Raw genomic sequence first — 115343 nt, 5'->3', positions numbered from 1 at the left:
GAGCGGGACCAGTGAATTCCAAGACCGCCGGGCAGTTACAGCAGCTCAACGCGGGCTGGAATTTCACCGAGCCGGGCGTCGACGGCTATCCCTACCGGCAGTGGCCTACGCCGATACCCACGCTCGAACAGGCAATCTCCGCGGTCCCGCCCGATATCGCGCTGTTTCTGGATCTCAAGCAGACTCCCGCACAGCCGGTGGTATCGGCGGTCGCGCGGGTGCTGAACCAGACCGGTGCGGCGGAACGGGCGACCGTCTACTCCACCGATGCGACCATCACCGAGGCAGCGGCTCAGCAGCATCTGCGAGTCGCCGAAAGCCGTGACATCACCCGCCAGCGACTTCTCGACATGGCGCTGAACCATCACTGTGACCCAGCGCCGGATCCTGGCAAGTGGGCCGGCTTTGAGTTGCACCGGAGCATCACGATCACCGAAGAATTGACGTTGGGTGTTGGGACCTCAAAGGTAGACGCGCAGCTATGGGACCCGGCCGCCGTCGAGTGCTTCAAGTCGGGATCCCCGATGAACGTCATGGGCTTCGCCGTCAAGACTGCCGACGACTACCAGCTCGCCAAGAAGGTCGGACTCGACGCCGTGCTGGTCGACTCACCTCGGGAAGCCCAACACTGGGCGCGATGAACAACGGGCCGCTGACGACGCCCGGCGGCGGTTAGATTCCGCCGCGGGCTATCAGTTGTCTGGCGATCACGTTGCGCTGGATTTCGTTGGTGCCTTCGCCGACGATCATCAGGGGTGCGTCGCGGAAGTAGCGTTCGACGTCGTATTCGGTGGAATAGCCGTAGCCGCCGTGGATTCGGACGGCGTTGAGCGCGATTTCCATGGCGGTTTCGGAGGCGAAGAGTTTGGCCATGCCGGCCTCCATGTCGCATCGCTGGCCGCTGTCGTAGCGTTGGGCGGCGTAGTGGGTGAGTTGGCGGGCGGCGGTGAGTTTGGTTGCCATGTCGGCCAAGTAGTTTCCGATGGCTTGGTGTTTCCAGATCGGTTGGCCGAAGCTGTGGCGTTGCTGGGCGTAGGCCAGGGCGTCGTCGAGTGCTGCGCTGGCCACGCCCAGGGCGCGGGCGGCGACCTGGATGCGGCCGGTTTCGAGTCCTTTCATCATCTGTGAAAACCCTTGACCGGGTTGGCCTCCCAATATCGCGGAGGTCGGTGCCCGGTAGTTGTCGAAGGACAGTTCGCAGGCTTCCACGCCCTTGTATCCCAGTTTGGGCAGGTCGGCTGAGATGTTCAGGCCGGGGCCCGGTTCCACGAGCACGATCGAGATGCCGTGGTGGCGGGGTGTGGCGTGGGGATCGGTCTTGCACAACAGGGCGATCAGCCCGCTGCGGCGGGCGTTGCTGATCCAGGTCTTGGCGCCGGTGATCAGCAGCTGGTCGGGTCCGTCAGCCATCGCGGTGGTGGACATGTTTTGGAGGTCGGAACCGCCGCCGGGTTCGGTCAGGGCCATGGTGGCGCGCAGCTCGCCGGTGGCCATGGCTGGCAGGTAGGTGGATTTTTGTTCGTCGGTGCCAAAGAGCATCAGCAGTTTGGCCACCACGGTGTGTCCGCCCATGGCGCCGGCCAGGCTCATCCATCCGCGGGCCAGCTCCTGGGTGACCTGGACGTAGCACGGCATCGACACCGGCGATCCGCTGTAGGCTTCCCCGATGGCCAGGCCGTAGATGCCGATGCGTTTCATCTGCTCGATCCAGGCCTGCGGGTAGGTGTTGGCGTGTTCGACCTCGCGCACGCTGGGCCGCACGTCGCGGTCGATGAAGGCCCGCACAGTAGCCACCAGCATCGCCTCGTCCTCATCAAGCTGACTGTCCGGGCTGTCGTTGTTCATCATCGGTGCAAGGTTCCCTTCTAGATGAGGTGCATGTGTTGTGCGCACTCGGCTAGCCACGGTCGGTAGTCGGGATGCGCGAGCCCGATCAGCGCCTCGGCGCGGGCGGAACTCGACAGGCCCTTCAGATTGACGGTTCCGAACTCGGTAGCCACATAGTGTGTTTCGTTGCGCGGCGTGGTTACGGGTCCGGAAAGTCGCGGAACGATCTTGCTGATCGTCCCGCCGCGGGTGGTCGATGCGAATGCGATGATCGACTTGCCCCCGCGCGAGGCATAGGCACCACGCACGAAGTCCAGTTGACCGCCCGCGCCGGTGAACTGGTGCCCATTGACATGCTCGGAGTTGCACGCGCCGGTTAGGTCCATCTCGATCGTCGAGTTCACCGAGACAACGTTGTCGTTGCGGGCGATCACCGCAGGATCGTTGACATAGTCGACGGGGTAGCTCTCCAACTTGGGGTTGTTGTCCATGAATTCGTAGGTCTTGCGATCGCCGAGTGCGAAAGTGAAGACGGCTGCGCCCCGATTGATCGCCTTATGTCGCCCGGTGACAACTCCTCGGCGCACCAGGTCGGCCAGCGCAGGGGTGAATACCTCGGAGTGGATACCAAGATCGCTACGGTCTCTTAGCTGTTCGCATACCGCTTGAGGCAGTCCACCCACGCCGATCTGCAGGCAGGCTTGCTCGGGCACTAGCGCGGCAACATGGGTTGCGATGACCCGATCGAGCTCGCTGATGGGGCGTTGCGGCAGCTCGGGTAAGGGGGCGTCGTTTTCGACGATGGCGTCGACCTCATCGACGTGCAGCATCGAGTGTCCGAAGACTCGTGGCATGTTGGGGTTCACCTCGACGATGAGGTGGCGGGCCTGCCGTGCCACCGAACTGGTGTAGTCGTTGTTGGTTCCGAACGTGAAGTAGCCTTGCTCATCCATCGGGGAGACCGTCACGATAGTTGTATCGACAGAGATGGTTTCGGTGAATAGCCGTACCGCATTGCTGAACGAATTCGGAATGAACTGCACAACTTTGCGTCCGTCGTGTTCGCCATGGGCGATCAAGTCTCGCTCGGCGGCTTGCAGGAACATCGAGTTGGGCAGGAACCGCCCCATCAATTCGTAACGCAGTACGGTATCGGCCATCGGCCGCTCGGCGTGGTAGTAGAAGAGCCGGACGCGATCGATCTCGCGGCGTTCGGCGCGGGCCGCGAGAGCCTGGAGCAGCGCTGGTGGCTGGCAGGCGGCTTGGCCGACTGCCACCGCCGATCCAGAGGTGACCGCCAGTATGGCGGTGTCGGGATCGGCTAGCTTGGCGCGGTATAGGGCGGCGTGGTCCTTGACTGCTACGCAATTTTCCATCAGTAGTTCGCCTCACCCGCGGGTGAACCGGCACGTTTGTAGATCAGCATGGTGCGTTCAAAGGTCATCACGACGACTCCGTCCTGGTTGGTCCCTTGGGTTTGAACCGACACAATGCCTTGGCTCGGACGACTTTTCGACTCGCGTTTGGCGAGCACGGTGGAGCTGGCGTAAAGCGTGTCGCCTGCGAAAACGGGGTGGCAGGCGCGAACGTTGTCCCACCCCAGATTGGCAACTACCTTGGCGCTGACGGTCCGAACACTCATCCCCGTCAGCATCGCGATGGTCAACGTGGAATCGACAAGCATCTTCTGCCACTCGGTAGCTGCCGCATAGCGTGCATCGAAATGCACGGGCTGGGTATTCATGGTCAGCAGGGTCATCCAGATGTTGTCGGTGTCGGTGATCGTTCGGCCTGGTCGATGCTCGAAAGTGTCGCCGACGACGAAATCATCGTAGTACAAGCCCGCGGTTTCCCGGTACACGCCGGGCGCGACTTCCCGATAGGCCGAAATCAGCTCATGCATGGTTCCTCCTCGTTCACACCCTGAGCTCTGGCAAGGATGCCGCGCGCGCGGCGGGCCATCGCCTCGTCCACCATTCGACCGCCAACGGACCCGGCGCCTGCGTGAGCAGACTTCAATACCTCGCGTGCCCAATTGATTTCGGATTGACCGGGAAGAAATCCGGAATTGATGAGCGCTACGTGATCGGGATGGATTGCCGCCTTCCCGGCGAATCCTTCTGCGACGGCCTCGCGGACGGCCTGGCGCAGTCCGGATATGTCGTCGATGTCGAAGAACGGGGCATCGATGACCGGTATCTTTGCGGCGGCGGCGTGGCTGAGGATGGTGCTGCGAGCATGTCGCACAACGGCGGCGGACGGTTCTGCGCCTAGGTCGGCTGCCATGTCGGCGCTGCCGAAGATGACTGCGTCGACCAGGCGCGGGTCGAGCGCGCAGTCCGGATTTGCCGCCACAACAGCGGTTTCGGCGGTCGCGATGAGTCGAGTTGTCTTCTGTGACTGCCGAAGCAGGCGTTTGACCAGGCCGATCTCGGCCGCGGACTGCACCTTTGGGAGCATCAGAAAATCTGGGTCGGCCGCAGAGTCGAGCAACGCGGTGAGGTCCCGCCAGCCATCCAGGGTATCGGGGCATTGACCCGGATGGCCGCCATCGTCTTCGCCGGCGTTGTGGTGCAAAGAAAATTCAGCGCGTCCCGGCGAGCCTGCGCCTTGTCGCGGGGGGCCACCGAGTCCTCGAGATCGAGGATGAGTGCCTCGGCATGCACCGCTGCCGCGGCCAGGTAGTGCTGGGTTTTGGTTGCCGGTGTGAACAACAAACTGCGCGGAATGGGTTTCATCTTGTGGTCTCCTCGGGGTCTACGACCACGCTAGGAACCAACCAGGTTTGCGTCTAGCACAAGGTTTCGAAGAACTGCTCAGTTTTGCGCAAGTATCCTGGGCCGGTGGAGCTCTATCAATTGCGCTACTTTCAGGCCGTTGCGGAATGCGGCACGCTTCGGGGCGCCTCCGAGCAGCTCTTGGTGTCGCAGTCTGCGGTGAGTCGTGCCATCACGCTGCTCGAGGCTGAGATCGGCGTGCAACTGTTCACCCGGCGAGGCCGCACCAACGAGCTCAATCGATATGGACAGGCTCTACTGGTGGGCAGCCGGCTGGCCCAACGCAGCGTCTCTTCGGCAATCGACAACGTGCGTGAGCTCGCCGGTGTCAGCGGCGGGACGGTAGCACTGGGCTTTCTTCACTCCCTGGGGATGCAGACGGTGCCGCATCTGATTCGCGTGCATCACAGCCGGTTTCCGCAGGCGCGGTTCGAACTGCATCAACGTTCCGGTCAAGGTGTGCTCAGCGACCTGGTCAGCGGTGTTACCGATGTGAGCTTGAGTTTTCCGGCCGCCTTCGAAGGCTACGGCGAGATAGCCTGGCAGACGCTATTCACTCAGCAACTTTATGCGGTGGTCAGCACCGATCATCCACTCGCCGGTCGCCGGCTGATCAGATTTCCCGAACTGGCCGCCTATCCGTTCGTGGTGCTCGACCGTGACCACACTTTGCGTCGCATCGTTGATGCGGCGTGCGCCCGCCACGGCATAGATCCGACCCCGGCGTTCGAAGGGACCGACGTCGGGACGCTGCGTGGCTTGATCGGAGCGAATCTCGGGGTCGGGGTGCTGCCGCAGGCGACGGCAAGGCCCGCTGACATCATCGAAATCGCGATTGATGATGCGCAACTGGTCAGGCCCATCGCGATCGGGTGGATCGCGGACAGATGTCTGCCTTCGTCGGCGGTCGCATTCCGCGAGACAGCGCTTGGCTGCTACGGTCACCGGGTTTCTGCGGCGGGAGTATAGGTCGAAGGTCCGCGGGGTTCTCGATGCATTGACCCCTGCCGAGCCGGCACTGACTCTCGCCGAAATCCATTCTCGCACCGGCTTTCCCGCGTTTACCGTGCACCGACTGGCGGCGAACCTGGCAGACCTGCCGGAGCGGTTTCTCGTTTACCGCCGGTAAGCGTGACGAAGGTGCCGCCGGACTGTCCGCGCCGGTGTTCGATGATCAGCGGACCCAGCTTCCGGCTGCCCCGCAGCGGGCCCAAGGGTTGCTCGCCGACGTGCTAAGCGCCGCGGCGCAAGCCACGAGGATGCTCGGCGGTCGCCTGCCCCACTAGTGGGGCACGGCCGTCTGTTCCGGAACGCCACCCGGTGACCGCAGCGCCGATCGGCGCACCGGCGAGGAGTGGTTCACCCGTACTTCGCCCACCAGGTGTGGAGTTCGTCGAGGGTGGCCGGGTCTCCGAAGGCGTCGCTGAGCATCAGCTTGTCGTCGTTGCTCCAGATCACGTTCGGGTGGTTCTTGTAGGTCCCGCAGGCGATCATTCCGGCCGTCACGTCCGGTGTCCGGTCATAGTGCCACCCGTCGGGAGACGGGCCCTCGCCCGGACAATTGGCCAGATCCACCGCGGCAATGTCGTCGTTGAAGGCCTGCTTGAGTGCTTCCAGACTCGGGAACAGCCCATAAACAGCGCGACTTGGTCCGCCATCGTTGGTGTTCTGCCCACAGTTGTACATCGCCACCGCCCCCGTCCAAACGCTGTTGGGTTTGGGCGTGGTTGCGGTGCAGACCACCACTGGCGTAGCCCGACGGCAGGTAACTCAGCAACCGGGCCTGAGGGTCACCGGCCGGGGTGGTCGTCGTCTCGGGGCTGGTGGTCTCCGGTTTGGGGGAAGTAGTGGTGGTGCTGCCCGTAGTGCCGGGGCCCGCTTTGGGGGTGGAGTCGGAATTGGTCACCAGCCAGACGCCGATCCCGCCAACGATGAGGACAAACACCAGTGCGGCAACGCCGGCAACGATCGGCCAGGGATTGCGTTTGGGTGGTGGCTGGTTCCACGGCGTCGGCCCGACGGGTTGTTGCGGTGGCGTGCCTGGCGGCGTGCTTGCCCAGCTGCCGCTTTGGTAGTACTGCGGGACTTGGGCCGGTTGGTGTGCGGCCGGGATGGGACCGCTCGCGGGCGCCCACCCGGGCTGCCCGGTCGGTGCGGACTGAGGCAACGGCCCCGAACTGGCCGGATCGGCATACGGCATGGCCGGTGGCGGGGTGACGGCGGGCATGGTCGGCGGTTGGGGGGTGATCGCGGCGGTGCCGGGCAGCGTGGATTCCCGACTGCGCCGCAGGATGTCGGCCGCGTGGTCCTGATCGGGGTTGCTGAGTGCGTCATGGGCGGCGCGGGCTAGATCCCCGGCGCTCGCATAGCGTTCCTCGGGCTTTTTTGCCATGCCGCGGGCGATTACCGCGTCGAAGGCCTTGGGGATCCCCGAGCGCACCGTGCTTACTTGCGGGACAGGATCCATCAAGTGGGCGGTGACCAGCGTGCCTGCGCTGTCTGACCGGTAGGGCGGGGATCCGGTAAGGCACTCGAACAGCACACATGCCAGCGCATAGATGTCGGCGCGGTAGGTGACCTCTTCGTTGGCGAACCGCTCGGGCGCCATGTATTTCCAGGTGCCCACCGCGGTGCCCAACTGGGTCAGTTTCTCGTCGCCGGTGGCGCTGGCGATCCCGAAGTCGACCAGGTAGGCGAAATCGTCGCGGGTGATCAGGATGTTGGGCGGTTTGACATCGCGGTGCATGACCCCGTCGGCGTGCGCGGCGTCCAGCGCCGAGGCGATCTGGGTGATGATGGCCACCGCACGTGGCGGGGTCAGGGGGCCGAAGCGCTTGAGGATGCTGTCCAGGTCGGTGCCCTCGATCAGGCGCATCTCCAGGAACATCTGCCCGTCGATTTCGCCGTAGTCGTGGATCGGCACCACGTGGGGTTCCTGCAAACGTCCGGCGATGCGCGCTTCGCGTTTCATCCGCTCGCGAAACACCGGGTCTTTGCTGAATTCGGTGGTCATCAGCTTGACCGCCACTGTCCACTCTTTGACGGTGTGCTCGGCCTTGTAGACCTCGCCCATGCCACCCCGGCCCAGGAGCCGTTTGAGGTGGTAAGGGCCGAACATCGACCCCACACGCGAGTCTGGCGCCTCGCCCATCGCTGACCTCCTCAACCCAACCCGAATCCTGGCGACTTTATCAACAGGCCCGACGTGTCGTCCCGAGTCCAATCACCGGCCCAGCAACCATTGACGGTAAGCCCTCGCTAGTCGGCTCGCATGAAAACGGCCACATCGCCCGGGTTCGCGGGTGCCGACCGGTCGCGGTCAAAAGGTGGGACGGCGTCAGTGGGGCAGCCGGGCTGGTGCGGCCGGCCGGAACGGCCGCGGAGACGGAGATGGCTTTGGCCAAAAGCTTTGTCGCGATCTCGGATTGCGTCGCAGGCCAGCCCGTCGAGCAAGCGTTGCGCGCCGAAAAGCATTGCTAAACAACCCGGTTGGATGAGCTGGCTCACCGGGGGTTTCGTGCGGTGAGCTGGAAGGTGAATTCGTGGTCGCAGATACGGATGTGGTCGCCATCGTTGAGCGTGACGGTGCCGCGGATCCGCTGGTGCTGTACATGCACTCCGTTGGATGGCCGTAGGTCGTTGATGATGTAGTTGGTTCCGGTGTCGATGATGACGGCGTGGTGGCGGCTGACGTTCGCGCTGTCCAGGACGATGTCGTTGTCGCTGAGCCGCCCGATTCGGGTTGCCGCGGTCCGAATCGGGTAGTCGTGACCCGACGCGATGGTGTGCAAGTAGGCGACGGCCTGCTGGCCCGACACCATTGTGCGCTGGTCGAGCACCGTGACTGTGCCAACGGCGGTGGACTTGGCGTTCATCTTGGCGTCGAGTGGTTCCTGACGCAGGATTCGTTCATTGAGGGCCCGCAGGGTCGGGCCGGGATCGATGCCGAGGTCTTCGGCGAGGGTCGTCTTTACCCGGCGATAGGCACCTAGTGCGTCGGATTGGCGATCGGTGAGGTAGTAGGCGGTGATCAACTGCGTCCACAGCGGCTCGCGGTAGGGATGCTCGGCGGTCAGCGCTTCAAGTTCGGTGATCACCGCGGCCGCCCGGCCGCAGGCGATTTCGGCTTCCGCCTTCGCGGTATGGGCAAGGATCTTATCCTCGACCAGTGCGGTGGCGAACGCGTCGACGAACTGAAAGTCTCGCAGGTCGTCGAGTACGGGTCCACGCCATTGGGCCAACGCCCTCGACAAGTGCTGGCTGGCCTGCTCGAATTTGCCGGCCGCGGCCGCATGCACGCCGGCGGTCTTCTCGGCGATGAACCTCCCCAGATCGCACGTGCTATCCGGGATGCTGAGCCGGTAGCCCGGCGGGGCGGCGGCCAGCATGGCCCGTGGATCGACCCCGGCGCCGCTGAGAAGCTTGCGCAGATTGGACACGTAGGAGTGAATGCTGGCCCGCGCCCCCGCCGGCGGCCACTCCTCCCACAGGGCGGTGATCAGTGAGTCGACCCCGACCGGCCGGTTGCGGTTGATCACCAGCATGGCCAGAACCGCGCGCTGCTTGGGTGTGCCCAGCGGCACCAGCTCGCCGTCGATAGTCATCTCCAACGGTCCGAGTAGACCGAATTCGAGACGTTTGTCCACCATTGCGCTACCAGCCATTCCGGGTCCTCCGCGGCTTCACTCGCGTTCGCATCCCTAGCAGTCGGGTGTCATTACTGGTTTGTCGTTACTGGTTATTGTGGTACCAAGTTCGCCGATGCGGTGAGAACCGGGGATCCCGGCACGTCGGCGAGGTGTCGGGGCCGTCCGGCATCGGTGTCGGTCGTTGGTTCTGGCCGCAGATGGTTACCACGATGGCCGTTGAAATGCCCGCGCTGCCAAGACGATCACTGGTATTGCATGCGAATTGTCTTGGTGTGCTTGCGAACATGCCCGTGCGGGCGGCCGGTCCGGTGCGTGTGCACCGGGTGGGCCGCCCGCGGTGGTGATCGATGGTCAATTGCTGGCTTGGGTGGTCACGGCCATGAAGTCTTGGCTGGTGGCCCATGCCTGCATGAACAGGGCCATCGGGACCTGCTCGTCGCGCCCCTCGTCGCTGCCGCTGTCGTTGAGGTGCACGACCCCGTTGGCGGTGTCGACACCGGTCACGACCACCGCGTGGTCAGAAACCGGGTTGCCGGCCTCGTCCTTGTTGTCGATGGTCACGCCCCAGATCATTTCGGCGTTGACACTGACGATCACCGCGCGACCGTTGCCCAGGTGGTGCTCGAGGGCCTCCATGCCGGTGAGGACTCCGTTGCTCGGGGCGTTGTCCAGGTCGGTAAGAACAGCGTCGATGCCGTAGTGCGCCAGCAACGTCGCGATGTCGGCCTGGCTGGTGCCCTGGCCCGAGTTCGGGTTCTTGGTGTCGGCCGGCTTGGTGTAGATCGACCCGGGGTGCACGGCGCTGGGGGTCGTCTGGGCCACCTTGATGATGGCCTGCTCCGAGGGCTCCTTGCCGGTCACCTGACCGACCACGTCGGCGACGGCCATGATGAGGCAGTCGTCGTATTTCTGGTAGCGCCAGTACTTGGCGGCAGCCGCTGGGTCGCCGTACATCGTGCCGGACGCTGCACCGGCCGGGCTGGCCAGTCCCAGTGCAACGGCACCGGCGGCGATCGCGAAGGTGGCTGTCTTGAGGGCGGTGGCGATCTTGTTGATCTTCATCGTCTGTCCTTTTCTCAGTTCCGCGGGTGCGGAGTGGGCGTTGAGAAAAGGTTCTTATGTAGGCCTTTTTGTTATCTCCACGAATTCTTGGGGTGATCTGCTGCCCGCCGGTCGACGGTGGTCATCGCATGGGTCGGGCAGGTTCAGTTGCATGCCCAGGTGTCGATGTAGCCGCCCCCGAGCTTGCTCAGCGCGTCTTTCATCGCGGCGCTCAGGGTGGGCCCGACACCGCCTTCGAAAGTCTTGCCGTCGGCAGCCACCGCCCCACAGGCGGTGAAGGTGGTGAGCACTTTGCAGTCGGAGTAGCCACATAGTTTGACGGCGGTTGCTTCGGCGGCCGCTCGGGTCGGGTAGTGCGACGCTCGTCCCCAGGAGCCGTCGCCGGAGTAGGAGATCGCGCCGTATTGGTCGGCGGCATCAGCGACGGGTGCGAGCGTCAGGGTAGTTGCCGTGGCGGTAGCCACACTGGCGACGGCCACCGCTAACCGCCGCCGACGGGAGATCGTCGTCATTGGTGAGTCCTTTCCAAGTGCCGGTGCTCCGGCGGTTTCAACGGCTTGCGATGAACTGCGATGAACTGCGCTCACGACAATGGCTAGACCGGCTTGGTTGCGGTGACCTGCTTGCCCCAGTCGGACATGGTCAGCGTCACCGATGTGGCCGGGGTCGGCAGGATCTTGATCTGCACCAGGTGAGAGGACCCGTCGGTAGCTATCCAGACGGTGGTGGGCACCGTGGTGACGTCCGCGGAGGTAAGCCGCGAGCCGGCAAGCGTGGCGATGTCGTCCGCGGCCGAGTTCCCGGTGATCTTGGTGGTGGCTACACCGTTCACCTGCTCGCTGCCGGTGACGGATGCTTCCTTGAGGTTGGCCAGCAGGTTGGCCAACCCCTGGTTGGGGTCAAGCAACACCGAAACGTTGTAGATGGATGCCCCGTCACCGAAATCGGTATATGTGCCGGGCTGTCCCAGGTCCGAATACAGATGACCGTCGACATAGACGAACTTCGCGTCCTCTTGTTTGTTGCCGACGAGCATCGTCGCGCTTCCGGTGGCCACGGTCTGCGGTGAGTTGGAAATGTCGCCCTCGAGCTTGGTCACGCGCAAGTTCGGCACGTCGCCGTCCACCGTGAGGTTCACATGCATTCCGGTGACCTTGCGCATGGCCTCGGCGGCCTGCTTGAGGATGGTGGCCGCCTCGGCGCTACTGGTGGTGACGGTGGTGCCGGTGGCCGTCCCGGGTCCGCCGGAACCACCGTTGCTCGAGCAGCCCCCGATCGCGAGCACGACTGCCAGTGTGACGGCGGTGGCGACAACGGAACGAGGCGGATGCTTCATCGGAATTCTCCTTATGTTGGCCCACGGCATTGTCCTGCTTAGCAATCTGTGAGCGGCACAGTCAACAATCCATCACCGAACTCGAAGGGCCCGAGTGGGTGTGAAAGTTTTGGGTGCAGATCCTTGCGGGCACTGGGATTGCGGATCCGCCGGCAAGTCCCCAAGCTCCGCTTTCGGACCGGAAACGACGGATGCGGGGATCCGGAAATCAGGATCCCCGCACGCCCGGTCGGTTGGTCCTAGGTCAGCTGGCTGGCGTATTCGGGGCAGTAGACCTTGGTAGCGTCCACGACGAAGTAGGCCGCTTGCTTGGTGGTCAGGTTGGTCTGGCTGAGGATCTCCTCGGCGATGTCGGTGCCCGTCTTTCCGCTGGCCAATTCCTGGCAGACCTGGTGGCCCTGGCGCACGGCCGACTGAGTTGAGGAGAAGGTGACGCCGACTCCCTTCATCTGGGCGATGAAGGTCTCGTCACCGGTGCTGGCGTTCGCGGCGCCGGCGCCGGCGATGGCGAGGCCGATTGCGGCGGCGCCGATTGCGGTGGTGATGGCTGCGGTGATGCGCGGTGAGAACATGGTGGCGATCCTCTGTCGGTGATTTTCCGTTGGTGATTTCACCTTGAGGCCGGCGCCTTGGCGGATTCTAAATAAGTTCTTGGCAAGTTCTTGGCGCCCGTCCGCCAACCCGCCTTGGCGATGATCGGCACACTGAGATTGGTTTGAAAAGCACTGTCGCATAATTGAACTCGCCGATAGCAGGCCGAAGCGGGGATCCCGGGCCGGGATCCCCGCGTGGTTGGCGAAGGGCTAGGCGAGCTGGCTGGCGTACTGCGGGCAGTAGTCCTTGATGGCGTAGACCACGAAGTAGGCCGCTTGCTTGGAGGTCAGGTCGGTCTGGTTGAGGATTTCCTCGGCGATGTCGGTGCCCGTCTTGCCGCTGGCCAATTCCTGGCAGACCTGGTGACCTTCCCGGTCGGCCGCCTGAGGTGAGGAGAAGGTGACCCCGACCGACTCCATCTGTGAGATGAAGGCGGTGTCGTCGGTGCTGGCCGCAGCGCTGCCTGCGGTCGCGATGGCTAGCCCGACGGCGGCTGCGCCGATTGCGGTGGTGACGGCTGCGGTGATGCGGGTTGAGAACATTGCTGAGGTCCTTTGCTCTGGTTTCCCTGGCTGGATGACCCCAGCATCGGGCCGGCCGCTCCAAGGATTCTCAACAACTTCTTGGCGCACTCCAGTGGTGGCGTCGCGGCGGCTGCGCGCCGGCATCGTGGCTAGCCCGCGCGAGCTCGATCCGCGCCATTGGCCATATGCCGCTCCCGTTGCCGGCATTGGGCTGTAGCGCTGCACCGTTGACCTGGATCACGATTTCGCGGCCGCTCCTGCGTGGTTCCTCCCGGCAAATGCCCTGATGGATCTATAAGCAAGGAGAGCAACCGAATTCTGGTGGTAGGCGTTGTGTCCGACCGTGAAAGTTGCGGTGCTCGGCACAGTTAGTCTGGCTTCGGCGTGGACGATAGTGGACGTCAGTGTGGCTCTATGCGAGCAATTTTCGCGTTTGATGGCTAGGCAGCGAAATTGGGCTGTCTACGGTGTCGACTGCGGTTGGCGGTCAGTGTGGCGCAATGCGAGTGGTTTTCGAGTTTAGCGGTTGGAGTGCGAAGTATCTGCTGGTCACAGCCTGGATGGCTTTCGTGGCCAATGTTGCTGAACGTGAATGCTTTTCACCTTTTGTGTAGCGATGACAAGTTAACCAAAATGCGACATATGTTGCGTAGGAGGACGATACGATTCGCCTCGACGCATCGTGCGAAGAAGACAGCGCGGCTGCTGGGGTGAACACGAGCAGGTGGGAGGGTTGTGATGTCGTTTGTCGTCGTCTCGCCAGAGGTATTGGCGGTGGCGGGCAGGGATCTAGCAAGCATCGGCTCGGCGATCAGTCAGGCTAACGTCGCCGCCGCGGTGCCGACCATGGGCGCGCTGGCCGCGGGTGCCGATGAGGTGTCGGCGGCGGTCGCCGCAGTGTTTTCCGGACATGCCCAGGCCTATCAAGCGCTCGGCGCCCAAGTGGCGGCGTTTCACGACCAGTTGGTAACCGCCCTTGACGCGGCTGCGGGGAAGTATGCAAGCGCGGAGGTCGCCAACGCCTCGCCGTTGCAGGCAGTGCTCGACGTGGTCAATGCGCCCGCCCAGGCGCTGTTGGGGCGCCCGTTGATCGGCAACGGCGACGATGGGGTGGCGGGGACTGGACAGAGTGGAGGCGACGGCGGGATCTTGTACGGCAATGGGGGCGACGGCGGCTCCGGAGCGTTCGGCCAGATCGGCGGTACCGGTGGAAGCGCGGGGTTGATCGGCGCCGGCGGAACAGGTGGGGCCGGGGGGCTTGGCGCGGCCGGGGGTGCCGGTGGCAACGGTGGCTGGCTGTTCGGCCAGGGCGGGGCCGGTGGGATCGGCGGTAGCGGTGCGGCCGGGGGTGCCGGCGGCAACGGTGGGTGGCTCTACGGCGACGGCGGTGCGGGCGGGCAGGGTGGTGCGGCCGCGGCGGGTATCGGTGGCGGCGACCCCGGGCAAGGGGGCAACGGTGGCAACGCCTACCTGTTCGGCAACGGCGGCAGCGGCGGGCAAGGCGGAACCGGCCTGGCCGGCGCGGACGGCGTGAACACCTCTAACGGCACAGCAGGCCCCGGCGCGTGGGGCAACAACGTTACAACCTCGATTGGCGATGTCAACGGCGGTAACGGTGGCAGCGGTGCCGATGGGGGCTCGGGGGTGACCGGAGGCACCGGTGGGGTCGGCGGGTTCGCCATCAATGACGGCAGCGGTGACGCCTATGGAGGTTTCGGCGGGACCGGCGGCAACGGCGGGGCTCCTGGAGCTTCGGGCGGCGATGGAGGACTGGGCGGGCCTGCCGTCACTTCCAGCGGCAGCGCCTATGCGGGTATTGGCGGGACCGGCGGCAATGGGGCCAGCGGCGCTTCCGGTGGCACCGGCGGGACCGGCGGCGGCGGGGGTAACGGTGGTCGTGGCGGGATATTGGTCGGCGACGGCGGCATCGGCGGTACCGGGGGCACCGGGGGCACCGGCGGCATCGGCGCCACCGGGGGCGCCGGGGGGACCGGCGGGGTTGGTGGTTCCGCCGGCTCGACTGACGGTGGCGTGGCCGACGCCAATATTGGCGGCGACGGCGGCATTGCGGGCACCGGCGGCGACGGCGGGACCGGCGGGGTTGGCGGGGTTGGCGGCAGCGGCGGTGCCGGCGGGCTGCTGTTCGGAAATGGCGGCGACGGCGGTGCGGGTGGCGACGGCGGAGTCGGTGGTACCGGCGGCATCGGCGGCGCCGGTGGGAATGGCGGAGTTGGCGGTGACGGCAGTTCGTCTGGCACCGGGGCCGGCGGCTCTGGCGGCGATGCCACGGACGGCGGAACCGGGGGCGACGGCGGCTCCGGCGGAGGGTTCGGCACCGGCGGTGCCGGTGGCACTGGCGGGTGGTTGATCGGTCACTCGGGTACCAACGGCATCGGTGGGACTGGCGGTGCGGGCGGCGCCGGCGCTGTCGGTGGCGACGGTGGCGTGGGTGGCGATCCAGGCGTCGGGACAACCTACAACGGCATCAGCGGCCATAACGGCGTGCAGGGCGGTACCGGCGCCGACGGCGCAGCGGGCTGACCCGGTACGGTTACCGCGCGCTTTGGCGCCACCACCGCCAGCGGGGCTGCATCGCCAGAATCGTTCTAGGCCCGCGTCATGGCGTAGTAGGCGCCCCGGTTGGCCAGCAGCTCCGCGTGGGAGCCGTGTTCGACGATCTGGCCCGCCTGCACCACCAGAATCTGGTCGGCGTCACGAATCGTCGAAAGGCGATGGGCGATGATGAAGCTGGTTCGATCCCGGCGAAGTTCGGCGGTTGCCCGTGCGATGAGCAGCTCGGTGCGGGTGTCGACCGAACTGGTGGCCTCGTCCAGGATTAACAACTGCGGGCGGGCAAGAAATGCGCGGGCGATGGTGATCAGTTGCTTCTCGCCGGCGCTGATGTTGCTGCCGTCTCCGCTGATCCGGGTCTGATAGCCGGCCGGCAGCATGTGGACGAACCGGTCGACGTAGGCCGCTTTGGCGGCTTGGATGATGTCGTCCGGGCTGGCCTCCGGACGCCCGTAAGCGATGTTCTCCGAGATCGTCCCGTCGAACAACCAGGTGTCCTGGAGCACCATGCCGATGTGCGACCGCAGTGACCGCCGGCTCACCGTGGTGATGTCGATTCCGTCGACCAGGATGCGGCCGGAATCGACCTCATAGAACCGCATCAGCAGGTTGACCAGCGTGGTCTTGCCGGCACCTGTCGGTCCGACGATCGCCACCGTGCTGCCCGGTTCGGCCACCAGTGACAAGTCGTGGATCACCGGATGGCCCGGGTGATAGGCAAAGTTCACCCGCTCGAACTCCACGCGACCGGTCAGGGCCGGGGCGCGGCCGGTCCGGCTGACCGGCGGTTGCAGCGCCGACGCGGGGTCGGCGGCTTCTTCGGGTTCGTCGAGCAGCTCGAACACCCGCTCTGCGCTGGCCACACCGGACTGCAGGCTGTTGTACATGGCCGCCACCTGCGACACCGGTGTGTTGAATTGCCGGACATATTGAATGAACGCCTGCACGCTGCCCAATGTGATTTGACCGGTGGCCACCTGCAGGCCCCCCATCACCGCGACCGCTACATAGCCCAGGTTGCCAATGAACGTGGTCGCCGGCTGCACCAGGCCAGAGAGCAGTTGGGCGCCGAAACTGGCCTGGTAGACGTCATCGTTGAGGTTGTGAAACTGCTCGCGTGCTGCGGCCTGGTGGCCGAAGGTCTTGACGACCGTGAAGCCGCTGTAGGTCTCTTCGATGTGTGCGTTGAGGCGTCCGGTACTGGTCCAATGCGCAACGAACAGCCGTTGTGAACGTCGGGTGATCGCTCGCGTCACCAGCAACGACAACGGCACGGTCAGCAGGGTGATCAGTGCCAGCAGCGGCGAGATCCACACCATCATCGACAGCACCGCGACCACGGTCAGGATCGCGGTCACCAGCTGGCTGATCGTCATCGATAGCGACGACTGAATGTTGTCGATGTCGTTGGTGACCCGGCTCAGCAGTTCGCCACGCTGACGTCCGTCGAAGTAGGACAGTGGCAGCCGGTGCAGCTTGTGCTCGACGTCGGCGCGCAACGCTGCCACGGTGCGCTGCACGGTGACGTTGAGCAACCGGGCTTGCCCCCAAATTAGCAGGGAAGCAATGAGATACAGGGCCAACGCCAATGCGAGGGTTCGTACCACCGCACCGAAGTCCACGCCTTGGCCGGGGGTTACCTTCATTCCCGACAGCAGTTCGGCGAAGGTATTGTCACCGCGGGCCCGGGCGCCGGCAATCGCTTGCGCCTTGGTGATTCCGGCGGGCAACTGGCGTCCGATCACGCCGTTGAACAGCAGATCGGTGGCGTGGCCGAGGATTCGGGGAACGGCCACCCCGATCGCGGTGCCGACGATGCCCAGGGCGATCACCGCAAGACTGCGCCGTCGTTGTGGGGCGAGCCGTTTCACCAGCCGCGTCGCCGAACCCCAGAAGTCGCGCGATCGGGTTGGCGCCGGGGCGCCGCCTCGGGGTCGCTGGTTGAGTGCCGCGGTCACGAGACGCCCCTGATGTCGGCGGTCACCGACTGCGAGACGGCAAATTCGGCATAGGTGGGGCAATCGATCAGCAGGGAATCGTGAGTGCCCGCCCCGACAACTCTGCCATCGTCGATCACGATCACTTGATCGGCCTGTTCGGCAGTCGAAACGCGTTGTGTGACAATAATAATGGTCGACTTTGTGGCAAGTTCTCGCAGCGATGCGCGGACCTGCGCATCGGTGTGCACATCAAGGGCGGAGAATGCGTCGTCGAACAGATAGACCGCGGGTCGGCCGATGATCGCCCGGGCGATCGCGAGTCGTTGACGCTGCCCACCGGAGAAGTTGATCCCGCCCTGCGCGACACGCATCTGCAGGCCGTGCGCCCGGACGAATTCCTCTGCGGCCGCGACCCGCAGCGCCTCCCACATCTCTTCGTCGGTTGCGTCGGATTTGCCGTAGCGCAGGTTGTCGGCGACGGTGCCGGAGAACAGGTAACCGCGCTGGGGCACCAGCCCGATCGCCGCCCACAACCGCTCGGTCTGGTAGTCGCGGACATCAATCCCGTCCAGCAGCACGGTGCCGCCGGTAACGTCGTAGAGCCGGCAGATCAGCGATATCAGCGTCGACTTGCCCGAACCGGTGCTGCCGACAATCGCGGTGGTGGCTCCCGGCGGTGCCGACAAGGAGATGTCTTGCAGCACCGGGCAGTCGGCGCCGGGATAGCTGAAGGTGATGTTTTCCAACCGGACCGCGCCGGTGATGCCGGCAGCGGGGAATCTGGGGTGTTGCGGGTTGTTTAGTGCGGCGGGAGTCGAGAGCACCTCGGTGATGCGCTCCGCGCACACGGCGGCTCGCGGCAGCACCACCAAGGTCATCGTTGCCATCAGCACCGCCATCAGAATCTGGGCGAAGTACGACAGAAATGCGCTCAGCGAGCCGACCTGCATCCGGCCTTGGTCGATCAGCAGGCCGCCGAACCAGATCACCGCGACGCTGGACACGTTGATCGTCAGCGTGGTCACCGGCAGCATCAGCGCCTGCCAATTGCCGGCCCGCAACGCGGTGCTCGCCAACGCGGTGTTCGCCTGGGCGAACCTGTCCCGCTCGAAGGGCTCCCGAGTGAACGCGCGAACCACCCGGACGCCGGACAGCTGGTCGCGCAGCACCCGGTTGATGCCGTCGATCAACGCCTGCATGCTGCGAAACAACGGCAGCATGTGGGTCATGATCCAGTAGTTCGCCAGCGCCAAGATCGGAACGCTGACCAGCAGCAGCCAGGTCAGCGCGGCCTCTTGATGAACCGCCATGATGATGCCGCCGATGCTCATTATCGGCGCGGCCACCAGCACGGTGGCAGTCGTCTGCACCAGGAACACAATCTGGCGGACGTCGTTGGTGCTGCGGGTCAACAGCGTCGACGCGCCGAATCTGGCCGTCTCGCGTTCGGAAAAGGTGATCACATGCTCGAACATCGCGGCGCGCAGGTCGCGGCCGAAGCCGGTCCTGGTGCGGGCTCCGAAGTAGACGGCACCCACCGCGCACAGCACCTGTAGTCCGGTCACGCCGAGCATCACCACACCCAGCCGGATGATGGTGTTGGTATCGCCCTTGGCGACTCCGTCATCGATGATCGCGGCGTTGACCGTGGGCAGGTACAGCGAGGCCAGGGTGCTGATCAGCTGCAGCGCCATCAGCGCGGCGACCAGCCGACGGTACGGCCGGATGTACTGGCGCAGCAGTGCCAGGCGCATGGGGTAACTGTCGCATACCGTGTCGGCCCGGTGCTGGGGCCGGCCGCATCGGCCAGGACGAAATGCCTGATCAGGTGGCGTGTCGGTGGTTGACCCGCGGGGCTGCGGCTACAGTGCATGCTGTGACCAGCAGTAGAGAGGTAAGCGGTGCGGCGTAATTTGACGACGCTGGCCCTGGCTGCGGCGGCATTGATGGCTCTGAGTCCCGCAGTTGCAGGGTGCTCCAATTCCGGTGACAACAATCCCGGTGCGACGGCTTCGTCGACCCCGGGCAGCTCCGAGGGCCGTCACGGACCGTTCTTTCCGCAGTGCGGCGGTGTCAGCGACCAGACAGTGACACAGTTGACCAGGATCAGTGGCATGATCAACACGGCTCAGAACTCGGTGGGGTGCCAGTGGTTGGCGGGCGGCGGCATCATGGGCCCGCACTTCTCCTTCTCCTGGTACCGCGGCAGTCCAATCGGTCGTGAGCGCAAGACCGAGGAGCTCTCCCGCGCGAGTGTCGAGGACATCAACATCGACGGCCACAGCGGCTTCATCGCCACCGGCAACGAGCCCACCCTGGGCGACTCGTTGTGTGAGGTAGGGATCCAGTTCCAGGACGACTTCATCGAATGGTCGGTGAGCTTCAACCAGAAGCCATTCCCGCCGCCGTGTGACGTCGCCAGGGAACTCACTCGTCAGTCGATTGCGAACTCGAAATGAGCGGTGGGATGCGTCGTGGATCTCGGCGCGGTAATGGTGCAGGCCTGCGCGCGGCGGCCGTGCTGCTGGCGGTGCTGGTGTCGATAACCGGCTGCTCGAGGTCGATTTCGGGCAACGCCATCAAAGCGGGCGGGGGTGGGGTCCCACGCAACAACAATTCCGAGCAGCAGTACCCCAACCTGCTCAAAGAATGTGAAGTGCTGACCACCGACATCCTGGCCAAGACGGTGGGCGCCGATCCGCTCGACATTCAGAGCACGTTCGTCGGCGCGATCTGCCGCTGGCAGGCGGCCAACCCGGCCGGGCTGATCGACATCACCCGGTACTGGTTCGAGCAGGGCAGCTTGAGCAACGAACGCAAGGTGGCCGAGGGACTGAAGTATCAGGTCGAGAGTCGCACCATTCAGGGCGTCGACTCGATTGTGATGCGACCCAATGACCCCAACGGCGCATGCGGCGTGGCAAGCGACGCCGCCGGAGTTGTCGGCTGGTGGGTCAATCCTCAGGCCCCCGGTATCGATGCCTGCTCGCAGGCCATCAAGCTGATGGAGCTGACGCTGGCCACCAACTCCTGACTGGCGGGACACCCGGGGATGGGTGCTACCCCCGGGTGTCCGCGTCGGGCGACGGTTCGCTAGCGCGGCACGTGGAACGTGATGAGGGCAGCGCCACCGAGTTCGAGATCTTCCCAGCGGCCGGCCACCTGCAGCACCGCAATCGCCGACGTCGGGAATTTCGCCGAGAGCCATTCGGCGGCGGCAGCGTCGGTGCCGGTGGCGCCGGCGAGGCCCAGTGCCACCTCGGACATCGTTGGCTCATGCCCGACGACGAGCAGGGTCGCGACGTCCTCGCCAATCCGGTTGATCTCGCCGATCAGCGTGCCGGGCACGGCGCCATAGAGCCGCTGGGAATAGTGCACCGGTGCATCGATACCGCTGCGTGCCAGCGTCTCTTGGGTACGGATCGCGGTGGAGCACAACACCTCGTCGACGGCTGGCGCATTGCCGCGCAGCCAGTCTCCGGCCAATCCGGCCTCGCGACGCCCGCGCGGTGCCAACGGTCGCTCATGGTCAGCCACACCAGGCGGATATTGGGATTTCGCATGCCGCATCAACAACAGCGTGTGCCGGTCACTCATTCGGCCCACCCTAAGGCCAACCGGGTTGGCGGCACCGACGCGCGTGCGAATCATCAGCTCGGTGGCGAACACCGTGCGCACTTCGCCGCGAACCAGATGGCGACCCGCCCTGCGCTGCCCGCGATGCGAATGGATGTTCGACTACGGCGGGCGGCGTGGGTCCTCGATCCCGTGCCGACCGCTTGCGAGCCGAACCTGCCGGGCGAGGTCCCGCGTCTTGTCGGTGCCCAGACCTACACTCGCGTTGCCCTGATAGACACGCTTTTTCGCTAGGAGATCACCAGGATGCGATTCCTGCACACCGCCGACTGGCAGCTGGGCATGACCCGCCACTTTCTCGCCGGTGACGCGCAGCCGCGCTATTCGGCGGCGCGCCGCGATGCGGTGGCCGGTCTGGGGCGCTGGCTGCCGAGGTGGGTGCCGAGTTCGTGGTTGTGGCCGGTGACGTCTTCGAACACAATCAGCTCACGCCCCAGGTCATCAGCCAGTCCTTGGAGGCCATGCGCGCCATCGGTGTTCCGGTCTACCTGCTTCCGGGCAATCACGACCCGCTGGACGCTTCTTCGGTATACACCGGCGCACTGTTTCGTACTGAATGTCCGGACAACGTTGTCGTTCTCGATCGCTGCGGTAGTCACCAAGTGCGTCCGGGAGTGGAGCTTGTCGCCGCTCCGTGGCGGTCCAAGGCTCCCACCACCGATCTTGTCGCCGACGTGTTGGCGGGACTGTCCGAAGGGGCTGGCACCCGAGTGCTGGTCGCCCACGGGGGAATCGATGCGCTGGACCCGGATCCCGGCAAGCCCTCGCTGATCCGGCTCGCTGGGCTCGAGGACGCGGTGGCGCGAGGAATGTTGCATTATGTGGCGCTCGGGACAAGCATTCGCTGACTCAGGTTGGTGGCAGCGGCAGGGTGTGGTACTCGGGATCGCCGGAAGTCACCAACTTCGACGACGTCGAATCTGACCCCGGCCACGTCCTCGTCGTCGACATTGACGAAACCGACCCGTGCCGCCCGGTCTCGGTGACAGCCAGGCGGGTCGGCTGCTGGCGGTTTGTCACGCTGCGCCGGGAAGTGGACACCAGCCGTGACATTGCCGACCTCGATCTGAATCTGGATCTGATGACCGACAAGGACCGCACCGTGGTGCGGTTGGCCCTGACCGGTTCGTTGACCGTCACCGACCGTGCCGCGCTGGATGCGTGCCTGGACAGGTATGCGCGGTTGTTCGCCTGGCTGGGCCTGTGGGAACGCCACACCGACCTGGCCGTGATTCCGGCGGATGGTGAGTTCAGCGACCTCGGCATCGGCGGTTTCGCTGCGGCCGCCGTTGACGAGTTGGTCGCAACCGCTCGTTCGGGTGCCGACGGATCCGCAGTCGATGCTCAGGCGGCGTTGGCTCTGCTGCTGCGGCTCACAGATCGGGGCGCGGCATGAAGTTGCACCGGCTGGTACTGACCAACTACCGCGGGATCGCGCATCGGGAGATCGAGTTTCCAGACCACGGTGTGGTGGCTGTGTGCGGCGCCAACGAGATTGGAAAGTCCTCGATGATCGAGGCTTTGGATCTCCTACTGGAATTCAAGGATCGCTCGGCGAAAAAGGAAATCAAGCAGGTCAAACCGACCAATGCCGACGTCGGATCCGAGGTCACTGCCGAAATAAGCAGTGGTCCTTACCGTTTTGTCTACCGGAAGCGTTTTCACAAGAAGTGTGAAACACAGCTGACGGTGCTGGCGCCTCGTCGCGAACAGTTGACCGGCGACGAAGCCCATGAGCGGGTCCGGGCGATCTTGGCGGAGACGGTGGACACCGAGTTGTGGCGTGCCCAGCGGGTGCTGCAGGCCGCGTCGACCACGGCGGTGGATCTGTCCAGCTGTGATGCGCTTTCCCGCGCGCTCGATATTGCCGCCGCCCATTCGGCCACCGACGTGGCGCTCTCGGGTGCCGAGCCAGTGCTGATTGAACGCATCGATGCCGAGTATTCGCGCTACTTCACCCCAACCGGACGTCCCACCGGCGAATGGGCGGCAACCCTCGCTCGGCTGAGCGGAGCCGAGACTGCGGTAGCGGAGTGCGCCGCGGCGGTATCCGAGGTCGACGAGCGCATCAGTCGCCATGGTGAACTAACTAGGCAGGCAGCCGAATTGGCGCCGAAGTTGGCTGCAGCCGGTTCCCGGCTGGCGGCTGCGCGGCAGGCCGCCGACAAGGTCGCGGGGCTGAAGGCAGAAGCGCATGAGGCCAAGCTCGTCACCGCTGCGAAGGCCGCAACCAGCTCGGCTTCGGCGGCCGCTCATGCTGAACGGCGTGCCCTGTGCGAGGAAATCGACAGTCGCGCCAAGGCGCTCGAGGCCCTGCAAATCGATGCGCAGCACGCCGCCGACCAGCGGGCGATGGCGAGCGCCGATGCGCAGCGGTGCGACGTCGCGGTCGAGGAAGCCACGGCTAGCCTGACGGCGGTTCAACGCCGTGCCGAAGCCGCCCGGCGCTCTCTCGACCAGATCGCCGACCGCGAACAGGCGCAACGGTTGAGCGCCCGACTGGCCAGGATCGGAGAGGTCCAGTGTGACCATGACCGGGTCTGCGCCCAGCTATCCGAGGTGACACTTACCGAGGCGCTGCTGAAACGAATCGAATCCGCTGCGGCGAGCGTGGATCGGGTGGACGGGCAACTCGCGTTGATTTCCGCGGCGGTGGAGTTCACTGCGGCCGCCGATATCGAGCTGGTGGTTGGCGGTCAACGGGTGCAGTTGTCGGCGGGTTCGAGTTGGTCGATGACGGCCACCGGCCCCGCGGAGGTCGAGGTCCCCGGGGTCCTGACGGCGCGGATCACCCAGGGGGCGACCGCGCTGGAGGCGCAGGCCAAATATGTTGCAGCACAAGAAGAACTTGCGGTGGCATTGGCCGCGGGCGGCGTGGCAACCTTGGCGGAGGCCCGATCGGTCGAACAGCGCCGCCGCGAACTGTTGGGGCGCCGCGACCAGTTGAACGCCACCCTGGCCGGGCTGTGTGGTGACGAGCAGGTAGACCAACTCCGCTGCCGGCTTGCACAGCTGCAGGCCAGCCAGCCCGCTGAGCCCGATCTGTTTGCGACCGATGCCACGGCTGCCCGTGCCGAACTCGAGGCGGCCGAGGCCGCCCGGATAACGGCCGGCAAGCAGTGCGAGGATCAGCGCAAGCGCGCTCTCGCGGCAAGCCGGCGTCTCGCCGAAACCTCTACTTCGGCCACGGTTTTGCAGAGCAGGCTGGAAAACGGGCGGGCCGAAGTCGAAGCGGCCACCTCGCGGCTGGCCACCGCGCGGGCCGCGGTTAGCGATGCCGACCTCGCGTCGGCGGCCGATGCCGATCTGCACGTGCTGCAGGCGTCGCAGCGTCGACTCGCCGAACTGACCGAAGTGCTGGACGCGGCCGAGCCCGAGGCGGTAGCCGCCGAAGCACGGGAAGCCGCCGAGACCGCGCAGTCACTGGATGAGCGCCACGATGCCGTTGTCGCCGCGCTGCGCGACATCAGCGTCGAACTCTCGGTGTTCGGCAGCGAAGGTCGGCAGAGCAAGCTTGATGCGGCAGAGACCGAACGTGAGCATGCCGCTAGTCAGCACGCCCGCATCGGACGCCGCGCCAGAGCCGCCCAGCTGTTGCGATCGGTGATGACACGGCATCGCGATACCACCCGGCAGCGCTACGTCGAGCCCTATCGAATGGAGCTACAGCGACTCGGGCGCCCGGTGTTCGGGCCCACGTTCGAGGTCGATGTCGGTAGCGATCTACGGATCCGCAGCCGGACTCTCGACGATGTCACGGTGCCTTACGAGTCGTTGTCCGGCGGCGCCAAAGAGCAGCTCGGCATATTGGCCCGGTTTGCGGGCGCGGCGCTGGTGGCCAAGGAGGACACCGTTCCGGTGGTGGTAGACGATGCGCTGGGATTCACCGATCCAGACCGCCTGGCCAAGATGGGGGGGGTGTTCGATACCGTGGGAACCCATGGTCAGGTGATCGTGCTGACGTGCAGCCCTGACCGATACGACGGTGTCGCCGGCGCGCACCGGATCGATCTGAATCTTTAGTGATCGGGCCGCCCCGCGTCATACACTGATCCCAAAACGGGGATGAGCGGTGGACATTGAGTGCGATTACGTAGTGGTCGGTACGGGCTCAGCTGGGGCGGCGGTGGTCAATCGGCTTAGCGCCGATTCGGGCACCTCGGTGGTGGCGCTCGAGGCCGGGCCGAGCGACAAGAATCGCTTCATCGGGATTCCGGCGGCGTTTCCCAAGCTGTTCCGCAGCGAAGTCGACTGGGATTACACGACCGAACCGGAGCCGCAGCTGGGCGGGCGCGAGATCTACTGGCCCCGGGGCAAGGTGCTCGGCGGCTCGTCCTCGATGAACGCGATGATGTGGGTGCGCGGCTTTGCCGCCGACTATGACGAATGGGCTCGGCTCGCCGGCTCGCACTGGTCCTACGGCGAGCTGCTCGGCTACTTCCGCCAGATTGAAGACGTCACTGCCGCCTGGCACTTCGTCAATGGTGATGACAGCGGTGTGACGGGTCCGCTACAGATCTCCCGTCAACGGAGTCCGAGTCCGCTGACTGCGGCCTGGCTGGCCGCCACACGCGACTGTGGGTTCCCGCCGGTGCAGCCGAATTCCGCAGAGCCGGAAGGTTTTTGCGAAACGATCGTCACTCAGCGCCGCGGCTCCCGGTGGAGCACCGTCGACGCGTATCTCAGACCGGCGATGGGGCGCAGGAACCTGAGCATCCTCACCGGTGCGACGGCGACCCGAATCGTCATCCACGGTACCCGGGCGACTGGCGTCGAGTACCAGCGCGAGGGGCAACACTGCACGGTGCATGCCCGCCGGGAGGTCGTGCTCTGCGGCGGCGCGGTCAACAGCCCGCAGCTGCTGATGCTCTCGGGCATCGGAGACCGTAGTCATCTCGCCGATCACGGAATCGAAACCGTCGACCACGCGCCAGAAGTGGGCCAGAATCTACTGGACCACCTCATCACGCCGCTGGGCTTCGACGTTGCCGGGGACAGTCTGGCCGCCGCCGAAAAGCCCATGCAGCTGATCAACTATCTGTTGCGGCGCCGGGGCATGCTGACCTCCAACGTCGGCGAAGCATACGGATTCGTCCGCAGCCGGCCGGGTCTGGACCTACCCGACCTGGAGCTGATCTTCGCGCCGGCACCGTTCTACGACGAAGGACTGCCCGCGCACCCGCCGGGCCACGGCGTGGTTTTCGGGCCGATCTTGGTTGCCCCACAGAGCCGGGGTCAGATCACGCTTCGGTCTGCCGATCCCCATGCCAAGCCGATCATCGAAGCCCGCTACCTGTCCGACCCCGGCGGTGTGGACCGTGCCGCGATGATGGAAGGCCTGCGGATCTGCGCACGTATCGCCCAGGCGCCCGCGCTCCGCGGCCTGCTGGGGCCGGTGGCGCGGCCGCACAACAGCAGCGAGCTCGATGAAGCAACCCTCGAGTTGGCCCTCACCACCTGTTCGCACACCCTGTATCACCCCTTGGGTACCTGTCGGATGGGCAGCGACGAGGCGAGCGTGGTGGATCCGCAGTTACGGGTGCGCGGGGTCGACGGCCTGCGCGTCGCCGACGCGTCGGTGATGCCGAGCACGGTGCGTGGACACACTCATGCCCCATCGGTGCTGATAGGCGCCAAGGCTGCCGACCTGATCCGCAATTGAGCCGGGCTCTAGGGGCCCAACCGGCGGCCCCTTGAGCTGCCGACGACAGCCCGTCTGGGCAGAATACTGCCCATGATGGGCCGACGCCGATGACGATGAGCGACAAACGGCGCCGGGCGCACGAGAAACTCGCGGGAATGCCGGGTGTGCGGCCGGTGCGCCGGCCGGTGTCGCCGGGCAACGACAGCGAGTTTGATCTGTACTACGTGCGCGCCGGCCGAAAGTCGGCGCATCCGCTGGTCATCATCCCGGGCGGGCCGGGAGTGGCGTCGATGCTGGTGTACAAGGGGTTGCGCCGGCGTGCCGCCGCTGCCGGTCTGGATGTCATCATGATCGAGCACCGCGGAGTGGGGATGTCGCGCCACGATGACTCCGGAGCCGACCTACCGCCAGAAGCTTTCACAATCGATCAGGTCGTCGACGATATTGCCGCGGTGCTCGATGACGCCCATGTCGACTCGGCTGTCATCTACGGCACGTCATACGGCACCTACATTGCCGCTGGAGTCGGCGTCCGTCACCCGGCCCGGGTACGGTCGATGATTCTCGATTCGCCGTTGCTGTCTCGCGATGACATTGCGCTTGCGCGCGAGACCATTCGTAGGCGGCTACTCGACGGGGATAGCCCGGAGACCGCCGCGCTGGCGGCCAAGGTTCGGCAGCTGGTCGATGCCGGGGTGATGACGGCCCGCGCATCCCAGGTCGCAGCGGCGGTTTACGGGTACGGCGGAGCGCGGCTTCTGGAACGCCAATTGGATCTCCTGCTGTGCGGCCGGATGATCTTGTGGCACGTGCTTTTCCGGTTCTCTGCCATGTATGCACGCAAGGTGCCGTACCGCTACGAGATGGACCTGGTCGGTCGCATCGCGTTCCGCGAACTGGACTACGCGGCCGAGCCCGACGGCCTACCGCTCGATCCCGCTCAGGCGATTCGCGAAACTATTGCGGCGACAGATCAGTTCGAGTCCGAGCCGTACGACTTGGTGGCCGAGATGCCCAGATTCGGCTGGCCAACCGTGGTTGTTTCGGGCGGGCACGATCTCACTACCCCGGCCATGGTCGCCGAACATATCGCATCATTGCTGCCCAACGCGGTGCTGATAGAGCTACCGACCATGGCGCACAGCGCCCTTGACTTCCGTGAGCCCGCGGCCCTGGCCATTGCCGGGGCGGTATGTCGGGGGGAGTTCGGAGCGCTCACCGGTCGAGGGGCGGAGCTGGACGCAATGCCGGCGCGGCTGCCGATCCGCGCCTTGTGGAAAGCGATCGAACTGGCGGCTATGGCGGAGCACGCGCTACCGGCGCCGCTGCTGCATCGCCGGGTCAGCTCCGCATGAATCCGATCGCGGTGTAATCCAGATCGGCGAGGCCCCTGGCGCCAAAATTTGCCAGCGTGCTGCGGACGGCAATCGTTCCCGGTGATTGGGTCAATGGCAGGCTGAACCCCTCGGCCCAGATGAGCTTATCCACCTCATTGGCCAGCGCGAGGGCCTTGGCCGGATCCAGCTCCTGCAGCGTCCGCTCGATCGCCGCATCGATCTGTGGGCTGCCGATCTTCCCAAAGTTGCTTTCCCCGTCGGACATGTAGATCTGGGTGAGCGAGGAGAGGGGGAAAGCGTCGCCGACCCAGCCGAACAGCGCAATGTCGAAGGCCCCGACATTGACGTAGTTACTGAAAAAGCCACTGCCCGACCTCGATTGCAGTTCGAGTTTGACGCCGATCTGGGCCAGGCTGTACTGAGCGACCTGCGCGAATTGGCGACTGCTCTGAGCTTCGTAGAACAGCAAGCGGACGACGAGCTGATGGCCGTCTTTCTCCCGGAACTTGCCGTTGAGCTTCCAGCCCAGGGCGTCGAGCTCCCGCTTGGCCTGCTCCGGATCGTAGGGACTGCTGTTGTCCTGATAGCCCTCCTGCCCGGCGACGAAAACATGATTGTTCAACGGCGCCGGATCATTGGTCAGGCCGTATAGTGCCACTTTGGCTATCGTCCGGCGGTCGATCCCCTTGCAGACGGCCAACCGCAGCGCCGGGTCGGCGAGGACCGCTCCCGGGGCACCGTTGAGGGTGAAATGGCTCCAACTGGGAGCCGGCGCGCGCCGGATCGAGATCCCCTTGGTGCGCTCGGCGATGGTGAGTTGATCGAGTGAACCGATCCCGGTCGCGTCGATGGTGAAGTTCTGCAGGGCAGGTATCCGCGCGGCGTCATCGAGAACCAGGTAGGTGATGCTGTCCAGGCGCGGCTTCTTTCCCCACCATTTAGGGTTGCGAGTCAATACGATTCGCTGTGCGCTGCGGTCCAGTGAGGTGACGATGAACGGGCCTGCGGAGGGGCCGGGTCCGGTGAGTTGTCCCTTGTTGAACGCCTCGGGCGTGGCGGTCATGCTGCTGGGCAGCAGCATCCCGTTGCCGGCAAACATCCCACGCCACTCCGCGTAGGGTTTGGCAAACGTCACCATGGCTTGACGATCATCGACTCCCGGGGTCACTGACGCGACACGGTCGGAGCCCCCGCTCGAGGCGATTTCGAATCTGTTGTCCGCGCCGCTGGTCGCGTGGATCTGACTCGCGATGTCACGCCAGGTGATCGGCGTGCCATCAGACCAGAATGCTTTGGGATTGATGGTGTAGGTGATCACTTGCGGGTTGGTCTTGGTGAGTTCGACGCTGGTGAAGTAGTCGCGGTCGACCGTCGTCGAACCGTCTGGACCGATGATGAAGGCCCGCGGCAGAGTGGCTTTGACCATCGCCGCAACCTCCGCCGAGTTGCCGTCGATATGCAAGATATTGAAATTGGGTGGGAAGTCGGTGAGCGAGAGCCTCAGGTCACCACCGTCTTCGAGGGTGGCGGGATCTTGCGGGTTGATATCGCTGCTGCTGCCGACCGCGGTGGACCCGCTGGTCGCGGCGGGGAGTTGGGTGCTGGCCGAACAGCCGGCAAGCAGGAGCGTCACGGTGAGCAATGCGGCACCGGCACACCGGATTCGACGCCGTGCCCAGGGGCGAGTCGGCCGCCGCGACCTCGCGCCAGGCCCGGGCTGGACGCCGTCATGCCGATCTGCGTTAGTCAGCATTGCCCGGAATCGGTTGTGGCACCGCGCCCAGCAGACGCTGTGTGTACTCGTGTTGCGGATTGCTGAAAACCTCCTGGCTGTTGCCCTGCTCGACGATGCTGCCGGCAAACATGACGACCACGGAATGGGCGAGGTGTTTGACCACTGAGAGGTCATGGGAGACAAACAGGTACGACAGTTTGAACCGCGCTTGCAGGTCCAGGAGCAGGTTGATGATTCCGGCCTGGATCGAGACGTCGAGGGCGGACACCGGTTCGTCGAGCGCCAGAATCTTGGGTTGCAGCGCCAGCGCTCGTGCGATACCGATCCGTTGCTTCTGTCCGCCGGAGAATTCGGCGGGATAGCGGCTGGCATCGCTACGACGCAGCCCGACGATGTCAAGCAGTTCGGCAACCCGGTCCTGGGTATCGGTCTTGTTGAAGCCGTTGGCTTGCAGTGGTTCGGCCAACAAATCGGAGATCGGCAGCCGCGGGTCCAGTGAGGCGACCGGATCTTGAAAGACCACCTGGATATCGCGTCGCAGCGCTCTGCGACTCGACGCGGTCAAAGTGGTGACATCGGTGCCCAGAACTTCGATCGATCCCGATTGTGGCGCGGCGAGCTCCAAAATCTGATGCAAGGTAGTGGATTTTCCTGATCCAGACTCACCCACGATGCCCAACGTGTGGCCCTGGCGGAGTTCGAAACTCACGCCGTCGACCGCGCGCACCTCGCCGATCGATCGCCGCAGCAGCACGCCCTTGGTCAGCGGATATGTCTTGACCAGGTCGCTGACCCGGACGACCACCGATGAGTCGGCGGGCGCCGGCTCGGTGGCCTCGGTCTGCACGCCATAGATGTCGGCGGCGCTGCGCCCGTTCACCTGATCGGTGCGAATGCAGGCAGCCCGGTGATTCTGGCCGACCTCGATCAACTCGGGTTCGTCGGAGCGGCATTCATCGATGACCAAGGGACAGCGGGGTGCGAACGGGCAGCCCCGATCGAGGCCGGCGAGCGACGGAGGGGCACCCGGGATTGGCACCAATCGGGTGCCCTGCGTGGCATCGAGCCTGGGGACTGAACCCAATAGTCCGATGGTGTAAGGCATTCGGCGATTGTGGTAGAGGTCGTTGACCGTAGCCTTTTCCACAACTCGCCCGGCGTACATGACCAGCGCTCGATCGGCGAACTCGGCAACCACACCCAGGTCGTGGGTGATGATGAGCACTCCGGCCCCGGTCACATCCCGAGCCGTCTTGAGCACGTCGAGGATCTGGGCCTGCACGGTCACGTCCAGAGCGGTGGTGGGTTCGTCACAGATCAACAGATCGGGATCGTTGGCGATGGCGATGGCGATGACCACCCGTTGGCGTTCACCGCCGGAAAGCTCATGCGGAAACGCGCGGGCGCGTCGCTCGGGTTGTGCGATACCAACCAGTTCAAGCAGCTCCACCGCACGCCGCCGCGCCGCCTTCCTGCTGAAAGTGGGCTGATGTATCTCGATGGTTTCGGCGATTTGATCGCCGACGGTGTAGACCGGGGTCAAAGCGGACATCGGATCCTGGAACACGGTGCCGATCACCTTGCCGCGGAACCGCGACATCGCGTCGTCGGCCAGCCCCAGTAGCTCGGTGCCCTGCAACCGGACCGAGCCACGGACCTTGGCGTACTCGGGTAGCAGACCGACTACGGCCATGGCCGCCGCGGACTTGCCCGATCCGGATTCGCCCACCATCGCGACCACTTCGCCGGGGGCTACCTGGTAGCTGATGCCGCGCACGGCGGTGACCGGATCGTTCTCGGTGGGGAAGGTGACGGCCAGATCGGTCACCTCGAGCAGCGGGTTCATCGGTCACCACTTCGCAGCGTCTTGCTGGCCGGGTCCAGTGCGTCGCGCAAGCCATCACCGGTCAGGTTGGCGCAGACCAGAATCAACACCAGGACCCCGGCCGGGAACAGGAACACCCACGGGAACGTGGTTGCCGACTGGGTGCCATCGGCGATCAGGGTGCCCAACGACACGTCCGGTGGCTGGATGCCGAAACCGAGGAAGCTCAAGCCTGTTTCGGCCAGGATGGCGGCCGCGACATTGAGTGCCGCGTCGATGATCAGAATCGACGCCACATTGGGTATCACGTGGCCGGTGATGATCCGCCGGCTGGAAACGCCCATATACCTTGCCGCTCTGATGAACTCGCGCTCGCGTAGGCTCATGGTCATGCCACGCACCATGCGGGAGCTGATCATCCAGCCGAATCCGGCCAGCAGCAGCACCAGGAACATCATGTTGGTCGAGTTCTTGGTACGCGGAGTGACGATCGCAATCAGGATGAAGCTGGGCACCACCAACAGCAGGTCCACCAACCACATCAGGGCTCGGTCTCGCCACCCGCCGAAATAGCCGGAGACGGCACCGACGGTGGCGGCGATTCCGGTGGAGATCACCGCCACAAAGACGCCGATGAGCATGGATTTCTGCATGCCCCGCAACGTCTGCGCGAGCAAGTCCTGACCTAGCGCATTGGTGCCCAGCCAATGACGGGTGCTCGGTGGCTGTAGCAGCGCGTCGAAATCGAGGTCCTCGTAGGAGTAGGGCAGCACCGAGGGCAGCGCATAGCACCCCACGAACAGCACCACCAGCACCGCCAGCGATGCCACCGCGGCCCGGTTACGCAGGAACCGGCGCAGCACCAGCGTGCGGCGTGAGGTGAACTCGACTTGCGTGGCTTGATCGGTCATGAAACCCGGACCCTCGGGTCGAGCGCCGCATAGAAGATGTCGGAGAGCAGGCCGGCCAGCAAGACCACGGCCCCGGAGAACACCGTGATCGCTGCGACGATGTTGGTGTCCTGGGTCGCGATGCCCCGGACCGCCCATTCACCCATGCCGTGCCAGCCGAAGATCTTTTCGACAAACACCGCGCCGGTGACCAGTCCGGCAACCCCGTAGGCGAACAGCGTTGCCATCGGAATCAGTGCGGTTCGCAGCCCATGTTTGATGAGCGCGCGCCGGCGGGTGAGGCCCTTGGCGCGGGCGGTGCGAATGAAGTCCTGGCCCAGCACGTCGAGCATCGCATTGCGCTGGTATCGGCTGTAGCCCGCCGCGGCGCCCAACGCCAGCGTCAACGATGGCAGGACCAAATGTTTCAGGCGGTCACCGAATGCTGCCCAGGTTCCACCGTCCACGCCCGGTGAGGTCTCGCCGGTGTAGTCGAACAGCTGAAATCCCAGCGCCCAATTCACCCGCAGTGCGCCCAGAATCAGCAGGTTGGCCACGACGAAGGTCGGGGTGCTCAGCACCAGCAATGCCAGCATGGTGATCACCCGGTCACTGAACCGGTATTGGCGGATGGCACCCCATGCGCCGATCGCCACGCCGAGCGCGGTGCCGACTACCGATCCGATGAGCAGCAGCCGCAAGCTGGTTCCGATGCGGCGGCCCAGTTCCGCGGAGACCGGCTGACCGCTGATGGTGACACCGAAGTCGCCGCGAACGGCATGGGTGACCCAGTGGGCGTAGCGCACCGGTATCGGCTTGTTCAATCCGAGCTCGGCGGCCTTCGCGTCGATCACCGCTTGAGGTGGGCGTGGGCTGCGCTGCATCAGGCTTTCCAGCGGCGAGAAGGCCAGCGAGGTCAGGCAGTAGGTCAAGAACGAGGCCAGCGCGAGGAGCACAACGTAGTTGAGCAACCGGCGCGCCAGAAATCGTGTCATGCCCATCCACCGTGTTGCATTGGGACAGGGTAGCGAGAAGCGGGTGTGTAGCGCCGCTGACAACGCCGACCAGACGGCCCCGATGTCGACGGTCCTCGCTGATTTCGGCGTTTGCAGCAACTGCACGCGTTGCCGCTCAATTTCGGTGGGACGGGTTCGTGTGATGCGGGCGGCGGCCGGTACGGCAACGCCGGGGGTGGGTCGATCGCTTTGCGATCCTGCTGATTTTCACCGGTGAAATTCGGGCATTCGGTTGTTAAACTCCTGCGCGGCTTCGCTTTGTGTAGCAAATTTTCTGCCGGGACATATAAGGAGACGTGCGTGACGGTTACCGACGACTACCTGGCTAACAACGCGGATTACGCGAGTGGCTTCGAAGGTCCGCTGCCGATGCCGCCGAGTAAACACATTGCGATCTTGGCCTGCATGGATGCGCGCCTGGACGTTTATCGCCTGCTCGGCATCAACGAAGGCGAAGCGCACGTCATTCGCAACGCAGGGGGCGTGGCCACCGACGACGCCATTCGCTCATTGGCGATCAGTCAGCGGCTACTGGGGACCCGAGAAGTCGTGCTGATTCACCACACCGACTGCGGTATGCTCACTTTCACCGATGACGACTTCAAGCGTGGAATCCAGGACGAGACCGGAGTCAAACCCCCGTGGGCGGCCGAGGCGTTCCCGGATGCGGCGGAGGACGTCAAGCAGTCGCTGCGCCGCATCGAGAACAGCCCGTTTGTCACCAAGCACGTCTCATTGCGCGGCTTTGTTTTCGACGTCGCCACCGGCAAGCTCAACGAGGTCACGCTCTAGCGCGACATCAACCCACCTTGTAGGTCGCCAGGGCCTTGGCGAGCAGCGTGCCTTCGGGGTCGACGATCTCGGCCTCGCAGTTGACCAAGGAGCGCCCACGCCGCAGCACCCGGCCCACCCCGATCACGTCTGTGGCCCGTGCCGGCGCCATGAAGTCCAGCGCCAGCGACACCGTGACGCCGCGCAGCTCGGGCGGCGCCTGCCCGCTGCACCAAGCGGCGGCCATGACCGTCAGGTCGGCAAGGGTAGCGATGGCCCCGCCGTGCACCATGTCGCCGATCGTGACGTTGGACGGGTCCCACGGCAGCCCAGGGCTCCGGCGTTGTTGATTAGCAGGCTTGTGAGCTGGGTTGATGATCTTTGGTGCCGCGCTATTGGGGCCGGAGTGTAGGCACGGGCTATCTGGAGAACGATCGAGTTGGTTACTGTTCGTCGTTGGTCTGGAGTTGCCCGTGCCTACGGTTTCAGTATTGCCTGTGTCGTCGGTTCCAGAGGTGTTCGACCGCTGGAGTCCTGGTGAGCGTAGCGAGCTCATCGGATCGGAGTTTCTCGATGTGTTGGTCTCGGTGCCGGACCCGAGGGACCCACGCGGTCGGAGGTATTCGCTGATGGCTTTGTTGGCGATCGCGGTTCTGGCCACTGCCGCGGGGATGCGCGGCTATGCTGTTTTTGCCACATGGGCGGCCACCGCTCCCGATGATGTGTTGGCCCAATTAGGGGTCCGGTTCCGGCGGCCCAGTGAGAAGACCTTCCGCGCTGTTTTGTCTCGGCTAGACCCCGCCGACCTCAACGCCAGGATGGGCAGTTACTTCACTGCACACGTGGCCAGCAGCGACCCCAGTGGATTGGTGCCGATCGCGTTGGACGGCAAGATGCTGCGTGGTGCCTTTACGCGCCAAAGCGACAGCCACGCATCTCGTGTCGGTGTTCGCCCACCGTGCCCGATTGGTGCTCGGTCAACTCGCTGTCGCCGAGAAAAGCAATGAAATTCCCTGCGTACGTGCCCTGCTCACGCTGCTGCCGGGTAGCTTGCGGTGGCTGGTCACCGTGGATGCGATGCATACCCAGGTCGTCACCGCGAAGTTGATCTGCGCCACCTTGAAGTCGCACTACCTGATGATCGTCAAGTCCAACCAAGCCAAAATACTTGCGCGTATCACCGCGCTGCCCTGGGCCGAGGTGCCCGCAGCCGCTACCGACGACTCCCGCGGCCACGGCCGTGTCGAGACCCGCACCCTGCAAATCATCACCGCTGCACGAGGAATCGGCTTCCCCTACGCAAAACAAATCATCCGGATCACTCGTGAACGCTTGATCACCGCCACCGACCAGCGCAGCGTGGAGGTGGTCTATGCCATCTGCAGCCTGCCGTTCGAGCACGCCCGCCCTACCGCGATCATGACCTGGATGCGTCAACACTGGGGAATCGAGAACAGCCTGCACTGGATACGCGACGTCACCTTCGACGAAGACCGTCAAAGGGCACATACCGGAAACGGCGCACAGGTCCTAGCAACGCTACGCAACACCGCGATCAATCTGCACCGCCTCAACGGCGCCGACAACATCGCCGAAGCCTGCCGGATCACCGCTTTGACCGCCAACCGCCGCCTAGACCTCCTCAATCCACAATTCCCCAGCTCACAAGCCTGCTAATCAACAACGCCGGAGCCCTGCCACGGCAGCCGAAGCCGCACCTCATCGGCACCGAGGTGATCTGCGACGATTCCCAGTTTCGTGACGAACGGCGACTGCGGCAGAAACTGCGCGATGACGTCCCGACCGCTGGCATTGTCGGCCGAACCTGAAGCATTGGACATCCGTCCATGCTGGCGTATCGACGACGGCTGGAAAAGAAGTTCCCAAAGCTGCCCGCGCGCTTCCCAATAGTTTCATTGACAGCGGCAGGGCAGGACTGGTTCCGTAGGTAACATTAGCAATAAGTATGGTCAGTTCTACCAAAATTATCAGGTATTGAGTTTCTGATTCTGCATGTTAGGTGAAGCCATGACCACCAGTGGTGTAACAACGGGCCCCGCCGTCGGCCAGTACGAATTGAGTCATCTGCGCTCGCTGGAAGCCGAGGCGATGCACATCATTCGTGAGGTGGCCGCCGAGTTCGAACGTCCGGTGCTGCTGTTTTCCGGCGGCAAGGACTCCATCGTGATGCTGCACCTGGCCATCAAGGCGTTTCGTCCTGGGCGGCTGCCGTTCCCGGTGATGCACGTGGATACCGGCCATAACTTTGACGAGGTCATCGCGACCCGCGACGAGCTGGTCGCAGCGTCAGGAGTGCGGTTGGTGGTGGCATCGGTGCAGGACGACATCGACGCCGGCCGGGTCGTCGAGACCTTCCCGTCGCGCAACCCGATGCAGACCGTGACGCTGCTGCGTGCCATCCGGGAGAACCGGTTCGACGCGGCGTTCGGGGGTGCCCGCCGCGATGAGGAGAAGGCGCGCGCGAAGGAGCGGGTGTTCAGTTTCCGCGACGAGTTCGGCCAGTGGGACCCCAAGGCGCAGCGGCCGGAGCTGTGGAATCTCTACAACGGACGCCACCACAAAGGCGAGCACATCCGGGTGTTCCCGCTGTCCAACTGGACCGAGTTCGACATCTGGTCCTACATCGGCGCCGAGCACATCACGCTGCCGTCGATCTACTTTGCGCATCGGCGCAAGGTGTTCAAGCGAGACGGCATGCTGTTGGCCGTCGATCGGCACATGCAGCCCGGCGCGGACGAGCCGGTGTTCGAGGCGACGGTGAGGTTCCGCACCGTCGGGGACGTGACGTGCACCGGATGTGTGGAATCGGAGGCCGCAACCGTTGCGGAGGTCATCGCGGAGACCGCCGTGGCGCGGCTCACCGAGCGGGGGGCGACCAGGGCCGACGACCGCATTTCCGAGTCTGGAATGGAAGACCGCAAACGGCAGGGGTATTTCTGATGTCCGCATCCACCACGCTGTTGCGCCTGGCAACCGCCGGCTCCGTCGACGACGGTAAGTCCACGCTGATCGGGCGCCTGCTGTATGACTCCAAGGCCGTGATGGAAGACCAGTGGGCCTCGGTGGAACAGACCTCAAAGGAACGTGGTCACGAATACACCGACCTCGCGCTGGTCACCGATGGCCTGCGGGCCGAGCGTGAGCAGGGCATCACCATCGATGTCGCCTACCGCTATTTCGCTACTCCGAAGCGGAAATTCATCATCGCCGACACCCCGGGGCACATCCAGTACACTCGCAACATGGTTACCGGTGCGTCCACCGCGCAGCTGGTGATCGTGTTGGTCGATGCCCGGCACGGCCTGCTGGAACAATCACGCCGGCACGCCTTCCTGGCATCGCTGCTGGGCATTCGTCACCTTGTCCTCGCCGTCAACAAAATGGACCTGATCGGTTGGGACAAGGCAAAATTCGAGGCGATTCGCGACGAGTTCCACGCCTTTGCCGCCCGCCTGGATGTGCAAGACGTCACCTCCATCCCGATGTCGGCGTTGCATGGCGACAACGTGGTGACCAAATCGGACCAGACGCCGTGGTACGAAGGGCCCTCACTGCTGTCCCATCTCGAAGAGGTCTACATCGCCGGTGACCGCAACCTGGTTGACGTGCGATTCCCGGTTCAGTACGTCATCCGGCCGCACACCTTGGAGCACCAGGACCATCGCAGCTACGCGGGCACCGTCGCCAGTGGGGTGATGCGCCCAGGGGATGAGGTCGTTGTCCTGCCGATCGGCAAGGCGACCCGGATCATCGCGATCGATGGCTCCAACGGTCCGGTGCCGGAAGCATTTCCGCCGATGGCCGTCTCGCTGAGCCTGGCCGACGAGATCGACATCTCGCGTGGCGACATGATTGCCCGAACCAACAACCAGCCCAGAGTCGCGCAGGACTTCGACGCAACCGTGTGTTGGATGGCGGATTCGGGGGTGTTGGAGCCAGGGCGTGACTACGTCATCAAGCACACCACCCGGACCACCCGCGCAAGGGTCACCGCGCTGGACTACCGGCTTGATGTCAACACCCTGCATCGCGACAAGACGGCAACTGCACTGAAGCTCAACGAACTTGGTCGCATTTCGCTGCGTACCCAGGTGCCGCTGTTGCTCGACGAATACACCCGAAACTCGAGCACGGGTTCTTTCATTCTCATTGACCCGGACACCAACGGTACGGTCGCGGCGGGCATGGTGTTGCGCGACGTCTCGACCCACACACCGAGTCCGAACACGGTGCGCCACCAGTCGCTGGTCACCACGACGGAGCGGCCGCGGGGCAGGACCGTCTGGCTCACCGGCCTGTCGGGTGCCGGCAAGTCGTCGGTGGCCATGCTTGTCGAGCGCAAGCTGCTAGAAGAAGGCGTCGCCGCGTACGTCCTGGACGGCGACAACCTACGACACGGATTGAACGAGGACTTGGGCTTCAGCATGGCCGATCGCGCGGAGAACCTGCGTCGGCTGGCCCATGTCGCGGTGCTGCTCGCAGATTGTGGTCATGTCGTCTTGGTTCCGGCGATCAGCCCGCTGGCCGAGCATCGTGAGTTAGCTCGCAAGGTGCACACCGACGCCGGATTCGACTTCGTCGAGGTGTTCTGTGACACCCCGCTGGCCGACTGCGAGCGGCGCGATCCCAAAGGTCTGTATGCGAAGGCGCGTGCGGGTGAGATCACCCATTTCACCGGGATAGACAGCCCCTACCAGCGCCCGAAGCATCCTGACCTGCGCCTCACGCCGGCACGTAGCGTCGACCAGCAAGCGCAAGACGTCATCGACTTGCTCGAGCTGCGGCCCTAGTTCGGTCGCCTCGGCGGGCTGGATTCCCCGGCTCTTTGCAGCAACATCTGGCGTCGCGTCTGGTAACCGGGGGCGGATGGCACAATCCTGAGCATGCGGATGTCGGCCAAAGCGGAATATGCGGTGCGCGCGATGGTCCAACTTGCGACAGCCGACAGCGGGACGGTGATCAAGACCGAGGACCTGGCGCAGGCTCAAGGCATACCGCCGCAGTTCCTCGTCGACATCCTGACCAACCTGCGGACCGACCGCCTGGTACGCAGCCACCGCGGGCGCGACGGTGGCTATGAACTGGCGCGTCCCGGGACCGACATCAGCATCGCCGACGTGCTGCGCTGCATCGACGGGCCCCTGGCCAGCGTTCGTGACATCGGGCTGGGCGACCTGCCCTACTCCGGGCCCACCACGGCGCTGACCGATGTCTGGCGGGCCCTGCGCGCCAGCATGCGATCAGTGTTGGAAGAGACGACGCTGGCCGATGTCGCCACGGGGGCGCTGCCCGGACACGTCGCGAAACTCGCCGACGCCTACCGGGCGCAGGAGTTCGAGCGGCACGGCTCGGCGCGCAGCGGCGACTAGGAGCCTGAGCCGTACGGTCGGGTGAGGATCTCCATCGAGTGCCCGGCCGGGTCGGGGAAATACACCCCACGACCCCCATCGCGGTGGTTGATTTCGCCGGGACGTCGGGCACCCGGGTCTGCCCAGTGCGGCAAGCCGCGCGAGGAGATCTTGCCGTAGATCTCAGTGAATTCCTGCTCGGAGACGAGGAACGCATAGTGCTGGGGGTGAATCTCCACGTCCTCGGGCACATCCGCGAAGTCGAGGCTGGCGTCGTGCTCGAGCGCGACCACCAGGAAGGGGCCGAATGTCACTGGACTCGGCAGACCCAACAGCTCTGCCAGAAACTCCGCGGATTTTCGCTTGTCGTGTGACGCGACAATGGTGTGGTTGAAGCTGATGGCCATCGTTACCCCTGTCCGTGCCGAGCGTGCGTGTCGGCACCTCGACACGCCGTTAACGCTGACATTTCGCGCACGCTCGCAAGCCGCCCGGCCGGCTACTTGGGTGCGGTGAGTTCCAGAGCGATGTTGTCGGGATCGCGGAACTCCAGGATGTAGGACGGACCAATGTCCTTGACGGGCTCGTGCGCAATGCCGAGATCATCCAGATGCGCTGCCGCACTATTTAGTTCGTCGATGCTGCCCACTCGGAAGGCGATGTGGTCCAGGCCGACTCGATTCTCGTTGAAGCTGTCATTGGCGACCGGGCGCAACCCCAGTAGTGCCCCGCCGAGGTCGTAGATCACCCCGCCGTACAGAAACGCCAGCTGGCGCCGTGTTGCCTCGTCGGCGTTCGCGGGAAGCTCGATCAGCACGGGTCACTCGAAGACGCTCTCGTAAAACCGCCGCGATCGCTCGATGTCGGTAACGGTGAGCCGGACGTGCCCGATTGATGTGCTCGATACACCAATCCGCCCCATGCTGCCAGAATCGCGATTGTGCAGATAGCTATGACGATGCCGGTAATGGAGCCCGATCTGGACGCGAATGTGCTGAAGACCTGGGCGCGTGCCGTCGACGAAGGCCCGTTCTCCGCGCTGTGCTGGGGCGAGCGGATCGCATTCGACAACCCCGACAGCTCGACCCTGCTCGGGGCATTGGCCGCCTGGACCGATCGGGTGCGGTTGGTGACGACCGTTATTGTGCCGCAGTTGCATGACCCGGTCATGCTGGCCAAAGCGCTGGCCACCGGCGACATGTTGAGCGGTGGGAGGTTGACCGTGGGAATCGGGGTGGGAGGTAGGCGTGAGGACTACCTCGCCGTCGGGGCCGACCCCAAGACCCAGACGATGGGCGGAATGGCAACGCGGGTGGCAGTCATGAAGCGGGTGTGGGCGGGTGAGCAGATCAGCGAGTCGGTGCGGCCCGTCGGACCCCTACCGGTCCAGCCGGGAGGCCCGCCACTGCTGGTCGGCACCATCGGGCCCAAGACCCTGCGCAGCGCCGCACCCTGGGCCGACGGTCTAGCGGGTACCACCCTGGACCTCGACGTCGCCAAGCAAAATGAGCTATTCGACGTCGCGCGGGCCGCGTGGGCGCAGGCGGGCAAGCCCAAGCCGCACCTGGCGACGTCGTTCTGGTTCGCTTTCGGGCCGCAGGCCGACGCGCGCGCACAGGTGCATCGGCATCTGCGGCGCTACATGAATTGGATCCCGGCCGAGTACGTCGATGCGATGGCGCCCACGACGGGCTGGGCGGGCAGCGAAGACGAGCTGCTTGCCGTGCTGCGACGGTTCGAAGAGATCGGCACCGACGAAGTCCAGCTCATCCCGACGTCCTCGGACGTCGATCAACTTCGTCGGGCAATCGATGTGGTGACGAGGTTCGGTGCGGCCTGAGTCCTGGGTCGGCGAACACGTCAGGTAGACCCTGGCTGTCGCGGGTGCGCGGCGATACGCTGTTGTTGCTCGCGGCGGCGCAGCCAGGAGGCTAGCAATGTCTTATTTCATTGCTGTACCGGACGAGTTAGCGCTGGCGGCAACGGAATTGGACAGCATCGGTGCGGCTCTCAGCGTTGCCAACGTGGCCGCGGCGCTCCCGACGACGGGGATACTGGCCGCCGGCGCAGATGACGTGTCCACGGCAATCGCGGCGTTGTTCGCCGGCCATGCGCAGGCCTATCAGGCGCTCAGCACCGCGGCGAGCACGTTTCATACCCAGTTCGTGCGGGCGCTGAACCTTTCCGGCGGCGCCTATGCGGCCGCCGATGCGGCCAACGCCTCGCCACTGCAAACCCTCGAGCAAGACCTGCTTGGCGTGCTCAATGCGCCCACCCAGGCGCTACTGGGACGTCCTCTGATCGGCGACGGCGCCGATGGGACGGCACCCGGGCAAGGCGGCGGGGCTGGGGGACTGCTGTACGGCAACGGCGGTAGCGGTGCGGCGGGCACAAACACCGGGGTGGCCGGGGGTGCCGGCGGGGACGCCGGGCTGATCGGCAACGGCGGCTCCGGTGGCGCCGGCGGCGGCGGTGCGGCCGGGGGCGCCGGAGGCAACGGGGGCTGGTTGTTCGGTGCCGGTGGCAACGGCGGCTTCGGAGGAGCCGCCACCGGTCTCGGTCCCGGTGGAGCCGGTGGCCATGGTGGCCATGGCGGCTGGTTGTACGGCAGTGGCGGCACGGGTGGTGACGGCGGGTTCGCCAAAGGCGGCAACGGCGGAGCCGGTGGCGCAGGCGGGGACGCCGGGCTGCTCGGCGCCGGCGGATCTGGCGGGACCGGTGGTGCGGGTGCGACAAGCGGTCCTGCCAGTTCGCACTTCGCCGGTGGCGCTGGCGGCGCCGGAGGCCACGGTGGGCTGCTCTATGGCGACGGCGGGACCGGCGGATTCGGTGGGGACGGCGGGGTGGGCGGCGCCGGCGGAGCTGGTGGTGGCGGCGGGGCAGCCGGACTGGTGGGCGCCGGCGGCGCCGGCGGGAACGGCGGGGCCGGGTTGGGCATCTTGGGTGAGGCTGGCGGCAACGGCGGCGGCGGAGGCGCGGGCGGCCTGCTGGTGGGTGCCGGCGGTGCGGGAGGTGCTGGTGGCGACGGCGGGCTACAGCTCAGCAGTTTCGTGGGGCCAGGTGGGTCCGGCGGCGATGGCGGGGCGGGTGGTACCGGAGGGTGGCTCTATGGCGACGGCGGCGGCGGTGCCGGCGGATCCGGCGGGAACGGATTCGGGACGATCGGTGGCACTGGCGGGTCCGGCGGGCGCGGTGGCGATGCCAGGCTGATCGGCAACGGCGGCGACGGTGGAGCCGGGGCGCCCGGCGGCAACAGCGCGCCGCCCGGCGACGGTGGGGTTGGCGGGGCCGGCGGAACGCTGTCCGGTACTCCCGGCGCTACCGGCGCATCGGGGTGAGAGCCGGTTCAGTTCGGCCGGTCCAGCGGGCCAACGTTGTCGACCGTCGCCACTTCTGGCCAGTGCCCATCGCCGCTGGCGGGCTGCTGGGGAGGCTGTCCCTTGCGCAACGTCGCCAACAGTTCGCGATACGGGCCGACGAGATAGGCGGTGTCTCCGGCCCGCAGCCGGGTGTCGCGGCGCGGATGTAACTGTGGCGGCTCGTCGGGGCGGGTGATCGCAATGACGCGGGTTCCGGTGACAAGCTCACGCATTGACAGACCATCGAGTTCGCTTTGCGCTGACACGTGCATCCCGCCCACCATGAATGAGCTTTGTCCTACCGAGAACGTGCCCAGCACCTGCAACCCCATCGCGGCGCCAATGAACCAGGCGCGGCCAATTCGACAGTGGAGCGCACGCTCTCGAAGTCAAACCGCTGGGCAACCGCGCCTCCCAGCTCACGGTCATAGACGCGCAGGACAAGCGGGATATCGCGACGATTGGCTTTCACCGCGCCCAACATTTCCCGCAGCACGATCCCGGTCTCGATATTGACCATGTCGTCTTGCGTCAGTACCGCCATCGCGCGGGCGTGGGCGATGCAAGCCGATTCCAGCGTTTGCGGCAGCGTCGCGTCGCCGAAGATGACGGGCACGTCCAGCTCGGCCGCCGACTCCAGAAAGCGGCTGTTCTCGTCGAGCTCAATGACCGCGACGTCGTAACCGGCGGCGATCAGATCCCTGACCACCCGGATGCCGAATGAACCCAGTCCGACGACGATCACGTGGTTGCGCAGCTGGCGTACCCGCCGCCGGCCCGCCGAGCGGGTGAAGCGGCGCGACAGCAGCAGGTCGGCGATGAATGCGACCAGGATGGCGGTGGTGGTCACACCGGCGAACATCAACGTAATGCTGAATACTCGCAGCCAGGGGTGCTGGTGGGAGAAGCTGAAGTCGCCATAGCCCACCGTCGCGATGGTCTCGGTGCTGAAGTACAGCGCATCGAGCCACGTCATCCCCGGAGGGTGGCGGTAGGCAAAGCGCAACAAGGTCGTTGATACGGCCAGCAGCGTCGCCATCGCGGCCAAAGCCTTGAAGAACATCGGGTTGACGTCGTTGCGCAGCGCGCGTGCCGCATCGGAGATCTGCTGAAGCCGCAGCAGACGAAAACGCGTCGAGGTCGGTCGGGGAACCTTGATGCCGCGGGCGGCCAAGTCTTCGGCGGTGCCGACCATCGCCGTCTCGTCGCCGGCATGGACCCGCAGGTCGCGCCCCGGGCAGGTCAACACCTCACCGGGGGTGGGCGAGTTTTTTCCCGGACCACCGCCACCGGGGCCAGATCGCCGTAGATCTCGCGCAGGGTCGCATCCCGCGGCGCCTCCGCGCGCCAGACGACGAACTCGATGCCGGCGGCCTCGAACGGGTGCACGGTGCGGGCCAGACACGCCTCGACGACCGATGGCGCGGCAAGGTCGGCAACGTCAAGGATCGCTCCCGGACCGTTGTCAGCGGCCATCGCCTCACGCAGCACATCGTTGGCCAGTCGGGCCACCACTCGTACGTGCGGGTCGGCTCTTCTTGCCAACAATGCGATTTCGAGGTTTCGCGCGTCGTCGTCGCCGGCGCAGATGACCGCGATGGCCTGAGCGAGCTGGGCGTCATTGAGCTCGTCGCTGTCCAGCTTGAGGATGGTGACGCCGGCGCTGTTCAGCTCCTCGACAATGGTGTTCGCTAGCGCGTCGTCGCCGCTGACGATGATGTGACGCCGCATGCTCACAGGTCTCGCCGTGGTCCGGGATCGTTCGGCATAGGTACACCCACCTTTGTTGGTGTTCGCTGTTCGCGCTCACTTATGCGCACCGTACAGATTTCAACCAGCCCGCACGGTTTGCGCAACCGCAACCGTCGCCGAGAGACGGGCGCAACGGGTTTGCCGGCGCCGCCGGATCGGCGACAATGGTGTGTCCTCGACCCCGCCTGGGGCCCACCCGATGCGGTTGCCGGCGCCACGAGTGTCGGTAGTGATACTGGCTGTGTGCCCTTCATCGAACCCGTCGCTTCCCGGGAGATCTACCGCAACCGCTGGATGGTGCTCCGTGAGGACGACATTCGCCGCCCGGACGGCAGTCCCGGCATCTACGGCGTGGTGGACAAACCGGCCTATGCGCTTGTGATCGCGCACGACGGGAACCGATTCCGATTGGTCGAGCAGTTCCGCTATCCCGTCGGTGCGCGGCGGTGGGAGTTTCCGCAAGGGACCGCTCCCGACTTGTCCGACGTCGAGCCGGCCGAGCTGGCGGCGCGCGAACTGCGCGAGGAGACCGGACTACGAGCGGCGTCGTTTGTGTCGCTCGGTCAGCTCGATACCGCCCCGGGACTGACCAGCCAGCGCGGTTGGGTGTTCCTGGCTACCGGAATAACCGAGGGGGAGTCGGAGCGCGAGCACGAAGAACAGGACATGCGCAGTGCGTGGTTTGCGCGCGACGAAGTCGAGCAGATGATCCGCACCGGAGGGATCGTCGACTCCCAGTCGATCGCCGCCTACGGCATGTTCCTGCTGCATCGGGGATAGTCCTGCCGCCGGCGTCTGGCGGGCTGGCAGCGCAACCTCGTTGCGCCAACGCGATCGGAGTTGTCGCGTGCGTGCCCCACCCATCCGGCCGTAGTTGTTGCACACGATCGTGTCCCCGCTGAGATCGCACCGCGTCCTGCAAGCCGCACCATGGACACGATGCGTGCGCGATCGAGGCTTCGCCTTCAGGTGTTAGGGGTGCTCGGCGGCATCGCGGCCGCGATGTTCGCGCCACCGTCGACTCCGGCACACGCCGCCATGCCCATGTGGAACGGGAAATACTCGCTCGTGCGCTACGCCGAACAAAAAGCCGGCACCAGCATGGCCGCCAGCCAGATGGAACCAACGTTTAGCGCCGACTACGTCTTTGTCACCGCTTGTTCGGCCGAACAGTGCGTTGCCACCGCCACCAACGGGCCTACCCCGAAGAATCCGACCTTGCCCCAGCCGTCCCGCTACTTCTGGGATGGGGCCAAGTGGGTGGAACGCTTCGACTTTCAATGGGACTGCTACATGGGTGAAGGCGCTGCCAAAGTGTGGGCACCGGCGAGGTCGTGGGCCTATTACGCGCCTCAGCCGGACGGGTCGCTGCGCGGCACCTGGCACACTGACATTGTCGGCGGCCCCTGCCAGGGCACGGTGCAAATGCCGGTAGCGGCGCTTCCCGCTGGATCGTGAGGACGTCGCTGCCCATCGGTGTGGGCAGTGATTCGCCATCAGCGGCGACACGGTAATGGGCGTGGGGTGGGTGCAATATCGGGGTAACTGCCGGCGGCCGATACCCTTTTCGGCATGACCGTCGGTGCATCAGTCAAGCAGTCGCTCGAACAGTGGGACCGCAAAATGTGGGATGTGGCGATGCTTCACGCATGTAACGCCGTGGATGACACCAGCAGGAAGCGCTATCCCTCGCTCGGCGCCGGCACGCGCTTTCGGCGGGTGATCCGAGATGCGGTCGACATTTACGGTGTGATGGCCACCCCCGGGGTCGACCTGGAAAATACGCGCTTTCCGGTTGCGGTGAGATCGGACCTGACGCCCGAGATGCGCCCTGACATCGCGGACGTCCTGTACGGGATTCACCGTTGGTTGCACGGACACGATGAGGAATCGGCTACCGGGTTCGAAGTATCTCCGTACGTGAACGGGAGTGCGGCACTACGGGTCGCCAGTGACGGGAAGATCCAGCTACCGAAAACTGCCATCCTGGGGCTGTTGGCCATCGCGGTGTTTGCCCCGGAGAACAAGGGCGAAGTGATTCCCCCCGATTACCAGCTCAGCTGGTTTGATCATGTGTTCTTCGTCAGCGCGTGGTGGGGGTGGCAAGACCATTTCCGCGAGATCGTCAACGTGGACCGGTCATCGTTGGTCGCGCTCGACTTCGGCAACTCGTGGAGCGACTGGGCGCCGGTTGGGTAGCGCCAAGATCCCCCGCTGATCCGATCGGGGGTTGGTCAGCCTAGGAGCGGCCGGCCGGAGGCACCGCGCTGTGGCGGCCCAGGTCTCTGGGGTCTCTGGCCAACGACGCCGCGTTGGCTGGCGCGACCGTCGACGCTGCCGCCCGAGCGGCGGCCACTTGGCCGAACGCGGAGGACGGCGGCGCTAAGGTCCCAGGTCTGTCGACGACCTCGGTTGCCCGGGCGGCTGCGCCGAGCACCATGGCCCGGTCGGATTCGTCGGCGAATTCACGTTGGGCCGCCCGCACCACCAGGGCGATCTGGGTCTGCACGGCGGCCCGGCGCGCGGGGTCCGCGCAGTTTTGGGCAACGGCGCTCAACAGCTGTAGCAGCGCCGTCAGCACCAGCGGTTCACGCAACCCGTAGCGGCGGATCTGAGAACATCCGACGTGCAGATAGGCGGCAAAATCCGGTCTGACCAGCCACAGCAGCAGCTCCCCGGCGCGATCGCGGCGCACCGTGTCTCGCAGCGCACGGGACGCCAGCACCGACTCCACGGCCGAAAGGTGATGCACGACTTGAATTGCCGTGTACGGGTCGTTGACCGCTGGAGACAGGGCTCGCAGCGCGATGTCAACCAGCTGGCGCAGGCCAAACCGAACGTCCTGTTGCAGGGTGCGTTCGTAGCCGATGTGCAGGTGGCGCAGGCAGTCCTGCTGAAAGTTCGACCCCGCCGGGCTCGGCGGGCTGCTGCGGCGCCAGCACCAACCCAACAGGCCCCCGGCGGTGACGTAGTCGCCGACGAAAGTGACCAGCAGCACCGTGTGCCCACTGGCCGCCGCGGCCGCCACAATGTCGTGGGTGTCGACGATCTGCAGATAGCCCGATTGCGGGGCCAGCAGTGCAACCGCCTCAGCGGGAGGGGTTGGCGGTGTTTCCCTTCGCCGATCCGGGGTGTCCGGGCGAGGATACAAGTCGTCAATCAGCCCCAGTGTTCGCTGCCCGACGTTGTCCATGATCGTGTCCAGCTGGATCGAATGCATGAGGTGGTGCAGGAAGTAGATCAGCGCCCCGATACTGAGGAATGCCAGCGCCAGTGACCCGGTGACCGCGACCTTGGGAAGGAACGCGCTCCCGTCGGCGTGCTGGCCGACGGTGTGCAGCCCGCCGGTGCTGTAGGCGAAGGTGCAGGCGAAGATTGCCAGCACCATTTGGTTGGGCATGTCCCGCAGGAAGGTGCGCAGCAACCGCACCGAAAATTGGCTCGATGCGATCTGCAGCGACAGGACCGTCAGCGAGAAGACGATTCCGGTGGTGGTAATCATCGTGGCGGACACCACGATCAGTACGCCGCGGGCATCGCCGGCCGTGCCCTGGAACATCAACTTGTCGATCAGTGAGTCAGGCTTGACGGGAATCAGGGACAGGATGGCGCCGGATCCCAGGCCGACCACCACGCCGACTAGCGGTAGCACCCAGACCGTGCCCTGCAGGTAGTCCAGTATCGCTTTGCGGCGGCTGATCAGGCTATTTGCGCTCACCGATCCAGCATGCACCCGTCCGATAGCTCACGTGGAAGGTTTGCCGGAGTCATATGGCCGCAAGCGAGGGGGCGCACCGGCAGTTCGTTTCGCGAAAGTGCCCCGGTCTGGAATCGGGGCACGGCCCACGGTGACGGCCGGCTCGCTGGGCGGGTGGAGGTTGGGATTGCGGTCGACGGCGCAGACGAATGTGGGGACCCGTCGTCCGGGGTCCCCACACTGTGGTTGTTGCTAGCTCGAGGTGACGTATTCGGGGCAGTATGCCGAAGCGGCGTCAATCGCGAACGTCTTGGCGCCCTTGGAGCTCAGACCGGTCGACTCGGCGACCGCGTTGATGACCGTGGTGGGTGAGTTGCCTTCGTCGAGCGCGGTGCAGACGGCGTGTGCGTCGCTGATGGCGCGTGCCGCGCTGGGCGGTGTGATCCCGTCGGCTTGGATCTGGGCCAGGAAGGCGTCGTCGGTTGAGCCTGCGGTGGCGGTGGCGGCGAAGCCGAGTGCGGCCAGGCCCAGGCTGGCAGCGGTCAGGGTGGTTCCGGCCAGGGAGGCGGCGAAGCAGCGAGTGAACATTTTGGACTCCTTTGCTGATTTGATTGGTTAGCTCTTTGGCTTGACCTCAGAATCAGCGCGGCGTCTTTACGAATCCTCAATAACTTCTTGTCGAGATCGAGACATCGGGTGGACAGGCAGGATGAGCCCGTAATGCCGGAATCGGGGCGTGGTCGCTGAGCGCGACTACTCGTCTAGCTCGGCGGTTTCGATCGGCGTCGCTAACCGCGTGGGCTGGCCGAGTCCACGCAGCAGCGTCGAGTCGCCCAAACACCATTGGGCGCTGACGCTTTCGCTGGCTCCGGCAAGTGTTTCCGCCGATGCCAGTAGCCGGCCGGGGAACGATTTGGCCAGTTCACAGAGTCGGGCCGCCTCGTTCACCGGCTCGCCGATCGCTGTGTACTCGAACCGCTCGTTGGCGCCGACATTGCCGGCGACGGCTTGACCTGCCGCCACCCCGATCCCGGCCTGGCATTCGGGAACTTCGGCGGCCAGCCGGCGGGCGATGGCACGCGCGGCGGCCAGCGCCTGGTCTTCTGGCTGCTCGAGACGGTTCGGGGCGCCGAAGATCGCCAGTGCGGCGTCACCCAGGAACTTGTTCACCAGGCCGCGGTGGCGGTCCACTTCATCGACCACGATCGCGAAGAACCGGTTGAGTAGTTTGACCACTTCGGCGGGAGGCTGAGTGGTCACCAGCCGCGTGGAGCCGACTATATCGATGAAGACGACCGCGATGTGGCGATCCTCCCCGCCCAGCTTGGGGCGTTCGCGTTCGGCAGCGGCAGCGACTTCCCGCCCGACGTGCCTGCCGAACAGATCGCGTACCCGTTCACGCTCGCGCAGCCCGGCGACCATGGCGTTGAAACCGCGCTGCAGCTGGCCAAGTTCGGTTCCGTCGAACACCACCAAATCGCCCGGCAGATCGCCCATCTCGACGCGCTTGAGTGCCGCGCACACCACCTTGACCGGTGTCGTGGTGAGCCAGGACAGGATCCACATCAGCAGCAAGCCAAGCGCCAGCATTGCCGACGATACGATCACGACCGATATCGAAAACTCGGCTTGGCTTATTTGCCATAGTGATTCATCGAAGATCACCACCAGGGCCATGCCAATCAGCGGTACGCCCGAACCGGTGAGCCAGACGACTATCGTTCGGCCCCTGATCCCCGGGGCACAACGTAGCAGCGGTGGGCCTGCCGCTAACGCCATGGCTGCCACCGGGCGTAGCGCGAACTCGGTGAACATATAGCTGGCGGTGGTGACACCAAGATCGCAAAAGCTCAGTGCGAAAAGGAATCTCGGGATGAACATGCTGTTGGCCATGCCGTAGAGGGCGGTCAGCAGGATGGTGAAGGTTCCCCACACCAGGAGATGAAAGATGGCAAACCGAAATGGGGCCAGTAGCGTATTGCGCTGGTCGGTGGGGCTGGGTTCTCGTCTCTCGATTGCCCAGCGCAACATTTGCGTGGTTCGCCGGGTAAGCCAATAGCTGCCAAGGGCAAATGCAATCACGACGTAGGCCGGCATGACCGCGAAGGTGATCCACAAGGGGGCGTCTGACAACACGTGTGGTGCCGGCGCGGCCACGGTCGCCAGTACCAATCCGACGCAGATTCCAATGACGTTGGTGGCCGCAATGACAGCGGTCAACATGCCTTGGATGCGGATCCGACGGTCGCGCTGGCTTTCGTTCAGATCCCCGAGCAGCCAGGAACCGTAGGCCGGGCTTTCCAATAACGAGCCGTCGTGACGCGTCACCGTCTTCACCACCGAGTCCGCCTAGTCCACACTGTCTCATTGGCCAACATGGTGGCGTCAGCTTAGTTTATTCAGGTGCGTCTGAACGTGGCATTTTGGCCGTTGCGGCGAGAGGATGTCCCTACCGCGTCGATGATGACGGGTCCATCGACCAGCCCAGCCAGGACCGCTCACGGCGGCGATGGCAGTGACCCGGACGCCGGGGCCTAGGCACCGTTTTCGCCGGTATCGTCCTGCCGTCGGCCGCCGAGCGTCAAGATGCGCAGCGGGCGTATCAGCATCAGCGCCGAGAGCAAGAGGTAAAACGCCACGGCCACGCTCGGCAGCAGCAGCACCACCACTACCGATAGACCCATCAGTGCGCTGAACATCCAACGCGACTGGGCAATTTCGGCCAGCGTCGCGCGATCCTTCGCGCTGGACAGCTCGCTCTTGTAGCGACCGTAGCTGGCCAGGACGGCGCTTGCCGCTGTCGCCAGCGTCACGTTCACGCCGAACAAACCGACCGCCAGCCGCTGCCCCGGTCCGACGAGATAGTGGGACATCAGGGCGGAGCTGAATGGCAGGAATGTGACCAGGAGCAGCAACAACAAGTTCATCGTGTTGAACACCTCGTCCGCGGTCACCAGCGCAACGGTCAATCTGGTGTGCGCGAGCCACGAGCTGCCGATGAACACGAAGCTGACCAGATAGGCGAGAAAGGCCGGCCAGGACCGCAGCAGCGCCCCGCCAAGGTCATTGCTGGATTCCGGCACCTTCAGGTCCAGGACGAGCAGGGTGATGACGATGGCGTACACGCCGTCGGAGAATGCTTTGAGACGTGACGTGGGTAGCAGGCGAATGGTGCTCATCTGCCCAACGTGGCACATCTGTGGCCGAATGATTAGTGGCTGAGCCGGTTGCACCGAAGTGGGGTCCAACCTGGGCCGCCGACCGAATGGGTGCCTTCTCGCCGCGGCCGCCGTCGACTGGGTTGGCGCGGTGGCTTATTCGGGCGATCTTGTCACCAAAGCGCCCCGAATCTCCTAGGGATACATCGGCGTCCAGCCATTCGGCGGCAGGCGACGGAACACCCTCTCGCCCGGCCACGGGCTCGCGGCGCTGTGCCGTTTGAAGCCCGTTGCGAACCCGGGCGAGCGGGCGGCCCACAGCGCTGCCTTGCGCTCGATCGCGTGTTGGGGTCCGTTCCTTCGCGGAAGATGGCTCCGAGGCGGGCGATGGCTGGCTGAGGGTGCAGATGATGGATGCGGCGACAACCACAACCATCGCCAGCCCCCGGACCCAGCTGAGCGTCTGGCCCAGCAATATCCAGCCTGCGAGCCCGGCGACCACGGGTTCGAGACTGAGCAGCACGCCGAATGTGTGGGCGCTGAAGCGGCGCATCGCCGCGAATTCCAACGAGTACGGAAGCATCGACGACAGCACCGCGACCCCCAGCAGGGGGATCAGCTTCTCTGGTTGCCCGGTCAATGTGGGTACGGCGGGTATCCCGAAGGGCAGCACCACAATGGCTGCAATGAACTTGCTGACGGAAAGGGCTCCGTGACCCGTTTGCTGACCGGTGATGCGTTTGCCGGCCAAGATGTAGAGCGCCCAGAAGCATGCCGCGACGAGGGCGAAGGCTACGCCCGCCAGATCGGGACTCAGCGCTGCGGATTTCGAGCCGTCCCAACTGAGGACCACGATGGCGGCCGCGGCCGCCATCACGCAGCCGAGGTCGCGTGGGCGGCGGGAGAATGCCGCCGCGAGCATCAGCGGTCCAGCGAACTCGATGGTGACTGCGACACCGAGCGGGATGCGGGCGATCGCGGCAAAGAAGAAGCCGTTCATGCCCGCCAATGCCACCGCAAACAGCGCTGCTGATCTCCACTGTTGTCGGTCCCAGCCGAACGCGCGGGGCCGGTGGATTGCCATCAGCAAGGTGGCGGCAAACAACAGTCGCACGCCGGTGGTGAGCCCGGCGCCGAAGTGCGCCAGCAGCGGCGTCGCGATCGCCGCGCCCCAGCTGTAGTGAAATGCACGATCCCAGGATCATGAGAACGGGCAACGGTGTGCGTGACGCCATGCAATGAGCCTGTCAGGCCCAGATTGAATAGCCCAACGAATGATTCTGATCTAATCTAGTAAGCAAATGTGATGAATATGGGGTCGGCGGATGTTGAATTTGCAGCGGGTGGTCGTGCTGCACGAACTGCAGCGACGGGGCACGCTGGCCGCGGTGGCGAAGGCGCTTTCATACAGTCCATCGGCGGTCTCACAGCAGCTGGCGCAGCTCGAGCGCGAATGCGGGATGGCCCTGATCGAACCCGTGGGCCGGGGCGTGCGGCTGACCGATGCGGGTGAGGCGCTCGTCGAGCACACCAGGTTGGCGATCGCTACCTTGGAGCGGGCCGAGGCCCTGCTGGCAGCCAGCCAAGGGCGGGTAGCCGGTCGGTTGCGGGTCGCGGCATTTCAGACGTTGCTGCTCTCACTGCTGCCCAGGGTGCTTGATGCGCTGGCTCGCGATTACCCCAACCTGCGCGTCGAAGTCGCGCAGCGCGAGGCTGATGAGGCGACTTCGGGTCTGCTGGCCGGCACCTTCGATGTGGTGCTGGGGGAGGAGTATCCGGGCGGGCCGCTGCCGCCGAGCCCGAGTCTGGATCGCGTGGACCTGCGAACTGACGAGCTGTTTCTCGCGATGCCAAGGATCGGGCCCTGGAGCGACGCGACGACGCTGTCCGACCTGGAATACGCGTCGTGGGCCCTGGACCCAGAACCCACTGTGCCCGGCCGGTGGGCGCGCAGCGTGTGTCGCGCCGCCGGTTTCGAACCGGATGTGCGCTTCGACGGAGTGGATCTGCTGGTGCATCTGCAGATGGTGCAGGCAGGGCTCGCGGTTGCCATCTTGCCCGCCCTGCTCGGCCAAGACCGGATGCGCGGGGTGCGGCTTGCCCCGTTGCCCGCTTCGCCGAAACGCCAGTTGTTTACGTTGACCCGTACATCACGCACCGCCCACCCGGCGGTGGTGGCGTTTCGCACCGCGTTGGCCGAGGGCTTTGACGCGCAACATCAATACGACTGAAATTCAATCTTGCGTTCGTGCGGGTCAGGTGAAATTCGATTTTCCCACGTTGTGGTCGAAATCCGGCCTACGATTTCGGTGACGGATCGGCGGCCCATGGCTGGGCTGTCTGGTTTGCCGGGAGGTCGGAATGTCGTTTGTGATAGCAGAGCCGGAGTTGATGGCCGCGGCGGCAACGGATTTGGCGACTATCGGTTCGACACTGAGTGCGGCGCACCTGGCGGCGGCCCCAACCGCTGCGGTGCTGCCCGCCGCCGGCGACGAGGTGTCGGTGGGGATCGCGCAACTGTTCTCCGCCCACGCCCAGGACTATCAGACGCTGGCCGGGCAGGCGGCCGCATTTCATGAGCAGTTCGTTCAGAACCTTACGGCGAGCGCGACCTCGTATTTCGGCATTGATGCGGTGCTGGCCTCACTGTTGGACGGGTTGAAGACGATGGTGCGTTCGTTCGGGACCGCCGTGGAGGCCCAGATAGTCCGAGTCACCGGCACGGTGCTGATGGGACTGCTCACCTCGGCTCCCGAGAGTCTGTATCCCGCCCTGCTGGGCTTCATTTTGCTCAGCGCTGTCGCCGCCACGCTTCTTGTGGCCATGATCGAGGCGGTGACCCAGGTGCTTACCGGGCAAGTGGCTTTGATCTAGTCGCGCGACTCACGGTCTGCGTGTGCGTCGAGGACGTTGGGCGGGCGACTTCTTCGTGGGATGCAGGTCGCCGTCGATATAGCGCTGCAGGTTCGGCGTTATCGCCGCGAGGACTTCGGAATCGCTCATTGACGCGATTGGCTCGATCTGCCAGACGTACCGGGTCATGGCCAGGCCGATCAATTGACTGGCGATCAGCCCGCTTCGCGTGAGGCGGTCATCTTCGTCGGTGTCGAGCTGCGACACTCCGATCAAAGAACTCTCGACAATGCGTCGCAACTTCAGGCGGGTGGCGTCCTCATGCGCAGCCGTCAACAAAATGGCCCGCAGTGACGGGCCGATCTCGTCGTCTGCCCAGCTATCCAGGAGGGTCTGCAAGAGCCGGCGGCCCAGGTCGGCCTTCGGGGTGGTCCATGTCTCGGCGACCGTGTCGAGCCACCGTTGCGGTGGCGTGGTCGCTGCGTCGAGCAGCCCTTCCTTTGAACCGAAATAGTGATAGATCAGCGAAGGGTCGACGTCGGCGGCCCGCGCAACCGAGCGGACAGTGGTTCCAGCCGAACCGTTTTCAGCGAAGGAATCCCGAGCTACGGAAAGGATCTGGGCGGCGAGTACGCCCTTCTCGTCGCGCGGACCCGGCTTCACCCGTCTGCCACCCATCGTGAATCTGCCCCCTGCCCACGGCGCGGCAGTGCCGGCCGACGACAAACAAAGTTACCACTTGCGTTGAAATTATCCCGCAAGTACTGTGGTCATAGTCTCAACGAGTGATGAAACTAAAGCCGCAGGGCGGGAGGCCTCATGGCCGTGCAGAGCAGTGCTCGTCGGTTAGAAAAAGCATCCGGCTTGGGCAAGGGTGAGCGGCAACTCAACGGGCCGCAGACAACCGGCCGTGAATACGCCAATCTTAGTGAGCCGCAATACAACACGATGCGGGAGAACAATGTTGCGATCCCGGTGCGGGATGGCACCGTGTTGCTGGCCGATGTGCACCGGCCCGATGCGCAGGGCCGTTTTCCCGCCTTGATCGCCGCCTCGCCGTATCCGCGGCAAATCCAAGATCTCGGTGCCCCGATGGGGTTCATCGAGGCCGGCGTCACCGATTTCTGGGTGCCTCGGGGCTATGTCCACGTGATCGCGAACGTGCGTGGTACCGGGGGTTCGGGGGTACCTTCGGGTTCTTCGACGCCACCGAACGCCGTGACATGCACGATCTGGTGGAGTGGGCGGCCGCGCAGCCCTGGTGTGACGGCAACGTGGGGATGATCGGCATCAGCTACTTCGCCATGACGCAGCTGGAGGCGGCCGTGGAGCGGCCACCGCATCTGAAGGCCATCTTCCCAGTGGCGGCGACCACTGACCTCTACGAGGCTGCCGTGCACCACGGCCTGTTCAGCTCGTCGTTCGTCAGTCCGTTTCTGACGATGGTGGGTATTACGTCGGAACGAAGCGACGCGCTGTGGCGGGGCAAGCTGGTCGGGCTGGTCCGGCGGGTCCTCAACACCCCACGGCTGCATCAGAAGTTTGCGACCATGAACGGCGAAGCCGCCCTGACCATGCTGCGTCAATTGACCAAGATTCACCACAATCCGCGCCCGTGGGACCAGTTGTGGCTCTCGGCGGCGGTCGAGCATCCCACCCGCGATGAGTGGTGGGACGAACGCGATCTCAATCCTCTGCTGGACCGGATCGATGTGCCGGTATATCTGGGTTGCGATTGGCAGAACGTCCCGTTGCACCTTCCGTCTACCTTCGCGGCGTGGAAAGCGTTGGCGGACGGGCCCTCTACCCGGATGGGGATGCTCGGGGAGTTCGGCTTGACCTGGCCGTGGGAGAGTCTTCATCTCGAGGCGTTGGCGTGGTTTGACCATTGGCTCAAGAGCCGCGACACCGGGATCCTGGCCGGGCCGGCCATCCGCTACGTGTTGCCCGGCGCCGAGGGATGGCGGACCACCGAGACGTGGCCGCCGCCCGGCGTTGTCTACCGGGAATTTGCGCTGCGCGCTGACGGGCAACTCGGCGATGACGAGGGTGAGCCGGGCGCTCGTGAGTACCTGGTCCTCGGCGGTGGTTTGAATCGGGCCGCCGCCAGCGCGATCGATCCGCCCTCGATGCTCACCTGGACCAGTGCGCCGCTTACCCGGGACCTTGATGTAGTCGGCGATATCGAACTGCGTCTCGTTGCCGCGGCTACCGCAATGGACACCGCGTGGATCGCGACGCTGCACGAAGTTGCCCGAGACGGCACCGTATCCGACGTCACAGCCGGGTGGCTTCGGGCCAGCATGCGCCGCGTCGATGAGAAGGCCAGCCGGCGCGGCGCGCCTATCCTGCCGTGCCGCGAAATGGAGGCCGTACCCATCGGTGAGGATGTCGTCTACCGGATACCGTTGGTGGCCAACGCTCGACGGTTCAAGGCCGGCTGCCGCATTCGGCTGATCCTCACCAGCGACGACCAGGACCCGGCAACTCCGGCCATCATGAGCTTCCGGCACGCCAGTGTCGGCACCAGCAGCCGCAACACCATCCGTTCCTCGTCGCGGTTGCTCCTTCCAGTGTTGCCCGCCCAGTCGTCGGAGCTGCAGTCGTGACTGCCGGCCAGGGCAGCGGGGGAGCCCCTCGGGAAGCGGTCACCGGGCCGATGAAACGGGTCGACGTGCTCGACAGCGCGATGAGCTATATCGACGTGGGGCAGGGCGATCCCATTGTCTTCTTACACGGCAACCCGACTTCGTCCTACCTGTGGCGCAACGTGATCCCGCATCTCAGCGACGTGGGTCGATGCCTGGCGCCGGACCTGATCGGCATGGGGGCCTCCGGCACCTCTCCGACCTTCTCCTACCGGTTCGCCGACCATGTCCGGTACCTCGACGCGTGGTTCGAGGCCGTCGGGATTACCGAGAACGTGGTGTTGGTGGTGCACGACTGGGATTCGGCGCTGGGTTTCTACCGCGCGCTGCGCTATCCGGAGCAGATTGCCGGTATCGCTTACATGGATGCGCTCGTGCAGCCCAGGACCTGGGCGGGCTTCACGGACTATGAGCCCCTGATGCGGGCGCTGCGCACCGAACAGGGCGAGCGGATGGCTCTGGCGGAGAACGTCTTTATGGAGAAGGTGGTGCCTGGAGGTGTGCAACGCCAGCTGACCGAGGAGGAGATGGCCGTCTATCGCAAGCCCTACCCCACGCCCCAGAGCCGCATCCCCACGCTGCTCTGGGCCCGTGAGATCCCGGTCGAGGGTGAGCCGGCTGACGTGCAGGCGATGGTACAGGAGTATGCAGACTTCTTATCGCGCAGCGACATTCCGAAACTTCTCATAGTCGCGGAGCCGGGCGCAATCCTGCATGAAGGGGGCAGCGAGCTCGACTTCGCGCGCTCGTGGCCCAACCAGCGCGAAGTAAAGGTCGCCGGCCGTCACTTCCTGCAAGAGGACTCCCCGGACGCGATTGGCGCGGCCGTGCGCGCCTTCGTCCTCGACGTGCGCGAACGCCAAGATGGAGCCGACCGTGCCTGACCGACTCGAATCGCGCAAAGTCATCCAGGATTTCGGCCGCCCGGTTGGGTTGACGCTTTACGTGGTCACCTCGGTGGCGCAGGGATTGGACGCCGTGCAAGCGTATATCGAGGATCACCTCGGCTACCTGCGGGAGTTGGAAGACCGTGGCGTGCTCTTTGCCGCCGGCCCGTTGTGGACCGACGACGGCGATTACTTCGAAGGCGACGGATTGCTGATCTACCGCGCCGGCTCGGTGGTCGAGGCCCAGGCGATCGCTGACGCCGATCCCATGCACACCAGCGGAGCCAGGACCTATCGGATCAGGCCGTGGTTCGTCCATGACGGTACCATCGCGAACCGCCTCTCTTAGTGGCGCCATGACCGTTGATCTTTTCCGGGCCAAGTAATTTCTGCACTGTCCAGAAAGGCATTTCGATGAGTTTCAGTGATGATGAGGTCGCATTCATGAAGAGCCAGCCGCTGGCCAGGATCGCGACGGTCGACGATGACGGTCAACCCGATGTCGTCCCGGTCGGTTTCGAGTTCGATGGGACCTACATCAACATCGGCGGCTTTGAGCCATCGAAGACACGGCGCCACCACAACGTCTTGGACGGCAACAACAAGATCGCATTGGTCATCGACGATTTGGTGTCCACGCAGCCCTGGAGTCCCCGGTTTCTGCGTGTGTACGGCACCGCCGAGGTGGTAGCCGGTGATCAGCCGTATCTGCGGGTGACTCCGAAGATCTCGTGGAGTTTGAACCTGCGCGGCGAACCGGTGGCCAATGACGAATCATTGGCGCCGCCTAAACGGACCGTCCATCAACATCCCCGGGCTTGATCGGCGCCAGGGCCGGCTCCCCAACGCCGGTGTCACCGTAGTAGCCCAGCCGAAGCAAATCGGTGATCTCGCTGACCAGCGGCATCCGCGGGTTGGTGCGGTTGCTGAGGTCCTCGAACGCGGTCATCGCCAGCGTCGGCAGCGCGGCCAGGAATCCCTGCTCGTCAACCCCGAATTCCCGCAGCGATCTCGGCATGTCCAGTCGGTCCAGCAGATCGTCGACCCCTGCGAACAATCGCTGGCGGCTGTCGTCGGGAAGATGGCCACCAAACACCAGCTGGCCGAGTTGCGCGTATTTATCCGGTGCGATGTACGCCGAATATCCAGGCGCGGGCATGAACTTGGTAGGCAGACTTGCGTTGTAGCGCAGCACGTGCGGCAGGAAGATGCCGTTCGCCCGGCCATGGGGGACCGAGAATTTCGCACCAACGGCGTGGGCGAGGGCATGATTGGTCCCGACGAAGGCATTCGAGAAGGCCAGGCCGGCAAGCGTCGCCGCATTGGACATGCTCGTTCGGGCGGACAGATCGTCGGGATCGTCGTACGCCCTGGGCAGGGCATCGAAGATCAGCCGTACCGCCTGGGCGCACAACGCATCCGTGTAGGGCGAGGCGAAGATCGACACGATCGCCTCCAGCGCGTGGGTCAGCGCGTCGATGCCGGTGTCCGCGGTCAGCTTCTGCGGCATTGACGAGGTCAGCACCGGGTCCACGATCGCCAGGTCGGGGACCAAGCTGTAGTCGACGAGCGTCTCCTTCTTCCCGCCAACGGTCAACACCGCCGCCGGCGAAACTTCCGACCCAGTGCCCGATGTCGTTGGGACAGCAACGAGTTGGATGCGATGACGGTCGGTCGGATAGTCAGCCACCCGCTTGCGTGGGTCGAGGAAGGGCATCGTCAAAGCGTCGAGGCTTTTCTCCGGGTGCTCGTAGAACAGCCGCATCGCCTTGCCGGCGTCGAGCACCGAACCGCCGCCGATGGCGATCAGCAGATCGGGCTGCACCCGCTGCATGAGCGCGACACCGCGGCGGATGGTCGTCTCGTCGGGCTCGGGTGTCACTTCGCTGAACACCTGCACGTGCTGGGCGCGCAACTTGCCACGCAGCGCCTCCACCACGCCGCGCTCCTCGGTCAGTGCGTCGGTTACCACCACGACGGTCTCGCAGTCGAGCTCGCGCAGATTGTCCAGTGCCCCTTCGTTGAAGTAGGTGTTGGACGGCACGCGGAACCATTGCGGCGGCGTGCGCCGCCGCGACACCGTCTTGATGTTGAGCAACTGGCGATAGTTGACGTTCTCGGTGGTGCTCGATCCGCCCCAGGTGCCACAGCCCAGCGAGAACGTGGGTGTCAGATTGTTGTAGACCCCGCCGAGCGCTCCGACCGCGGTTGGCGCGTTGACCAGGATGCGGCCGGTGCGAACCGCCAACCCGTATGCCTCGATGACGTCGTCGTCGTTGGCGTAGATCGCCGAGGTATGGCCCAACCCGCCGTGCTCGGTGACCAAGACGGCGGCGTCGATGCCGTGCTGCACACTGCGCGCGCGCACCACCCCGAGCACCGGCATCAGCTTCTCCTGCACCAGTGGGTGGGCGGCGAGTTCGTCCAAGTCCGACGGCAACTGCGCCAGCAGCACTTTCACCGTGGGAGGCACGCTGCATCCGGCCCGGGCGGCCAGTTCTGGCGCCTTCTGCCCGACCGCATCGAAGGAGACCTTGTCGCCACAACCAAACGCGAACTCGGCCACCGCCTTCGCCTGGTCGGCGGTGAGCAACTGGGCCCCCATCCGCTCGAACTCGGCGATCATCTCGTCGTAGATCTCGTCGTCGATGATGCAGGTCTGCTCGGCCGGGCAGATGACCGATGAGTCAAACGTTTTCGAGATGAGTATGTCGACCACCGCGCCCTTGAGGTCTGCGGTCTTGTGAATGTAGATCGGCGCATTCCCAGGACCGACACTGAGCCCCGGCTTTCCTGCCGAGTTCGCCAACGCGACGATCTTTGGCCCGCCGGTCACCCAGATGAAGTCGACCTTCGGGTGTTTGAACAAGTAGTGCGTCACCTCGTGAGCGGCATCGGGGATGACCTGCAGCGCCCCGGGAGGCATCCCGGCCGCTTCGGCCGCGGTGCGCAGGATCTCGATGCTTTGTTCGCAGCAGCGCACCGCATACGGTGACGGTCGGAAAAGAATGGCGTTGCGGGTCTTTGCGGCCACGATCGCCTTGAACAACACCGTCGAGGTCGGGTTGGTCACCGGGGTAATGCCGAGCACCACCCCGATCGGTTCGGCCACATAGACGATGTTGTGCTCGACGTCCTCGTCGATGGCGCCCACCGATTTCTTGCCGCGCAGATAGTCGTGCAGGAATTCGGTGGCCACATAGTTCTTGACAACCTTGTCCTCGAAGACGCCGAAGCCCGTCTCCTCGATCGCCACACCGGCCAGTTCGCCGGCCGCGCGCACCCCGGCCCGCACCATCGCCTCGACGATCGCGTCGACCTGCTGCTGGTCAAGCTTGCGGAAGGCGCGGGCCGCCTCAGCGGCGGCATCAACAATGGCGTCGATTTCGGCGGTGCGTAGATTGTCGATCGCGGGTGCTTCGACGGGGGAGGCGGACTCGGTTGGTGTCGTTGTCATGATCGGGTCCTCAAGCCGGGAAGAGGCGCGGTGTGCCTCGCGGATGAGCCGATGCTACGCATCCGTGGTCAGGCCTAACGAGGGTCCGAAGGCCCTACGTTGGGGGTACTAATGGGCTGATCGGACGGGGCGGGTGGGGACCGCACTGTCGGAGCCGAATGCCTGCGCGCCGCTGGCACAGCGCCCTGATCGAATCACGCACGTCGCCCGCTCGCTGCATCAGGCCCTACGGATTTCACTATCAGGGGTGATGGCGGTCATGCCACGCATGGTGCGAATGGCGTGCCTCAAGACATCCGAATCGGGTCATTGCGTGACTGCCGGTGGGTGTCGAATGCTCTCCTGGTTGTCGCTGCCGTCATCGTCGAGGGCCACACCCGGTCCGAGGTGCTGGCCTGTCATCGGGCAGAAAAGTTTGCTGCAAGGGCCTGCTGGGCTGCCGGCTTGGTGTGATACTGGCCCCTGGCCGATGGATCAAACCACGATTGGGTGGGAGGGCCGATATGTCAGATGTAATGGTGGCCCCGGAACTGGTGGCGGCCGCGGCCAACGATTACGCGAAGATTGGCGTGTTGCTGGGCGAGGCGCATGCGGCTGCGGCCGCCTCGACGGTCGAGTTGCTGCCCGCGGCCGCCGACGAAGTGTCGGCCGGCATCGCGCACCTGTTCTCCGAGCATGCCGAGGACTATCAGAAGGTGGCCAGCCAAGCGGTGGCTTTTCACGATCGGTTTGCCGCGCAGGTGAACGCCAGCGCCGGTGGGTATGCCAGCGCGGAGGCCGCCAACGCCGTCTCGTTGCAGGCTTTGTTCGATAACCCGCATCTTGTCGTGGTCGCCGCGGGAACCGCCGTCTCCAACGCTTTGTCCGGCCTGTCGGCGGGCGTGAAATCGGCTTGGGATCTGTTGTGGCGGTAAGGCGGCCAGTATGTGGCAACCGCGTTGGCTCAGGTGGCGTCCAGTGCCCTATTTTTCTTGCTGATTGCGTTTGTCGGACTCTATTCGCTGGTGAATGGGCGTCCGTACGTGTTTATCTAGCCCGGCGCGTGCTGATGTCTCGAGACGGCTTCTGTGTCGTCGAATGTCAGGGTGGCGCCCGGTGCGCACCGGCTGCGGCAACAAAGTGCTCTCGGGTGCGGTCGCCGGTCGGGATGGCCTTCTGGCGCTGGTGACCTGCTCTAGCTTGGGGAATTGTTACGTAGCTTCGAGTACACCGCTGTGGGGATTAGGACCAGTAGCACAAGGCTGCCAACGGTCCCCCACAGCGATCCCCGTATTGCGTTGGCGATTGCACTGACAGCCAGTAGAAGCCAGGCAAAACCCATGATTGCGACGTAGCGACGCGCGTGCAGCACGCCTGGCCGAAGTCGGGCGAACCCTGCGATGGCGCCGGCTAGGCATGCGGCGACGACCGCGACTGCGATGACGAGGTATGTGGTGCTATTTGGTGGCACAGTTGATCAATCCTGCTCCTGATCCGGCAACGCCGAGTAGCGCCCAGTCTGCGGGGCCAGCCGACGACGGCCGGGTTGAACGCGACCGGGTCAGCGTGCAGCAGCACCCACGCCGCGCCCGCGATTGCGGCTCCGGTGAACGCTGCCCATCCGCGGCGGGCCACAGCACTCTTCCCGCAGGTTGGCGGTCTTTCGCGTGTCGCAGCGGCCGCGAGGACGGCTCCGTACTCGTCCGGTAGGCCAAGTCGTAGCCGCCGGACACCGAGCACACCAGGGCGGCGCAACGGCTCGCGTGCCGTCGGTGCTGCAGAGCGTTGTTGAGCGCGGTGTGCGCCTCGGTCGGGGTGGTGGTGTTGTGCGTCATTGGAGCCTTCCGCCAGTGCTGCACTTGCTGAAACCAGACGGATTGGATTCCGAAGTGCACGCCGGGGCGCTCGATGTTTAGGCGGGCGGCCGAAAACGGCTTCTAGTTGCCTAAGCCCGTGGTGCCCCCGGCAGGATTCGAACCTGCGGCCTTCTGCTCCGGAGGCAGACGCTCTATCCCCTGAGCTACGGGGGCGCATCGACTGCATATTGCTTCGCGCTGCGCCATAGGGCATGAACAAGCTCCGCCAGACTAGCGCATCGCGGTGACTGCGTTGCCACCGCTATCGATTCGGGGTGCGAGCACCTCAGACCATACGATGGACGATCGTGACCCCCGCCGACCTGGCTGAGCTGCTCAAAACCACCGCTACCGCGGTGTTGAGCGAACATGCCCTCGACACGTCTGCTCTGCCTCAGACCGTTGTGGTGGAGCGGCCGCGCAATCCCGAGCACGGCGACTACGCCAGCAATGTGGCCCTGCAACTCGCCAAGAAGGTCGGTGCTAACCCTCGTGAGCTGGCCGGATGGATCGCCGAGGCGCTGACGAAGGCCGACGGCATCGCCTCTGCCGAGGTGGCCGGACCGGGCTTCATCAACCTGCGCCTCGAGACCTCGGCGCAGGCCAAGATCGTCAACGCGATCATCGACGCCGGTTCGGGCTTCGGGCACTCCGAGCTGATGGCCGCGCACAAGGTCAACCTGGAATTTGTTTCGGCCAACCCGACCGGACCCATCCACATCGGGGGGACCCGCTGGGCCGCGGTTGGCGACGCCCTGGGCCGGCTGCTGTCCACGCAGGGCGCCGACGTGGTGCGCGAATACTATTTCAACGACCACGGCGCCCAGATCGACCGATTCGCCAACTCCCTGATTGCCGCCGCCAAGGGTGAGCCGACTCCCGACGATGGCTACGCGGGTACCTACATCAACGACATCGCCGCGCGGGTGCTGCAAAAGGCGCCCGACGCGCTGAGCCTGCCCGACGCCCAGATGCACGAGACGTTCCGTGAGATCGGCGTCGACCTGATGTTCAGCCACATCAAAGAGTCCCTGCACGAGTTCGGCACGGATTTCGACGTCTATACCCACGAAGACTCGATGCACAGCACGGGGCGGGTTGATCAGGCCGTCGCGCGGCTGCGTGAGACCGGCAACATCTACGAAAAAGATGGCGCAACGTGGTTGCGCAGCAGTTCTTTTGGTGACGACAAGGACCGTGTCGTGATCAAGAGTGACGGCAAGCCGGCCTATATCGCCGGTGACCTCGCGTATTACCTGGACAAGCGGGAACGTGGCTTCGATCTGTGCATCTACATGCTCGGCGCCGATCACCACGGCTACATCGCCCGGCTCAAGGCCGCCGCAGCTGCCTTCGGCGAGGATCCGGCCACCGTCGAAGTGCTGATCGGACAGATGGTCAACCTGGTCCGTGACGGTCAGCCGGTCCGGATGAGCAAGCGCGTCGGCACCGTGATCACCCTCGACGATCTGGTCGAGGCGATCGGCGTGGACGCGGCGCGCTACAGCCTGATCCGCTCCTCGGTGGACACTCCCATCGACATCGACCTGGCGCTGTGGTCCTCGGCGTCGAATGAGAACCCGGTCTACTACGTGCAGTACGCGCATGCCCGGCTCTCGGCGCTGGCCCGCAACGCGGCCGAACTCGGGTTGATCCCGGACACCGACCATCTCGAGCTGCTCAGCCACGAGAAGGAGGGCGTGCTGCTGCGCACCCTCGGCGATTTCCCGCGGATGCTCAAGGCCGCTGCCTCACTGCGGGAGCCGCACCGGGTGTGCCGCTACCTGGAGGACCTGGCCGGTGACTACCACCGGTTCTACGATTCCTGCCGGGTCTTGCCGCAGGGAGACGAGGAGCCCACGCAGCTGCATACCGCGCGCTTGGCCCTGTGTCAGGCCACGCGGCAAGCCATCGCCAACGGTCTGGGAATTCTCGGAGTGACTGCCCCGGAGAGAATGTGAACGTCCACCCAGCCGGCCCTCGGCACGCCGAAGAGAGCCGCCACCCGGAAAGCCCGCAGCGGCCGCAGTCTGCCGAAGAGCTGTTGTACCTGGCGCCGAATGTCTGGCCGCGTAACACAGCCCGTGATGAACAGGGTTGTGCCCGGATTGCCGGGGTACCGCTTACCGAGCTGGCCCGGGAATACGGGACGCCGCTGTTTGTCATCGATGAAGACGACTTTCGCTCGCGGTGCCAAGAGATCGCGGCGGCATTCGGCGGTGGCCACAACGTCAACTACGCGGCCAAGGCCTTCCTGTGCAGCGAGATCGCGCGCTGGGTGAACGAAGAGGGACTCTCGATCGACGTATCCACCGGTGGAGAGTTGGCAGTCGCACTGCACGCCAATTTTCCGCCGGAGCGGATTACCCTGCACGGCAACAACAAGTCGGTCGCAGAGTTGACGACCGCGGTCAAAGCCGGCGTCGGTCACATCGTGCTGGACTCGATGATCGAGATCGAGCGTCTCGACGCCATCGCGGGTGAGGCGGGCATCGTCCAGGACGTCTTTGTGCGTCTCACCGTCGGGGTCGAGGCGCACACCCACGAGTTCATCTCCACCGCGCACGAAGACCAGAAGTTCGGGCTCTCGATCTCCAGCGGCGCGGCGATGGCAGCGGTGCGCCGGGTCTTTGCGACCGACCACTTGCGGCTGGTCGGACTGCACAGCCACATCGGTTCCCAGATCTTCGATGTGGATGGTTTTGAACTGGCCGCCCACCGTGTCATCGGCCTGCTGCGCGAGGTGGTCGCTGAATTCGGTTCGGAAAAGACCGCGCAGCTTGCGACGGTCGATCTTGGCGGCGGCCTGGGTATCTCGTATCTGTCATCCGACGACCCGCCGCCGGTAGGGGAGTTGGCCGACAAGCTGGGCGCGATCGTGAGCAATGAGTCGGCGGCCGTGGGCCTGCCCGCGCCCAGGTTGGTGGTCGAGCCCGGACGTGCCATCGCCGGACCGGGCACCATCACGCTGTACGAAGTCGGCACGGTCAAGGACGTTGACGTGAGCGCCACGGCGAACCGGCGCTACGTCAGCGTGGATGGCGGCATGAGTGACAACATCCGCACCGCGCTCTATGACGCTCAGTACGACGTCCGGTTGGTCTCGCGCGTCAGTGATGCGCCGGCGATGCTGGCTCGCGTGGTCGGAAAACACTGCGAAAGTGGCGATATCATCGTGCGTGACACGTGGGTGCCCGACGACCTGCAGCCGGGCGACTTGGTGGCCGTGGCTGCGACCGGTGCCTACTGCTATTCGCTGTCGAGTCGTTACAACATGATTGGCCGTCCCGCGGTGGTGGCGGTGCGCGCGGGTAAGGCGCGTCTGGTCCTGCGCCGCGAGACGGTTGATGATCTTTTGAGTCTGGAGGTGAGGTAACCCGTGTCCGGTGACGTAAAGCCGGTCGGTGTAGCGGTGCTCGGATTGGGCAACGTTGGTAGTGAAGTTGTCCGCATCATCGAGGAAAGCGCTGATGATCTCGCGGCCCGTGTCGGCGCCCCACTGGTGCTGCGCGGCGTCGGAGTGCGTCGAGTTGCGGACGACCGCGGTGTACCCATCGACCTACTGACCGACGACATTGAGAAGCTCGTTTCGCGTGAGGACGTCGACATCGTCGTCGAAGTGATGGGTCCGGTGGAGCCGTCACGCAAGGCGATCCTGACCGCGCTCGAGCACGGCAAATCCGTCGTGACCGCAAACAAGGCGTTGCTGTCCACCTCTACTGGTGAACTGGCGCAGGCGGCCGAAAGCGCACATGTCGATCTCTATTTCGAAGCCGCGGTGGCCGGCGCCATTCCCGTCATCCGTCCGTTGACCCAGTCGCTGGCCGGCGACACGGTGTTGCGGGTGGCCGGCATCGTCAACGGCACCACCAACTACATCCTGTCCGAAATGGACAGCACCGGGGCCGACTACGCGAAAGCGCTGGCCGATGCGGGCGCGCTCGGCTATGCCGAAGCCGATCCCACCGCAGATGTCGAGGGCTTTGATGCCGCGGCCAAAGCTGCGATCCTGGCCTCGATCGCGTTCCATACCCGGGTGACCGCGGATGACGTCTACCGCGAGGGCATCACCAAGATCACGCCCGCGGACTTCGCCTCGGCCCGCGCTCTGGGCTGCACCATCAAGCTGCTGTCGATTTGTGAGCGCCTCACCACTGACGAAGGTCAGCAACGGGTCTCGGCCCGGGTGTATCCGGCGTTGGTGCCGCTGTCGCACCCGTTGGCCACGGTCAATGGTGCGTTCAATGCCGTGGTGGTCGAGGCCGAGGCCGCTGGGCGATTGATGTTCTACGGTCAGGGCGCCGGTGGGGCGCCAACCGCCTCGGCGGTGACCGGCGACCTGGTGATGGCCGCGCGCAACCGGGTCCTCGGCAGCCGTGGCCCACGCGAATCCAAATATGCTCAACTACCGGTGGCACCAATGGGTTTCATCTCTACGCGCTATTACGTCAGCATGAATGTCGCCGATAAGGCGGGTGTGTTGTCGGCGGTAGCGGCCGAGTTCGCCAAGCGCGACGTAAGCATCGCCGAGGTGCGTCAAGAAGGGGTCGTGGACCAAGACGGCCAACGCATCGGGGCCCGGATCGTGGTGGTCACCCACCTGGCTACCGATGCCGCACTTTCGGAAACCGTTGAAGCGCTTGCGGACTTGGACGTCGTCGAAAATGTGGCCAGCGTGCTGCGACTGGAAGGCAACGACCTGTGAGCGCCTCGCCGACCGCGGTCCACAAGCCCTGGCCCGGTTTGATCGCGGCGTACCGGGACCGCCTCCCGGTGGCCGATGACTGGGCTCCTGTCACCCTGCTCGAGGGCGGTACTCCGCTGATCGCGGCTCCCCGGCTCTCCAAGCAGACCGGGTGCACGATCCACCTCAAGGTCGAGGGCCTCAACCCCACCGGATCCTTCAAGGACCGGGGCATGACCATGGCGGTGACCGACGCGCTGGCGCGTGGGCAACAGGCCGTGTTGTGCGCATCGACCGGGAACACGTCGGCGTCGGCGGCGGCTTACGCCGCCCGTGCTGGAATCACCTGTGCGGTGCTGATCCCGCAGGGCAAGATTGCGATGGGCAAGCTGGCTCAGGCGGTCATGCACGGGGCCAAGATCATCCAGATTGACGGCAACTTCGACGACTGTCTGGAACTGGCGCGCAAGATGGCTGCCGACTTCCCGACCATCTCATTGGTCAACTCCGTGAACCCGGTGCGTATCGAGGGCCAGAAGACCGCGGCGTTCGAGATCGTCGACGCGCTTGGCGTCGCACCGGATGTGCACGCACTTCCAGTCGGTAACGCGGGCAACATCACCGCGTACTGGAAGGGATACACCGAGTATCACCGAGACGGCATTATCGAGAAGTTGCCTCGCATGTTGGGCACCCAAGCCGCGGGTGCGGCGCCGTTGGTTCTCGGCGAACCGGTGAACCACCCGGAGACCATCGCCACCGCGATTCGCATTGGCTCGCCGGCGTCGTGGACGTCGGCCGTGGAGGCGCAGCAGCAGTCCAAGGGGCGCTTCCTGGCGGCGACTGATGAGGAAATCCTTGCCGCCTATCACCTGGTCGCGCGCGCCGAGGGGGTGTTCGTCGAGCCCGCCTCGGCGGCCAGCATCGCCGGTCTGCTCAAGGCCATCGACGACGGGTGGGTGGCCCGCGGGTCAACCGTGGTGTGCACGGTCACCGGCAACGGCCTGAAGGACCCCGACACCGCGCTCAAAGACATGCCGAAGGTGTCTCCGGTACCCGTTGACCCAGTCGCGGTGGTTGAGAAGCTGGGGTTGGCGTAGTGGTGATCGCCAGCGCGGCGCAGCCGGGCGCAGCGCAGTTTGCTGAGGCCTGTCGGTGACACAGGTATTGCCCTCGGGTCTGGTGGCGAGTGCCGTCGTAGCGGCATCAAGTGCCAACCTCGGCCCGGGGTTCGACAGTCTCGGCCTCGCATTGAGTCTCTATGACGAAATCGTGCTTGAGACAACCGATTCCGGGTTGGAAGTGGTGGTCGAAGGCGAGGGGGCCGGCCAGGTTCCGCTCAACTCTGAACACTTGGTTGTGCGCGCCATCCAGCACGGGCTGCGAGCCGTGGGCGTTTCCGCGGCTGGCCTAATTGTGCGCTGCCGCAACGATATTCCGCATTCCCGTGGTCTCGGGTCGTCCGCGTCGGCGGTAGTTGGTGGCCTCGCCGCCGTCAACGGCCTTGTCTCACAAGCTGGTTGGGTGCCATTGAGCGACCAGCAGCTGATCCAGCTGTCTTCGGAATTTGAAGGCCACCCCGACAACGCCGCGGCCGCTGTGCTCGGCGGTGCGGTGGTTTCTTGGATTGAGCGTTGCGGTGACCGTGCCGACTACTCGGCCGTGCAGCTAGATCTTCACCCCGATATTCACTTGTTCTCGGCGATTCCCGAGGTGCGCTCCTCGACCGCGGAGACTCGGGTGCTGCTGCCTGACTTGGTCAGCCATGACGATGCGCGATTCAACATCAGCCGCGCCGCATTGCTCGTGGTTGCCCTCACCCAACGGCCCGATTTGTTGATGGCGGCCACCGAAGACGTCCTCCATCAGCCCCAGCGTGCCTCGGCAATGCCGGCCTCGGCGGAATATTTGCAGCTGTTGCGGCGTCATAAAGTGGCAGCGACTCTTTCTGGGGCTGGACCGGCGCTGATTGCGTTGACCACCAACCCGGACTTGCCGCCGGAAGCGGTCGAGTACGGCGCCGCAAATGGATTCACAATTACCGCGATGACCGCGGGTGACAGGGTCCGGTGGAAGCCCGGAGTGGCATTCAGCGACTGATTGACAACCTGCGGGGGGTTTGCTTGCTTCCGGCCAGGAAGCGGGCTATCCTCGGAGCCGTTCAGCAATCGCAGCATCTGCTTCTGCACACATACTGCCTTGCAGCTAGGACACTACCAATTCTTCTCGGGGACGAGGTTCGCCGTATTCGCCGCAGATCCTGGCGACCACCGTTGGGGAGTCGATGATTGGGCGCACTCGGCAATTTGGCTGAATGCAACGAACCCTCGTATGACGTAATCAAGCGGGGGAAAGAAAGGAATTCCGTGACTGATACGGACCTCATCACGGCTGGCGAAAGCACCGACGCTGATAAGAAGTCGGATTCCGTGACAAAAGACAGTTCCGACCTCAATACTGCTGCGCCGACCGGCGCGCTGGCCACCATGGTGCTGCCGGAACTGCGCGCGCTGGCCAACCAAGTTGGTGTCAAGGGGACGTCGGGCATGCGTAAGAACGAGCTGATCGCCGCGATCCAAGAATTTCGGGACCGCGCCAACGGCACGCCCGCGGCCGCCGAGCCGACCCCAGATTCCGGCGAACAGAAGTCCTCGGCGAGTACCGAGGCCCCAGCGGTCAACGAGGCCACCAAAGACGCTCCTCAACAGGAGCAAAACGCCTCATCCGGCGACACGGTGCGCCGCGAGCGGCGCAGATCCTCGCGTGACTCGGGAACGTCGTCACGTGACGGCGCCGACTCGGCTGGCGAAAGCCCAGATAAACGCGGGAAGCGGGCCGCCGGCGGCGATGCCGACAACAATCAGAAGGCGCCGGAAAAGGCTCAAGAAGACGCCAAGACTGACGGGGGAGCAGCGGAGTCGGGCGGTGACCAAGGCGCCGGCCAGCAGGGCTCGGGTGGCCAGCAATCGCGCGGCGAAGACGATGGCGAAGGGCGGCAGGGCCGGCGAGGACGCCGATTCCGCGACCGCCGGCGGCGTGGGGAGCGCTCGGGTGACGGTTCCGACGCCGAGTTGCGTGAGGATGACGTCGTCCAGCCGGTCGCCGGCATTCTTGACGTGCTCGACAACTACGCCTTTGTCCGTACCTCCGGCTACCTTGCCGGCCCGCACGACGTCTACGTGTCGATGAACATGGTGCGCAAGAACGGCCTGCGCCGCGGCGACGCGGTCACCGGCGCCGTTCGGGTTCCGCGTGAAGGCGAGCAGCCTAACCAACGACAAAAATTCAACCCGCTGGTGCGTTTGGACAGCGTCAATGGGGGATCGGTCGAGGACGCCAAGAAGCGGCCCGAATTCGGCAAACTGACGCCGCTCTATCCCAACCAGCGTCTTCGCTTGGAAACCACCACAGAGCGGCTGACCACGCGGGTCATCGATCTGATCATGCCGATTGGCAAGGGCCAGCGCGCGCTGATCGTCTCGCCCCCCAAGGCCGGTAAGACGACGATCCTGCAGGACATCGCCAACGCCATTACCAAGAACAATCCGGAATGCCACCTCATGGTCGTGCTCGTCGACGAGCGGCCCGAGGAGGTCACCGACATGACGCGTTCGGTCAAGGGTGAGGTCATCGCCTCAACGTTCGACCGTCCGCCATCCGACCACACATCGGTCGCGGAGCTGGCCATCGAGCGAGCCAAGCGCCTCGTGGAGCAGGGCAAAGACGTCGTGGTGCTGCTGGACTCCATCACCCGGTTGGGACGTGCCTACAACAACGCGTCGCCGGCATCGGGCCGGATTCTCTCCGGCGGTGTCGACTCCACCGCGCTGTACCCGCCCAAGCGATTCCTGGGTGCGGCACGCAACATCGAAGAGGGCGGCTCGCTGACCATCATCGCGACCGCGATGGTCGAGACCGGCTCCACCGGTGACACCGTCATCTTCGAAGAGTTCAAGGGCACCGGTAACGCCGAGCTCAAGCTGGACCGCAAGATCGCCGAGCGGCGCGTTTTCCCCGCGGTCGACGTGAACCCGTCGGGTACCCGTAAAGATGAGCTGCTGCTCTCACCTGATGAGTTCGCCATCGTCCACAAGCTGCGTCGCGTGCTGTCCGGCCTGGATTCCCACCAGGCCATCGACCTGCTGATGTCGCAGCTGCGTAAGACCAAGAACAACTACGAGTTCCTCGTGCAGGTCTCCAAGACCACACCAGGGAATATGGACAACGACTAGAGCAATACACCGGCTGCGGGTGCCAGGGAATGCCCGCGCAAATCTCGGTGTTTGGGGTGATGGTGGTTGACCTGGCATAATCGAGGCTCGACCACCCAGAACCGCCTCAGGTTCTTGAGTTAAGCCTGACCGCCGCTTGAACATCGGGGAGCACCGGAGGCCACGAGCGGCCGACGATCGAAGAGGACAGCATGAAATCTGACATTCATCCCACCTACGAGGAGACCACCGTGGTCTGCGGGTGCGGAAACACGTTCCAGACGCGGAGCACCAAGCAGGGCGGCCGTATCGTGGCCGAGGTTTGCTCGCAGTGCCATCCGTTCTACACCGGCAAGCAGAAGATCCTCGACAGCGGTGGTCGGGTTGCCCGCTTCGAGCGTCGCTACGGCAAGCGCAAGGCCGGAGCCGACAAGGACCAGGCGGCGGCCGACAAGTAGCTGGATTACCGACGCCCGAACTGTGCATGAGCAGCACAGGCCGGGCGTCGGTTCGTGTTTGCGGTAAGAGCTGGCAGGAGGTGTGAGATGGCAGCGCCGGTGCAGACGATTGACGTCCTGCTCGCCGAACACGCAGACCTTGAGCGCGCGTTGGCGGATCCAGAACTGCACAGCAGGCCCGACGAGGCGCGCAAAGCCGGACGTCGGTTTGCCCGCTTGGCGCCGATCGTGGCCACCTACCGCAAGCTGGTAGCCGCGCGCGAAGATCTGGAGACCGCGCACGAATTGGCGGTCACCGACGAGTCGTTTGCCGCCGAAGCCGCCGAACTGGAGGCCCGGGTCGCCGAACTGGACTCGCAGCTCACCGACATGTTGGCGCCGCGGGACCCGCATGACGCCGACGACATCGTGCTCGAAGTCAAGTCTGGCGAGGGTGGCGAAGAATCGGCGCTATTCGCTGCCGACCTGGCCAGAATGTATATCCGCTATGCCGAACGGCACGGCTGGACCGTGACGGTGCTCGGGGAGACCACCTCGGATCTGGGCGGCTACAAGGACGCGACGCTGGCCATCGCCAGCAAGGGCGACACGGCCGACGGCGTGTGGTCGCGGATGAAGTTCGAGGGCGGGGTGCACCGGGTGCAGCGGATCCCGGTAACCGAATCTCAAGGTCGCGTGCATACCTCGGCGGCCGGCGTACTTGTCTACCCCGAGCCCGAGGAAGTCGGCGAGGTGCAGATCGACGAGTCGGACCTGCGCATCGACGTCTACCGGTCGTCGGGCAAGGGCGGCCAGGGGGTCAACACCACCGACTCCGCGGTGCGGATTACCCACCTGCCCACCGGGATCGTGGTCACCTGCCAAAACGAACGCTCACAGCTGCAGAACAAGATCCGTGCCATGCAGGTGCTCGGGGCTCGTCTGCAGGCGATCGCCGAAGAGCGGGCGATGGCTGACGCCTCGGCGGATCGGGCCAGCCAGATACGAACCGTGGACCGTAGCGAACGCATCCGCACCTACAACTTCCCCGAGAACCGGATCACCGATCACCGAATCGGCTACAAGTCCCACAACCTCGACCAGGTCCTCGATGGCGATCTGGACGCTCTATTCGACGCACTGGCTGCCGCTGACAAACAGGCCCGGCTGCAGCAGTCATGACCTCGCTGCGCCACGCGATCGACTCCGCTGCGGCGCTTCTTGCCGAAGCCGGGATCGACTCTGCACGTGGTGATGCCGAATGGTTGGCCGCTCACCTGACCGGCACCGACCGCGGTCTGCTGTACCTGCCTGACGATCCGCTTGATTCCGATGCTCTCGGTCAGTACCAAGACATGGTGACCGCCCGATCACGCAGGGTGCCGTTGCAGCATCTCATCGGCACGGTGCAGTTTGGGCCGGTGGAGTTGCAGGTCGGTCCGGGTGTCTTCGTGCCGCGCCCAGAGACCGAGGCAGTGTTGGAATGGGCTGGTGCACAACAGCTTTCCGAAGACCCCGTCATTGTTGACCTGTGTACCGGATCCGGCGCGTTGGCAGTCGCGTTGGCCAACCGTTGGCCCACGGCGCGGATTCTTGGCGTCGACGATTCGGCCGCTGCGCTCGAGTATGCACACCACAATTCCGTGGGCACCAAGGTGGAACTGGTGCGAGCCGATGTCACCACCCCGGGGCTGATGCCCGAACTCGATGGACAGGTCGACCTCGTGGTGACCAACCCGCCATACATTCCCGACGCCGCTGTTCTGGAACCTGAAGTAGCACAGCATGATCCGCATCGTGCGCTGTTTGGGGGGCCGAACGGGATGGCGGTGATACCCCACGTCGTACGGCTGGCCGGCCGTTGGTTGCGTCCCGGTGGGCGGTTCGCCGTCGAACACGACGACACCACCGCGCGGCAGACCGTTGAATGTATCGAAAGCGCAGGCGTTTTCGAGGACATCGTGGCTCGGCAAGATCTGGCCGGACGGCCAAGGTTCGTGACCGCCGTCAAGAGGCTGGTTCGGTGACGGCTGCGGTGAGGATGCGGGGCGAAGCGAATGCGAAGGAGGGCCAGCGCCCATGAGTGAGGTGTTCGACTGCGCCGACCCCGACCAGCGTTCCAACGGGATCGCTTCTGCGGCAGGGGCGCTCAAAGCCGGTCGGCTGGTCGTCATGCCGACGGACACCGTCTATGGGATCGGTGCCGACGCATTCGACAGTGCCGCGGTGAACGCGCTGCTGTCGGCCAAGGGGCGCGGGCGCGATATGCCGGTGGGCGTGCTGGTGGGTTCCTGGCACACCATCGAGGGGCTGGTTTTCTCGATGCCCGCTGGAGCGCGTGAACTGATCCGTGCATTCTGGCCGGGCGCCTTGAGCCTGGTTGTGGTGCAAGCGCCGTCCCTGCAGTGGGACCTCGGCAACGCGCACGGCACCGTGATGCTGCGCATGCCGTTGCACCCGGTGGCCATCGAGTTGTTGCGCCAGGTGGGCCCCATGGCGGTTTCCAGCGCCAACGTCTCGGGGCAGCCGCCGGCGGTCGACGTCGCGGATGCACGTAATCAGTTCGGCGATCTGGTCGACGTCTACCTGGATGGTGGTCCCGCGGCGCAGCAGGCCGCCTCGACGATCGTCGGCCTCACCGGGGCCCCGCGCATCCTGCGTCCGGGACCGGTCAGCGCCGAGCGGATCGCTGACGTGCTCGGAGTGGACGCGACAACGCTGACCGCATAGCACCGTCGTGGTGGCCGCCGCTGGGCGCTGCGGCCGGGCGCGGCTATTCGGGTTCTCAGGTTGGTGAAATAGGGTCTCGTGGTGTCCAGCGTTGCCGACGGCTTGCTCGCGCTTTCGGTTCGCAGCGCCGGTGTCCCGCTGCGTGAACTTGCGCTCGTCGGGTTAACCGCAGCGATCATCACGTATTTCGCGACCGGGCCGGTTCGCGTCTTGGCGACTCGCCTGGGCGCGGTCGCTTACCCGCGCGAACGCGACGTCCACGTGACACCCACCCCTCGCATGGGTGGGCTGGCGATGTTCCTCGGGGTGCTCGCCGCGGTCTTTCTCGCCTCCCAACTTCCCGCCCTCACCCGCGGGTTCGTCTATTCGACCGGCATGCCCGCGGTGCTCGTCGCGGGTGCGGTGATCATGGGTATCGGTCTGATCGATGACAGGTGGGGTCTGGATGCCCTGACGAAGTTTGCCGGTCAGATCACCGCAGCTAGCGTGCTGGTCACCATGGGCGTCGCCTGGAGCGTGCTCTACATCCCGCTGGGTGGTGTCGGGACCATCGTCTTGGACCAAGCCTCGTCCATTTTGCTCACCCTCGCGTTGACCGTGTCCATCGTCAACGCCATGAACTTCGTCGACGGACTCGATGGGCTGGCGGCTGGGCTGGGCCTCATCACGGCCTTGGCGATCTGCACCTTCTCGGTGGGGTTGCTTCGTGACCATGGCGGCGACGTACTGTTCTATCCGCCGGCGGTGATCTCGGTGGTGCTCGCAGGGGCCTGTCTCGGGTTCTTGCCGCACAATTTCCACCGAGCCAAGATCTTCATGGGCGATTCCGGTTCGATGCTGGTCGGGTTGATGCTGGCCGCGGCCTCCACCACCGCCGCGGGGCCCATCTCCCAGAACGCCTATGGGGCCCGGGACGTGTTTGCCCTGCTATCGCCGTTCTTGCTGGTAGTGGCGGTGATGTTCGTGCCGATGCTGGACCTGTTACTGGCAATCGTGCGCCGCACCCGCGCCGGACGAAGCGCATTCAGCCCCGACAAGATGCATCTTCACCACCGCTTGCTGCAGATCGGCCATTCGCATCGCCGGGTCGTGCTGCTCATCTACCTATGGGTGGGCATCGTCGCCTTCGGGGCGGCCAGCACGATCTTCGTGGACCCTCGCCACACCGCGGCGGTGATGCTCGGCGCACTGGTCGTCGCCGGGGTTGTGACAGCGATCCCGTTGCTGCGTCGTCGCGACGACTACTACGACCCGGACTAGGGCACGTCTACGACAGGCGGTAGTAGTGGCATCTACCTTGTGGTACGGTCCTGGTAGAGCCTCGAAATAAACCTCGTGGGTTGCCGGCCCCCCGGCCCGGCGGATGCCTATCCGACCGCGCCAGTTAACGACCGACACAGGGAGCTGCCCCTTGGGTGAAACCAGCCCAACTGTTGCGATACGCTCGGCGGGCCACCGATCAGTCGATCGGGCGGTTTCCGCTCCACTAACCGGGGATTGAGGTGCTGCAGTGACAACACCAGCGCAGGACGCGCCGTTGGTGTTTCCCTCTGTTGCTTTCCGTCCGGTTCGTCTATTGGTGATCAGCCTTGGACTCACCGCGGTTGCCACTGTGGTCGCCGGACTCTTCGGTCACCTGATGGTCGGAGTGTTTCTTGGCATCGGGCTGCTGCTCGGTTTGCTCAACGCCCTGTTGGTCCGGCGTTCGGTGGAGTCGATCACCGGCCGGGACCACCCGCTGAAAAGGTCGATGGCCCTCAACTCGGCCTCTCGAGTCGCGGTCATTACCATCATGGCGCTGATCATCGCGTATATTTTCCGGCCGGCCGGACTTGGCGTGGTGTTCGGGTTGGCGCTCTTCCAGCTGCTGCTGGTGGCATCCACGGCACTGCCGGTCTGGAAGAAGCTGCGTACCGGGGACTTTGCGGCCGACGATGCGCAGAACCAGCCCGTCGGCTCGGATAGTGGCGTTTTCAAGGGATCGGAAGGGAGTACCGCCAGCGATGACTGAGTCGATCCTGGCCGCCCAGATTGAGGTCGGCGAGCACCACACCGTGACCTGGCTGGGCATGACCGTCAACACCGACACGGTGCTGTCGACGGCGATCGCCGCGCTCATCGTGCTCGCGTTGGCGTTCTACCTGCGCTCGAAGGTCACCGCGACCGCGGTGCCCGGTGGGGTGCAGCTGTTCTTCGAAGCGATCACCATCCAGATGCGCGGCCAGGTAGAAAGCGCAATCGGGATGCGGATCGCGCCCTTCGTGCTGCCGCTCGCGGTGACCATCTTCGTCTTCATCTTGATCTCGAACTGGCTGTCGGTCCTCCCGGTGCAGTACACCGACGAACACGGGCAGACCACCGAGTTGCTCAAGCCCGCCGCCGCAGACATCAACTACGTGCTGGCGCTGGCGCTGTTCGTCTTCGTCTGCTACCACGCGGCCGGTATCTGGCGTCGCGGCATTGTCGGCCACCCCATCAAGCTGCTCAAGGGGCACGTGGCAATCCTGGCGCCGATCAACCTCGTCGAAGAAATCGCCAAGCCGATCTCGCTGTCGCTGCGTCTTTTCGGCAATATCTTTGCCGGCGGCATTTTGGTCGCGCTCATCGCGCTCTTCCCGCCCTACATCATGTGGGCGCCGAATGCGATCTGGAAGTCCTTCGACCTGTTCGTCGGCGCGATTCAGGCCTTCATTTTCGCGCTGCTGACGATCTTGTACTTCAGCCAAGCGATGGAGCTAGAAGAGGACCACCACTAAAACTGCGAGAAACTGCCTAGAAAATCCCGACCCAATACCAGTACTGGAACCTGGTAAACCGCTACCAGAGTTATCAAGGAGGATAAAGTAATGGACCCCACTATCGCTGCCGGCGCCCTCATCGGCGGTGGACTGATCATGGCTGGTGGCGCGATCGGCGCCGGTATCGGTGACGGTATCGCCGGTAACGCTCTGATCTCCGGCGTTGCCCGCCAACCTGAGGCGCAGGGACGGCTGTTCACGCCGTTCTTCATCACCGTCGGTCTGGTTGAGGCCGCCTACTTTATCAACCTGGCGTTTATGGCGCTGTTCGTCTTCGCCACGCCCGTTAAGTAATTCGGCAGCTGTAACCGTTGAAATGGTTGTGATGGGTAGTAATGGATGACGTGAACTCTATTGTCCTGGCTGCGGGCCAGGCAGCAGAGGAAGGCGGCACAAACAACTTCCTCGTTCCCAACGGGACGTTTTTCTTCGTGCTGGCCATCTTCTTGGTGGTGCTTGCGGTCATCGGCACATTTGTCGTACCGCCGATCCTGAAGGTGTTGCGTGAACGCGACGCGATGGTTGCCAAGACGCTGGCCGACAACAAGAAATCGGCCGAGCAGTTCGCGGCCGCCCAGGCCGACTACGAGAAAGCCATGGCCGAGGCCCGGGTACAGGCGTCGTCCTATCGCGACAACGCCCGGGCCGAGGGTCGTAAGGTCGTCGAGGATGCGCGTGCCCACGCTGAACAGGAAGTGGCATCGACATTGCAGCAGGCCAACGAGCAACTGAAGCGCGAGAGGGACGCTGTGGAACTGGATTTGCGTGCCAACGTGGGAGCGATGTCGGCGACGCTGGCCAACCGGATCGTCGGTGTCGACGTGACTACCCCAGCCGCGGCGGGGTAGCAAACCATGTCGACATTCATCGGACAGCTGGTTGGTTTCGCGGCCATCGTTTTTCTGGTGTGGCGTTACGTGGTGCCGCCGGTGCGGCGCATGATGGCAGCGCGCCAGGACACGGTTCGCCAGCAATTGGCAGACGCGGCTACCGCCGCCGTGCGGCTCACGGAGTCGACCACCGCGCACAGTAAGGTGGTGGAGGCCGCCAAGGCGGAGGCGGAGCAGGTCGTCGCAGAGGCCAAGGAAGATGCCAAGCGCATCACGGCGCAGATGCAGACCCAGGCGGGTGTCGAAGCCGAACGGATCAAGGTCCAAGGGTCTCGTCAGGTCGAGCTGCTCCGGACTCAGCTGACCCGTCAGCTGCGATTGGAGCTGGGCCACGAATCAGTCCGCCAGGCAAGCGAATTGGTGCGCAACCACGTTTCCGACCCAGGGCAGCAGGCGGCCACGGTCGACCGCTTCCTCGACGAGCTCGACGCGATGGCGCCGGCAGCGGCGGAAGTCGAGCGTCCGGTGGCGGCCAAGATGCGGTCGGCCAGCCGGCGGGCGCTGGGCAGCTTGGTCGACAAGTTCGCCGGTTTGGCCAAGGGCCTGGACAATGCGGCGCTTTCGGCTCTCGCCAGCGACCTCGTGTCGGTAGCCCAACTGCTCCAACGCGAAGTCATCGTCACCCGCTACCTCACGGTGCCCGCCGAAGACGCAGCACCCAGGATTCGGCTGTTGGAGCGGCTGATATCCGGCCAGGTCGGCAATCCCGCGCTGGATATCCTGCGAGCCGCCGTCACGGAGCGGTGGTCGGCAAGCTCGGATCTGATCGACGCGATCGAGCACGTGTCTCGGCAGGCCCTACTGGAAGTCGCCCAGCGTGACGGACAGGTCGACGAGGTCGAGGACCAGCTGTTCCGGTTCTCCCGCATCTTGGACGCGCAACCGCGCCTTTCCATCCTGCTCGGCGACTATGTGGTTCCGGCCGAGGGCCGAGTTGGATTGCTGCGCAAAGTCCTCGACAGCGCGGGCAGCGTCAATCCGATTGCCGTCGCATTGCTGTCTCAGACGGTCGAACTCCTGCGAGGTCAGCCGGCCGAGGACGCGGCGCTGCTGCTGGCCGAGGTGGCCGTGGCCCGCCGCGGGGAGGTTGTCGCACAAGTCAGCGCGGCCGCCGAGCTCAGCGATGCACAGCGCACCCGCGTTACTGAGGTGCTGAGTCGCATCTACGGTCACCCCGTGACCGTGCAGCTTCAAACGGATCCCACCTTGTTGGGGGTCTGTCGATTGCCGTGGGTGACGAAGTGATCGACGGAACGCTCTCGTCGCGTTTGACCGCTGCCGAGGCTCAGTTGCCTGATTGATGACGAAGCCCGACTGAACACGAACTAGCCAGCACAACCCAAAAGTAGGAAGACAGCAGCCATGGCCGAGTTGACAATCTCCGCTAATGACATTCAGAGCGCGATCGAAGAGTACGTAGGCTCCTTCACCTCGGATACCTCCCGGGAGGAAGTCGGCACCGTTGTCGACGCCGGGGACGGTATCGCGCACGTCGAAGGTTTACCGTCCGTGATGACTCAGGAGCTGCTCGAGTTCCCCGGCGGTGTGCTCGGCGTGGCCCTCAACCTCGACGAACACAGTGTTGGCGCGGTGATCCTGGGTAACTTCGAAAACATCGAAGAAGGCCAGCAGGTCAAGCGCACCGGCGAAGTCTTGTCGGTTCCCGTCGGCGACGCGTTCTTGGGCCGGGTGATCAACCCGCTCGGTCAGCCGATTGATGGCCGCGGAGACATCGAGGCCGAGACGCGGCGCGCCCTCGAGCTGCAGGCGCCGTCGGTGGTCCAGCGTCAAAGCGTCAAGGAGCCGCTGCAGACCGGTATCAAGGCGATCGACGCCATGACCCCGATCGGCCGCGGTCAGCGCCAGCTGATCATCGGCGACCGCAAGACCGGCAAGACCGCGGTCTGCGTCGACACCATCCTCAACCAGCGCCAGAACTGGGAGACCGGTGATCCCAAGAAGCAGGTGCGCTGCGTATACGTGGCCGTCGGGCAGAAGGGCACCACGATCGCTTCGGTGCGGCGCGCCCTGGAAGAGGGCGGCGCGATGGACTACACGACCATCGTCGCGGCGCCCGCGTCCGACTCCGCCGGCTTCAAATGGCTTGCCCCATACACTGGTTCGGCTGTCGCTCAGCACTGGATGTACGACGGTAAGCACGTCCTGATCGTCTTCGACGACCTGACCAAGCAGGCTGAGGCATACCGGGCGATCTCGCTGCTGCTGCGCCGTCCGCCTGGCCGTGAGGCATATCCGGGCGACGTGTTCTATCTGCACTCGCGGCTCCTGGAGCGCTGCGCGAAGCTGTCCGACGAACTCGGTGGCGGCTCGTTGACCGGTCTTCCGATCATCGAGACCAAGGCCAACGACATTTCGGCCTACATCCCCACCAACGTCATTTCGATCACCGACGGCCAGTGCTTCCTCGAGACCGACCTGTTCAACCAGGGCGTTCGCCCGGCCATCAACGTCGGTGTCTCGGTGTCCCGCGTCGGTGGTGCGGCCCAGATCAAGGCAATGAAAGAGGTGGCGGGAAGCCTCCGTCTGGATCTGTCGCAGTACCGTGAGCTGGAAGCCTTCGCCGCTTTCGCTTCCGACCTGGACGCCACGTCGAAGGCGCAGCTGGACCGCGGCGCCCGGCTGGTCGCGCTGCTCAAGCAGCCGCAGTACCAGCCGATGCCGGTCGAAGAGCAGGTCATCTCCATCTTCCTGGGTACCGGCGGTCACCTGGACTCGGTGCCCGTCGAGGACGTCCGGCGCTTCGAAACCGAACTGCTGGATCACATTCGGGCCTCCGAAGAGAACCTGCTGAGCACCATTCGCGACACGCAGAAGCTCACTGAGGAGACCGTGGAAGCCCTGACCAAGGTGATCAACCACTTCAAGAAGGGCTTCGCGTCGTCCACTGGTGAATCGGTGGTCCCCGACGAGCATGTCGAGGCCATGGGTGAGGAAGATCTGGGCAAAGAATCGGTGAAGGTCAAGAAGCCCGCGCCGCAGAAGAAGAAATAGCACACGTAGGTATATGAGATGGCTGCCACACTTCGCGAACTGCGTGGACGGATCCGCTCGGCCGGATCGATCAAGAAGATCACCAAGGCTCAGGAGCTGATCGCGACGTCGCGCATCGCCAGGGCGCAGGCTCGACTCGAGTCCGTCCGGCCTTACGCCGACCAGATCACACAGATGCTCACCACTTTGGCCGCCGACGCCGCTCTGGACCATCCGTTGCTGGTCGAGCACCCCCAGCCGAAGCGGGCGGGGGTCTTGGTGGTGTCGTCTGACCGCGGTCTTTGCGGTGCGTACAACGCCAATGTCTTCCGGCGGTCCGAGGAGCTCTTCTCGCTGCTGCGTGACGAGGGCAAGCAACCGGTTCTCTATGTTGTGGGCCGCAAGGCGTTGGCGTACTACACCTTCCGCAATTGGGACATCGCCCAATCGTGGACGGGTTTCTCCGAGCAGCCCAAGTACGAGAACGCCGCGGAGATCGCTTCCACCCTGGTAGATGCGTTCATGCTGGGTGCTGGCGAAGGCGAGGACCTGCAGACCAACAACGAGCAGAGCGTCGACGAACTGCACATTGTGTTTACCGAGTTCAAATCGATGTTGTCGCAGTCGACGGAGGCCCGCCGGATGGCGCCCATGGTCGTGGAATATGTCGAGGAAACCGGCCCGCGGACGCTGTACTCATTTGAACCGGATGCGACCACGCTGTTCGAGTCTCTTTTGCCGAGGTATCTGACTACCCGCGTGTATGCGGCAATGCTCGAATCCGCGGCGTCGGAGCTAGCGTCGCGTCAGCGGGCGATGAAGTCGGCGACCGATAACGCCGACGACCTGATCAAGGCGCTGACACTGATGGCAAACCGGGAGCGCCAGGCCCAGATCACCCAGGAGATTAGCGAAATCGTCGGTGGCGCAAACGCGCTGGCGGACGCTCGCTAGACAGGCCCACGAGGAAGCGAAGAAAGATATGACTGTTACAGCCGAAAAGACTGACAAGTCTGCAAGTTCAGAGACCAGCGGCCGCGTGGTGCGGGTCACCGGGCCCGTCGTCGACGTCGAGTTCCCCCGCGGGTCCGTTCCCGAGCTGTTCAACGCTCTGCACGCAAAGATCGACTTCGGGTCGCTCGCGAAGACCCTCACGTTGGAGGTGGCGCAGCACCTCGGCGACAGCTTGGTGCGCACGATTTCGTTGCAGCCCACCGACGGCCTGGTCCGTGGTACGGAGGTCACTGACACGGGGCGGCCGATCTCGGTTCCGGTTGGTGAAAGCGTCAAGGGGCACGTTTTCAACGCGCTCGGGGACTGCTTGGACGAACCCGGCTACGGAGAAGACTTCGAGCACTGGTCGATTCACCGCAAGCCGCCGGCCTTCGAGGACCTCGAGCCCCGCACCGAGATGCTGGAGACCGGCCTGAAGGTCGTCGACCTGCTGACTCCGTATGTGCGTGGTGGCAAGATCGCGCTGTTCGGTGGTGCCGGCGTGGGCAAGACGGTGCTAATCCAGGAGATGATCAACCGTATCGCCCGCAACTTCGGTGGTACTTCGGTGTTCGCCGGCGTGGGGGAGCGCACCCGTGAGGGCAACGACCTGTGGGTCGAGCTCCAGGAAGCCAACGTGCTCAAGGACACCGCGCTGGTGTTCGGCCAGATGGACGAGCCGCCCGGCACCCGTATGCGGGTTGCGCTGTCCGCGCTGACCATGGCGGAGTGGTTCCGCGATGAGGCCGGCCAGGACGTGCTGCTGTTCATCGACAACATCTTCCGGTTCACCCAGGCCGGCTCGGAGGTGTCCACACTGCTGGGCCGCATGCCGTCAGCCGTGGGGTACCAGCCCACGCTGGCTGACGAGATGGGCGAGCTGCAGGAGCGAATCACTTCGACGCGGGGACGCTCGATTACGTCGATGCAGGCCGTCTATGTGCCCGCTGACGACTACACCGACCCGGCGCCGGCCACCACGTTCGCGCACCTGGACGCCACCACCGAGCTCTCGCGTGCGGTGTTCTCCAAGGGCATCTTCCCCGCGGTGGACCCGCTGGCATCCAGCTCGACCATCCTGGACCCCGGTGTGGTTGGTGACGAGCACTATCGGGTGGCGCAGGAAGTCATCCGAATCCTGCAGCGCTACAAGGACCTTCAGGACATCATCGCGATTCTGGGTATCGACGAGCTGTCCGAAGAGGACAAGCAGCTGGTCAACCGGGCCCGCCGGATCGAGCGGTTCCTGTCCCAGAACATGATGGCGGCCGAGCAGTTCACTGGTCAGCCGGGTTCGACGGTGCCGGTCAAGGAGACCATCGAAGCGTTTGACCGGTTGTGCAAGGGCGAGTTCGACCACGTGCCCGAGCAAGCGTTCTTCCTCATCGGTGGGCTCGACGACTTGGCTAAGAAGGCCGAGAGCCTCGGCGCCAAACTGTAGTGGCTGGTCTCCTGCTAAGTCGAAAGGTGGTGTGACATGGCCGAATTGAACGTCGAGATCGTTGCTGTTGATCGGAAGATCTGGTCGGGCGCGGGAACGTTTCTTTTCACCCGCACTACCGTCGGTGAGATCGGAATTCTGACGAACCATATCCCGTTGGTGGCCCAGTTGGTCGACGACGCGATGGTGCGCGTTGAACGCGATGGCGACAAGGATCTGCGGATCGCAGTGGACGGTGGCTTCATGTCGGTGACCGACGCCGGGGTCAGCATTCTGGCTGAATCCGCGGAGTTCGAGTCCGAGATCGATGAGGCTGTGGCCAGGCAGGACTCCGAATCCGACGATCCCCGTACCGCCGCCAGGGGTCGCGCTAGATTGCGCGCCGTCGGCGCGATCGACTAACAGCCTGGTGAGCGCGCCCATGGTTGGCATGGTCGTGCTGGTTGTCCTGTTGGGTATGGCGGTGCTTGCCCTGAGCTACCGGTTATGGAAGCTGCGCCAGGGCGGCACCGCCGGGATAATGCGTGATATCCCGGCTATCGGAGGACACGGGTGGCGTCACGGCGTCATCCGCTACCGCGGCGGCGAGGCGCGGTTCTACCGCTTGTCGAGTTTGCGCTTATGGCCGGATCGGCGGCTCAGCCGACGAGGTGTCGAGATCATCGCTCGGCGGGGACCCCACGGCGACGAGTACGACATCATGACCGACAAGATCGTGGTTCTCGAACTGCGCGACAGCACCCAGGACCGCAGACCCGGCTCCGAACTCGCGCTCGATCAGGGTGCGTTGACCGCATTTCTGTCTTGGCTCGAGTCTCGTCCTTCGCCTCGTGCCCAAAAGCGGAGCCGCTGACGGCTCTCGTTCGCGCGGTGAGTAGCGGCCCGAACAGTGGCTGCTCGACGCACCGGTCGGCAGTTCCTGTTGGAGCGCTTAGCTTCTGATCTATCCGGCGCTGGGCCTGTTGCCGCCCGGTCGCCACAGCACGTCGCCGTCCGGGTTGGCGGCTCGCGCCAGAATAAACAGCAGATCCGAGAGCCGGTTCAGATATTTCGCGGGCAGCGCACTGACGCCTTCGGGGTCCGCTTCGACAGCGGCCCAGGCTGACCTCTCGGCCCGCCGTGCGACTGTCCGGGCGACGTGCAGCAGTGCGGACAAAGGCGAACCACCCGGCAGCACAAAGGAATTCAAGGCGGGCAGGGTCTCGTTATATTTGTCACACCAGCCCTCGAGCCGTTCGATGTAGGCCTCGGTGATGCGCAGCGCAGCGTGCTCTGGCTGGTCTTGGGAGCGTTTCAGCGGTGTAGACAGGTCCGCGCCGGCGTCGAACAAGTCGTTTTGGAGCTGCCGCAACACGTCGGCGAGTTGTGGATCGGGGCTGCCCATCGCGACTGCGACGCCGATCGCGGAGTTGGCTTCGTCACAGTCTGCGTAGGCCACCAGGCGCGGATCGTTCTTGGAAACCCTGGAGAAGTCACTCAATCCTGTCGTTCCGTCGTCGCCGGTCCGGGTGTAGATACGGGTCAGATGGATCGCCATGATCAAACGGTACCCGGATGACTTACCTGGTTGACTGACAAGCTGATAGCGCTTCACTAGACTGACGCGGGTGGCGGAGCGATTCGTGGTCACCGGTGGGAACCGGTTGTCAGGCGAAGTCGCTGTTGGGGGCGCTAAAAACAGTGTGCTCAAGCTCATGGCAGCGACGCTGCTGGCCGAGGGAACCAGCACAATCACCAACTGCCCCGACATCCTCGATGTGCCGCTGATGGCAGAGGTGTTGCGCGGGCTCGGCGCCACCGTCGAACTCGACGGAGATGTGGCCCGCATTACCTCGCCCGACGAGCCGAAATACGACGCAGACTTCGCGGCGGTGCGGCAGTTTCGGGCTTCCGTATGTGTGCTCGGACCCCTGGTTGGACGATGTAAACGGGCCAAGGTTGCGCTGCCGGGCGGAGATGCGATCGGGTCCCGGCCGTTGGACATGCACCAGGCTGGCCTGCGTCAACTGGGCGCGCAGTGCAATATCGAGCATGGGTGTGTGGTGGCCCAGGCAGACACCCTGCGCGGCGCGGAGATTCAGCTGGAATTCCCCTCGGTCGGGGCTACCGAGAACATCTTGATGGCCGCGGTGGTCGCCGAGGGCGTGACGACCATCCACAATGCGGCGCGCGAGCCCGATGTGGTTGACCTGTGCACGATGCTCAATCAGATGGGGGCGCAGATCGAGGGTGCCGGCTCGCCGACGATGACGATTACCGGCGTTCCCCGGTTACACCCGACCGAGCACCGCGTGATTGGCGACCGCATCGTCGCCGCTACCTGGGGTATCGCTGCGGCGATGACCCGTGGCGACATCACCGTGACGGGTATCGATCCATCGCATCTGCAGCTGGTTTTACACAAGTTGTACGACGCCGGTGCCACCGTTACGCAGACCGACGACAGTTTTCGCATCGTGCAGTACGAGCGGCCCAAGGCTGTCAATGTCGCGACCTTGCCGTTTCCGGGGTTTCCGACCGATTTGCAGCCAATGGCGATCGCACTGGCGTCGATCGCCGACGGCACGTCGATGATCACCGAGAACGTGTTCGAGGCCAGGTTCCGATTCGTCGAAGAGATGATCAGGCTGGGAGCGGATGCCCGCACCGACGGACACCATGCCGTGGTGCGTGGTCTGCCTCAGTTGTCGAGCGCTCCAGTCTGGTGTTCCGACATCCGCGCCGGCGCCGGTTTGGTGTTGGCGGGCTTGGTCGCTGACGGCGATACCGAGGTGCACGACGTGTTCCACATCGACCGTGGCTACCCACTTTTCGTCGAGTACCTGGGGATTTTGGGAGCGGAGATTGAGCGTGTACAGTAGCCAAGGCCAAGCTCGAAGGCGCGGACTTCACTGAGAAGATCGAAAATCCGAGTTTGACTTTTCTGCCGGATCTGTATTAGGCTGGTGTGGCTGCCCCGAAGAGGGGCGAGTGCAAGTACGAAATGTTGTTTGAGAACTCAATAGTGTGTTTGGTGTTATGTTTTGTTGTTGTTTTTTTGACTACACCTTATCACTCCCGTGTGAGGGAGTAGTCGTTTTTTAGATGCCAGTTGATTGGCGTCTTGTTAGGTATCTCTGATTGTGAATTCACCTCGTTATCGAGGGGTTTTTGTTTGGAGAGTTTGATCCTGGCTCAGGACGAACGCTGGCGGCGTGCTTAACACATGCAAGTCGAACGGAAAGGTCTCTTCGGAGACACTCGAGTGGCGAACGGGTGAGTAACACGTGGGCGATCTGCCCTGCACTTCGGGATAAGCCTGGGAAACTGGGTCTAATACCGGATAGGACCACGGGATTCATGTCCTGTGGTGGAAAGCTTTTGCGGTGTGGGATGGGCCCGCGGCCTATCAGCTTGTTGGTGGGGTAACGGCCTACCAAGGCGACGACGGGTAGCCGGCCTGAGAGGGTGTCCGGCCACACTGGGACTGAGATACGGCCCAGACTCCTACGGGAGGCAGCAGTGGGGAATATTGCACAATGGGCGCAAGCCTGATGCAGCGACGCCGCGTGGGGGATGACGGCCTTCGGGTTGTAAACCTCTTTCACTATCGACGAAGGTTCGGGTTTTCTCGGATTGACGGTAGATGGAGAAGAAGCACCGGCCAACTACGTGCCAGCAGCCGCGGTAATACGTAGGGTGCGAGCGTTGTCCGGAATTACTGGGCGTAAAGAGCTCGTAGGTGGTTTGTCGCGTTGTTCGTGAAATCTCACGGCTTAACTGTGAGCGTGCGGGCGATACGGGCAGACTAGAGTACTGCAGGGGAGATTGGAATTCCTGGTGTAGCGGTGGAATGCGCAGATATCAGGAGGAACACCGGTGGCGAAGGCGGGTCTCTGGGCAGTAACTGACGCTGAGGAGCGAAAGCGTGGGGAGCGAACAGGATTAGATACCCTGGTAGTCCACGCCGTAAACGGTGGGTACTAGGTGTGGGTTTCCTTCCTTGGGATCCGTGCCGTAGCTAACGCATTAAGTACCCCGCCTGGGGAGTACGGCCGCAAGGCTAAAACTCAAAGGAATTGACGGGGGCCCGCACAAGCGGCGGAGCATGTGGATTAATTCGATGCAACGCGAAGAACCTTACCTGGGTTTGACATGCACAGGACGCGTCTAGAGATAGGCGTTCCCTTGTGGCCTGTGTGCAGGTGGTGCATGGCTGTCGTCAGCTCGTGTCGTGAGATGTTGGGTTAAGTCCCGCAACGAGCGCAACCCTTGTCTCATGTTGCCAGCACGTAATGGTGGGGACTCGTGAGAGACTGCCGGGGTCAACTCGGAGGAAGGTGGGGATGACGTCAAGTCATCATGCCCCTTATGTCCAGGGCTTCACACATGCTACAATGGCCGGTACAAAGGGCTGCGATGCCGCGAGGTTAAGCGAATCCTTTAAAGCCGGTCTCAGTTCGGATCGGGGTCTGCAACTCGACCCCGTGAAGTCGGAGTCGCTAGTAATCGCAGATCAGCAACGCTGCGGTGAATACGTTCCCGGGCCTTGTACACACCGCCCGTCACGTCATGAAAGTCGGTAACACCCGAAGCCAGTGGCCTAACCCTTTGGGAGGGAGCTGTCGAAGGTGGGATCGGCGATTGGGACGAAGTCGTAACAAGGTAGCCGTACCGGAAGGTGCGGCTGGATCACCTCCTTTCTAAGGAGCACCACGAGATACACTCCAATTGGTGGAGTGTAAGCCGTGAGGGGTTCTCGTCTGTAGTGGACGGAAGCCGGGTGCACAACAACAAGCAAGCCAGACACACTATTGGGTCCTGAGGCAACATCTCTGTTGGTTTCGGGATGTTGTCCCACCATCTTGGTGGTGGGGTGTGGTGTTTGAGAATTGGATAGTGGTTGCGAGCATCAATTGGATGCGCTGCCTTTTGGTGGCGTGTTCTCTTGTGCAATTTTATTCTTTGGTTTTTGTGTTTATAAGTGTCTAAGGGCGCATGGTGGATGCCTTGGCATCGAGAGCCGATGAAGGACGTGGGAGGCTGCGATATGCCTCGGGGAGCTGTCAACCTAGCGTGGATCCGAGGATTTCCGAATGGGGAAACCCAGCACGAGTGATGTCGTGTTACCCGCACCTGAATATATAGGGTGCGGGGGGAACGCGGGGAAGTGAAACATCTCAGTACCCGTAGGAAAAGAAAACAATTGTGATTCCGTAAGTAGTGGCGAGCGAACGCGGAAAATGGCTAAACCGCACGCATGTTTAACCGGGTAGGGGTTGTGTGTGCGGGGTTGTGGGAATGATATGTCTCAGTTCTACCTGGCTGAGAGGCAGTCAGAAAGTGTCGCAGTTAACGGAAATGGCCTGGGATGGTCTGCCGTAGACGGTGAGAGCCCGGTACGTGAAAACCCGGCAGCTGCCTAGTATCAACTCCCGAGTAGCAGCGGGCCCGTGGAATCTGCTGTGAATCTGCCGGGACCACCCGGTAAGCCTAAATACTACTCGATGACCGATAGCGGATTAGTACCGTGAGGGAATGGTGAAAAGTACCCCGGGAGGGGAGTGAAAGAGTACCTGAAACTGTGCGCCTACAATCCGTCAGAGCCTCCTCGTGGGGTGATGGCGTGCCTTTTGAAGAATGAGCCTGCGAGTCAGGGACATGTCGCGAGGTTAACCCGAGTGGGGTAGCCGCAGCGAAAGCGAGTCTGAATAGGGCGTATCCCCGTAAGGGGTGTAGTGGCATGTTCTGGACCCGAAGCGGAGTGATCTACCCATGGCCAGGGTGAAGCGCGGGTAAGACCGCGTGGAGGCCCGAACCCACTTAGGTTGAAGACTGAGGGGATGAGCTGTGGGTAGGGGTGAAAGGCCAATCAAACTCCGTGATAGCTGGTTCTCCCCGAAATGCATTTAGGTGCAGCGTTGCGTGTTTCACCACGGAGGTAGAGCTACTGGATGGCCGATGGGCCCTACCAGGTTACTGACGTCAGCCAAACTCCGAATGCCGTGGTGTGAAGCGTGGCAGTGAGACGGCGGGGGATAAGCTCCGTACGTCGAGAGGGAAACAGCCCAGATCGCCGGCTAAGGCCCCAAAGCGTGTGCTAAGTGGAAAAGGATGTGCAGTCGCAGAGACAACCAGGAGGTTGGCTTAGAAGCAGCCACCCTTGAAAGAGTGCGTAATAGCTCACTGGTCAAGTGATTGTGCGCCGATAATGTAGCGGGGCTCAAGCACACCGCCGAAGCCGCGACAACCGCAAGGTTGGGTAGGGGAGCGTCCCTCATTCAGCGAAGCTGCAGGGTAACCGGTGGTGGAGGATGGGGGAGTGAGAATGCAGGCATGAGTAGCGATAAGGCAAGTGAGAACCTTGCCCGCCGAAAGACCAAGGGTTCCTGGGCCAGGCCAGTCCGCCCAGGGTGAGTCGGGACCTAAGGCGAGGCCGACAGGCGTAGTCGATGGACAACGGGTTGATATTCCCGTACCCGTGTGTGCGCGCCCGTGATGAATCAGCGGTACTAACCACTCAAAACCGGGTCGATCATTCCTCTTCGGGGGCGTGGAGTTCCGGGGCTGCGTGGAACCTTCGTTGGTAGTAGTCAAGCGATGGGGTGACGCAGGAAGGCAGCCGTACCAGTCAGTGGTAATACTGGGGCAAGCCCGTAGGGAGAGCGATAGGCAAATCCGTCGCTCATCAATCCTGAGAGGTGATGCATAGCCGATTGAGGCGAATTCGGTCATCCTCTGCTGCCAAGAAAAGCCTCTAGCGAGCACACACACGGCCCGTACCCCAAACCAACACAGGTGGTCAGGTAGAGAATACCAAGGCGTACGAGATAACTATGGTTAAGGAACTCGGCAAAATGCCCCCGTAACTTCGGGAAAAGGGGGACCGGAATACCGTGAACACCCTTGCGGTGGGAGCGGGATTCGGTCGCAGAAACCAGTGGGGAGCGACTGTTTACTAAAAACACAGGTCCGTGCGAAGTCGCAAGACGATGTATACGGACTGACGCCTGCCCGGTGCTGGAAGGTTAAGAGGACCCGTTAATTCGTAAGGGTGAAGCGGAGAATTTAAGCCCCAGTAAACGGCGGTGGTAACTATAACCATCCTAAGGTAGCGAAATTCCTTGTCGGGTAAGTTCCGACCTGCACGAATGGCGTAACGACTTCCCAACTGTCTCAACCATAGACTCGGCGAAATTGCACTACGAGTAAAGATGCTCGTTACGCGCGGCAGGACGAAAAGACCCCGGGACCTTCACTACAACTTGGTATTGGTGTTCGGTTCGGTTTGTGTAGGATAGGTGGGAGACTGTGAAACTCCAACGCCAGTTGGGGCGGAGTCATTGTTGAAATACCACTCTGATCGTATTGGACACCTAACGTCGAACCCTGAACCGGGTTCACGGACAGTGCCTGGCGGGTAGTTTAACTGGGGCGGTTGCCTCCTAAAATGTAACGGAGGCGTCCAAAGGTTCCCTCAACCTGGACGGCAATCAGGTGACGAGTGTAAGTGCACAAGGGAGCTTGACTGCGAGACCTACAAGTCAAGCAGGGACGAAAGTCGGGACTAGTGATCCGGCACCTCTGAGTGGAAGGGGTGTCGCTCAACGGATAAAAGGTACCCCGGGGATAACAGGCTGATCTTCCCCAAGAGTCCATATCGACGGGATGGTTTGGCACCTCGATGTCGGCTCGTCGCATCCTGGGGCTGGAGCAGGTCCCAAGGGTTGGGCTGTTCGCCCATTAAAGCGGCACGCGAGCTGGGTTTAGAACGTCGTGAGACAGTTCGGTCTCTATCCGCCGCGCGCGTCAGAAACTTGAGGAAACCTGTCCCTAGTACGAGAGGACCGGGACGGACGAACCTCTGGTACACCAGTTGTCCCACCAGGGGCACCGCTGGATAGCCACGTTCGGAAAGGATAACCGCTGAAAGCATCTAAGCGGGAAACCTTCTCCAAGATCAGGTTTCTCACCCACTTGGTGGGATAAGGCCCCCCGCAGACCACGGGTTCGATAGGTCAGACCTGGAAGCACAGTAATGTGTGAAGGGAACTGGCACTAACCGGCCGAAAACTTACCAACACAAAAACGCTTCGCAACCACATATCCATGTTCTTAGACAATTACTGTCGAAGAACACCACACCCCCCATCAGCATAAATTTAAATAGAGTTACGGCGGCCACAGCGACAGGGAAACGCCCGGTCCCATTCCGAACCCGGAAGCTAAGCCTGTCAGCGCCGATGATACTGCCCAGCTCGAGTGGAAAAGTAGGACACCGCCGAACATACACAAAAACACCCCCATACTCTGGGGGTGTTTTTGTATGTCAACAATCGAATAACGTCAGATCCGCCCGCACAGTCAGATCCGCCGGCACACACGCCCTCTCCAACTCCAACAACGCCTGCTTCCGATCAAGGCCACCCCCATAGCCAGTAAGCCCCCCACTGGCACCAATCACACGATGGCACGGAACAATCACCGCTACCGGATTACGGCCATTGGCCAGCCCAACCGCACGAGCCGCACCCCGCGCACCAATCCGCTCCGCAATTTCGCCATACGAACGGGTTTCGCCGTAGGGAATTGTCAGCAGTGCCTGCCAGACGCGTCGCTGGAACTCGGTCCCACGCAGGTCTAACGCCAGATCGAAGTCGAAACGCTCACCAGCGAAATAGGCGTCGAGCTGGCTCACCGCATCGGCGAACGCCTCATCATCAACTTCCCACCCGACGCGGCTAGGTTCGTAGGTCTGGTCGACCATCCGCAGATTGGTCAACACGCCGTCATGCCCGGCCAGGGTCAGCGGTCCTATTGGGCTATCAATGATGCGGTAGTGAGTCATGCAACCTCCCGTGGTGGCCAATCGTTTACCGAATGCTCGAGTGTGGTCCAAAGGTGTTGGGTTGCATACGAACGCCAGGGACGCCAGCGCGCACTGCGGTCCAGTAGATCCGGTTGACGCTGGGGCAGGCCCAACTGTTTCGCGGCCAGCCGGACGCCAAGGTCTGCGACCGGAAACGCGTCCGGGTCGCCCAGCCCGCGCATGGCAATGACTTCCGCGGTCCACGGGCGGACTCCGGGGATATCGAGCAGCTGCTCTCGCGCCGGAGTCCAGTCGCATCCGGCGTCCAGGTTCACCCTTCGGTCGGCGATGGCGTCGACCATCATGCTCAAGGTGTGCTGTCGGGTCTTGGGGACGGCCAGATGGATTGGGTCGATTTCGGCCAGGTCCTGCACCGACGGGGAGGTATGAGTCAAGGTTCCGCCTTGATCGTCGATGGGTCGGCCGTAGGCGGTGACCAGGCGGGCCGCGTGGGTACGCGCAGCCTTGGTCGACACCTGTTGTGCGAGCACGGCGCGCGCGGCGAGTTCTGCCTCGTCCACGGTGCGGGGTATGCGCTGCCCAGGTGCCGTGGCCACTACCGGGCTCAGAGCGGGGTCGCCACTGAGGGCCTCCACAACAGCCTCCGGGTCGGCATCAAGATCGAGCAGGCGCCGGCATCTGGCCGTGGCGGCCGCGAGGTCGCAGAAATCGTCGAGCACCAGTAGACACCGGACGTGGTCGGGCGCGGGTGTCAGCGTGACGATGCCATTGCCGGACGACAGTCGCAGCGTGCGTCGATAGGCACCATCACGGACCTCCTCACAACCCGGCACGGCCCCGGCGGCGAGGTGGCCGAAGACACCCTGGTAGGCAAAGGGGGTTCGCACCGGCAGGCGCAGGGATACCGTTCCCGGCGAGGTGGCGGGTGCGCCGAACCGCGCGGCAGCGTGTCGACGCAACGCCGTTGGTGTGCTGTCGCAAACCAGGCGGATGGTGTCATTGAACTGCCGGATACTGGAGAACCCGGCCGCAAACGCCACGTCGCCGAAGGGCAGATCGGTAGTCTCGATCAGCACCCGTGCGGTCTGCATCCGTTGGGCGCGGGCCAGCGCGAGGGGGCCGGCGCCGACCTGAGCCTGCAGCAGGCGTTCCAGCTGGCGTGTGGTGTAGCCCAGACGCGCGGCAAGCCCGGTGACACCTTCGCGGTCCACGGTGCCGTCGGCAACCAACCGCATCGCTCTGGCGACGATGTCGCCGCGCATGTTCCATTCCGGCGAACCCGGTGACGCGTCAGGGCGGCAACGTTTGCAGGCCCGGAAGCCCTCACGTTGAGCTGCCGCGGCTGTTGGAAGAAACCGCACGTTGCGGGCGAACGGTGGGCGAACGGGGCAACTCGGCCGGCAGTAGATCCGGGTGGTCAGCACCGCGGTCACGAACCAGCCGTCAAACCGGGCGTCCTTGGATTGGACCGCCCGATAGCAGCGTTCGAAGTCTTCGTGCACCCTTAGAGGATTACACCTGCGCAGCGTCATGACTGGCGGAAAACGACATCAAAGTGAGCTGACAGCGGTCTCCGGCGACGGCTATGGGCGTGGGCTGCTGGCGGGGATGGCCAGGCGGGTCGGCCGGTCGCGGCCGCGAAGTGTCACCGTCTCCGCCAAATTCCAATGGGCACGTTCGGTTTCGGTCGCTCCGGCTACCGTTTCCGAGGATGCCACTAGGCGGGCGGAATACGATTTGGCCAGTTCACACAGCCGGGCCGCCTCGTTCACCGGTCCACCGATCACGGTGTATTCGAACCGCTCATTGGCGCCGACATCGCCGGCGACCACTTGTCCTGCGGCCACGCCGATGCCCGCCCGGCACTCCGGCACCTCGGTGCAGAGTCGCCCGGCGATGGCCCGTGCGGCGCTCAATGCCGCGACTTCGGGGCACTCGAGTGGATTTGGCGCACCGAAGATAGCCAGGGAGGCGTCACCTTCGAATTTGTTGACCAGGCCGCGGTGACGCTCCATCTCATCGACGATCACCGCGAAAAATCGGTTGAGCAACTGCACCACGTCTGTGGCCGGCCGGTTGCTCACCAGTTGTGTCGAGCCGATGATATCGACGAAAACAACCGCAACATAACGCTCTTCGCCGCCCAGCTGCGGCGGCTTTCGTTCCGCGGCCGCGGCAACTTCGCGTCCGACGTGGCGGCCGAAAAGGTCGCGGACGCGTTCGCGCTCACGCAGCCCCTCGACCATGGAGTTGAAGCCGCTCTGCAGCTCGCCGAGTTCGCTGCCATCGAAGACCACAACATCTCCCCGTAGGTCCCCTCGTTCGACGCGCTTGAGTGCGGCGCGCACGACCCGTACCGGGGTAGCCGTCAGCCACGCCGAGATCGCGATCAGCAACAACCCGAAGACCAGGGTTGCACTGGACGCAATCAATACGCCCACGGCGAATTCCACCTCGCTGAGGTGCAACAACGCGATTTCGAACACCGCCAGTAAAGCGATGCCCACGACCGGCACGCCCGAACCGAGCAGCCAGATCAGGATGGTTCGCCCCATGATGCCCGAGACGATCCGTCGGGGTGGGGGGCCTGTTTCAAGAGCTTGAGCGGTCAGCGGCCGCAAGGCGAACTCGGTGAGTAGGTAGCTGCCGGTGGCCACCAAGATTCCGCAAAAGCTGACCGAGAAGAGATATTTCGGGATAAAGCGGATGTCGATCAGGCCGTAGAGGGTGGTGAACAACAACGTCCCCAGTCCCCACAAGAACAGGTGGACAGCCGCGATTCGGGACGGAACCAGGAAGGTTTCACGACTCTCGGCGCGGTTGGGCGGGCGGCCCTCGATGTACCAACGCAGGGCCCGAACGGTGTTGGAGGTAATCCAGAAGCTTCCGACCACAAATGCCGTCACGTCATATCCGGCTCCGACGCCGAAGGTGAGCCATCTCGGCGCCTCGGTAATGACGTTGGGCTCTGGGATGGCCACGAACACCAGCAGCAACGCGACACCTATCGCGACCAGGCTCGCGGCCATGATGGATGAGGTCAGCCTGAGCTGGATGCGGACTCGCCGGCGTTGTGGAGTCTCCGTCAACTGTCCGAGCAGCCGGGAGCCGTACGCATAGTTTTCTGTTAGCTGGTCGCTCTGCTGGGTAATCTTCTCCAACGCTCGACGCAAGCGCTGGACTACCGTGTTTGTGGCGACCATGGTGGCGCAAGCCTAGTTCCTTGACGGCTGTTTGAGGCAGGAATTTATTCGCCACATCGCCGGGTCCGTCTCGGTGTGGACAGGGAGTCGGGGTGGTCGTATGGAACTGGACTCCCAGCGCGGCCAGGTTTCAGATGGGTGCGGCCAGGCGGGTGGGTTGGTCGTGGCCGCGTAGTGTCACGGTCTTGCCGACAGACCAGAGCGCACGTTCGTCGTGGCTGGCGCCGTCGGGTGCGGCCCCTGACGCCAGCAACCGGCCCGGGTGGTCTTTGGCGAGCTCGCACAGGCGGGCGGCCTCGTTGACGGGTTCGCCGATCACCGTGTACTCGAAGCGCTCCTTGGAACCGACGTTGCCGGTCACCACCTGTCCTGCCGCCACGCCGATGCCCGCCTGGCATTCGGGTACTTCGCTGGCCAGCCGTGCGGCGATGGTTCGCGCCGCGGCCAGGGCCTGATCCTCGGGTCGCTCGAGGTGGTTGGGCGCTCCGAAGATCGCCAGCGATGCGTCACCGGCGAATTTGTTGACCAGCCCGCGATGGCGATCCACCTCGTCGACGACCACCGCGAAAAACCGGTTGAGCAGCGCGACGACATCGGCCGGCGGCTGGCTGGTGACCAATTTGGTGGAGCCGACGATGTCGATGAAAACCACGGCGACGTGGCGTTCTTCGCCGCCGAGTTTGGGCCGTTCCCGTTCGGCGGCGATCGCCACCTCGCGCCCGACGTGGCGGCCAAACAGGTCGCGCACTCGTTCACGCTCGCGCAGGCCGTCGACCATCGTGTTGAAACCGCGTTGCAGCTCGCCGAGCTCTGTCCCGTCGAAGACCACCAGATCCCGCTGCAGGTCGCCGTTGGCCACCCGATTGAGGGCCGCACGGACCACGCGCACCGGTGTCGCGGTCAGCCACGACATGATCCACATCAGGATGAAACCGAAGATCAATGTGCCCGTCGACACGATGACTACACCGATAGCGACCTGGACCTTGGTCAGGCTCCCCTTCACCAACTCGGAGATCGCCATCAGGTTGATGCCGACGAGAGGCCCGCCCGATCCGAGCAGCCACACCATCATCGTTCGGCCCATGATTCCCGGTGCGAAGCGTTGCGGCGGTGGGGCCGCCTCCAGCGCTTGCGCCGCGACCGGACGCAGTGCGAACTCGGTGAGCAGATAGGCGCCGGTGGCGACGAGAACCCCGCAAATACTCACCGTGAAGAGAAAGCGCGGGATGAACAACGGGTTGGCCAGGCCGTAGAGGATCGTCGACGCCACCGCCCCGACGCCCCACAAGGTGGCGGTGGCGAGCGCGACTTGCCGCGGCACTCGGAAAGTGCTGCGCGCATCAGCGTGGCTGGGCGGACGTTCCTCGAGCGCCCAGCGCAGCGTCTGAACGGTTCGTCGGGTAATCCAATACGTCCCCAGCACCAGCGCAACCACGATGTAGGCTGGCGCCACCACGAACGTGACCCACCACGGTGCGTCGGTGAACACGTTCGGTGCCGGAATGGCGACGATCGCTATCAACAGGACGACGCCAATTCCGACCAAATTCGCGAATACGATGACGCTGGTCAGAATGACTTGGATGCGTATCCGCCGGCTGCGCTGGTTTTCCAACACCTGCCCCAGTAACCAGGAGCCGTAAGCGGGCGGCTCGGTTAGTTGGTCACCTTTGTCGATTACCTGCACGAATACTCGGCGTAAGCGCTGCCCCACTGCTGTTGTGGACACCATGGTGGCGCCAGCCTAATTCCTTGAGCGAGGTATCCGGCCGAAGATGATCCCGACGCCGTGTGTCGCGTTCCGCTGGCCAGTCAGCACATTCGAGCTGATGGGATCCCTGTCGGGAAGTGGCGTGGGATGCCAGCGCCATGGGTTTCAGATGGGTGCGGCCAGGCGGGTGGGTTGGTCGTGGCCGCGTAGTGTCACGGTCTTGCCGACAGACCAGAGCGCACGTTCGTCGTGGCTGGCGCCGTCGGGTGCGGCCCCTGACGCCAGCAACCGGCCCGGGTGGTCTTTGGCGAGCTCGCACAGGCGGGCGGCCTCGTTGACGGGTTCGCCGATCACCGTGTACTCGAAGCGCTCCTTGGAACCGACGTTGCCGGTCACCACCTGTCCTGCCGTCACGCCGATGCCCGCCTGGCATTCGGGTACTTCGCTGGCCAGCCGTGCGGCGATGGTTCGCGCCGCGGCCAGGGCCTGATCCTCGGGTCGCTCGAGGTGGTTGGGCGCTCCGAAGATCGCCAGCGATGCGTCGCCCTCGAATTTGTTGACCAGCCCGCGATGGCGATCCACCTCGTCGACGACCACGGCGAAAAACCGGTTGAGCAGCGCGACGACATCGGCCGGCGGCTGGCTGGTGACCAATTTGGTGGAGCCGACGATGTCGATGAAGAACACGGCGACGTGGCGTTCTTCGCCGCCGAGTTTGGGCCGTTCCCGTTCGGCGGCGATCGCCACCTCGCGCCCGACGTGGCGGCCAAACAGGTCGCGCACTCGTTCACGCTCGCGCAGGCCGTCGACCATCGTGTTGAAACCGCGTTGCAGCTCGCCGAGCTCTGTCCCGTCGAAGACCACCAGATCCCGCTGCAGGTCGCCGTTGGCCACCCGATTGAGGGCCGCGCGGACCACGCGCACCGGTGTCGCGGTCAGCCACGACATGATCCACATCAGGATGAAACCGAAGATCAGCGTTGCCATCGACACGATGAGTACCCCGACCGCGAACTGGGTCTCCGACAGGTTGCGCAACGCAATCTGGAAGATGGCTACCAGGGCGATGCCGACCACCGGAACTCCCGAACCAAGCAGCCACACCATCATGGTTCGGCCCATGATGCCCGAGGACAATCGCCGTGGCGGCGGCCCCGCCGCCAACGCCTGAGCCGCGACCGGACGCAAGGCAAACTCGGTGAGCAGATAGCTGCCGGTGGCGACCAGCACCCCGCAGAATGTCACGGCGAACAGAAACCGTGGGATGAACATGGTGTTGGCCATGCCATACAGAGTCGTCAGCAGGACCGCTCCGGATCCCCACAGAATCAGGTCGACGACGGCCACTCGCCACGCGGCCAGGAATGTGTTGCGCTCGTCCTCCGGCGTCGGCTGGCGTTCCTCGATCGCCTATCGCAGGGCAAGCACCGTCCGTCGGGTGATCCAATACGTTCCCAGCGCCAGCGCAACCACGATGTAGGACGGCACCACCACGAACGTGATCCACCACGGTGCTTCGGTGAAAACGCTCGGTGATGGGATTGCGACGGTCACCAGCAGGATGGACACCGCGATCCCGAGCAGATTCGCGACCACGACCATGACCGTCAGGATCGTTTGGATGCGTATCCGTCGGCGTTGTTGGCTCTCCGAGACCCGACCGAGCAGCCATGAGCCGTACGCCGGTGTCTCCGGCAGCCGCCCGCTTTGACGGGTCACCCTTTCGAGCACCCGCCCCAGGCGCTGCGCAACGCCCTTCGTGGCGCCACTCTTGGCGCCTTTCTTGCTGCCCGTCTCGGCCGGTCTTCGTCGACGGCATGGTGGCGTCAGCCTAATTTGTCGGGCACGCTCTAAGGTGATTCGGGTGCGTCTAGTCATTGCTCAATGCACCGTCGACTACGTTGGCCGCCTCACCGCACATCTGCCGTCCGCGCGCAGGTTGCTGTTGTTCAAGGCCGATGGTTCGGTCAGCGTGCATGCCGACGACCGTGCCTATAAGCCGTTGAACTGGATGAGTCCGCCCTGCTGGTTGACCGAAGAGCCCGGCGGCGACTCACCGGTGTGGGTGGTGACCAACAAAGGTGGCGAACAGCTGCGCATCTCCGTCGAAGAAATCGAGCACGACTCCAGCCACGAGCTGGGGGTCGATCCCGGATTGGTGAAGGACGGTGTGGAGGCCCACCTGCAGGTGCTGCTCGCCGAGCATGTTCAGCTGCTGGGGGAGGGGTACACGCTGGTCCGGCGGGAGTACATGACCGCGATCGGGCCGGTGGACCTGTTGTGCCGCGATGAAAGCGGAGGAGCGGTTGCGGTGGAGATCAAGCGCCGCGGTGAAATCGACGGTGTGGAGCAGCTCACCCGCTATCTCGAGTTGCTCAACCGTGACAGCGTGCTGGCACCGGTGAAAGGCGTGTTCGCGGCTCAACAGATCAAGCCACAGGCCCGCACTCTGGCCACCGACCGGGGTATCCGTTGTGTGACATTGGATTACGACAAGATGCGTGGGATGGACAGTGACGAGTACCGGCTGTTCTGAGCGCCGCGATTAGACTGGCCGGATGGCTCGGCGCCGCGGATCCCCACGCCGGCAGCGGCCGATGTCCTTCTCACCGATGTTGCGCCGGGTGGAGGCAGGGCCGGACGGCTACGACTACGAAGTGCGCCCAATTGCGGCGGCCCGCGCCGTCAAGACCTATCGGTGTCCGGGGTGCGACCACGAAATCCGTTCGGGCACTGCACATGTGGTGGTATGGCCGATTGAGCTACCGGGAGCGGCGGACGACCGGCGGCACTGGCACACGTCGTGCTGGGCAAGCCGCGCAACTCGCAGTCCGACGCGTAAGTGGTCTTAGACCCTGCGGGCCGGCTCCACCAGTTCGATGAGGACGCCACCCGCGTCCTTCGGGTGGATGAAGTTGATCCGCGAATCCGCGGTGCCCCGTCGAGGGGTCTCGTAGACCAAACGGATGCCCTGAGCCCGCAGCTGCTCGCTCAGTTTCTCGAGATTGCTTACCCGGCAGGCGAACTGCTGGATGCCCGGACCCCGCTTCTGCAGGAACTTCGCGATCACTGACGACTCGTCGATCGGCGCCATCAACTGGATTTGGGTCGTCTCGGGGGCGCTGGGCACCGCCAGCATCGCCTCACGGATTCCCTGGTCGTCGTTGACTTCCTCGTGGACTAGAATCAGCCCCAAGTGGTCGTGGTACCACTCGATGGCCGCATCTAGATCGGCGACGGCGATGCCGACGTGATCGAGCCCGGTCACCAGTGAGGTTTCCAGAATCTGACGGGCGTCAACTTGATCGGTCGTCATAACACAACGGTAACCTCATAGCGGAGAATCTGCTTCTTCGGGTTGGCCGGATCGGCCGTTCCGTTGCGCTTAGGAGGTAGTCATGACGACGTCGGTGATCGTTGCTGGAGCCCGGACACCGATCGGTCGGTTGATGGGTTCGCTGAAGGATTTCAGCGCGAGCGACCTGGGCGCGATCGCCATCAAGGCAGCCTTGGAGAAGGGGAATGTGCCGGCCTCACTGGTCGAGTACGTGATCATGGGCCAGGTGCTCACGGCGGGCGCGGGACAGATGCCCACGCGGCAGGCCGCGGTCGCGGCGGGCATCGGCTGGGACGTACCCGCGCTGACGATCAACAAGATGTGTCTGTCCGGCATCGACGCCATCGCGCTGGCTGACCAGCTCATTCGGGCCGGGGAGTTCGAAGTGGTGGTCGCCGGTGGTCAGGAATCCATGACCAAGGCGCCTCATCTGCTGATGGATAGCAGGCCCGGCTACAAATACGGCGATGTCACCGTGCTGGACCACATGGCCTACGACGGACTGCACGACGCCTTCACCGATCAGCCCATGGGCGCTCTCACCGAGCAACGCAACGACGTGGACGGTTTCACCCGGCGCCAGCAAGACGAATACTCGGCCGCGTCGCATCAAAAAGCGGCAGCTGCCTGGAAAGATGGCGTCTTCGCCGATGAAGTGGTGCCGGTGAGTGTGCCTCAGCGCAAGGGCGATCCGCTGCAGTTCAGCGAAGACGAAGGAATCCGGGCCAACACCACCGCCGATTCCCTGGCGGGCCTCAAGCCGGCGTTTCGCAAGGACGGCACCGTCACCGCAGGCTCATCATCGCAGATTTCCGACGGTGCGGCCGCGGTCGTGGTGATGAGCAAGGAAAAGGCCCAGGAATTGGGGCTGACTTGGCTGGTCGAGATCGGTGCGCACGGTGTGGCGGCGGGCCCGGACTCGACGCTGCAGTCGCAGCCGGCCAACGCGATCAAGAAGGCCCTGGACAAAGAGGGCATCACGGCCGACCGGCTCGATGTGGTGGAGATCAACGAGGCATTCGCCGCCGTTGCCTTGGCCTCGACCAAGGAACTTGGACTCGATCCGGAGATCGTCAACGTCAACGGTGGTGCGATCGCCTTCGGGCACCCGATCGGTATGTCGGGGGCCCGCATCACGCTGCACGTTGCGCTGGAGCTGGCACGGCGCGGTTCGGGCTACGGGGTCGCCGCGCTGTGTGGCGGCGGAGGGCAGGGCGACGCCCTGATTCTGCGCGCCGGATAGGCCCTCCCGAGGGCTCGCCGAGGTTGTTGGATGCGAGCCGGCAAGGGGTGGTGTGAGATTGGTCATAATTCCGCGACCCAGGCGCCGTGGGCGTATTCAGGGCACTCAATTGGCCAGTCGTGAGACCGCCGCGACCGGGTGGATCGGTAGCCGACGTGGCGTGACAGACTTGATCACGTGACGCGTCCCCGACCTCCGATCGGGCCGGCCTTGGCAGGTGCGGTCGATCTTTCCGGTCTCAAGCAACGAGCCCAACAAGACACCGCGGCAGGCGGCGCTTCCGGCAAGGCGCCCGCGGATCAGCCTGGTGTGGTTGAGGTCACCGAGGCCAACTTCGAAGACGAGGTGATTGGCCGGTCCGACGAAGTGCCCGTTGTGGTGGTGCTGTGGTCACCGCGCAGCGATGTGTGCGTCGAACTGGTCGACACGCTGTCCGGCCTTGCCGCCGCCGATATGGGCAAGTGGCGGCTTGCCACGGTCAACGTCGACGTGGTGCCTCGAGTCGCTCAGATATTCGGTGTGCAAGCGGTGCCAACGGTGGTGGCTTTGGCTGCGGCGCAGCCGATTTCGAGCTTTCAGGGGCCCCAGCCTGCCGAGCAACTGCGCCTCTGGGTGGATTCTCTGCTGTCGGCGACCGACGGAAAGCTAAGCGGTGTAGCGGGTTCGGAGGATGCCGAGGAAGTCGATCCAACTGTGGCCCAGGCCCGCGCGGAACTCGAGGAAGGCGACTTCGACGCCGCAAGAGGGTCGTATCAGGCGGTGCTGGACGCCAATCCAAACAGCGTCGAAGCGAAGGCGGCCATTCGTCAGATCGACTTCCTTTCGCGGGCAACCGCTCAGCGGCCCGATGCCGTCCTTGTTGCCGACGCCGCTCCGGATGATGTCGATGCGGCGTTTGCGGCCGCCGACGTGCAAGTCCTCAGTCAGGACGTCACCGGGGCATTCGAACGTCTGGTTGCGTTGGTACGACGCACCTCCGGTGACGAACGCACCAGGGTGCGCACTCGGCTGATCGAGCTGTTCGAGCTCTTTGACCCTGCCGACCCCGAGGTGATCGCGGGCCGGCGCAGCCTGGCCAGCGCGCTCTACTGACGGCCGGCAGCATCAACCGCCCCGCTGATGCCGGGCGGGTGGCGGTGGCGTCGGCGTCGATCGCGGCTAGGCGGGTTCCAGCCACAGCGCCGACGAGGGCGGCAGCACCAGCACCGCGGATGCCGGACGACCGTGCCATGGCTCCGCGGTGGCATCAACGCCGCCGAAATTACCGACTCCTGAGCCGTTGTAGATCGTTGCGTCGGTATTGAGCACCTCACGCCAACGACCGGCGATCGGCAGGCCGAGGCGATAGTCGCTGTGTTCTGAACCCGCGAAGTTGAATATGCAGGCCATCACCGAGCCGTCGCTGCCATGCCGCAGGAAGCTCAAGACATTGTTCGCCGAGTCGTTGGCGTCGATCCAGGAATAGCCCTCGGGGTGGTGTCCTGACTCCACAATGCGCAATGGTCGCAGTAGATCTCGTTGATGTCGCGGACCAAGCGCAAAACGCCATTAGAGAAGCCATTCTCGTCGAGTTGGAACCAGTCCAGGCTGCGCTGTTCGGACCACTCGGCGCGCTGACCGAACTCCTGTCCCATGAACAGCAGTTGCTTGCCGGGGTGGGCCCATTGGTAGGCGAGCAGGCTCCGCAAGCCGGCGGCCTTGGTGTGATTGCTACCCGGCATCCGGCCCCATAACGTGCCTTTGCCGTGGACCACCTCATCGTGACTCAGCGGCAGCACGTAGTTCTCGCTGAACGCGTACAGCATCGAGAACGTCATCTCGTGATGGTGGTAGCTGCGATAGATGGGATCGCGGCTGACGTAGTCGAGCGTGTCGTGCATCCAGCCCATGTTCCATTTCATCGAGAAGCCCAGGCCGCCAATGCTGGTTGGTCGAGTCACCCCGGGCCACGAGGTGGACTCCTCGGCAATGGTGACGATGCCCGGCGCTGCCTTGTGCGCTGTGGCATTCATTTCCTGCAGGAACTGCACCGCCTCCAGGTTCTCTCGCCCTCCGTAGATGTTCGGTGTCCAGCCGTCCTGCGGGCGGGAGTAGTCCAGATACAGCATCGACGCCACCGCGTCCACCCGCAGGCCATCGATGTGGAACTGCTCGATCCAGTACAACGCGTTGGCCACCAGGAAGTTGCGCACCTCAGGCCGGCCGAAGTCGAAAACGTAAGTTCCCCAGTCTAGTTGCTCACCCCTTTTGGGGTCCGAGTGTTCGTAGAGCGGTGTCCCGTCGAACCGCCCTAGGGCCCATGCATCCTTGGGGAAGTGCGCGGGCACCCAGTCCACGATGACCCCGATGCCCGCTTGGTGCAGTGCATCGACCAAGGCTCGGAAGTCGTCGGGGGTGCCGAACCTGGATGTCGGCGCGTAGTAGGACGTGACCTGGTATCCCCACGACCCGGCGAACGGATGCTCTGCAACGGGGAGTAGCTCTACGTGAGTGAACTTATGTGCCACAACGTAATCCGTCAGCTCCGTGGCGAGCTGGCGATAGCTGAGGCCGGGTCGCCACGAACCTAGGTGGACCTCGTAGGTGCTCATCGGCTCGAATACCGGATTGCGTTGTGCACGCTCGGTCATCCAGTCGCCGTCGTCCCAGCTGTAGTCGCTTACGGTTACCCGCGATGCCGTCTGGGGCGGTACTTCGGTGCCGAAGGCGAACGGGTCGGCCCGCTCCGAGACCACACCGTCGGCTCCGTGTACCCGGAACTTGTAGAGCCCGTCGGCGGGGAAGTCGGGCCAGAATAATTCCCACACCCCCGAGGAACCCAACACCCGCATGGGAGCCTCACTGCCGCTCCATCCGTTGAAGTCGCCGATCAGGCTGACCCCCTCGGCGTTGGGAGCCCACACCGCGAAGGACACCCCGTGGACCACGCCGTCGGCTGTGGTGAACGAGCGGGGGTGGGCGCCGAGCGCCTCCCAGAGTCGCTCATGGCGGCCCTCGGCGAACAGGTGCAGGTCCACCTCGCCCAGGGTGGGCAGGAAGCGGTACGCGTCGGCAACCGTGAACGGCTCCGAGTTCTCATAGCTGACTTGCAGTCGGTAGTCGATGAGGTCGACAAAGGGCAGCGCGACGGCGAACAAGCCAGACTCGATGTGCTGCATCGGAAACCGGTCGTCACCGACTATGGCGATCACTTCTGCCGCGTGCGGCCGAAACGCACGGATGACAGTGTGGTCGCCGTACTCGTGGGCGCCCAGGACGCCATGCGGATTGTGGTGTGAACCGGCGACTAGGCGCGCCAAGTCGTTGGGTTCGGGCGCCAGGTGCGTCCCGGCGAGTTGGTCGGTTCTGCTCACTGCCCCTCACCTCCTGCGTAGCAATGTGATTCGAGATTGTTCCGGTATAAGTGGCATGTTGATGATGTGGGCAACCGCTCGGCCCGGATCGATGCGAATGTAATTGGTTTGCCCCCACTGATATTCCTCGCCGGTTACTTCGTCACGTACCCAGAACCGGTCGTAGGGCTCCATGCCCAATGCGTGCATGTCCAACGACAGTGTGGCCACCTCGGGCGTGAAGGCATTCAGCGTCACGACCACCAGAACGCAGTCGCCGGTGGCCGGGTCGAACTTGCTGTAGGCCAGCAACGCGTCATTGTCGACATGGTGGAAGTAGATCGTGCGCAACTGCTGCAGTGCCGGATGCAGTCGCCGAATCGCGTTGAGCTGTGTGATGAACGATTCCAGTGATCTGCCCTCGGCGAGAGCACCCGCGAAGTCACGAGGACGCAGTTCATACTTCTCCGAGTCCAGGTACTCCTCGCTGCCCTCGCGCACGGCGCGGTGCTCGAACAACTCATAGCCCGAGTACACGCCCCAAGCGGGACCCATGGTGGCGGCCAGCACCGCGCGGATGGCGAACATGCCTGGGCCATGGTGCTGCAGCACGGCGTGCAGGATGTCGGGGGTGTTGACGAAGAGGTTGGGCCGTCGGAAGTCGGCGAGCTTGGCTATGTCGTTGCCGAATTCGGTGAGCTCCCACTTGGCGGTCCGCCAGGTGAAATAGCTGTAGGACTGGGTGAAGCCGAGCTTGGCCAGTCCGTACTGACGGGCCGGCGGCGTGAACGCCTCGGACAGGAACAGGACGTCGGGGTCGACGGCCTTGATCTGGTCGATCAGCCAAGCCCAGAAATTGGGCGGCTTGGTGTGCGGGTTGTCAACTCGAAAGAACTTGACCCCATGGTCGATCCAATATTGCACCACCCGCAAGACTTCGGCGTAGAGCCCGGCAGGGTCGTTGTCGAAGTTGAGCGGATAGATGTCCTGGTACTTCTTCGGCGGATTCTCCGCGTAGGCGATGGTGCCGTCCGGCAACTCCGTGAACCAGTTGCGGTGTTCACGCGCCCATGGGTGATCCGGAGCGCACTGCAGCGCGAGATCCAGGGCGACCTCCATGCCCAGATCGCGTGCCGTTGCCACGAACTCATCAAAGTCGTCGATGGTGCCCAGGTCCGGATGGACCGCGTCGTGACCACCCTCGTCGCTGCCGATCGCCCACGGAGATCCGACATCCCCGGGTACGGCGGTGGGGTTGTTGTTGGGGCCCTTGCGGTGCACCTTGCCGATCGGGTGAATCGGCGGAAGGTAGACCACGTCGAATCCCATGCCCGCGATGCGGGGGAGTTGTGCCGTCGCGGTGGCGAAGGTCCCGTGCACCGGCTTGCCCTCGTCGTCCCAACCACCGGTCGAGCGGGGGAACATCTCATACCAGGCCCCGAAGCGCGCCACGGGCCGATCGACCCAGACTCCGAGCTGCTCGCCGCGGGTGACCAGATCCCGCAGCGGATACAGCTCGAGCACTTCGTCGATCTCGGGCGTCAGCGCCAGGGCCGAGCGAGTCACCGGATCGCCCGGGGCCTGCAATGCTGCCGCGGCCTCCATCAGCGGCCAGCGTTGTGCGCGCGGCACCCCGGTCGCGGCGCGCTCCAGCAGCGCCGCGCCGACCAGCAGGTCGTTGGACAGCTCGCTCTCGCCCTGCCCGGCGTCGAGTTTGGCCACCAGCCCGTGCCGCCAGCTGTGAATCGGGTCACCCCAGCCGTCGACGCGAAACGTCCACAGCCCGACGCTGTCGGGGGTGAACTGACCGTGGAAGACGAAGGGCTCTTCGCCCATGGTCATCGGAAACAGCAATGGCTTGACCCGCTGCTGTTCGGCCGGCCTGGTGCTCAGCTCCGCTTCCGCGGCCGCAGCCGCCTGGATCCTTCGTACATCCGCGACTTGCGGATAGCGCGCTCCCAAATAGCGCACCACCAGCGTCGCGGCCACCGCCTCGTGACCTTCCCGCCATACCGACGCGCTAACCGGAATCACCTCACCGATCACCGCTTTGGCGGGGTATGTGCCACATGAGACGACGGGCTGGACGTTATCGATCTCGACACGACCGGGCACCGATCACTCCGTTCCTGGCTCACCACCCCGGACGATTACCAGCAGATGTCGCCGGGGTTTCTTCGTGTGTCGCTGTCTGCTCGTCTCCTAGCGCCCCATACCCACCCTAGTGTCAGACCACACCGGAGGGGCCCAAGCAGTCGATCTCTAGCCGTGCGCACCTAGAAATCCTCAGTAATGTTTATTCGCGTGAAAGCCCTTCGCCGCTTTACCGTCCGCACGCATCTGCCCGACCGTCTGGCCGCGCTCTACCAGCTTTCGACGAACCTGCGGTGGTCGTGGGAAAAGCCGACGCAAGACCTGTTCGCGAGCATCGATCCGGCGCTGTGGACCAGCTGTGGCCACGACCCGGTGGCGGTGCTGGGCGCGGTCAAGCCCGCGCGGCTCGATGAACTGGCGCTCGACGAAGAGTTCCTGGGGCGACTCGACGCGCTTGCCGCCGATCTCAACGACTACCTCAACCGTCCGCTGTGGTACCAGCAGCAGGAGGCCGACGGCGTTGCGATGCCCACCGGCATCGCCTACTTCTCGATGGAATTCGGCGTCGCCGAGGTGTTGCCCAACTACTCCGGCGGACTGGGGATTCTGGCTGGTGACCACCTCAAGGCCGCCTCCGATCTGGGGTTGCCGCTGATCGCGGTCGGTCTGTATTACCGTTCCGGCTACTTTCGGCAGTCGCTGACCGCAGACGGCTGGCAGCAGGAAACCTATCCATCGCTGGACCCGCAAGGCCTGCCGTTGCGCCTGCTCACCAACGCCAACGGCGACCCAGTGCTGGTCGAGCTGACGTTGCCGGATTCGGCTCGGCTGCGGGCCCAGATCTGGGTGGCGCAGGTCGGTCGGGTTCCGCTGCTGCTGCTCGACTCCGATGTTCCAGAAAACGAACACGACCTACGCAGCGTCACCGACCGGCTCTACGGTGGCGATCAGGAACACCGCATCAAGCAGGAGATCCTGGCCGGCATCGGCGGGATTCGGGCCATTCGGGCATTCACCGCAATCCAGGGCCTGCCCGCCCCCGAGGTGTTCCACATGAACGAGGGGCACGCCGGATTCCTCGGCGCCGAGCGGATCCGTGAGCTGATCACCGACGCGGGACTGGACTTCGACACCGCGTTGACGGTGGTGCGCTCCAGCACGGTGTTCACCACGCACACGCCCGTACCCGCCGGTATCGACCGGTTCCCGGTGGAGATGGTGCAGCGCTATTTCGCCGATGACGAGCCCACGTTGCTGCCCGGGGTGCCCACCGAGCGCATCCTTGCCCTGGGCGCAGAAGACGATCCCACCAAGTTCAACATGGCCCACATGGGCCTGCGCCTAGCGCAGCGCGCCAATGGCGTCTCGCTGTTGCACGGCAGGGTGAGCCGGGCCATGTTCAACGAGTTGTGGCCGGGATTCGATCATGACGACGTGCCGATCGGATCGATCACCAACGGTGTGCACGCGCGCACCTGGGCGGCTCCCCAGTGGCTGGAACTCGGTCGCGAACTGGCCGGCTCGGACTCGTTCAGCATGCCCGCCGTGTGGCTACGACTGAATCAGGTGGACCCCGGCCATCTGTGGTGGATCCGTTCCCAACTGCGATCGTTGCTGGTGGAGGACGTGCGGGCGCGGCTGCGGCAGTCCTGGCTGGAGCGAGGTGCATCCGAGGCCGAACTGGGTTGGATACCAACGGCATTCGATCCTGATGTGTTGACCGTAGGTTTTGCCCGCCGAGTCCCGACGTATAAGCGTCTGACGTTGATGTTGCGTGATTCGGATCGGTTGGAAAAGCTCTTGCTGGATCCGCAACGGCCGATACAGCTGATTGTTGCCGGAAAATCGCATCCGGCCGATGACGGCGGCAAGGCGCTGATCCAGCAAGTGGTGCGTTTTGCCGACCGGCCAGAGGTGCGGCACCGCATCGCTTTCCTGCCCAACTACGACATGTCGATGGCCCGATTCCTGTACTGGGGTTGCGACATTTGGCTGAACAATCCGCTGCGACCGCTGGAAGCCTGTGGCACTTCAGGAATGAAGAGTGCGCTCAACGGTGGGCTGAATCTGTCCATTCGCGACGGCTGGTGGGACGAATGGTACGACGGCGAAAATGGTTGGGAAATACCGTCTGCGGATGGGGTGGCCGATCCGGAACGACGCGACGACCTGGAGGCCAGCGCACTCTACGACCTGCTGGAGCATTCGGTGGCGCCAAAGTTCTACGAGCGCGACGAACGGGGGGTGCCGCCGCGCTGGATCGAGATGGTGCGCCACACCTTGCAGACACTTGGCCCGAAGGTGCTGGCGTCGCGGATGGTGCGCGACTACACGGAGCGGTATTATGCACCAGCGGCACAATCGCGGCGCAAGACCATCGCCACCGCCGAGGACGGCACCGAGTACCAGGCGGCCCGCGAGTTGGCCGCCTACCGCCGACGTGTGGAAGCGGCCTGGCCCAGCATCGAGATCACCGACGTCGACAGCACGGGGCTGCCCGACACCCCATTGCTGGGATCGAAGCTGACTCTTACCGCGATCGTGCAACTGGCCGGGCTGGCGCCCGATGAAGTGACGGTGCAAGCGGTGCTGGGCAGAGTCGACGCCGGCGATGTTCTGGTTGACCCGGTCACCGTCGAGATGTCTTATGCCGGTCACGCCGACGCGGGCAACCAGGTCTTCTCAACGACGACTCCGCTGCCGATGGCGGGTGCGCTGGGATACACGGTGCGCGTGCTTCCGCGCCATCCGATGCTGGCCGCCAGCAACGAACTCGGGCTGGTCACCCTCGCTACCCGCTAGGTCTCGTCGAGTTCGGCCAATCGCTGCAGTGCCTGGCGAACCTGGGTGCCATTGATGGTCTGCCAGAACGGGGGTAGCGAGTCGCGCAGATAGCTCCCATACCGGGCGGTCGCCATCCGCGAGTCCAGAACTGCGACCACGCCCCGGTCGGTGACGCGGCGTAACAGCCGTCCCGCCCCCTGCGCCAGCAGCAGCGCCGCGTGGTTGGCCGCGACGGCCATGAAACCATTGCCGCCCCGGGCCGCCACCGCCCGTTGCCGGGCACTGAGCAACGGGTCGTCCGGGCGCGGAAATGGGATGCGGTCGATCAGCACCAGGGACAACGATGGTCCGGGCACGTCGACGCCCTGCCACAGCGACAACGTGCCGAACAACGAGGTGGCGGCGTCGTCGGCGAACTGCTCGACAAGTGCGGAGGTGCTGTCGTCGCCCTGGCACAGCACCGGTGTCGAGAGCCGCTCCCGCATGGCTTCCGCTGCGGCGCGGGCCGCCCGCATCGAGGAGAACAGGCCCAGGGTGCGCCCACCGGCCGCGGTGATGAGCTCGGCGATTTCGGTCAGCTGCTCGGCCGCAGCCGCTCCCTCCCGGCCGGGCGGTGGGAGGTGGGCGGCCACATAGAGGATTCCCGACTTGGCGTGGTGAAACGGTGATCCGACGTCGAGGCCACGCCACGGCGTGCGTTGTTCGGCCGCTTCGCTTTTGGGGTCGGTCCTAGGTTCGGTCAGGCCCCAGGCCGTGGCCATGGCATCGAAGCTTCCGCCCACCGTCAGCGTTGCCGAGGTCAACACCGTCGTCGATCGGGAGAACACCGTGGCGGCCAGCAGCCCGGCCACCGACAGCGGTGCTACCCGCAGTACGGCCCGCGGCGAACCCCGGTTTTCCTCGTGTTCGAGCCAGACCACATCGGTGCGGTCGGGGATGGGCGGCGTGAATGAGGTCAGGATTCGTGACGCGGTATCGGAGATGTCGGCCAACGCCGCGGCGGATTCGGCGCGCGCTGATGCGGCCGCGGCGTCGCTGGTGCCGGAGATCGCCGAGCGGGCCGCGGCGGCGGCATCGCGCAGCGCGGTCAGGTAGGTCGCCAACTCATCGTCGAGGTGGTCGATGCGGCCGGGCGTCCCGTCGTGAATGGCCGAGGCGAAGGTGGTCGATGCCGCATCCAACCGCTGGGTCAGCTCCGGACTCACCAGACGCGCGATGCGCCGCGTCGCCGCGCTGAGGGCGGCTGAGGTCAGTTCCGCGGTGGCCACCGAGGTCACCCGGTCGGTCAACTCGTGCGCCTCGTCGACGACCAGTAGCGAATGTTCCGGCAGCACTGTCGATTCCGCGACAGCATCGATGGCCAGCAACGCGTGGTTGGTGACGACGATGTCGGCGCCACCGGCGCGGCTGCGCGCACGTTCCGAGAAACACTCGGATCCGTAGGGACAGCGGGCCACGCCGATGCATTCCCGCGCCGAGACGCTGACCTGGGACCAGGACCGTTCAGCGACCCCAGGCTTGAGGTCGTCGCGGTCACCGGTGTCGGTGGTGGACGCCCATTCGGTCAGTCGTGCCACGTCGCGGCCCAGTGCGGTGGCGGCCATCGGGTTGAAGAGTTCCTCTTGCGGCTGATCGTCGGCTTCCGGATCGCAGGTCGAGCCATCGCTGTGGATCTTATTCAGACATAGATAGTTTCGTCGCCCCTTGAGCAGCGCGAACCGCGGTTGGCGGGGGAGTGCATCGGCGAGTGCGTCGGCCAGCCGGGGTAGGTCGCGATCGACGAGCTGGCGCTGCAGCGCAATTGTTGCGGTAGACACCACCACGGGTGCGTTGTCGTCGAGCGCGCGCACAACCGCCGGAATCAGGTACGCCAGCGATTTGCCGGTGCCGGTGCCGGCCTGAACAACCAAGTGCTCGCCGAACTGGAATGACCGCGCAACAGCGTCGGCCATCTCCACCTGGCCGGGACGTTCGCTGCCACCCACTGCGGCCACGGCAATCGCCAGCAGCTCGGGAACGGACGCAGACTCGGGCACGGGACGTGGTTGCTCCCTCGTGGTCAAGCCGGCTCTCAGGCCGAGATGGTCTGGGTCGGGATGGCGGGTTCGCCGGGTGCCAATTTCAGTCCCTCCCAAGGCAAGCTGCGTAGCCCAGACGCCACCAGCTTTCGGGCTGCGGCGAGAGTATCTGGATCGGTGGTGACCATCGGCTTTCCGCTGCGAACCAGCGGTGTCGTCAACACCCGGTGTAGCCCCGTGGTGGCCGGCGGTCGACCGGCCGGGTGCACGATCTCCTCGGTGACGGTTCCCGTCGGTCGCGCCAGCCGCAGCGCCTCCTTGCGACCACCGCGGGATTCCTTCTGGCTGCTGCGCTTCTGCACCGGAATGCCTTCGACCTCAACAAGTTTGTAAACCATGCTCGCCGTTGGTGCGCCCGAGCCGGTGACCAGCGAGGTGCCGACGCCGTAGCGATCGACCGGCTCCGCGCGCAGCGCGGCGATGGAGAACTCGTCCAGATCGCCCGAGAGCATGATTTGGGTTTCGGTGGCCCCCAAGGCGTCGAGTTGCTGGCGCGCCTGCCGGGCGAGTACACCCAGCTCGCCGGAGTCGATGCGGACCGCGCCCAGAGCCGTACCCGCGGCGGCCACGGCGTTGGCCACCCCGGTCGTCACGTCATAGGTATCGACGAGCAGCGTGGTGTCCGGCCCGAGCGCGTCGATCTGGGCCCGGAACGCGGCCAGCTCGGCCAAGGCCGGTGTGCGGTCCTGGTTGATATGCACCATGGTGAACGCGTGCGCGGCGGTGCCCTCGGCGGGGACGCCGTAGAGTTGCCGGGCTTCCAGATTGGAGGAGCCGGTGCACCCGGCAATGTATGCGGCTCGGGCGGCAGCGACCGCGGCGCACTCGTGGGTGCGTCGCGAACCCATTTCGATCAAGGGGCGATCGCCGGCGGCACTGACCATCCGGGCCGCGGCCGAGGCGATCGCTGAGTCGTGATTCAAGATCGACAGCACCAGAGTCTCCAGCAGCACGCATTCGGCGAAGCTGCCGTGTACCGAGAGCACGGGGGACCCGGGGAAGTAAAGCTCGCCTTCGGCATAGCCGTCGATGTCGCCGCTGAACCGGAAGTCGCGCAGGTAAGCCACGGTGTCTGGATCCAGGAATTGGGCCAGCAACTCGCATGCTTGGTCGTCGAAGCCGAACCGGGGCAAGAGTTCCAGGAGGCGGCCGGTCCCGGCCACCACCCCGTATCTGCGGCCGGCGGGCAGCCGACGGGCGAAGACCTCCCAGGACGTCCGGCGCTCGGCGGTGCCGTCGCGCAGCGCGGCCGCCAGCATGGTCATCTCGTACTTGTCGGTCAGCAGCCCAGCCAGGACCGAGTGGTTCACACCGCCACCGTATCGGTTCGGTTGGGGAGTCGGTATCCACGGGAGGGGCTCGCTATCCTAGGGCTATGGTTGTTGCCTCAGCCCCTGCTAAGCCCGGCTCGGTCGGGCAGCAGGAGTCTGCGTCGCGAGACGCCACGGCTAGCCCGTGGGTGACAATCGTGTGGGACGATCCGGTCAACCTGATGACCTATGTGACCTATGTGTTCCAAAAGTTGTTCGGTTACAGCGAACCGCATGCCACCAAATTGATGTTGCAGGTGCACAACGAAGGTAGGGCTGTGGTGTCAGCGGGTAGCCGAGAGGCCATGGAAGTCGACGTGTCCAAACTGCACGCCGCCGGTTTGTGGGCGACGATGCAGCAGGACCGGTGAGATTCGAGGGTATCCGGATCCACTGTGCGCAAATGGAAGCGCGTTGAAACCCGCAACGGTCCTCGGTTTCGGTCGTCCTTGGCTCCGCACGAAGCGACCCTGCTCAAAAACTTGGTCGGCGCGATGATCGGCTTGTTGGATGAGCGTGAATCCACCGCGCCGTCGGATGAACTCGAGGAGATCACCGGCATCCGGACCGGCCATGCGCAGCGCCCGGGCGATCCGACGCTGCGCCGGCTGCTGCCGGATTTCTACAAACCCGGCGAGACCGACCCAATGACCCTCGACAGCTCCGAGACACTCAATGCCGCGTTGCGCAGCTTGCATGAGCCCGACATCATCGACGCCAAACGCGCTACCGCGCAGCAGCTATTGGACACGGTTCCGGAGAAGGGGGGCCGCTTCGAGCTGACGGAAGACGGCGCCAACGCCTGGGTCGCCGCGGTCAACGACCTGCGCCTGACGCTGGGAGTCCTGCTTGATGTTGGCCCCCGCGGACCCGAGCGCTTGCCCGCCGACCATCCGCTGGCCGCCCACTACGACGTCTATCAGTGGCTGACCGTTTTGCAGGAATATCTGGTGCTGGTCCTGATGGGGAAGTCGGCTGGATGAGCTCCATCACCGACATCGGGGGCATCCGCGTCGGGCATTACCAAAGGCTGGATCCGGACGCGTCCCTCGGCGCCGGTTGGGCATCGGGTGTCACGGTGGTGCTGGCGCCGCCCGGAACTGTTGGTGCGGTCG

Annotated in this window: 93 protein-coding genes, 1 tRNA gene, 3 rRNA genes and 9 pseudogenes (2 of these 106 only partly in view); 62 read left to right on the top strand and 44 right to left on the bottom strand. The window is 64.4% G+C overall.

What is annotated here, in order from left to right; genetic code table 11:
- A protein-coding gene (locus tag CKW46_RS23005) for a glycerophosphodiester phosphodiesterase family protein (RefSeq protein ID WP_482052449.1) crosses the window boundary here: on the top strand, positions 1-641 show its 3' portion. It extends 268 nt beyond the left edge of the window; 641 of the gene's 909 nt are visible here — the last part of the coding sequence; its start codon lies off the left edge, out of view; its stop codon occupies positions 639-641.
- Positions 642-672: 31 nt separating this feature from the next.
- Here the strand turns inward: CKW46_RS23005 and CKW46_RS23000 are convergent, their stop codons facing one another.
- The 5 genes from CKW46_RS23000 to CKW46_RS22980 are packed head-to-tail and all read right to left on the bottom strand — an operon-like array spanning position 673 to position 4565.
- Complete coding sequence (locus tag CKW46_RS23000) at positions 673-1848, bottom strand: acyl-CoA dehydrogenase family protein (RefSeq protein WP_482052448.1); 1176 nt, start codon at positions 1846-1848, stop codon at positions 673-675.
- Positions 1849-1865: 17 nt separating this feature from the next.
- Entirely contained in the window at positions 1866-3203 is a 1338-nt protein-coding gene (locus CKW46_RS22995) for an acetyl-CoA hydrolase/transferase family protein (protein WP_015356747.1), read from the bottom strand.
- Positions 3203-3730 (bottom strand): MaoC/PaaZ C-terminal domain-containing protein, encoded by a 528-nt coding sequence (locus tag CKW46_RS22990; protein WP_015356746.1) that lies wholly within the window; start codon positions 3728-3730, stop codon positions 3203-3205. Before CKW46_RS22990 ends, CKW46_RS22995 begins: the two co-directional genes overlap by 1 nt.
- Positions 3718-4275: an aldolase/citrate lyase family protein gene (locus CKW46_RS22985; protein WP_499018324.1), complete on the bottom strand. Its 558-nt coding sequence runs from the start codon at positions 4273-4275 to the stop codon at positions 3718-3720. Before CKW46_RS22985 ends, CKW46_RS22990 begins: the two co-directional genes overlap by 13 nt.
- An 11-nt stretch (positions 4276-4286) precedes the next feature.
- Positions 4287-4565 carry an aldolase/citrate lyase family protein gene (locus tag CKW46_RS22980; RefSeq protein WP_499018323.1) on the bottom strand — a complete coding sequence of 93 codons (279 nt, stop codon included), beginning with the start codon at positions 4563-4565 and terminating at the stop codon, positions 4287-4289.
- A gap of 105 nt (positions 4566-4670) precedes the next feature.
- Between CKW46_RS22980 and CKW46_RS22975 the strand changes: the two genes are divergently transcribed.
- A complete protein-coding gene (locus tag CKW46_RS22975; protein ID WP_041299501.1) occupies positions 4671-5573 on the top strand; it encodes a LysR family transcriptional regulator in 903 nt (300 codons plus the stop codon).
- Complete coding sequence (locus tag CKW46_RS22970) at positions 5533-5733, top strand: helix-turn-helix domain-containing protein (protein ID WP_482052446.1); 201 nt, start codon at positions 5533-5535, stop codon at positions 5731-5733. The genes CKW46_RS22975 and CKW46_RS22970 overlap by 41 nt, the downstream gene beginning before the upstream one ends.
- Positions 5734-5963: 230 nt before the next feature.
- Here the strand turns inward: CKW46_RS22970 and CKW46_RS22965 are convergent, their stop codons facing one another.
- From CKW46_RS22965 to CKW46_RS22930, 8 genes are all read right to left on the bottom strand, one after another.
- Positions 5964-6110: a hypothetical protein gene (locus CKW46_RS22965; protein WP_252872717.1), complete on the bottom strand. Its 147-nt coding sequence runs from the start codon at positions 6108-6110 to the stop codon at positions 5964-5966.
- Positions 6111-6123: 13 nt separating this feature from the next.
- Positions 6124-7755: a serine/threonine-protein kinase gene (locus CKW46_RS22960; protein WP_482052445.1), complete on the bottom strand. Its 1632-nt coding sequence runs from the start codon at positions 7753-7755 to the stop codon at positions 6124-6126.
- 352 nt (positions 7756-8107) lie between these two features.
- Entirely contained in the window at positions 8108-9268 is a 1161-nt protein-coding gene (gene embR / locus CKW46_RS22955; protein ID WP_482052444.1) for an ATPase/transcriptional regulator EmbR, read from the bottom strand.
- 336 nt (positions 9269-9604) lie between these two features.
- Positions 9605-10315, bottom strand: coding sequence for a C39 family peptidase (locus CKW46_RS22950; RefSeq protein ID WP_117433102.1), 711 nt, complete (start codon positions 10313-10315; stop codon positions 9605-9607).
- A gap of 143 nt (positions 10316-10458) precedes the next feature.
- Positions 10459-10827 (bottom strand): DUF4189 domain-containing protein, encoded by a 369-nt coding sequence (locus tag CKW46_RS22945; protein WP_482052443.1) that lies wholly within the window; start codon positions 10825-10827, stop codon positions 10459-10461.
- An 83-nt stretch (positions 10828-10910) separates the two neighbouring features.
- Positions 10911-11651 carry an LppX_LprAFG lipoprotein gene (locus CKW46_RS22940; protein ID WP_015356739.1) on the bottom strand — a complete coding sequence of 247 codons (741 nt, stop codon included), beginning with the start codon at positions 11649-11651 and terminating at the stop codon, positions 10911-10913.
- Positions 11652-11890: 239 nt separating this feature from the next.
- Positions 11891-12223 carry a DUF732 domain-containing protein gene (locus tag CKW46_RS22935; RefSeq protein WP_012395726.1) on the bottom strand — a complete coding sequence of 111 codons (333 nt, stop codon included), beginning with the start codon at positions 12221-12223 and terminating at the stop codon, positions 11891-11893.
- A gap of 231 nt (positions 12224-12454) precedes the next feature.
- Positions 12455-12787 (bottom strand): DUF732 domain-containing protein, encoded by a 333-nt coding sequence (locus CKW46_RS22930; RefSeq protein ID WP_015356738.1) that lies wholly within the window; start codon positions 12785-12787, stop codon positions 12455-12457.
- 720 nt (positions 12788-13507) lie between these two features.
- Between CKW46_RS22930 and CKW46_RS22925 the strand changes: the two genes are divergently transcribed.
- Complete coding sequence (locus tag CKW46_RS22925) at positions 13508-15310, top strand: PE family protein (RefSeq protein ID WP_240274630.1); 1803 nt, start codon at positions 13508-13510, stop codon at positions 15308-15310.
- A gap of 65 nt (positions 15311-15375) precedes the next feature.
- Here CKW46_RS22925 and CKW46_RS22920 read toward each other — a convergent pair whose 3' ends face one another.
- The gene (locus CKW46_RS22920; RefSeq protein ID WP_482052442.1) at positions 15376-17298 is read right to left on the bottom strand and encodes an ABC transporter ATP-binding protein; all 1923 of its coding nucleotides are present in this window, start codon (positions 17296-17298) and stop codon (positions 15376-15378) included.
- Positions 17295-19034: an ABC transporter ATP-binding protein gene (locus CKW46_RS22915; RefSeq protein ID WP_482052441.1), complete on the bottom strand. Its 1740-nt coding sequence runs from the start codon at positions 19032-19034 to the stop codon at positions 17295-17297. Before CKW46_RS22915 ends, CKW46_RS22920 begins: the two co-directional genes overlap by 4 nt.
- Positions 19035-19226: 192 nt before the next feature.
- Here CKW46_RS22915 and CKW46_RS22910 point away from each other — a divergent pair, with 192 nt between their 5' ends.
- Together CKW46_RS22910 and CKW46_RS22905 are read left to right on the top strand one after the other, a co-directional pair.
- Positions 19227-19739: a DUF3558 domain-containing protein gene (locus CKW46_RS22910; RefSeq protein WP_482053463.1), complete on the top strand. Its 513-nt coding sequence runs from the start codon at positions 19227-19229 to the stop codon at positions 19737-19739.
- On the top strand, positions 19736-20314 hold the full coding sequence (locus CKW46_RS22905) for a DUF3558 domain-containing protein (protein ID WP_041299497.1): 579 nt from the start codon (positions 19736-19738) through the stop codon (positions 20312-20314). Before CKW46_RS22910 ends, CKW46_RS22905 begins: the two co-directional genes overlap by 4 nt.
- Positions 20315-20373: 59 nt before the next feature.
- Here the strand turns inward: CKW46_RS22905 and CKW46_RS22900 are convergent, their stop codons facing one another.
- Positions 20374-20877: a SixA phosphatase family protein gene (locus tag CKW46_RS22900; protein WP_482052440.1), complete on the bottom strand. Its 504-nt coding sequence runs from the start codon at positions 20875-20877 to the stop codon at positions 20374-20376.
- On the opposite strand from CKW46_RS22900, the gene CKW46_RS22895 reads away from it, so the two are divergent.
- The 5 genes and pseudogenes from CKW46_RS22895 to CKW46_RS22875 all read left to right on the top strand — a co-directional run bounded on the left by CKW46_RS22895 (position 20806) and on the right by CKW46_RS22875 (position 27915).
- Complete coding sequence (locus tag CKW46_RS22895; RefSeq protein WP_499019363.1) at positions 20806-21150, top strand: hypothetical protein; 345 nt, start codon at positions 20806-20808, stop codon at positions 21148-21150. The genes CKW46_RS22900 and CKW46_RS22895 overlap by 72 nt on opposite strands.
- Before the next feature lie 12 nt (positions 21151-21162).
- A pseudogene (locus tag CKW46_RS22890) lies at positions 21163-22312 on the top strand (metallophosphoesterase family protein).
- The gene (locus CKW46_RS22885) at positions 22309-24939 is read left to right on the top strand and encodes an AAA family ATPase (protein WP_482052439.1); all 2631 of its coding nucleotides are present in this window, start codon (positions 22309-22311) and stop codon (positions 24937-24939) included. The pseudogene CKW46_RS22890 and the gene CKW46_RS22885 overlap by 4 nt, the downstream one beginning before the upstream one ends.
- Positions 24940-24988: 49 nt before the next feature.
- A complete protein-coding gene (locus CKW46_RS22880; protein ID WP_117436992.1) occupies positions 24989-26578 on the top strand; it encodes a GMC family oxidoreductase in 1590 nt (529 codons plus the stop codon).
- An 89-nt stretch (positions 26579-26667) separates the two neighbouring features.
- Complete coding sequence (locus CKW46_RS22875; RefSeq protein ID WP_117429115.1) at positions 26668-27915, top strand: alpha/beta hydrolase; 1248 nt, start codon at positions 26668-26670, stop codon at positions 27913-27915.
- Here the strand turns inward: CKW46_RS22875 and CKW46_RS22870 are convergent.
- From CKW46_RS22870 to CKW46_RS22855, 4 genes are all read right to left on the bottom strand, one after another.
- Positions 27902-29539, bottom strand: coding sequence for an ABC transporter family substrate-binding protein (locus tag CKW46_RS22870; RefSeq protein ID WP_482052438.1), 1638 nt, complete (start codon positions 29537-29539; stop codon positions 27902-27904). The genes CKW46_RS22875 and CKW46_RS22870 overlap by 14 nt on opposite strands.
- Positions 29540-29639: 100 nt before the next feature.
- The gene (locus CKW46_RS22865) at positions 29640-31478 is read right to left on the bottom strand and encodes a dipeptide ABC transporter ATP-binding protein (RefSeq protein WP_015356726.1); all 1839 of its coding nucleotides are present in this window, start codon (positions 31476-31478) and stop codon (positions 29640-29642) included.
- Positions 31475-32368, bottom strand: a complete 894-nt coding sequence (locus CKW46_RS22860) for an ABC transporter permease (RefSeq protein WP_011741667.1) — start codon at positions 32366-32368, stop codon at positions 31475-31477. Before CKW46_RS22860 ends, CKW46_RS22865 begins: the two co-directional genes overlap by 4 nt.
- Positions 32365-33342: an ABC transporter permease gene (locus CKW46_RS22855; RefSeq protein WP_012395714.1), complete on the bottom strand. Its 978-nt coding sequence runs from the start codon at positions 33340-33342 to the stop codon at positions 32365-32367. Before CKW46_RS22855 ends, CKW46_RS22860 begins: the two co-directional genes overlap by 4 nt.
- A 321-nt stretch (positions 33343-33663) precedes the next feature.
- Between CKW46_RS22855 and CKW46_RS22850 the strand changes: the two genes are divergently transcribed.
- Positions 33664-34155, top strand: coding sequence for a beta-class carbonic anhydrase (locus CKW46_RS22850; protein ID WP_011741665.1), 492 nt, complete (start codon positions 33664-33666; stop codon positions 34153-34155).
- 7 nt (positions 34156-34162) lie between these two features.
- Here CKW46_RS22850 and CKW46_RS22845 read toward each other — a convergent pair.
- A pseudogene (locus CKW46_RS22845) lies at positions 34163-34462 on the bottom strand (PaaI family thioesterase); the annotation flags it as partial.
- A 145-nt stretch (positions 34463-34607) separates the two neighbouring features.
- Here CKW46_RS22845 and CKW46_RS22840 point away from each other — a divergent pair.
- A pseudogene (locus tag CKW46_RS22840) lies at positions 34608-35811 on the top strand (ISAs1-like element IS2404/ISMul1 family transposase).
- A gap of 5 nt (positions 35812-35816) precedes the next feature.
- Here CKW46_RS22840 and CKW46_RS22835 read toward each other — a convergent pair.
- Positions 35817-35975 (bottom strand): annotated as a pseudogene (locus CKW46_RS22835) (PaaI family thioesterase); the annotation flags it as partial.
- Between the two features lie 172 nt (positions 35976-36147).
- Here CKW46_RS22835 and cysD point away from each other — a divergent pair.
- From cysD to CKW46_RS22820, 3 genes are all read left to right on the top strand, one after another.
- Complete coding sequence (gene cysD, locus CKW46_RS22830; protein WP_174524070.1) at positions 36148-37095, top strand: sulfate adenylyltransferase subunit CysD; 948 nt, start codon at positions 36148-36150, stop codon at positions 37093-37095.
- Positions 37095-38945 carry an adenylyl-sulfate kinase gene (gene cysC, locus CKW46_RS22825; RefSeq protein WP_117437556.1) on the top strand — a complete coding sequence of 617 codons (1851 nt, stop codon included), beginning with the start codon at positions 37095-37097 and terminating at the stop codon, positions 38943-38945. Before cysD ends, cysC begins: the two co-directional genes overlap by 1 nt.
- Positions 38946-39038: 93 nt before the next feature.
- Positions 39039-39524: an Rrf2 family transcriptional regulator gene (locus CKW46_RS22820; protein ID WP_012395710.1), complete on the top strand. Its 486-nt coding sequence runs from the start codon at positions 39039-39041 to the stop codon at positions 39522-39524.
- Here the strand turns inward: CKW46_RS22820 and CKW46_RS22815 are convergent.
- Positions 39521-39910, bottom strand: coding sequence for a VOC family protein (locus CKW46_RS22815; protein WP_011741660.1), 390 nt, complete (start codon positions 39908-39910; stop codon positions 39521-39523). The genes CKW46_RS22820 and CKW46_RS22815 overlap by 4 nt on opposite strands.
- Before the next feature lie 92 nt (positions 39911-40002).
- Positions 40003-40416: pseudogene (locus tag CKW46_RS22810) on the bottom strand (VOC family protein).
- Positions 40417-40455: 39 nt separating this feature from the next.
- On the opposite strand from CKW46_RS22810, the gene CKW46_RS22805 reads away from it, so the two are divergent.
- Entirely contained in the window at positions 40456-41343 is an 888-nt protein-coding gene (locus tag CKW46_RS22805; RefSeq protein ID WP_117437555.1) for an LLM class flavin-dependent oxidoreductase, read from the top strand.
- Between the two features lie 97 nt (positions 41344-41440).
- Entirely contained in the window at positions 41441-42841 is a 1401-nt protein-coding gene (locus CKW46_RS22800; protein WP_499018303.1) for a PE family protein, read from the top strand.
- Positions 42842-42849: 8 nt separating this feature from the next.
- Here CKW46_RS22800 and CKW46_RS22795 read toward each other — a convergent pair.
- A pseudogene (locus CKW46_RS22795) lies at positions 42850-44593 on the bottom strand (NAD-binding protein).
- 264 nt (positions 44594-44857) lie between these two features.
- Between CKW46_RS22795 and CKW46_RS22790 the strand changes: the two are divergent.
- The 3 genes from CKW46_RS22790 (at position 44858) to CKW46_RS22780 (ending at position 46813) form a co-directional block, all read left to right on the top strand.
- Positions 44858-45394, top strand: a complete 537-nt coding sequence (locus CKW46_RS22790) for an NUDIX domain-containing protein (RefSeq protein WP_020788166.1) — start codon at positions 44858-44860, stop codon at positions 45392-45394.
- Between the two features lie 150 nt (positions 45395-45544).
- Positions 45545-46072 carry an Rv2253 family sensor-like surface protein gene (locus CKW46_RS22785; RefSeq protein WP_012395704.1) on the top strand — a complete coding sequence of 176 codons (528 nt, stop codon included), beginning with the start codon at positions 45545-45547 and terminating at the stop codon, positions 46070-46072.
- A gap of 114 nt (positions 46073-46186) precedes the next feature.
- Complete coding sequence (locus CKW46_RS22780) at positions 46187-46813, top strand: Rv1289 family protein (protein ID WP_012395703.1); 627 nt, start codon at positions 46187-46189, stop codon at positions 46811-46813.
- Positions 46814-46853: 40 nt separating this feature from the next.
- Here the strand turns inward: CKW46_RS22780 and CKW46_RS22775 are convergent, their stop codons facing one another.
- From CKW46_RS22775 to CKW46_RS22755, 5 genes are all read right to left on the bottom strand, one after another.
- Positions 46854-48356: a DUF2254 domain-containing protein gene (locus CKW46_RS22775; protein WP_482053462.1), complete on the bottom strand. Its 1503-nt coding sequence runs from the start codon at positions 48354-48356 to the stop codon at positions 46854-46856.
- A 207-nt stretch (positions 48357-48563) separates the two neighbouring features.
- Positions 48564-48899: a DUF732 domain-containing protein gene (locus tag CKW46_RS22770; protein ID WP_117437746.1), complete on the bottom strand. Its 336-nt coding sequence runs from the start codon at positions 48897-48899 to the stop codon at positions 48564-48566.
- 165 nt (positions 48900-49064) lie between these two features.
- Positions 49065-50651, bottom strand: coding sequence for an adenylate/guanylate cyclase domain-containing protein (locus CKW46_RS22765; protein ID WP_482052437.1), 1587 nt, complete (start codon positions 50649-50651; stop codon positions 49065-49067).
- A gap of 194 nt (positions 50652-50845) precedes the next feature.
- A complete protein-coding gene (locus CKW46_RS22760; protein WP_252872669.1) occupies positions 50846-51436 on the bottom strand; it encodes a TMEM175 family protein in 591 nt (196 codons plus the stop codon).
- A complete protein-coding gene (locus tag CKW46_RS22755) occupies positions 51375-52583 on the bottom strand; it encodes an EamA family transporter (protein ID WP_240274635.1) in 1209 nt (402 codons plus the stop codon). Before CKW46_RS22755 ends, CKW46_RS22760 begins: the two co-directional genes overlap by 62 nt.
- Positions 52584-52794: 211 nt before the next feature.
- On the opposite strand from CKW46_RS22755, the gene CKW46_RS22750 reads away from it, so the two are divergent.
- Positions 52795-53700: a LysR family transcriptional regulator gene (locus CKW46_RS22750; RefSeq protein WP_482052436.1), complete on the top strand. Its 906-nt coding sequence runs from the start codon at positions 52795-52797 to the stop codon at positions 53698-53700.
- A gap of 130 nt (positions 53701-53830) precedes the next feature.
- Positions 53831-54343 (top strand): PE family protein, encoded by a 513-nt coding sequence (locus tag CKW46_RS22745; protein ID WP_117437742.1) that lies wholly within the window; start codon positions 53831-53833, stop codon positions 54341-54343.
- Between the two features lie 9 nt (positions 54344-54352).
- Here the strand turns inward: CKW46_RS22745 and CKW46_RS22740 are convergent, their stop codons facing one another.
- Positions 54353-55000 carry a TetR/AcrR family transcriptional regulator gene (locus CKW46_RS22740; RefSeq protein ID WP_012395696.1) on the bottom strand — a complete coding sequence of 216 codons (648 nt, stop codon included), beginning with the start codon at positions 54998-55000 and terminating at the stop codon, positions 54353-54355.
- 186 nt (positions 55001-55186) lie between these two features.
- Here CKW46_RS22740 and CKW46_RS22735 point away from each other — a divergent pair, with 186 nt between their 5' ends.
- From CKW46_RS22735 to CKW46_RS22715, 5 genes are all read left to right on the top strand, one after another.
- On the top strand, positions 55187-55606 hold the full coding sequence (locus tag CKW46_RS22735; RefSeq protein WP_499018296.1) for a CocE/NonD family hydrolase: 420 nt from the start codon (positions 55187-55189) through the stop codon (positions 55604-55606).
- On the top strand, positions 55546-56931 hold the full coding sequence (locus tag CKW46_RS22730; protein ID WP_499018295.1) for a CocE/NonD family hydrolase: 1386 nt from the start codon (positions 55546-55548) through the stop codon (positions 56929-56931). Before CKW46_RS22735 ends, CKW46_RS22730 begins: the two co-directional genes overlap by 61 nt.
- A 50-nt stretch (positions 56932-56981) precedes the next feature.
- Positions 56982-57854 (top strand): haloalkane dehalogenase, encoded by an 873-nt coding sequence (locus CKW46_RS22725; protein WP_252872671.1) that lies wholly within the window; start codon positions 56982-56984, stop codon positions 57852-57854.
- On the top strand, positions 57835-58206 hold the full coding sequence (locus tag CKW46_RS22720) for a YciI family protein (protein ID WP_011741647.1): 372 nt from the start codon (positions 57835-57837) through the stop codon (positions 58204-58206). The genes CKW46_RS22725 and CKW46_RS22720 overlap by 20 nt, the downstream gene beginning before the upstream one ends.
- A gap of 65 nt (positions 58207-58271) precedes the next feature.
- Positions 58272-58679 (top strand): PPOX class F420-dependent oxidoreductase, encoded by a 408-nt coding sequence (locus tag CKW46_RS22715; protein WP_015356710.1) that lies wholly within the window; start codon positions 58272-58274, stop codon positions 58677-58679.
- Here CKW46_RS22715 and adhE read toward each other — a convergent pair.
- Positions 58645-61314 carry a bifunctional acetaldehyde-CoA/alcohol dehydrogenase gene (adhE, locus tag CKW46_RS22710; protein ID WP_482052435.1) on the bottom strand — a complete coding sequence of 890 codons (2670 nt, stop codon included), beginning with the start codon at positions 61312-61314 and terminating at the stop codon, positions 58645-58647. The genes CKW46_RS22715 and adhE overlap by 35 nt on opposite strands.
- A gap of 503 nt (positions 61315-61817) precedes the next feature.
- Between adhE and CKW46_RS22705 the strand changes: the two genes are divergently transcribed.
- Complete coding sequence (locus CKW46_RS22705; protein ID WP_482052434.1) at positions 61818-62228, top strand: PE family protein; 411 nt, start codon at positions 61818-61820, stop codon at positions 62226-62228.
- Positions 62229-63247: 1019 nt separating this feature from the next.
- On the opposite strand, the gene CKW46_RS22700 is transcribed toward CKW46_RS22705, so the two are convergent.
- A tRNA-Arg gene (locus tag CKW46_RS22700) sits at positions 63248-63323 on the bottom strand.
- Positions 63324-63457: 134 nt separating this feature from the next.
- Here CKW46_RS22700 and argS point away from each other — a divergent pair.
- From argS to CKW46_RS22595, 21 genes and pseudogenes are all read left to right on the top strand, one after another.
- Positions 63458-65110 (top strand): arginine--tRNA ligase, encoded by a 1653-nt coding sequence (argS, locus tag CKW46_RS22695; protein WP_117437750.1) that lies wholly within the window; start codon positions 63458-63460, stop codon positions 65108-65110.
- An 80-nt stretch (positions 65111-65190) separates the two neighbouring features.
- Complete coding sequence (gene lysA / locus CKW46_RS22690; RefSeq protein ID WP_231991516.1) at positions 65191-66525, top strand: diaminopimelate decarboxylase; 1335 nt, start codon at positions 65191-65193, stop codon at positions 66523-66525.
- 3 nt (positions 66526-66528) lie between these two features.
- The gene (locus CKW46_RS22685; RefSeq protein ID WP_012395684.1) at positions 66529-67854 is read left to right on the top strand and encodes a homoserine dehydrogenase; all 1326 of its coding nucleotides are present in this window, start codon (positions 66529-66531) and stop codon (positions 67852-67854) included.
- The gene (gene thrC, locus CKW46_RS22680; protein WP_012395683.1) at positions 67851-68933 is read left to right on the top strand and encodes a threonine synthase; all 1083 of its coding nucleotides are present in this window, start codon (positions 67851-67853) and stop codon (positions 68931-68933) included. The genes CKW46_RS22685 and thrC overlap by 4 nt, the downstream gene beginning before the upstream one ends.
- Positions 68934-68988: 55 nt before the next feature.
- On the top strand, positions 68989-69933 hold the full coding sequence (thrB, locus tag CKW46_RS22675; RefSeq protein WP_015356704.1) for a homoserine kinase: 945 nt from the start codon (positions 68989-68991) through the stop codon (positions 69931-69933).
- A 266-nt stretch (positions 69934-70199) separates the two neighbouring features.
- Positions 70200-72065 (top strand): transcription termination factor Rho, encoded by a 1866-nt coding sequence (gene rho, locus CKW46_RS22670; protein ID WP_015356703.1) that lies wholly within the window; start codon positions 70200-70202, stop codon positions 72063-72065.
- Between the two features lie 191 nt (positions 72066-72256).
- Positions 72257-72502, top strand: coding sequence for a 50S ribosomal protein L31 (gene rpmE / locus CKW46_RS22665; RefSeq protein ID WP_011741636.1), 246 nt, complete (start codon positions 72257-72259; stop codon positions 72500-72502).
- 87 nt (positions 72503-72589) lie between these two features.
- Complete coding sequence (prfA, locus tag CKW46_RS22660; RefSeq protein ID WP_117437733.1) at positions 72590-73663, top strand: peptide chain release factor 1; 1074 nt, start codon at positions 72590-72592, stop codon at positions 73661-73663.
- The gene (gene prmC / locus CKW46_RS22655; protein WP_482052433.1) at positions 73660-74508 is read left to right on the top strand and encodes a peptide chain release factor N(5)-glutamine methyltransferase; all 849 of its coding nucleotides are present in this window, start codon (positions 73660-73662) and stop codon (positions 74506-74508) included. The genes prfA and prmC overlap by 4 nt, the downstream gene beginning before the upstream one ends.
- Before the next feature lie 52 nt (positions 74509-74560).
- Positions 74561-75211, top strand: coding sequence for an L-threonylcarbamoyladenylate synthase (locus CKW46_RS22650; protein WP_117437731.1), 651 nt, complete (start codon positions 74561-74563; stop codon positions 75209-75211).
- Positions 75212-75289: 78 nt separating this feature from the next.
- Positions 75290-76471 carry a UDP-N-acetylglucosamine--decaprenyl-phosphate N-acetylglucosaminephosphotransferase gene (gene rfe / locus CKW46_RS22645; RefSeq protein WP_011741632.1) on the top strand — a complete coding sequence of 394 codons (1182 nt, stop codon included), beginning with the start codon at positions 75290-75292 and terminating at the stop codon, positions 76469-76471.
- 250 nt (positions 76472-76721) lie between these two features.
- The gene (locus tag CKW46_RS22640) at positions 76722-77222 is read left to right on the top strand and encodes an ATP synthase subunit I (RefSeq protein ID WP_020788147.1); all 501 of its coding nucleotides are present in this window, start codon (positions 76722-76724) and stop codon (positions 77220-77222) included.
- On the top strand, positions 77215-77967 hold the full coding sequence (gene atpB, locus CKW46_RS22635; protein WP_117437730.1) for a F0F1 ATP synthase subunit A: 753 nt from the start codon (positions 77215-77217) through the stop codon (positions 77965-77967). Before CKW46_RS22640 ends, atpB begins: the two co-directional genes overlap by 8 nt.
- Positions 77968-78057: 90 nt before the next feature.
- Complete coding sequence (locus CKW46_RS22630; RefSeq protein WP_011741629.1) at positions 78058-78303, top strand: F0F1 ATP synthase subunit C; 246 nt, start codon at positions 78058-78060, stop codon at positions 78301-78303.
- Between the two features lie 41 nt (positions 78304-78344).
- Positions 78345-78857, top strand: a complete 513-nt coding sequence (locus CKW46_RS22625; RefSeq protein WP_012395674.1) for a F0F1 ATP synthase subunit B — start codon at positions 78345-78347, stop codon at positions 78855-78857.
- Between the two features lie 6 nt (positions 78858-78863).
- Positions 78864-80200: pseudogene (locus tag CKW46_RS22620) on the top strand (F0F1 ATP synthase subunit B/delta).
- Between the two features lie 61 nt (positions 80201-80261).
- Positions 80262-81911 (top strand): F0F1 ATP synthase subunit alpha, encoded by a 1650-nt coding sequence (atpA, locus tag CKW46_RS22615; protein WP_482052431.1) that lies wholly within the window; start codon positions 80262-80264, stop codon positions 81909-81911.
- An 18-nt stretch (positions 81912-81929) separates the two neighbouring features.
- Positions 81930-82844: a F0F1 ATP synthase subunit gamma gene (locus CKW46_RS22610; RefSeq protein WP_117437728.1), complete on the top strand. Its 915-nt coding sequence runs from the start codon at positions 81930-81932 to the stop codon at positions 82842-82844.
- A 28-nt stretch (positions 82845-82872) separates the two neighbouring features.
- Positions 82873-84324, top strand: coding sequence for a F0F1 ATP synthase subunit beta (atpD, locus tag CKW46_RS22605; RefSeq protein ID WP_011741624.1), 1452 nt, complete (start codon positions 82873-82875; stop codon positions 84322-84324).
- A gap of 36 nt (positions 84325-84360) precedes the next feature.
- Positions 84361-84726 carry a F0F1 ATP synthase subunit epsilon gene (locus CKW46_RS22600; RefSeq protein ID WP_015356695.1) on the top strand — a complete coding sequence of 122 codons (366 nt, stop codon included), beginning with the start codon at positions 84361-84363 and terminating at the stop codon, positions 84724-84726.
- Between the two features lie 7 nt (positions 84727-84733).
- A complete protein-coding gene (locus tag CKW46_RS22595; RefSeq protein ID WP_117437727.1) occupies positions 84734-85177 on the top strand; it encodes a DUF2550 domain-containing protein in 444 nt (147 codons plus the stop codon).
- A 90-nt stretch (positions 85178-85267) separates the two neighbouring features.
- On the opposite strand, the gene CKW46_RS22590 is transcribed toward CKW46_RS22595, so the two are convergent.
- Complete coding sequence (locus CKW46_RS22590) at positions 85268-85861, bottom strand: cob(I)yrinic acid a,c-diamide adenosyltransferase (protein ID WP_012395669.1); 594 nt, start codon at positions 85859-85861, stop codon at positions 85268-85270.
- Between the two features lie 70 nt (positions 85862-85931).
- Here CKW46_RS22590 and murA point away from each other — a divergent pair, with 70 nt between their 5' ends.
- The 4 genes from murA to rrf all read left to right on the top strand — a co-directional run bounded on the left by murA (position 85932) and on the right by rrf (position 92590).
- Positions 85932-87185 carry a UDP-N-acetylglucosamine 1-carboxyvinyltransferase gene (murA, locus tag CKW46_RS22585; RefSeq protein WP_012395668.1) on the top strand — a complete coding sequence of 418 codons (1254 nt, stop codon included), beginning with the start codon at positions 85932-85934 and terminating at the stop codon, positions 87183-87185.
- A 290-nt stretch (positions 87186-87475) separates the two neighbouring features.
- A 16S ribosomal RNA gene (locus tag CKW46_RS22580) occupies positions 87476-89006 on the top strand.
- Positions 89007-89281: 275 nt separating this feature from the next.
- Positions 89282-92385: ribosomal RNA gene (locus tag CKW46_RS22575) — 23S ribosomal RNA — on the top strand.
- 91 nt (positions 92386-92476) lie between these two features.
- Positions 92477-92590: ribosomal RNA gene (rrf, locus tag CKW46_RS22570) — 5S ribosomal RNA — on the top strand.
- The 16S, 23S and 5S rRNA genes sit together here, the layout of an rRNA operon.
- A 42-nt stretch (positions 92591-92632) precedes the next feature.
- Here the strand turns inward: rrf and CKW46_RS22565 are convergent.
- The 5 genes and pseudogenes from CKW46_RS22565 to CKW46_RS22545 form a co-directional block, all read right to left on the bottom strand.
- Entirely contained in the window at positions 92633-93151 is a 519-nt protein-coding gene (locus CKW46_RS22565; protein WP_015356692.1) for a methylated-DNA--[protein]-cysteine S-methyltransferase, read from the bottom strand.
- On the bottom strand, positions 93148-94635 hold the full coding sequence (locus tag CKW46_RS22560; protein WP_482052430.1) for a DNA-3-methyladenine glycosylase 2 family protein: 1488 nt from the start codon (positions 94633-94635) through the stop codon (positions 93148-93150). The genes CKW46_RS22565 and CKW46_RS22560 overlap by 4 nt, the downstream gene beginning before the upstream one ends.
- Before the next feature lie 81 nt (positions 94636-94716).
- The gene (locus CKW46_RS22555; protein WP_482052429.1) at positions 94717-96336 is read right to left on the bottom strand and encodes an adenylate/guanylate cyclase domain-containing protein; all 1620 of its coding nucleotides are present in this window, start codon (positions 96334-96336) and stop codon (positions 94717-94719) included.
- A gap of 130 nt (positions 96337-96466) precedes the next feature.
- Positions 96467-98071 carry an adenylate/guanylate cyclase domain-containing protein gene (locus tag CKW46_RS22550; RefSeq protein WP_482052428.1) on the bottom strand — a complete coding sequence of 535 codons (1605 nt, stop codon included), beginning with the start codon at positions 98069-98071 and terminating at the stop codon, positions 96467-96469.
- Between the two features lie 144 nt (positions 98072-98215).
- Positions 98216-99790 (bottom strand): annotated as a pseudogene (locus tag CKW46_RS22545) (adenylate/guanylate cyclase domain-containing protein).
- 124 nt (positions 99791-99914) lie between these two features.
- Here CKW46_RS22545 and nucS point away from each other — a divergent pair.
- Both nucS and CKW46_RS22535 read left to right on the top strand, forming a co-directional pair.
- A complete protein-coding gene (gene nucS / locus CKW46_RS22540) occupies positions 99915-100586 on the top strand; it encodes an endonuclease NucS (protein ID WP_012395662.1) in 672 nt (223 codons plus the stop codon).
- A gap of 22 nt (positions 100587-100608) precedes the next feature.
- Positions 100609-100902 carry an Rv1322 family protein gene (locus tag CKW46_RS22535; RefSeq protein ID WP_081652186.1) on the top strand — a complete coding sequence of 98 codons (294 nt, stop codon included), beginning with the start codon at positions 100609-100611 and terminating at the stop codon, positions 100900-100902.
- On the opposite strand, the gene mce is transcribed toward CKW46_RS22535, so the two are convergent.
- Entirely contained in the window at positions 100899-101366 is a 468-nt protein-coding gene (mce, locus tag CKW46_RS22530) for a methylmalonyl-CoA epimerase (RefSeq protein ID WP_117435509.1), read from the bottom strand. The genes CKW46_RS22535 and mce overlap by 4 nt on opposite strands.
- A gap of 82 nt (positions 101367-101448) precedes the next feature.
- On the opposite strand from mce, the gene CKW46_RS22525 reads away from it, so the two are divergent.
- Positions 101449-102630, top strand: coding sequence for an acetyl-CoA C-acetyltransferase (locus tag CKW46_RS22525; protein ID WP_499018282.1), 1182 nt, complete (start codon positions 101449-101451; stop codon positions 102628-102630).
- Between the two features lie 177 nt (positions 102631-102807).
- Positions 102808-103722, top strand: coding sequence for a tetratricopeptide repeat protein (locus CKW46_RS22520; RefSeq protein ID WP_012395659.1), 915 nt, complete (start codon positions 102808-102810; stop codon positions 103720-103722).
- 66 nt (positions 103723-103788) lie between these two features.
- Here CKW46_RS22520 and glgB read toward each other — a convergent pair.
- Positions 103789-105983, bottom strand: a pseudogene (gene glgB / locus CKW46_RS22515) (1,4-alpha-glucan branching protein GlgB).
- A 6-nt stretch (positions 105984-105989) separates the two neighbouring features.
- Positions 105990-108077: an alpha-1,4-glucan--maltose-1-phosphate maltosyltransferase gene (locus CKW46_RS22510; RefSeq protein ID WP_482052425.1), complete on the bottom strand. Its 2088-nt coding sequence runs from the start codon at positions 108075-108077 to the stop codon at positions 105990-105992.
- A 189-nt stretch (positions 108078-108266) separates the two neighbouring features.
- On the opposite strand from CKW46_RS22510, the gene CKW46_RS22505 reads away from it, so the two are divergent.
- The gene (locus tag CKW46_RS22505) at positions 108267-110858 is read left to right on the top strand and encodes a glycosyltransferase family 1 protein (protein WP_041300513.1); all 2592 of its coding nucleotides are present in this window, start codon (positions 108267-108269) and stop codon (positions 110856-110858) included.
- Here the strand turns inward: CKW46_RS22505 and CKW46_RS22500 are convergent.
- Both CKW46_RS22500 and CKW46_RS22495 read right to left on the bottom strand, forming a co-directional pair.
- Positions 110855-112876, bottom strand: coding sequence for an ATP-dependent DNA helicase (locus CKW46_RS22500; RefSeq protein ID WP_482052424.1), 2022 nt, complete (start codon positions 112874-112876; stop codon positions 110855-110857). The genes CKW46_RS22505 and CKW46_RS22500 overlap by 4 nt on opposite strands.
- A 35-nt stretch (positions 112877-112911) precedes the next feature.
- A complete protein-coding gene (locus CKW46_RS22495) occupies positions 112912-114183 on the bottom strand; it encodes a nicotinate phosphoribosyltransferase (RefSeq protein WP_235065898.1) in 1272 nt (423 codons plus the stop codon).
- Between the two features lie 110 nt (positions 114184-114293).
- Between CKW46_RS22495 and clpS the strand changes: the two genes are divergently transcribed.
- The 3 genes in view from clpS to CKW46_RS22480 are tightly spaced (at most 24 nt apart) and all read left to right on the top strand, a layout consistent with a single transcriptional unit that may run on beyond the window.
- Positions 114294-114599 carry an ATP-dependent Clp protease adapter ClpS gene (gene clpS / locus CKW46_RS22490; protein ID WP_012395653.1) on the top strand — a complete coding sequence of 102 codons (306 nt, stop codon included), beginning with the start codon at positions 114294-114296 and terminating at the stop codon, positions 114597-114599.
- A 24-nt stretch (positions 114600-114623) separates the two neighbouring features.
- Positions 114624-115211 carry an oxidative stress transcriptional regulator AosR gene (gene aosR / locus CKW46_RS22485; RefSeq protein ID WP_011741604.1) on the top strand — a complete coding sequence of 196 codons (588 nt, stop codon included), beginning with the start codon at positions 114624-114626 and terminating at the stop codon, positions 115209-115211.
- A protein-coding gene (locus CKW46_RS22480) for a P1 family peptidase (protein WP_011741603.1) crosses the window boundary here: on the top strand, positions 115208-115343 show its 5' end (the start). Its footprint extends 953 nt past the window's final position; only the first 136 of its 1089 coding nucleotides appear in the window; its start codon is at positions 115208-115210; its stop codon lies beyond the right edge, outside the window. The genes aosR and CKW46_RS22480 overlap by 4 nt, the downstream gene beginning before the upstream one ends.

This window comes from Mycobacterium liflandii (genome assembly GCF_022354805.1).
Classification (GTDB): Bacteria; Actinomycetota; Actinomycetes; order Mycobacteriales; family Mycobacteriaceae; genus Mycobacterium; species Mycobacterium marinum.
The sequence above is the reverse complement of the archived record's forward strand: the minus strand, read 5'-3'. Positions and strand labels throughout refer to the sequence as shown.

What these genes read in the sequence shown, in the direction of transcription:
- CKW46_RS23000 (WP_482052448.1), bottom strand. Translation starts at nt 1,848, where the DNA reads ATGATGAACAACGACAGCCCGGACAGTCAGCTTGATGAGGACGAGGCG.
- CKW46_RS22995 (WP_015356747.1), bottom strand. Translation starts at nt 3,203, where the DNA reads ATGGAAAATTGCGTAGCAGTCAAGGACCACGCCGCCCTATACCGCGCC.
- CKW46_RS22990 (WP_015356746.1), bottom strand. Translation starts at nt 3,730, where the DNA reads ATGCATGAGCTGATTTCGGCCTATCGGGAAGTCGCGCCCGGCGTGTAC.
- CKW46_RS22980 (WP_499018323.1), bottom strand. Translation starts at nt 4,565, where the DNA reads ATGAAACCCATTCCGCGCAGTTTGTTGTTCACACCGGCAACCAAAACC.
- CKW46_RS22960 (WP_482052445.1), bottom strand. Translation starts at nt 7,755, where the DNA reads ATGGGCGAGGCGCCAGACTCGCGTGTGGGGTCGATGTTCGGCCCTTAC.
- embR (WP_482052444.1), bottom strand. Translation starts at nt 9,268, where the DNA reads ATGGCTGGTAGCGCAATGGTGGACAAACGTCTCGAATTCGGTCTACTC.
- CKW46_RS22950 (WP_117433102.1), bottom strand. Translation starts at nt 10,315, where the DNA reads ATGAAGATCAACAAGATCGCCACCGCCCTCAAGACAGCCACCTTCGCG.
- CKW46_RS22945 (WP_482052443.1), bottom strand. Translation starts at nt 10,827, where the DNA reads ATGACGACGATCTCCCGTCGGCGGCGGTTAGCGGTGGCCGTCGCCAGT.
- CKW46_RS22940 (WP_015356739.1), bottom strand. Translation starts at nt 11,651, where the DNA reads ATGAAGCATCCGCCTCGTTCCGTTGTCGCCACCGCCGTCACACTGGCA.
- CKW46_RS22935 (WP_012395726.1), bottom strand. Translation starts at nt 12,223, where the DNA reads ATGTTCTCACCGCGCATCACCGCAGCCATCACCACCGCAATCGGCGCC.
- CKW46_RS22930 (WP_015356738.1), bottom strand. Translation starts at nt 12,787, where the DNA reads ATGTTCTCAACCCGCATCACCGCAGCCGTCACCACCGCAATCGGCGCA.
- CKW46_RS22925 (WP_240274630.1), top strand. Translation starts at nt 13,508, where the DNA reads ATGTCGTTTGTCGTCGTCTCGCCAGAGGTATTGGCGGTGGCGGGCAGG.
- CKW46_RS22915 (WP_482052441.1), bottom strand. Translation starts at nt 19,034, where the DNA reads ATGCGCCTGGCACTGCTGCGCCAGTACATCCGGCCGTACCGTCGGCTG.
- CKW46_RS22910 (WP_482053463.1), top strand. Translation starts at nt 19,227, where the DNA reads ATGGCTCTGAGTCCCGCAGTTGCAGGGTGCTCCAATTCCGGTGACAAC.
- CKW46_RS22905 (WP_041299497.1), top strand. Translation starts at nt 19,736, where the DNA reads ATGAGCGGTGGGATGCGTCGTGGATCTCGGCGCGGTAATGGTGCAGGC.
- CKW46_RS22895 (WP_499019363.1), top strand. Translation starts at nt 20,806, where the DNA reads ATGGTCAGCCACACCAGGCGGATATTGGGATTTCGCATGCCGCATCAA.
- CKW46_RS22900 (WP_482052440.1), bottom strand. Translation starts at nt 20,877, where the DNA reads ATGAGTGACCGGCACACGCTGTTGTTGATGCGGCATGCGAAATCCCAA.
- CKW46_RS22885 (WP_482052439.1), top strand. Translation starts at nt 22,309, where the DNA reads ATGAAGTTGCACCGGCTGGTACTGACCAACTACCGCGGGATCGCGCAT.
- CKW46_RS22875 (WP_117429115.1), top strand. Translation starts at nt 26,668, where the DNA reads ATGACGATGAGCGACAAACGGCGCCGGGCGCACGAGAAACTCGCGGGA.
- CKW46_RS22865 (WP_015356726.1), bottom strand. Translation starts at nt 31,478, where the DNA reads ATGAACCCGCTGCTCGAGGTGACCGATCTGGCCGTCACCTTCCCCACC.
- CKW46_RS22860 (WP_011741667.1), bottom strand. Translation starts at nt 32,368, where the DNA reads ATGACCGATCAAGCCACGCAAGTCGAGTTCACCTCACGCCGCACGCTG.
- CKW46_RS22855 (WP_012395714.1), bottom strand. Translation starts at nt 33,342, where the DNA reads ATGACACGATTTCTGGCGCGCCGGTTGCTCAACTACGTTGTGCTCCTC.
- cysD (WP_174524070.1), top strand. Translation starts at nt 36,148, where the DNA reads ATGTTAGGTGAAGCCATGACCACCAGTGGTGTAACAACGGGCCCCGCC.
- cysC (WP_117437556.1), top strand. Translation starts at nt 37,095, where the DNA reads ATGTCCGCATCCACCACGCTGTTGCGCCTGGCAACCGCCGGCTCCGTC.
- CKW46_RS22820 (WP_012395710.1), top strand. Translation starts at nt 39,039, where the DNA reads ATGCGGATGTCGGCCAAAGCGGAATATGCGGTGCGCGCGATGGTCCAA.
- CKW46_RS22815 (WP_011741660.1), bottom strand. Translation starts at nt 39,910, where the DNA reads ATGGCCATCAGCTTCAACCACACCATTGTCGCGTCACACGACAAGCGA.
- CKW46_RS22805 (WP_117437555.1), top strand. Translation starts at nt 40,456, where the DNA reads ATGACGATGCCGGTAATGGAGCCCGATCTGGACGCGAATGTGCTGAAG.
- CKW46_RS22800 (WP_499018303.1), top strand. Translation starts at nt 41,441, where the DNA reads ATGTCTTATTTCATTGCTGTACCGGACGAGTTAGCGCTGGCGGCAACG.
- CKW46_RS22785 (WP_012395704.1), top strand. Translation starts at nt 45,545, where the DNA reads ATGGACACGATGCGTGCGCGATCGAGGCTTCGCCTTCAGGTGTTAGGG.
- CKW46_RS22780 (WP_012395703.1), top strand. Translation starts at nt 46,187, where the DNA reads ATGACCGTCGGTGCATCAGTCAAGCAGTCGCTCGAACAGTGGGACCGC.
- CKW46_RS22770 (WP_117437746.1), bottom strand. Translation starts at nt 48,899, where the DNA reads ATGTTCACTCGCTGCTTCGCCGCCTCCCTGGCCGGAACCACCCTGACC.
- CKW46_RS22750 (WP_482052436.1), top strand. Translation starts at nt 52,795, where the DNA reads ATGTTGAATTTGCAGCGGGTGGTCGTGCTGCACGAACTGCAGCGACGG.
- CKW46_RS22745 (WP_117437742.1), top strand. Translation starts at nt 53,831, where the DNA reads ATGTCGTTTGTGATAGCAGAGCCGGAGTTGATGGCCGCGGCGGCAACG.
- CKW46_RS22740 (WP_012395696.1), bottom strand. Translation starts at nt 55,000, where the DNA reads ATGGGTGGCAGACGGGTGAAGCCGGGTCCGCGCGACGAGAAGGGCGTA.
- CKW46_RS22730 (WP_499018295.1), top strand. Translation starts at nt 55,546, where the DNA reads ATGCACGATCTGGTGGAGTGGGCGGCCGCGCAGCCCTGGTGTGACGGC.
- CKW46_RS22725 (WP_252872671.1), top strand. Translation starts at nt 56,982, where the DNA reads ATGAAACGGGTCGACGTGCTCGACAGCGCGATGAGCTATATCGACGTG.
- CKW46_RS22720 (WP_011741647.1), top strand. Translation starts at nt 57,835, where the DNA reads ATGGAGCCGACCGTGCCTGACCGACTCGAATCGCGCAAAGTCATCCAG.
- CKW46_RS22715 (WP_015356710.1), top strand. Translation starts at nt 58,272, where the DNA reads ATGAGTTTCAGTGATGATGAGGTCGCATTCATGAAGAGCCAGCCGCTG.
- adhE (WP_482052435.1), bottom strand. Translation starts at nt 61,314, where the DNA reads ATGACAACGACACCAACCGAGTCCGCCTCCCCCGTCGAAGCACCCGCG.
- CKW46_RS22705 (WP_482052434.1), top strand. Translation starts at nt 61,818, where the DNA reads ATGTCAGATGTAATGGTGGCCCCGGAACTGGTGGCGGCCGCGGCCAAC.
- rpmE (WP_011741636.1), top strand. Translation starts at nt 72,257, where the DNA reads ATGAAATCTGACATTCATCCCACCTACGAGGAGACCACCGTGGTCTGC.
- prfA (WP_117437733.1), top strand. Translation starts at nt 72,590, where the DNA reads ATGGCAGCGCCGGTGCAGACGATTGACGTCCTGCTCGCCGAACACGCA.
- prmC (WP_482052433.1), top strand. Translation starts at nt 73,660, where the DNA reads ATGACCTCGCTGCGCCACGCGATCGACTCCGCTGCGGCGCTTCTTGCC.
- CKW46_RS22650 (WP_117437731.1), top strand. Translation starts at nt 74,561, where the DNA reads ATGAGTGAGGTGTTCGACTGCGCCGACCCCGACCAGCGTTCCAACGGG.
- atpB (WP_117437730.1), top strand. Translation starts at nt 77,215, where the DNA reads ATGACTGAGTCGATCCTGGCCGCCCAGATTGAGGTCGGCGAGCACCAC.
- CKW46_RS22630 (WP_011741629.1), top strand. Translation starts at nt 78,058, where the DNA reads ATGGACCCCACTATCGCTGCCGGCGCCCTCATCGGCGGTGGACTGATC.
- CKW46_RS22625 (WP_012395674.1), top strand. Translation starts at nt 78,345, where the DNA reads ATGGATGACGTGAACTCTATTGTCCTGGCTGCGGGCCAGGCAGCAGAG.
- atpA (WP_482052431.1), top strand. Translation starts at nt 80,262, where the DNA reads ATGGCCGAGTTGACAATCTCCGCTAATGACATTCAGAGCGCGATCGAA.
- CKW46_RS22610 (WP_117437728.1), top strand. Translation starts at nt 81,930, where the DNA reads ATGGCTGCCACACTTCGCGAACTGCGTGGACGGATCCGCTCGGCCGGA.
- atpD (WP_011741624.1), top strand. Translation starts at nt 82,873, where the DNA reads ATGACTGTTACAGCCGAAAAGACTGACAAGTCTGCAAGTTCAGAGACC.
- CKW46_RS22600 (WP_015356695.1), top strand. Translation starts at nt 84,361, where the DNA reads ATGGCCGAATTGAACGTCGAGATCGTTGCTGTTGATCGGAAGATCTGG.
- CKW46_RS22590 (WP_012395669.1), bottom strand. Translation starts at nt 85,861, where the DNA reads ATGGCGATCCATCTGACCCGTATCTACACCCGGACCGGCGACGACGGA.
- CKW46_RS22565 (WP_015356692.1), bottom strand. Translation starts at nt 93,151, where the DNA reads ATGACTCACTACCGCATCATTGATAGCCCAATAGGACCGCTGACCCTG.
- CKW46_RS22555 (WP_482052429.1), bottom strand. Translation starts at nt 96,336, where the DNA reads ATGGTCGCCACAAACACGGTAGTCCAGCGCTTGCGTCGAGCGTTGGAG.
- CKW46_RS22550 (WP_482052428.1), bottom strand. Translation starts at nt 98,071, where the DNA reads ATGGTGTCCACAACAGCAGTGGGGCAGCGCTTACGCCGAGTATTCGTG.
- CKW46_RS22535 (WP_081652186.1), top strand. Translation starts at nt 100,609, where the DNA reads ATGGCTCGGCGCCGCGGATCCCCACGCCGGCAGCGGCCGATGTCCTTC.
- mce (WP_117435509.1), bottom strand. Translation starts at nt 101,366, where the DNA reads ATGACGACCGATCAAGTTGACGCCCGTCAGATTCTGGAAACCTCACTG.
- CKW46_RS22525 (WP_499018282.1), top strand. Translation starts at nt 101,449, where the DNA reads ATGACGACGTCGGTGATCGTTGCTGGAGCCCGGACACCGATCGGTCGG.
- CKW46_RS22495 (WP_235065898.1), bottom strand. Translation starts at nt 114,183, where the DNA reads ATGACCATGCTGGCGGCCGCGCTGCGCGACGGCACCGCCGAGCGCCGG.
- clpS (WP_012395653.1), top strand. Translation starts at nt 114,294, where the DNA reads ATGGTTGTTGCCTCAGCCCCTGCTAAGCCCGGCTCGGTCGGGCAGCAG.